Source organism: Massilia sp. TWR1-2-2 (assembly GCF_049897565.1).
In the GTDB taxonomy this organism is placed as follows: domain Bacteria; phylum Pseudomonadota; class Gammaproteobacteria; order Burkholderiales; family Burkholderiaceae_D; genus JAFCUW01.
The window spans coordinates 1-114055 of the sequence record NZ_JAFCWM010000008.1; the positions used below are offsets into that span (position 1 = coordinate 1).

105 protein-coding genes, 2 tRNA genes and 2 pseudogenes (1 of these 109 cut by a window edge) are annotated in these 114055 nt (G+C 64.2%); 35 read left to right on the forward strand and 74 right to left on the reverse strand.

Annotation, left to right across the window (positions count from 1 at the left end; translation table 11 throughout):
• The first annotated feature begins 118 nt into the window (after positions 1-118).
• The gene (locus ACP7DD_RS09280) at positions 119-1561 is read left to right on the forward strand and encodes an amidohydrolase family protein (RefSeq protein WP_426174473.1); all 1443 of its coding nucleotides are present in this window, start codon (positions 119-121) and stop codon (positions 1559-1561) included.
• Between the two features lie 222 nt (positions 1562-1783).
• On the opposite strand, the gene cynS is transcribed toward ACP7DD_RS09280, so the two are convergent.
• Positions 1784-2227 carry a cyanase gene (cynS, locus tag ACP7DD_RS09285; RefSeq protein ID WP_426174474.1) on the reverse strand — a complete coding sequence of 148 codons (444 nt, stop codon included), beginning with the start codon at positions 2225-2227 and terminating at the stop codon, positions 1784-1786.
• A gap of 267 nt (positions 2228-2494) precedes the next feature.
• Complete coding sequence (ssb, locus tag ACP7DD_RS09290) at positions 2495-2998, reverse strand: single-stranded DNA-binding protein (RefSeq protein ID WP_426174475.1); 504 nt, start codon at positions 2996-2998, stop codon at positions 2495-2497.
• 421 nt (positions 2999-3419) lie between these two features.
• Here ssb and uvrA point away from each other — a divergent pair, with 421 nt between their 5' ends.
• On the forward strand, positions 3420-6281 hold the full coding sequence (uvrA, locus tag ACP7DD_RS09295) for an excinuclease ABC subunit UvrA (RefSeq protein ID WP_426174476.1): 2862 nt from the start codon (positions 3420-3422) through the stop codon (positions 6279-6281).
• A 114-nt stretch (positions 6282-6395) separates the two neighbouring features.
• Here the strand turns inward: uvrA and ACP7DD_RS09300 are convergent, their stop codons facing one another.
• Positions 6396-8252 (reverse strand): phosphoenolpyruvate carboxykinase (GTP), encoded by a 1857-nt coding sequence (locus tag ACP7DD_RS09300; protein ID WP_426174478.1) that lies wholly within the window; start codon positions 8250-8252, stop codon positions 6396-6398.
• A 332-nt stretch (positions 8253-8584) separates the two neighbouring features.
• Here ACP7DD_RS09300 and ACP7DD_RS09305 point away from each other — a divergent pair, with 332 nt between their 5' ends.
• The gene (locus ACP7DD_RS09305; RefSeq protein ID WP_426174479.1) at positions 8585-9586 is read left to right on the forward strand and encodes a D-2-hydroxyacid dehydrogenase family protein; all 1002 of its coding nucleotides are present in this window, start codon (positions 8585-8587) and stop codon (positions 9584-9586) included.
• A 106-nt stretch (positions 9587-9692) separates the two neighbouring features.
• Here the strand turns inward: ACP7DD_RS09305 and ACP7DD_RS09310 are convergent, their stop codons facing one another.
• The gene (locus tag ACP7DD_RS09310) at positions 9693-10472 is read right to left on the reverse strand and encodes an L-asparaginase (RefSeq protein WP_426174480.1); all 780 of its coding nucleotides are present in this window, start codon (positions 10470-10472) and stop codon (positions 9693-9695) included.
• A gap of 152 nt (positions 10473-10624) precedes the next feature.
• Between ACP7DD_RS09310 and ACP7DD_RS09315 the strand changes: the two genes are divergently transcribed.
• A complete protein-coding gene (locus ACP7DD_RS09315) occupies positions 10625-11110 on the forward strand; it encodes an asparaginase domain-containing protein (protein WP_426174481.1) in 486 nt (161 codons plus the stop codon).
• A gap of 125 nt (positions 11111-11235) precedes the next feature.
• On the opposite strand, the gene ACP7DD_RS09320 is transcribed toward ACP7DD_RS09315, so the two are convergent.
• From ACP7DD_RS09320 to ACP7DD_RS09335, 4 genes are all read right to left on the reverse strand, one after another.
• Positions 11236-12132, reverse strand: a complete 897-nt coding sequence (locus ACP7DD_RS09320; RefSeq protein WP_426174482.1) for a recombination-associated protein RdgC — start codon at positions 12130-12132, stop codon at positions 11236-11238.
• An 88-nt stretch (positions 12133-12220) separates the two neighbouring features.
• A complete protein-coding gene (gene dinB / locus ACP7DD_RS09325) occupies positions 12221-13297 on the reverse strand; it encodes a DNA polymerase IV (RefSeq protein ID WP_426174483.1) in 1077 nt (358 codons plus the stop codon).
• Between the two features lie 146 nt (positions 13298-13443).
• Positions 13444-15270 (reverse strand): S8 family peptidase, encoded by a 1827-nt coding sequence (locus ACP7DD_RS09330; RefSeq protein ID WP_426174484.1) that lies wholly within the window; start codon positions 15268-15270, stop codon positions 13444-13446.
• 480 nt (positions 15271-15750) lie between these two features.
• Positions 15751-17970 carry a TonB-dependent receptor gene (locus ACP7DD_RS09335; protein WP_426174485.1) on the reverse strand — a complete coding sequence of 740 codons (2220 nt, stop codon included), beginning with the start codon at positions 17968-17970 and terminating at the stop codon, positions 15751-15753.
• Positions 17971-18208: 238 nt separating this feature from the next.
• Between ACP7DD_RS09335 and ACP7DD_RS09340 the strand changes: the two genes are divergently transcribed.
• The 5 genes from ACP7DD_RS09340 to ACP7DD_RS09360 all read left to right on the forward strand — a co-directional run bounded on the left by ACP7DD_RS09340 (position 18209) and on the right by ACP7DD_RS09360 (position 22581).
• The gene (locus tag ACP7DD_RS09340; RefSeq protein ID WP_426174486.1) at positions 18209-20338 is read left to right on the forward strand and encodes a S9 family peptidase; all 2130 of its coding nucleotides are present in this window, start codon (positions 18209-18211) and stop codon (positions 20336-20338) included.
• 112 nt (positions 20339-20450) lie between these two features.
• A tRNA-Val gene (locus tag ACP7DD_RS09345) sits at positions 20451-20526 on the forward strand.
• Positions 20527-20571: 45 nt separating this feature from the next.
• Positions 20572-20648: transfer RNA gene (locus ACP7DD_RS09350), tRNA-Asp, on the forward strand.
• Between the two features lie 245 nt (positions 20649-20893).
• The gene (locus ACP7DD_RS09355; RefSeq protein WP_426174487.1) at positions 20894-21958 is read left to right on the forward strand and encodes a hypothetical protein; all 1065 of its coding nucleotides are present in this window, start codon (positions 20894-20896) and stop codon (positions 21956-21958) included.
• The gene (locus ACP7DD_RS09360) at positions 21949-22581 is read left to right on the forward strand and encodes an ABC transporter ATP-binding protein (RefSeq protein ID WP_426174488.1); all 633 of its coding nucleotides are present in this window, start codon (positions 21949-21951) and stop codon (positions 22579-22581) included. Before ACP7DD_RS09355 ends, ACP7DD_RS09360 begins: the two co-directional genes overlap by 10 nt.
• Positions 22582-22631: 50 nt before the next feature.
• Here ACP7DD_RS09360 and ACP7DD_RS09365 read toward each other — a convergent pair whose 3' ends face one another.
• From ACP7DD_RS09365 to ACP7DD_RS09405, 9 genes are all read right to left on the reverse strand, one after another.
• Positions 22632-23537 (reverse strand): DUF2145 domain-containing protein, encoded by a 906-nt coding sequence (locus tag ACP7DD_RS09365; RefSeq protein ID WP_426174489.1) that lies wholly within the window; start codon positions 23535-23537, stop codon positions 22632-22634.
• Complete coding sequence (locus tag ACP7DD_RS09370; protein ID WP_426174490.1) at positions 23534-23986, reverse strand: hypothetical protein; 453 nt, start codon at positions 23984-23986, stop codon at positions 23534-23536. The genes ACP7DD_RS09365 and ACP7DD_RS09370 overlap by 4 nt, the downstream gene beginning before the upstream one ends.
• 134 nt (positions 23987-24120) lie before the next feature.
• Positions 24121-25284 carry a GGDEF domain-containing protein gene (locus tag ACP7DD_RS09375; protein ID WP_426174491.1) on the reverse strand — a complete coding sequence of 388 codons (1164 nt, stop codon included), beginning with the start codon at positions 25282-25284 and terminating at the stop codon, positions 24121-24123.
• A gap of 260 nt (positions 25285-25544) precedes the next feature.
• Positions 25545-27758: a YgiQ family radical SAM protein gene (locus ACP7DD_RS09380; protein WP_426174493.1), complete on the reverse strand. Its 2214-nt coding sequence runs from the start codon at positions 27756-27758 to the stop codon at positions 25545-25547.
• Between the two features lie 235 nt (positions 27759-27993).
• Positions 27994-28293, reverse strand: coding sequence for a DUF4404 family protein (locus ACP7DD_RS09385; protein WP_426174494.1), 300 nt, complete (start codon positions 28291-28293; stop codon positions 27994-27996).
• A gap of 12 nt (positions 28294-28305) precedes the next feature.
• Complete coding sequence (locus ACP7DD_RS09390; protein WP_426174495.1) at positions 28306-28518, reverse strand: VF530 family DNA-binding protein; 213 nt, start codon at positions 28516-28518, stop codon at positions 28306-28308.
• A 118-nt stretch (positions 28519-28636) separates the two neighbouring features.
• A complete protein-coding gene (locus ACP7DD_RS09395) occupies positions 28637-30760 on the reverse strand; it encodes a M3 family metallopeptidase (protein ID WP_426174496.1) in 2124 nt (707 codons plus the stop codon).
• Between the two features lie 81 nt (positions 30761-30841).
• Positions 30842-32977, reverse strand: a complete 2136-nt coding sequence (locus ACP7DD_RS09400; RefSeq protein ID WP_426174497.1) for a M3 family metallopeptidase — start codon at positions 32975-32977, stop codon at positions 30842-30844.
• A gap of 104 nt (positions 32978-33081) precedes the next feature.
• Positions 33082-33435, reverse strand: a complete 354-nt coding sequence (locus tag ACP7DD_RS09405) for a TMEM175 family protein (protein WP_426174498.1) — start codon at positions 33433-33435, stop codon at positions 33082-33084.
• Positions 33436-34222: 787 nt separating this feature from the next.
• On the opposite strand from ACP7DD_RS09405, the gene ACP7DD_RS09410 reads away from it, so the two are divergent.
• A complete protein-coding gene (locus ACP7DD_RS09410; protein ID WP_426174499.1) occupies positions 34223-35911 on the forward strand; it encodes a PAS domain S-box protein in 1689 nt (562 codons plus the stop codon).
• Positions 35887-36804 (forward strand): diguanylate cyclase, encoded by a 918-nt coding sequence (locus ACP7DD_RS09415; RefSeq protein WP_426174500.1) that lies wholly within the window; start codon positions 35887-35889, stop codon positions 36802-36804. Before ACP7DD_RS09410 ends, ACP7DD_RS09415 begins: the two co-directional genes overlap by 25 nt.
• 202 nt (positions 36805-37006) lie before the next feature.
• Here the strand turns inward: ACP7DD_RS09415 and ACP7DD_RS09420 are convergent.
• Positions 37007-37147 (reverse strand): annotated as a pseudogene (locus ACP7DD_RS09420) (integrase); the annotation flags it as partial.
• Positions 37148-37221: 74 nt separating this feature from the next.
• Here ACP7DD_RS09420 and ACP7DD_RS09425 point away from each other — a divergent pair.
• Positions 37222-37455, forward strand: coding sequence for a hypothetical protein (locus ACP7DD_RS09425; protein WP_426174501.1), 234 nt, complete (start codon positions 37222-37224; stop codon positions 37453-37455).
• A pseudogene (locus tag ACP7DD_RS09430) lies at positions 37388-37674 on the forward strand (IS66 family transposase); the annotation flags it as partial. The gene ACP7DD_RS09425 and the pseudogene ACP7DD_RS09430, both read left to right, overlap by 68 nt.
• Positions 37675-37793: 119 nt before the next feature.
• Here the strand turns inward: ACP7DD_RS09430 and ACP7DD_RS09435 are convergent.
• The 3 genes from ACP7DD_RS09435 to ACP7DD_RS09445 form a co-directional block, all read right to left on the reverse strand.
• Positions 37794-37949, reverse strand: coding sequence for a hypothetical protein (locus ACP7DD_RS09435; RefSeq protein WP_426174502.1), 156 nt, complete (start codon positions 37947-37949; stop codon positions 37794-37796).
• A 1-nt stretch (position 37950) separates the two neighbouring features.
• A complete protein-coding gene (locus tag ACP7DD_RS09440; protein ID WP_426174504.1) occupies positions 37951-38340 on the reverse strand; it encodes a nuclear transport factor 2 family protein in 390 nt (129 codons plus the stop codon).
• A gap of 77 nt (positions 38341-38417) precedes the next feature.
• A complete protein-coding gene (locus ACP7DD_RS09445; RefSeq protein WP_426174689.1) occupies positions 38418-38771 on the reverse strand; it encodes a translation initiation factor Sui1 in 354 nt (117 codons plus the stop codon).
• Positions 38772-38926: 155 nt separating this feature from the next.
• On the opposite strand from ACP7DD_RS09445, the gene ACP7DD_RS09450 reads away from it, so the two are divergent.
• Entirely contained in the window at positions 38927-39460 is a 534-nt protein-coding gene (locus tag ACP7DD_RS09450; RefSeq protein ID WP_426174505.1) for a hypothetical protein, read from the forward strand.
• A gap of 36 nt (positions 39461-39496) precedes the next feature.
• Here the strand turns inward: ACP7DD_RS09450 and ACP7DD_RS09455 are convergent, their stop codons facing one another.
• The 4 genes from ACP7DD_RS09455 to ACP7DD_RS09470 are packed head-to-tail and all read right to left on the reverse strand — an operon-like array spanning position 39497 to position 41294.
• Positions 39497-40156, reverse strand: a complete 660-nt coding sequence (locus ACP7DD_RS09455) for a class I SAM-dependent methyltransferase (RefSeq protein ID WP_426174507.1) — start codon at positions 40154-40156, stop codon at positions 39497-39499.
• The gene (locus ACP7DD_RS09460; protein ID WP_426174508.1) at positions 40153-40443 is read right to left on the reverse strand and encodes a hypothetical protein; all 291 of its coding nucleotides are present in this window, start codon (positions 40441-40443) and stop codon (positions 40153-40155) included. The genes ACP7DD_RS09455 and ACP7DD_RS09460 overlap by 4 nt, the downstream gene beginning before the upstream one ends.
• Positions 40444-40449: 6 nt before the next feature.
• The gene (locus ACP7DD_RS09465) at positions 40450-41079 is read right to left on the reverse strand and encodes a polysaccharide deacetylase family protein (protein WP_426174509.1); all 630 of its coding nucleotides are present in this window, start codon (positions 41077-41079) and stop codon (positions 40450-40452) included.
• An 11-nt stretch (positions 41080-41090) separates the two neighbouring features.
• Positions 41091-41294: a SlyX family protein gene (locus ACP7DD_RS09470; protein WP_426174510.1), complete on the reverse strand. Its 204-nt coding sequence runs from the start codon at positions 41292-41294 to the stop codon at positions 41091-41093.
• Between the two features lie 104 nt (positions 41295-41398).
• On the opposite strand from ACP7DD_RS09470, the gene ACP7DD_RS09475 reads away from it, so the two are divergent.
• A complete protein-coding gene (locus ACP7DD_RS09475; protein WP_426174511.1) occupies positions 41399-41662 on the forward strand; it encodes a hypothetical protein in 264 nt (87 codons plus the stop codon).
• Positions 41663-41924: 262 nt separating this feature from the next.
• Here the strand turns inward: ACP7DD_RS09475 and ACP7DD_RS09480 are convergent, their stop codons facing one another.
• Positions 41925-43994, reverse strand: a complete 2070-nt coding sequence (locus ACP7DD_RS09480; RefSeq protein WP_426174512.1) for a UvrD-helicase domain-containing protein — start codon at positions 43992-43994, stop codon at positions 41925-41927.
• 88 nt (positions 43995-44082) lie between these two features.
• On the opposite strand from ACP7DD_RS09480, the gene modA reads away from it, so the two are divergent.
• Both modA and modB read left to right on the forward strand, forming a co-directional pair.
• Positions 44083-44856 (forward strand): molybdate ABC transporter substrate-binding protein, encoded by a 774-nt coding sequence (gene modA / locus ACP7DD_RS09485; protein WP_426174513.1) that lies wholly within the window; start codon positions 44083-44085, stop codon positions 44854-44856.
• Positions 44849-45547 carry a molybdate ABC transporter permease subunit gene (gene modB, locus ACP7DD_RS09490; RefSeq protein WP_426174514.1) on the forward strand — a complete coding sequence of 233 codons (699 nt, stop codon included), beginning with the start codon at positions 44849-44851 and terminating at the stop codon, positions 45545-45547. The genes modA and modB overlap by 8 nt, the downstream gene beginning before the upstream one ends.
• Before the next feature lies 1 nt (position 45548).
• Here modB and ACP7DD_RS09495 read toward each other — a convergent pair whose 3' ends face one another.
• From ACP7DD_RS09495 to ACP7DD_RS09505, 3 genes are read right to left on the reverse strand one after another with little or no spacing between them, the layout of a single operon-like run.
• Positions 45549-46097, reverse strand: coding sequence for a DUF1003 domain-containing protein (locus ACP7DD_RS09495; protein ID WP_426174516.1), 549 nt, complete (start codon positions 46095-46097; stop codon positions 45549-45551).
• Positions 46094-46390 (reverse strand): hypothetical protein, encoded by a 297-nt coding sequence (locus ACP7DD_RS09500; RefSeq protein ID WP_426174518.1) that lies wholly within the window; start codon positions 46388-46390, stop codon positions 46094-46096. The genes ACP7DD_RS09495 and ACP7DD_RS09500 overlap by 4 nt, the downstream gene beginning before the upstream one ends.
• Positions 46387-46947 carry a hypothetical protein gene (locus ACP7DD_RS09505; protein ID WP_426174519.1) on the reverse strand — a complete coding sequence of 187 codons (561 nt, stop codon included), beginning with the start codon at positions 46945-46947 and terminating at the stop codon, positions 46387-46389. The genes ACP7DD_RS09500 and ACP7DD_RS09505 overlap by 4 nt, the downstream gene beginning before the upstream one ends.
• A gap of 139 nt (positions 46948-47086) precedes the next feature.
• Here ACP7DD_RS09505 and ACP7DD_RS09510 point away from each other — a divergent pair, with 139 nt between their 5' ends.
• Positions 47087-47572: an SRPBCC family protein gene (locus ACP7DD_RS09510; protein WP_426174520.1), complete on the forward strand. Its 486-nt coding sequence runs from the start codon at positions 47087-47089 to the stop codon at positions 47570-47572.
• 24 nt (positions 47573-47596) lie between these two features.
• On the opposite strand, the gene ACP7DD_RS09515 is transcribed toward ACP7DD_RS09510, so the two are convergent.
• From ACP7DD_RS09515 to hemE, 6 genes are all read right to left on the reverse strand, one after another.
• Positions 47597-49036: a dihydrolipoyl dehydrogenase gene (locus ACP7DD_RS09515; RefSeq protein WP_426174522.1), complete on the reverse strand. Its 1440-nt coding sequence runs from the start codon at positions 49034-49036 to the stop codon at positions 47597-47599.
• A gap of 88 nt (positions 49037-49124) precedes the next feature.
• Positions 49125-49664 carry a cytochrome b/b6 domain-containing protein gene (locus ACP7DD_RS09520; RefSeq protein WP_426174524.1) on the reverse strand — a complete coding sequence of 180 codons (540 nt, stop codon included), beginning with the start codon at positions 49662-49664 and terminating at the stop codon, positions 49125-49127.
• On the reverse strand, positions 49665-49925 hold the full coding sequence (locus tag ACP7DD_RS09525) for a PepSY domain-containing protein (protein ID WP_426174525.1): 261 nt from the start codon (positions 49923-49925) through the stop codon (positions 49665-49667).
• Positions 49926-49963: 38 nt separating this feature from the next.
• Entirely contained in the window at positions 49964-50647 is a 684-nt protein-coding gene (locus tag ACP7DD_RS09530; RefSeq protein WP_426174526.1) for a Fe2+-dependent dioxygenase, read from the reverse strand.
• 124 nt (positions 50648-50771) lie between these two features.
• Positions 50772-52796 carry a primosomal protein N' gene (locus ACP7DD_RS09535; protein WP_426174527.1) on the reverse strand — a complete coding sequence of 675 codons (2025 nt, stop codon included), beginning with the start codon at positions 52794-52796 and terminating at the stop codon, positions 50772-50774.
• A 675-nt stretch (positions 52797-53471) separates the two neighbouring features.
• Positions 53472-54554 carry a uroporphyrinogen decarboxylase gene (gene hemE, locus ACP7DD_RS09540; RefSeq protein ID WP_426174528.1) on the reverse strand — a complete coding sequence of 361 codons (1083 nt, stop codon included), beginning with the start codon at positions 54552-54554 and terminating at the stop codon, positions 53472-53474.
• A gap of 140 nt (positions 54555-54694) precedes the next feature.
• Here hemE and ACP7DD_RS09545 point away from each other — a divergent pair, with 140 nt between their 5' ends.
• The 5 genes from ACP7DD_RS09545 (at position 54695) to ACP7DD_RS09565 (ending at position 63931) form a co-directional block, all read left to right on the forward strand.
• Positions 54695-56635, forward strand: a complete 1941-nt coding sequence (locus tag ACP7DD_RS09545; protein ID WP_426174530.1) for a prolyl oligopeptidase family serine peptidase — start codon at positions 54695-54697, stop codon at positions 56633-56635.
• Complete coding sequence (locus ACP7DD_RS09550; RefSeq protein WP_426174532.1) at positions 56632-60765, forward strand: SNF2-related protein; 4134 nt, start codon at positions 56632-56634, stop codon at positions 60763-60765. The genes ACP7DD_RS09545 and ACP7DD_RS09550 overlap by 4 nt, the downstream gene beginning before the upstream one ends.
• A gap of 217 nt (positions 60766-60982) precedes the next feature.
• Complete coding sequence (locus ACP7DD_RS09555) at positions 60983-61468, forward strand: hypothetical protein (protein ID WP_426174533.1); 486 nt, start codon at positions 60983-60985, stop codon at positions 61466-61468.
• Positions 61468-61953, forward strand: coding sequence for a hypothetical protein (locus tag ACP7DD_RS09560; protein WP_426174534.1), 486 nt, complete (start codon positions 61468-61470; stop codon positions 61951-61953). Before ACP7DD_RS09555 ends, ACP7DD_RS09560 begins: the two co-directional genes overlap by 1 nt.
• A gap of 46 nt (positions 61954-61999) precedes the next feature.
• Positions 62000-63931, forward strand: coding sequence for a DUF885 domain-containing protein (locus tag ACP7DD_RS09565; RefSeq protein ID WP_426174536.1), 1932 nt, complete (start codon positions 62000-62002; stop codon positions 63929-63931).
• An 80-nt stretch (positions 63932-64011) separates the two neighbouring features.
• Here ACP7DD_RS09565 and tatC read toward each other — a convergent pair whose 3' ends face one another.
• From tatC to ACP7DD_RS09740, 35 genes are all read right to left on the reverse strand, one after another.
• A complete protein-coding gene (tatC, locus tag ACP7DD_RS09570) occupies positions 64012-64767 on the reverse strand; it encodes a twin-arginine translocase subunit TatC (RefSeq protein WP_426174537.1) in 756 nt (251 codons plus the stop codon).
• Positions 64767-65252 (reverse strand): Sec-independent protein translocase protein TatB, encoded by a 486-nt coding sequence (gene tatB / locus ACP7DD_RS09575; protein WP_426174538.1) that lies wholly within the window; start codon positions 65250-65252, stop codon positions 64767-64769. The genes tatC and tatB overlap by 1 nt, the downstream gene beginning before the upstream one ends.
• Positions 65253-65298: 46 nt before the next feature.
• Positions 65299-65526 carry a Sec-independent protein translocase subunit TatA gene (gene tatA / locus ACP7DD_RS09580; RefSeq protein ID WP_426174539.1) on the reverse strand — a complete coding sequence of 76 codons (228 nt, stop codon included), beginning with the start codon at positions 65524-65526 and terminating at the stop codon, positions 65299-65301.
• 88 nt (positions 65527-65614) lie between these two features.
• The gene (locus ACP7DD_RS09585) at positions 65615-65986 is read right to left on the reverse strand and encodes a histidine triad nucleotide-binding protein (protein WP_426174540.1); all 372 of its coding nucleotides are present in this window, start codon (positions 65984-65986) and stop codon (positions 65615-65617) included.
• A gap of 13 nt (positions 65987-65999) precedes the next feature.
• The gene (locus ACP7DD_RS09590; protein ID WP_426174541.1) at positions 66000-66371 is read right to left on the reverse strand and encodes a phosphoribosyl-ATP diphosphatase; all 372 of its coding nucleotides are present in this window, start codon (positions 66369-66371) and stop codon (positions 66000-66002) included.
• On the reverse strand, positions 66368-66790 hold the full coding sequence (hisI, locus tag ACP7DD_RS09595) for a phosphoribosyl-AMP cyclohydrolase (protein WP_426174542.1): 423 nt from the start codon (positions 66788-66790) through the stop codon (positions 66368-66370). The genes ACP7DD_RS09590 and hisI overlap by 4 nt, the downstream gene beginning before the upstream one ends.
• Positions 66791-66799: 9 nt before the next feature.
• A complete protein-coding gene (gene hisF / locus ACP7DD_RS09600; RefSeq protein ID WP_426174543.1) occupies positions 66800-67561 on the reverse strand; it encodes an imidazole glycerol phosphate synthase subunit HisF in 762 nt (253 codons plus the stop codon).
• Between the two features lie 3 nt (positions 67562-67564).
• Entirely contained in the window at positions 67565-68341 is a 777-nt protein-coding gene (hisA, locus tag ACP7DD_RS09605; protein ID WP_426174544.1) for a 1-(5-phosphoribosyl)-5-[(5-phosphoribosylamino)methylideneamino]imidazole-4-carboxamide isomerase, read from the reverse strand.
• Positions 68342-68383: 42 nt separating this feature from the next.
• Entirely contained in the window at positions 68384-69022 is a 639-nt protein-coding gene (hisH, locus tag ACP7DD_RS09610; RefSeq protein WP_426174545.1) for an imidazole glycerol phosphate synthase subunit HisH, read from the reverse strand.
• 9 nt (positions 69023-69031) lie between these two features.
• The gene (gene hisB, locus ACP7DD_RS09615; RefSeq protein ID WP_426174546.1) at positions 69032-69622 is read right to left on the reverse strand and encodes an imidazoleglycerol-phosphate dehydratase HisB; all 591 of its coding nucleotides are present in this window, start codon (positions 69620-69622) and stop codon (positions 69032-69034) included.
• 11 nt (positions 69623-69633) lie between these two features.
• On the reverse strand, positions 69634-70728 hold the full coding sequence (hisC, locus tag ACP7DD_RS09620) for a histidinol-phosphate transaminase (RefSeq protein WP_426174547.1): 1095 nt from the start codon (positions 70726-70728) through the stop codon (positions 69634-69636).
• The gene (locus tag ACP7DD_RS09625; protein ID WP_426174549.1) at positions 70707-71561 is read right to left on the reverse strand and encodes a DNA-methyltransferase; all 855 of its coding nucleotides are present in this window, start codon (positions 71559-71561) and stop codon (positions 70707-70709) included. Before ACP7DD_RS09625 ends, hisC begins: the two co-directional genes overlap by 22 nt.
• Positions 71558-72889, reverse strand: coding sequence for a histidinol dehydrogenase (gene hisD, locus ACP7DD_RS09630; RefSeq protein ID WP_426174551.1), 1332 nt, complete (start codon positions 72887-72889; stop codon positions 71558-71560). Before hisD ends, ACP7DD_RS09625 begins: the two co-directional genes overlap by 4 nt.
• A 6-nt stretch (positions 72890-72895) precedes the next feature.
• Positions 72896-73570 carry an ATP phosphoribosyltransferase gene (hisG, locus tag ACP7DD_RS09635; RefSeq protein ID WP_426174552.1) on the reverse strand — a complete coding sequence of 225 codons (675 nt, stop codon included), beginning with the start codon at positions 73568-73570 and terminating at the stop codon, positions 72896-72898.
• Positions 73571-73579: 9 nt separating this feature from the next.
• Positions 73580-74830: a UDP-N-acetylglucosamine 1-carboxyvinyltransferase gene (gene murA / locus ACP7DD_RS09640; RefSeq protein ID WP_426174553.1), complete on the reverse strand. Its 1251-nt coding sequence runs from the start codon at positions 74828-74830 to the stop codon at positions 73580-73582.
• Positions 74831-74832: 2 nt separating this feature from the next.
• Positions 74833-75069: a BolA family protein gene (locus ACP7DD_RS09645; protein ID WP_426174555.1), complete on the reverse strand. Its 237-nt coding sequence runs from the start codon at positions 75067-75069 to the stop codon at positions 74833-74835.
• A gap of 14 nt (positions 75070-75083) precedes the next feature.
• Positions 75084-75851, reverse strand: coding sequence for an ABC transporter permease (locus ACP7DD_RS09650; RefSeq protein ID WP_426174556.1), 768 nt, complete (start codon positions 75849-75851; stop codon positions 75084-75086).
• A complete protein-coding gene (locus ACP7DD_RS09655) occupies positions 75848-76759 on the reverse strand; it encodes an ABC transporter ATP-binding protein (RefSeq protein ID WP_426174557.1) in 912 nt (303 codons plus the stop codon). Before ACP7DD_RS09655 ends, ACP7DD_RS09650 begins: the two co-directional genes overlap by 4 nt.
• 170 nt (positions 76760-76929) lie before the next feature.
• On the reverse strand, positions 76930-77226 hold the full coding sequence (locus ACP7DD_RS09660; RefSeq protein ID WP_426174558.1) for an STAS domain-containing protein: 297 nt from the start codon (positions 77224-77226) through the stop codon (positions 76930-76932).
• 8 nt (positions 77227-77234) lie between these two features.
• Entirely contained in the window at positions 77235-77870 is a 636-nt protein-coding gene (locus ACP7DD_RS09665; protein ID WP_426174559.1) for an MlaC/ttg2D family ABC transporter substrate-binding protein, read from the reverse strand.
• A 73-nt stretch (positions 77871-77943) separates the two neighbouring features.
• On the reverse strand, positions 77944-79008 hold the full coding sequence (locus ACP7DD_RS09670; RefSeq protein ID WP_426174560.1) for an MlaA family lipoprotein: 1065 nt from the start codon (positions 79006-79008) through the stop codon (positions 77944-77946).
• A complete protein-coding gene (gene mlaD, locus ACP7DD_RS09675) occupies positions 79005-79475 on the reverse strand; it encodes an outer membrane lipid asymmetry maintenance protein MlaD (RefSeq protein WP_426174561.1) in 471 nt (156 codons plus the stop codon). Before mlaD ends, ACP7DD_RS09670 begins: the two co-directional genes overlap by 4 nt.
• Before the next feature lie 72 nt (positions 79476-79547).
• Positions 79548-80330, reverse strand: a complete 783-nt coding sequence (mlaE, locus tag ACP7DD_RS09680) for a lipid asymmetry maintenance ABC transporter permease subunit MlaE (RefSeq protein ID WP_426174562.1) — start codon at positions 80328-80330, stop codon at positions 79548-79550.
• On the reverse strand, positions 80327-81130 hold the full coding sequence (locus ACP7DD_RS09685; protein ID WP_426174563.1) for an ABC transporter ATP-binding protein: 804 nt from the start codon (positions 81128-81130) through the stop codon (positions 80327-80329). The genes mlaE and ACP7DD_RS09685 overlap by 4 nt, the downstream gene beginning before the upstream one ends.
• A gap of 351 nt (positions 81131-81481) precedes the next feature.
• Positions 81482-81844 carry a hypothetical protein gene (locus tag ACP7DD_RS09690; RefSeq protein WP_426174564.1) on the reverse strand — a complete coding sequence of 121 codons (363 nt, stop codon included), beginning with the start codon at positions 81842-81844 and terminating at the stop codon, positions 81482-81484.
• A gap of 96 nt (positions 81845-81940) precedes the next feature.
• Entirely contained in the window at positions 81941-83131 is a 1191-nt protein-coding gene (locus tag ACP7DD_RS09695) for a DUF3466 family protein (protein ID WP_426174565.1), read from the reverse strand.
• 172 nt (positions 83132-83303) lie between these two features.
• Positions 83304-85115 carry an ATP-binding protein gene (locus tag ACP7DD_RS09700; protein WP_426174567.1) on the reverse strand — a complete coding sequence of 604 codons (1812 nt, stop codon included), beginning with the start codon at positions 85113-85115 and terminating at the stop codon, positions 83304-83306.
• 9 nt (positions 85116-85124) lie between these two features.
• A complete protein-coding gene (locus tag ACP7DD_RS09705; protein WP_426174568.1) occupies positions 85125-85475 on the reverse strand; it encodes a hypothetical protein in 351 nt (116 codons plus the stop codon).
• Positions 85465-86058 carry a biliverdin-producing heme oxygenase gene (locus tag ACP7DD_RS09710; protein ID WP_426174569.1) on the reverse strand — a complete coding sequence of 198 codons (594 nt, stop codon included), beginning with the start codon at positions 86056-86058 and terminating at the stop codon, positions 85465-85467. The genes ACP7DD_RS09705 and ACP7DD_RS09710 overlap by 11 nt, the downstream gene beginning before the upstream one ends.
• 529 nt (positions 86059-86587) lie before the next feature.
• Positions 86588-88051, reverse strand: coding sequence for a glutamate synthase subunit beta (locus ACP7DD_RS09715; RefSeq protein ID WP_426174571.1), 1464 nt, complete (start codon positions 88049-88051; stop codon positions 86588-86590).
• A gap of 85 nt (positions 88052-88136) precedes the next feature.
• Positions 88137-92852 (reverse strand): glutamate synthase-related protein, encoded by a 4716-nt coding sequence (locus tag ACP7DD_RS09720; RefSeq protein ID WP_426174572.1) that lies wholly within the window; start codon positions 92850-92852, stop codon positions 88137-88139.
• Positions 92853-93145: 293 nt separating this feature from the next.
• Positions 93146-93826 (reverse strand): transposase, encoded by a 681-nt coding sequence (locus ACP7DD_RS09725; protein WP_426174574.1) that lies wholly within the window; start codon positions 93824-93826, stop codon positions 93146-93148.
• Between the two features lie 158 nt (positions 93827-93984).
• On the reverse strand, positions 93985-94665 hold the full coding sequence (locus ACP7DD_RS09730; protein ID WP_426174576.1) for a response regulator transcription factor: 681 nt from the start codon (positions 94663-94665) through the stop codon (positions 93985-93987).
• A 20-nt stretch (positions 94666-94685) separates the two neighbouring features.
• Positions 94686-95846 carry an ATP-binding protein gene (locus ACP7DD_RS09735; protein WP_426174577.1) on the reverse strand — a complete coding sequence of 387 codons (1161 nt, stop codon included), beginning with the start codon at positions 95844-95846 and terminating at the stop codon, positions 94686-94688.
• A gap of 18 nt (positions 95847-95864) precedes the next feature.
• Positions 95865-98972, reverse strand: a complete 3108-nt coding sequence (locus tag ACP7DD_RS09740) for a DEAD/DEAH box helicase (protein ID WP_426174578.1) — start codon at positions 98970-98972, stop codon at positions 95865-95867.
• A 521-nt stretch (positions 98973-99493) separates the two neighbouring features.
• Here ACP7DD_RS09740 and ACP7DD_RS09745 point away from each other — a divergent pair.
• The 3 genes from ACP7DD_RS09745 (at position 99494) to grxD (ending at position 103325) form a co-directional block, all read left to right on the forward strand.
• Positions 99494-99892 (forward strand): L,D-transpeptidase family protein, encoded by a 399-nt coding sequence (locus ACP7DD_RS09745; RefSeq protein ID WP_426174579.1) that lies wholly within the window; start codon positions 99494-99496, stop codon positions 99890-99892.
• 587 nt (positions 99893-100479) lie between these two features.
• On the forward strand, positions 100480-102828 hold the full coding sequence (locus ACP7DD_RS09750) for a Tex family protein (protein ID WP_426174580.1): 2349 nt from the start codon (positions 100480-100482) through the stop codon (positions 102826-102828).
• A gap of 185 nt (positions 102829-103013) precedes the next feature.
• The gene (grxD, locus tag ACP7DD_RS09755; RefSeq protein WP_426174581.1) at positions 103014-103325 is read left to right on the forward strand and encodes a Grx4 family monothiol glutaredoxin; all 312 of its coding nucleotides are present in this window, start codon (positions 103014-103016) and stop codon (positions 103323-103325) included.
• Positions 103326-103428: 103 nt separating this feature from the next.
• On the opposite strand, the gene ACP7DD_RS09760 is transcribed toward grxD, so the two are convergent.
• The 3 genes from ACP7DD_RS09760 to ACP7DD_RS09770 all read right to left on the reverse strand — a co-directional run bounded on the left by ACP7DD_RS09760 (position 103429) and on the right by ACP7DD_RS09770 (position 105621).
• Positions 103429-103599 carry a hypothetical protein gene (locus tag ACP7DD_RS09760; RefSeq protein WP_180288049.1) on the reverse strand — a complete coding sequence of 57 codons (171 nt, stop codon included), beginning with the start codon at positions 103597-103599 and terminating at the stop codon, positions 103429-103431.
• 292 nt (positions 103600-103891) lie between these two features.
• Positions 103892-104299 (reverse strand): hypothetical protein, encoded by a 408-nt coding sequence (locus tag ACP7DD_RS09765; RefSeq protein WP_426174582.1) that lies wholly within the window; start codon positions 104297-104299, stop codon positions 103892-103894.
• A gap of 254 nt (positions 104300-104553) precedes the next feature.
• Positions 104554-105621, reverse strand: coding sequence for an MBL fold metallo-hydrolase (locus tag ACP7DD_RS09770; RefSeq protein WP_426174583.1), 1068 nt, complete (start codon positions 105619-105621; stop codon positions 104554-104556).
• Positions 105622-105746: 125 nt separating this feature from the next.
• Here ACP7DD_RS09770 and ACP7DD_RS09775 point away from each other — a divergent pair, with 125 nt between their 5' ends.
• From ACP7DD_RS09775 to ACP7DD_RS09815, 9 genes are all read left to right on the forward strand, one after another.
• Entirely contained in the window at positions 105747-106160 is a 414-nt protein-coding gene (locus ACP7DD_RS09775) for a MerR family transcriptional regulator (RefSeq protein WP_426174584.1), read from the forward strand.
• Between the two features lie 138 nt (positions 106161-106298).
• The gene (locus ACP7DD_RS09780) at positions 106299-107483 is read left to right on the forward strand and encodes an isovaleryl-CoA dehydrogenase (RefSeq protein WP_426174586.1); all 1185 of its coding nucleotides are present in this window, start codon (positions 106299-106301) and stop codon (positions 107481-107483) included.
• Positions 107484-107535: 52 nt separating this feature from the next.
• Positions 107536-109383: a bifunctional isocitrate dehydrogenase kinase/phosphatase gene (gene aceK, locus ACP7DD_RS09785; RefSeq protein WP_426174587.1), complete on the forward strand. Its 1848-nt coding sequence runs from the start codon at positions 107536-107538 to the stop codon at positions 109381-109383.
• Positions 109376-110575, forward strand: a complete 1200-nt coding sequence (locus ACP7DD_RS09790) for an acetyl-CoA C-acyltransferase (RefSeq protein ID WP_426174588.1) — start codon at positions 109376-109378, stop codon at positions 110573-110575. The genes aceK and ACP7DD_RS09790 overlap by 8 nt, the downstream gene beginning before the upstream one ends.
• A complete protein-coding gene (locus ACP7DD_RS09795; protein WP_426174589.1) occupies positions 110575-111243 on the forward strand; it encodes an SDR family oxidoreductase in 669 nt (222 codons plus the stop codon). The genes ACP7DD_RS09790 and ACP7DD_RS09795 overlap by 1 nt, the downstream gene beginning before the upstream one ends.
• A gap of 20 nt (positions 111244-111263) precedes the next feature.
• On the forward strand, positions 111264-112391 hold the full coding sequence (locus ACP7DD_RS09800; protein WP_426174590.1) for an acyl-CoA dehydrogenase family protein: 1128 nt from the start codon (positions 111264-111266) through the stop codon (positions 112389-112391).
• A gap of 274 nt (positions 112392-112665) precedes the next feature.
• Positions 112666-113133 carry a hypothetical protein gene (locus tag ACP7DD_RS09805; RefSeq protein WP_426174591.1) on the forward strand — a complete coding sequence of 156 codons (468 nt, stop codon included), beginning with the start codon at positions 112666-112668 and terminating at the stop codon, positions 113131-113133.
• A gap of 4 nt (positions 113134-113137) precedes the next feature.
• Positions 113138-113392: a hypothetical protein gene (locus ACP7DD_RS09810; protein WP_426174592.1), complete on the forward strand. Its 255-nt coding sequence runs from the start codon at positions 113138-113140 to the stop codon at positions 113390-113392.
• 72 nt (positions 113393-113464) lie between these two features.
• Positions 113465-113731 (forward strand): hypothetical protein, encoded by a 267-nt coding sequence (locus ACP7DD_RS09815; RefSeq protein WP_426174593.1) that lies wholly within the window; start codon positions 113465-113467, stop codon positions 113729-113731.
• On the opposite strand, the gene ACP7DD_RS09820 is transcribed toward ACP7DD_RS09815, so the two are convergent.
• A protein-coding gene (locus ACP7DD_RS09820; protein ID WP_426174595.1) for a sterol desaturase family protein crosses the window boundary here: on the reverse strand, positions 113722-114055 show its 3' portion. 134 nt of this gene lie beyond the right edge of the window; 334 of the gene's 468 nt are visible here — the last part of the coding sequence; its start codon lies off the right edge, out of view; its stop codon occupies positions 113722-113724. The genes ACP7DD_RS09815 and ACP7DD_RS09820 overlap by 10 nt on opposite strands.

Consider the following 114055-nt stretch of genomic DNA (forward strand, 5'->3'; position numbering starts at 1 on the left):
TCGCCCTGAAAAGCGGCTAGAACTTGGTTCTCAGGAGGCATGCGGGTTTGGATCGATAAATTTCGACTGATCATCGATAAAACCCGAAGGTATTCATGCCTTTTTCAACGCCCTGTTAGTGAACGCTATTGGCGGCGTCTTGCAAGCGCTCGCGTGGCAACTGGCGCCGAGTGTGGCCCAGGAGCGTGCAGCGATTGCCGACTACGCCAGACTGCAGCGCGGCTGCACCGATTCCGGGCAGCTGCGCGACGCCAGCAAAGGCGCACACAATGACGGCTACAAGATCGGGCGGCGGGCACTGCGCAATGCGGCGGCTGCGCTCAGGCAAACAACGGCCGGCGCTGCAATTCTCTCGGCAAGGCCTGACCAGAGCGATGTCGGCGATTTCATCGACAGTTTGCCGGAAGACTACGAGTCATTCGAAAAAGCCCCGGTTGCTTCAATACTGGCAACCGACAAGACGATGAAGGGTTTTTTTCGTTTCGTGCTACACCACTTCAATTATCGTCATGTCAATGCAATCGACTACCTGAACACCTATTCCAAGGGTTCGCCGCGGAAGATCGACCTGGTGACGCCAAGCTTGGTGGACTACGACTACTGGCTGGCCAAGGGAAACGCTACCCCCTCGTCGTTGCGTGAGCAGGTCGACGTCATGGGTGAAATCTCGATATTGTTGGGGGGACGCGTACACGGGTTCGCGCCATTCTGTCCCTTCCGCGAAATGATGACCATCGACGCCACCGGCATGGGTGATTCCATGCGGCTGGTCAAGCATGCCGTCGAGTCGCGCGGATTCATCGGTGTCAAACTGTACCCTCCGATGGGCTTTGCAGCTTGGGGGAACTCGGGAAGAAACGAGTGGCAGGGTAAGCGAACGCTGCCGTCTGCCGCTTCCCGGCCCGACTTCGGCGTTCAGCTCGACGCTTCGATGAAGCGTCTGTTCATTTACTGTCTCGATAACGACGTGCCGATCATGGCGCACACCAACAATTCGAATGGTCCTTATCCGGAATTCGAAGCGTTGGCCGGCAGTCACTACTGGCAGCTCGCGCTGGCGAAGTTTCCAGGCCTGCGCGTCAATTTTGGACATTTCGGCGACTCCGATCCGGAGGACCACGATGGCGAACGGACCCGTAAATTCTTGAAGCTGATGACGCCTGGCGAGCAATCGAATGGCCGGCACGCATTTGCCGACAGCGGTTATTTTGCCGGCACCATGCTGAACTACGACAAGATGCGCGACATTCTTAACAAGCTCTACGCTTCCGATAATCGCATCATGCTGGAAAGGTTAATGTACGGTTCAGACTGGTCAATGATCTTGACCGAAAGGAACGTCACGAGTTACCTCGCAGATTTCATCGAAGTCATGCGGCGCATAGAACTCGTCGAGCCCGGTTTGGGTGCACGACAGACCACCTTGGCAAATGCGTTTTTCGGCCAGAATGCAGTCGAATATCTCGGCTTGCGACGGGGGCGAGGAAATCGCGGCCGTCTGGACAATTTCTACACAAAGAACAATGTCGCAGAGCCGGACTGGATGAAGAAGGTGGCATAGAGATGACAGCTCCGTCATCCGTGCCGCTGTCGCCGCCGACACCCTGACGCCCGCCCAGCATCCGCATGCTTCTCGGCGCAGATGTCGGTGGCGTACTTCTGGCGATGTATGTGTCCAAGAATACCGGGCGCAACAGCTACCAGTTCTTCACGATGGCCTTTGCGGCGCCGGCATCGAGTACCCGCGCCACAGGATGAACGAGCGCCGAACATTACCGATATCTCAGTAGGTCTTGTACGCCAGAAACTTACCGCTCATCTGGATATTCACGCGGTCGCCGGCGTCGTTCGGCTCGCGCGCCAGGTCCATCTTGAAGTCGATTGCGCTCATGATGCCGTCGCCAAACTCTTCATGGATCAGTTCCTTGAAGGTGGTGCCGTACACGCTGATCAATTCGTAGAAGCGGTAGATCAGCGGATCGGTCGGCACCTGCGTCGGCAGCGAGCCCTTGTAGGGCGCCGCCATCAGCCAGCGCTGGTCTTCTTCGCTCAGGCCGAAGTAGTCGGCAACGATGCCGGCCTGCCTGGCGTCGAGCGTCATCTGGCCAAGGCAGGCGGCGGTGACCCACTCCTTGCTGAGGCCGACTTTGGCGGCCACGTCGGCCCATTTCAGGCCGCGGGTGACTTTGGCGGTAATGATTTTTTCAGTGACGTTGAGGCGACTCATGGCGATTCCTTGGTTGCGATTGGATGGTTGTGACCATACGGTTCAACTTCGGTGCCACCTGCCGCCCTGAAATGGCATCCGGCCGCAAGCAGATGGTGCGGCGGACGAGGCATTTGCAGGCAAGCGCCCGGATCGAGCGCCACCGGTTGCGTGAACCCGCATGGATGCAGATACCCATGCAAGTCGCGTGCCACCAAGCGCCAAAGAAAAACTGCCTGGAACTCAAAGCGTCCCAGGCAGTTTCGGTTGAATCTGTTGCGCTGCGAATCAGAACGGGATGTCGTCGTCCATGTCCGAGAAGTTCGGCGCCGGTTTCGGCTGCGGACGGGCCGCCGGCGCCGGCGGCGCCTGGCGCTGCTGCTGAGGCTGTGGACGGCTCGGCGCGCTGTTCTCGTAGCCGCCGCCATCGTCCATGCCGCTGTCGCCGCCCATGCCCTGGCGACCGCCGAGCATCTGCATGTTCTCGGCGATGATATCGGTTGCGTACTTCTCGACGCCGTCCTTGTCAGTGTACTTGCGGGTCTGCAGGCGGCCCTCGACGTACACGGAGGAACCTTTCTTCAGGTACTGGCCGACGATCTCAGCCAGGCGGCCGAAGAACGAAATGCGGTGCCACTCGGTCAGCTCTTTCTGCTCGCCGGTATTCTTGTCTTTCGACTTGTACGATGTGGCGACAGCAATGTTGGCGATCGCGTCGCCGCTCGGCATGTAGCGGATCTCCGGATCGCGCCCCAGGTTGCCGACGATGATGACCTTGTTTACAGATGCCATGTGTTGCTCCTCTGAATTTTTGTGGACCCTGGCTCTGCACTTGACTAAGCGCCAGGGATATCGGTGTCCTTGCGAACACCCGCTATTATCGCGGAAGTTAAACGCCTTGTTTAGCTATTTTCACACTATCTGACCGGCCTGGGAGGCCGGAAATTTATTTTGAACTTCTGGCGGTTTTGCCATTGGAACGGCTGAACCACGTCCCAGATACGAGCGTCGCCAGCTTCATATACCGTCAGCAATAATACTGGTATTATATACAGTGGTCATCCCAAAATCCACCACGCCGCCCGTCCGGCAATCGTGGCTGCCGGGAGCGCCAGCATTGAAACACGGCTATAGTTACAGGTTGCCCCCTTTTTTTGGCCCGCCGACATTGGTTCGTACGCGCCGGCCCGCATTACCATTGAAAGCACACTACATGGAACAGATCCGCATCCGCGGCGCCCGTACGCACAATCTCAAGAACATCAATCTCGACCTGCCTCGCAACAAGCTGACCGTCATCACCGGCCTGTCCGGCTCCGGTAAATCATCGCTCGCGTTCGATACCTTGTATGCCGAAGGCCAGCGCCGCTACGTCGAATCGCTGTCGGCCTACGCGCGCCAGTTTTTGCAGCTGATGGAAAAGCCCGACGTCGACCTGATCGAGGGCCTGTCGCCGGCGATCTCGATCGAGCAGAAGGCGACGTCGCACAACCCGCGCTCGACGGTCGGCACGGTCACCGAAATCCACGACTACCTGCGCCTGTTGTACGCGCGCGTCGGCACGCCCTACTGCCCCGACCACGCGGAGCATCCGCTGGCCGCGCAGACCGTGTCGCAGATGGTCGACGCCGTGCTGGCGATGGAAGAAGGCACCAAGCTGATGATCCTCGCGCCCGTGGTGGCCAACCGCAAGGGCGAGCACGCCGACCTGTTCGCGTCGATGCAGGCGCAGGGCTTCGTGCGCTTCCGCATCCAGAGCGGCACCCACGCGGCGAAGATCTACGAGATCGACGACATGCCGACCTTGAAGAAGACCGAGAAGCACACGATCGACGTGGTGATCGACCGCGTCAAGGTCAACGCCGAGATCAAGCAGCGCCTGGCCGAAAGCTTCGAGACGGCGCTGCGCCTGGCCGATGGCCGCGCCGTCGCGCTCGAGATGGACCGGGCCGCGGAAGGCAGCACGCAGGAGCACGTCTTTTCGAACAAGTTCGCCTGCAACGTCTGCGGCTACTCGCTGCAGGAGCTCGAGCCGCGCCTGTTCTCGTTCAATAACCCGATGGGCGCGTGCCCGGAGTGCGATGGCCTCGGCCACATCGAGTTCTTCGACCCGAAGCGCATCGTCGCCTTTCCCAACCTGTCGCTCGCTTCGGGCGCCATCAAGGGCTGGGACAGGCGCAACCAGTTCTACTTCCAGATGCTGTCGAACCTGGCCGCGTTCTACGAGTTCGACATCGACATGCCGTTCGAGCAGCTGCCGGAAGCGGCGCAGAAGGCGGTGCTGACCGGCTCCGGCAAGACCACCATCCCGTTCACGTACGTGAACGAGCGTGGCCGCACCGTGATCCGCGACCACACCTTCGAAGGCGTGGTGACCAACCTGCAGCGGCGCTACCGCGAGACCGACTCGATGGCCGTGAAGGAGGAGCTGGCGAAGTTCATCAACGAGAAGCAGTGCCCGTCGTGCGACGGCGCGCGCCTGCGCGTGGAAGCGCGCTACGTCAAGCTCGGCGCCGGCAAGCAACAGCGCGCGATCTACGAGGTGGCTAACAAGCCGCTGCGCGACTGCCTGGCCTACTTCGAAAAACTCACCTTGAAAGGCGCGAAGAAAGACATCGCCGACCGCGTCATCAAGGAGATCATCTCGCGCCTGAAGTTTCTCAATAACGTCGGCCTCGATTACCTGTCGCTCGACCGCAGCGCCGACACCTTGTCGGGCGGCGAGGCGCAGCGCATCCGGCTGGCGTCGCAGATCGGCTCGGGCCTGACTGGCGTGATGTACGTGCTCGACGAGCCGTCGATCGGCTTGCACCAGCGCGACAACGACCGCCTGATCGAGACGCTCAAGCACCTGCGCGACATCGGCAACACGGTGCTTGTCGTCGAGCATGACGAGGACGCGATCCGCACCGCCGACTACATCGTCGACATGGGTCCGGGCGCCGGCGCGCATGGCGGCGAGGTGATCGCCGAAGGCACACTGGCGCAGATCTTGAAGAACAAGAAATCGCTGACCGCGAAGTACCTGAACGGCACCTTGAAGATCGCGGTGCCGAAGAAGCGCCACGTTGCCAATCCGGACAAGCAGCTGGTGATCACCGGCGCCACCGGCAACAACCTGAAGAAGGTGTCGCTGAATCTGCCGGTCGGGCTGATGACGTGCGTGACCGGCGTGTCCGGTTCGGGCAAGTCGTCGCTGGTGAACGACACGCTCTATCCGGCGCTGTCGCGCCACCTGTACGGTTCGCAGACCGAGCCTGCGCCGCACGATTCGATCAGCGGTCTGGAACACTTCGACAAGGTGATCTCGGTCGACCAGGCGCCGATCGGGCGCACGCCGCGGTCGAACCCGGCGACCTACACCGGCTTGTTCACGCCGATCCGCGATTTGTTTTCGACGGTGCCGACGGCGAAAGAGCGCGGCTACAGCGCCGGGCGATTCTCGTTCAACGTCAAGGGCGGGCGCTGCGAGGCGTGCCAGGGCGACGGCGTCATCAAGGTCGAGATGCACTTCCTGCCGGACGTGTACGTGCCGTGCGACGTCTGCCACGGCAAGCGCTACAACCGCGAGACGCTCGAGGTGCAGTACAAGGGCAAGAACATCACCGAGGTGCTGGGCCTGACGGTGGAGGACGCGCACGAGTTCTTCAAGCCGGTGCCGGTGATCGCGCGCAAACTCCAGACGCTGCTCGACGTCGGCCTTGGCTACATCAAGCTGGGACAAAGCGCGACGACGCTGTCTGGCGGCGAAGCGCAGCGGGTCAAGCTGTCGCTCGAACTGTCCAAGCGCGACACCGGGCGCACGCTGTACATCCTCGACGAGCCGACCACCGGTTTGCACTTCCAGGACATCGATTTGCTGCTGAAGGTGATCCACCGGCTGCGCGACCAGGGCAACACGCTCGTCATCATCGAGCACAATCTGGACGTCATCAAGACGGCGGACTGGATTGTGGACCTGGGGCCGGAAGGCGGCGCCGGCGGCGGGCAGATCATCGCCAGCGGCACGCCGGAGGACGTGGCGGTCAATCCGAACAGCGTCACGGGCAAGTACCTGGGACCGTTGCTGAAATAAGTGAAGGGGGCGAAAGCCCCCTTTTTTGCGTCCATCAGCAGGCTTAAGTTCACCAGAAAATGTAACACCGTCGCCCCCGCGAAGGCGGGGCGACGGTTTTGGGGCTAACTATCCTTAGCTGGACAGCTTGGCCTCGAGCGACTTGCGGGTGTCGACCAGCTCTTGCGGCAAGTGGTAGGCGAGCTTGTCGAACAACTCGTCGTGCAGCTTGACCTCTTCCTTCCAGCCGGCGTGGTCGACCGACGTGATGCGGTCGAACTTGGCCTCGGTGAAATCGAGGCCTTCCCAGTTCAGGTCCGCGAACGCCGGCGTGGTGCCGAACAGGTTCTCGGCGCCGCCGGCCTTGCCTTCGATGCGGTCGAGCATCCACTTCAGCACGCGCATGTTGTCGCCGAAACCAGGCCAGACGAACTTGCCGTCGTCGTCGGTGCGGAACCAGTTGACGCAATAGATCTTCGGCAGGTTGGCCGCGTCGAGCTTCTTGCCCATGTCAAGCCAGTGCTGGAAGTAGTCGCTCATGTTGTAGCCAATGAAAGGCAACATCGCGAACGGGTCGCGCCGTACCACGCCGACCTTGGCGGCGGCAGCGGCGGTGGTCTCGGAGCCCATCGTCGCGGCCATGTACACGCCTTCGGTCCAGTTGCGCGCCTCGGTCACCAGCGGCACCGTGCTCGAACGGCGGCCGCCAAAAATGAACGCCGAAATCGGTACGCCGGTCGGATCGTCCCAGGCCGGATCGAGCACGGGATTCTGCGTCGCCGACACGGTGAAGCGCGCATTCGGATGCGCCGCCTTGGTACCCGACGCCGGCGTCCAGTCATTGCCCTGCCAGTCGATCAGGTGCGCGGGCGCCTGTTTGGTCAGCCCTTCCCACCAGACGTCGCCGTCGTCGGTCAGCGCGACGTTGGTGAAGATGGTGTTCTCGCGCATCGACGCCATGCAGTTGTAGTTGGTCTGCTCGTTGGTGCCGGGCGCGACGCCAAAGTAGCCCGCTTCCGGGTTGATCGCGTACAGGCGGCCGTCGGCGCCCGGCTTGATCCAGGCGATGTCGTCGCCGATGGTCGTCACTTTCCAGCCGTTGAAGCTGGCCGGCGGGATCATCATCGCGAAATTGGTCTTGCCGCAGGCCGACGGGAAGGCGGCCGCGACGTAGTGCTTCTTGCCTTCGGGCGACTCGACACCGAGGATCAGCATGTGCTCGGCGAACCAGCCGGTGCCGCCCTGCTGCGCTTCCTGGTGGCCCATGTTCGACGCGATGCGCAGCGCGAAGCACTTCTTGCCGAGCAGCGCGTTGCCGCCGTAGCCGGAGCCGTACGACCAGATCTCGCGCGTTTCCGGGAAGTGGACGATGTATTTGGTGTCGTTGCATGGCCAGGCGACGTCGGCCTGGCCGGCACGCAGCGGCGCACCGACGGTGTGTACGGCCGGCACGAACGCGCCGCTGTCGCCCAACACGTCGTACACGGCGCGGCCCATGCGCGTCATGATGCGCATGTTGACGGCGACGTAAGGCGAATCGGACAGTTCGACGCCGATGTGGGCGATCGGGGAACCAAGCGGCCCCATCGAGAACGGCACGACGTACATCGTCCGCCCGGCCATGCAGCCGTCGAACAGGCCGTGCAGCGTGCTGCGCATTTCTTCCGGCGCCATCCAGTTGTTGGTCGGGCCGGCTTGTTCCTTGGTGGCCGAGCAGATGTAGGTGCGGTCTTCGACGCGGGCGACGTCGGTCGGGTCCGAGCAGGCCAGGTAGGAATTCGGGCGTTTTTCAGGATTGAGCTTCTTCATGGTGCCGGCGGCAACCATCTCGCCGCACAGGCGGTCGTACTCTTCCTGCGAGCCGTCGCACCAGTAGATGCGGTCGGGCTTGGCAAGGGCCGCGATTTCCGCCACCCAATTGATGAGTTTCTGGTGTTTGATGTAAACTGGGACGTTCAATGCGGACACGCCTCCCATGACGGGCTGATTCATAAAAACCTCCAAATGCTAATTAAGATTCGGTTGTCGACCGTCGCTCGCATCAGGCTGCCCGCGGAGAACTACTCCGCGCAGGGCCGGCGTCACGGCGGTCTCGTCGGCAACGCTGCGGCGGTTGCGGGACGGTGTTGCAGAGGAACCTGGCAGCAGCGTTTACCAGCCAAATCCCAAAATATCGGGCCGATTGTACACCCCCAAAACGCTGCCGCAGACGTCTGACCGGCAAAAATGTAGTAATAATAGCCGACTAAAGTAGTAGGCTACTCGGCGCCTCGGGATTCAGTGTTATTTACCTACGAACTTTTATTAACATTGTGTCAATCAAAATGAAAATAGCTGTGCTCGACGATTATCAGGACGCGGTACGCACCCTCGACTGCTTCAAACTGTTAGACGCGCATGAGGTCAAAGTATTGACCAGTTCGACAAAAGGATTGGGCCAGCTGGCCATCCGGCTGGCGCCATTCGACGCGCTGGTGCTGATCCGCGAGCGCACGTTGCTGTCGCGCGCGCTGCTGGCGAAGCTGCCTAACCTGAAGCTGATCTCGCAGACCGGCAAGGTCGCCGGCCACATCGACGTCGCCGCCGCCACCGAGCGCGGCGTGGCGATTGCCGAGGGAGTCGGCTCGCCGGTCGCGCCGGCCGAGCTGACGTGGGCGCTGATCATGGCGGCCAGCCGCAAGATCGTGCCGTACGCGAACAACCTGAAGGACGGGCTGTGGCAGACGGCGTCGATCAACCCGGCGCTCAACGGCCTGGGCATTGTGCTGCGCGGCCGCACACTGGCCATCTGGGGCTACGGCAAGATCGGCCGGATGGTGGCCGGCTACGGCCAGGCGTTCGGCATGAGCGTGCTGGTGTGGGGCCGCGAGGCGAGCCGGACAGCGGCGGTGGCGGACGGCTTCCAGGCGGCGGCGTCACAGGAGGAATTCTTCGAGCGCGCCGATGTCATGAGCGTGCATCTGCGGCTGGCCGACGCCACGCGCGGCATCGTCACGGCGCAGGACCTGGCGCGCATGAAGCGCAGCGCGCTGTTCGTCAACACGAGCCGGGCCGAGCTGGTGGCCGAGGGCGCGCTGGAGGCGGCGCTCAAGCAAGGCCGTCCCGGCACGGCGGCGCTGGACGTGTTTACCAGCGAGCCGCTGGCGCCGGACGCGCCGCTGCTGCGCATGCCGACGGTGCTGGCGACGCCGCACCTGGGGTATGTCGAACGTGACAGCTATGAATTGTATTTCGAGGCGGCGTTTCGCAACGTGGTCAATTTCGCCGAGGGCAAGCCGAGCGGGATCTTGAATCCTGAGGCGCTGGGCAAATCCGCACGGCTCTGACCCGTTTTTTCTTCAGGGTCAGACCCCGGATTTGCTGATGCCGGCAACTCCGGGGTCTGACCCCGACAGCAGAAACGGGTCAGACCCCTGCGGATACCTTGCAGCGCTACGGCTTTTCGGTGAGGCGGCGCGTCAGCTGCACCGGCTCGCCGGTGATGTTGGCTGGCGGCGCCGGCAGCACGTGGGCGCGCGTCCACAAGCCGGCCCAGCCTGGTGGCCAACTCAGCTGCGGACCGGAATACGCCGGCAAGCTTGCGCGCACGGCGATGACGGGCACCGGCGGGATCTCGCGCAGCCCGTCGGCGGTGGCGCGTTCCATATCCAGGCTGTACATGTAGCCAGGCAGCAGCGCCGTGCAGACACCTTCGAACCAGGCAGTGTGATCCTCGTCGCGGCCCAGCGCTTGCGCCAGGCCTTGCGGATCGAACCGCGCCAGCGCAGTGATCAGCTCGTCGGTGGTGGCGCCGGGCGAATCGCCCCACCCCATCACCGGATTGACGTTGTAGTCGGCGCCGGAGCCGTACCAGCCTTCGCGCCACGGCCGCTGCATCCAGTGGCGCTGGCCGGTGAACAGGTGCCAGCGCCAGTGCAGCCCGGACGGTTTCGGCCAGGAATACAGGTACAGCTTCTCGTAACCGGCCTGGTGCAGCGCGCGCACCATCGCCATCAGGCGCGCGTGCGGCATGCGGTCGGGCGGCGCGCGGCGGAACAGGATTGCTTCGCCGTCGGCGTGCTGCACGTCGTCGGTCGACAGGTTCAAATCGAGCGTGCGTGCTTCGCTGCCGAAGCGGGCGCTGATCCAGCCGGTCAACAGGTTGACGTGCGTGATCACGCCGTAGCCGCGGTGGCGGTGAAAAATGACGGTTCCTGGAGCAAGCGTTTTCATCGAGTCGTCGTGCGAAAAAAGGCCAAGTGTACTGAAGCGCTGACGAAGATTCTAGCGCAGTCACAAGCAGATACAATCCCTTTGCGTGTTTGCCCGGCGAGTGTGGTGCACGCTATCATGGCGCACTCTTCTCTAACGAACCTGCACACACCATGAGCTTGCGCATCATCGCCACCGGCGGCACCTTCGACAAACATTACGACGAACTGACCGGTACGCTTGGCTTTGCCGACAGCCATCTGCCCGCGGCGTTGGCGCGCACGCGCATGACGATTCCCGTGGCGCTGGAACAATTGCCGCTGCTCGATTCGCTCGACATGCACGATGCCGATCGCGAGCGCGTGCTGGCCTCGTGCCGCGCGGCCAGCGAGAGCGCGATCGTCATCATCCACGGCACCGACACGATGCGCGAGACGGCCGCCGTGCTGGGCGCGGCGGCGCTGGGCAAGACGATCGTGCTGACCGGCGCGATGATTCCCTACGAGATCGCCAATTCCGATGCGTTGTTCAATATGGGGTTTGCGGCCGGCGTTGCGCAGACCTTGGCGGCCGGCGTGTACGTGGCGATGAACGGCCAGGTCTTCGCATGGGATAACGTGATAAAGAACCGCGCCGCAGGCGTGTTTCAGCCGCTGTAAGAAAAGCGGGGTCAGACCTAGGTCTGACCCCGCTTTTTCACCGCTTTTTCACCGCGTTTTTTGTTGGCGCCGGGGACTTCGGGGTCGGACCCTTTAAGAGCAAAGGCGGGTCAGACCCCTGCGGGTCAGGCTTTGGCTTCGCCGCCGAGTGCTTCGACGATGTCGGCCATCATCTTCGACAGCTCGCCCGTCATCAGCATCATGTCGTTGTCGAATCGCTCTTCGTCGTTGCGTGTCGAGGTGTCGCTTTCCTTGATGACGTCGAGCGGCTTGATGCCCTTGATGGCGAGCGACTCGGTCAGCACAAAGGAAATCTTGTCGTTCCACGTCATCGCCAGGCGCGTGCATTGCTTGCCGGCAGCGATGTGGCGGCGGATGTCGTCCACTTCCAGGGCGTGCTTGACGTAACGGACCGCCGCCTTGCTTTCGCCCGTGGCGCGCAGCTCGGTGTCCTGGTCGACCGTGAAGCCGACCGGCGCCTCGTCGGTCTCGAGCCAGGCAGTCATCACCGCGACCGGCGAACGCTGCACGCGCAGGCTTTCTAGCGGCAACTTGTCGACCGCCTTCAGCAGCAGCTTGATCACTTCGTCAGCCTTGGCCGGGCTCGCCGCATCGACAACCAGCCAGCCGTTTACCGGATCGATCCAGGTAAAGACGTTGCTGCGGATGCTGAACGCGCGCGGCAACAATTCGTCGGCCACGCGCTCCTTCAGTTCTTTCATCGCCTTCTTGCCCGGTGCGAAGCCTTGCGCTTCTTCCAGCTCGGCGGCCTTGGCTTTCGCGACCTGGTTGATCACGGAACCTGGCAGCAGTTTCTTTTCGGTGCCAAGCAGGATCAGCATCTGCTTGTTGACGACATGGACCAGACCGCCATTCGGGCGCGGCGTATCCCAGCCCTGGCGCAGCAGTTCGTTGCTGGTGGCGGGAACAAAACTTTGTGGCGCGAGGGATGTTTCCAGTTGCTCAGGGGTGTAGTTCCACGGTGCTGGCAGGCGATAAATCTGAAGATTCTTAAACCACATAGTTGATATCCGTTTGTTTCAGCATTACAGAAGGAACGACATTTTACACGCCGCGGCCAGCGGCCCCGGCCCAAATTTGCGCCTGTGGTTAATCCAGCGAGGCGTTGCCGAACAGGCTCAGTTGCTCGATCGATTCGGCTTCGCCGAGGCGCACGCCGGCGCCAAGCAGGCGCACCGGCTGGCTGCCGCGCGCAAAGCCAGTCTCCATCAACTTCTCGAACTGCGCCATGTTCGGTTCCCGTCCCACGCATTCGACAGTGGTCTGGGTGAAGTTGGCGAAGCGCAGTTTGACGAACAGTTTGTTGACATTTTTCTCGGCGCCGGCGCGCTTGATGCGCCCAAGCAGGTTGTCGTACAGCTCGGGCAGCAGCGCCAGGCAGGCGGGCAGGTCAGGCACGTCCGGCGTGTAGGTCTCCTCGCAGCTGACCGACTTGCGCTCGCGCGCGTTCGAGACCGGCCGGTTGTCGATGCCGCGGCACAGGTCGTGCAGGCGGGCGCCGAAGCTGCCGAAGTGATGCTGCAGCTCGAGCAAGGTCCAGCCGCGCAGGTCCTCGCAAGTCTGCGCGCCCAGCTTGTGCAGCTTGGCTGCGGTAACCTTGCCGACACCGTGCAGTTTCTTGACCGGCAGCGCGGCGACGAAGGCGTCGACCTGGCCCGGCGTCACCAGCCACATACCGTCCGGCTTGTTCCAGTCGCTGGCGATTTTGGCGACGAACTTGTTGGGCGCCACGCCGGCCGAGGCGGTGATGCCGACCGTGTCGAAGATGCGCTGGCGGATTTCCTGCGCGATCAGGGTGGCGCTGCCCTTGCAGTGCGGCGAGTCCGACACGTCGAGGTAGGCTTCGTCGAGCGACAGCGGCTCGACCAGGTCGGTGTAGTGGCCGTAGATGGCCAGGATCTGACGCGATGCGATGCGGTACTTTTCCATCGCCGGCGGCAGCACCACCAGCTCCGGACACAGCTTGAGCGCCTGCGCCGTCGCCATCGCCGAGTGGATGCCGTAGCGGCGCGCCTCGTAGTTGGCGGTGGCGACCACGCCGCGCTGATCGGGCCGGCCGCCGACGGCCAGCGGCACATCGCGCAAGGTCGGGTCGTCGCGCATCTCCACTGCCGCGTAGAAGCAGTCGCAATCGCAATGGATGATTTTTCGGGACGAGTCGTTCACGCTGGTTCGAAATACTGTAAATGCATACAGTATTCCCGGAAACGTGCATTGTTGCAAGCAGCGGGCAGGATGAACCACGACGCCAGACGAAAAAAGGGGCGACGCTTGCGTCACCCCTTCAGGCTTACCCCTTCAGGCGCGCTCGCTTACCAGGCCATCTTCAGCGTGTATTTGCCGCTGGTGGCGCCGGTGCCGCCGCTGTAGTACACCACGCGCACGTAACGGGCGCTGGTCGTGGTGCCGGTGTTGCTTACCGATGCCGCGTCCACCACGCCGGCGCCGTTTTCGCTCTTGGCCAGCTGGGTGCCGCTGCTGTTGTAGACGTACAAATCGTAGTCGGCGGTGGAGGTGCCCATCGTCAAGGTCGACGTCAGCGTTTTGCCGGCTGGCAGCTGGACGACGAAGAAGTCGGTGTCGGTACTCGAGCCCATGTTGCCGCTGACAACGGTGCCGCTGGTGGCGACGCTGTTGCTGCTGGCGAGGGTGTTGTTCGCCTCGACTTCGTTCATCGCCGGCGCCGGCGTCACTGTCGCGCTGGCCGCATCGACCGCCGCGTTGGCGTCGACAATGCCGGTGCCGCAGCTGGTGCAGGTTGCCGGGAAGGCGCGCGCGGTGGACTTGAGCTTGCTCTCGATTTCGTCAGGCGTCAGGCTGGCGTTCTTCGACAACATCAGCGCGGCAACGCCGGCCACGTGTGGCGTGGCCATCGACGTGCCCTGGTAGAACGCGTAGTTGTCGGCGCCCGGCGCGGTCGTGCCCGCGTTGAGCGTCGACAAGATCCCGTTGGCGGCCACGCTGGTGTCGCCGCCTGGCGCCGCCACGTCGACGACCGTGCCGTAGTTCGAATACCAGGCGCGTCCGCCGGAGCGGTTGGTCGCAGCGACGGTGACGACGCCGGCGCAGTTGGCCGGATTCGAATTGCTGGCGTTGGTGTTCTCGTTGCCGGCGGCAACGATGATGACGGTGCCGCGCGAGCGCGCGCTGTCGATGGCGCTCTGCGTGGTGGCGCCGCAAGCGCCGCCGCCGCCGAGCGACATGTTGATCACCTTCGCCGGGTTGGCGTTGGCCGGCACGCCGGTGACGGCGCCGCCGGACGACCAGATGATCGCGTCGGCAATATCGGACGTGTAGCCGCCGCATTTGCCGAGCACGCGCACCGGCACGATCTTGGCGTTGAAGGCGACGCCGGCGACGCCGAGGCCGTTGCTGGTGCGCGCGGCGATGGTGCCGGCGACGTGGGTGCCGTGCCAGCTCGACGACTGGTCCTGGGCCGGCTGCCCGGTGCCGCATTCGCCGGCGACAATGGCGTCGCCGGCATCGCTGGCATCGCTGTCGCGGCCGTTGCCGTCGTTGGCGATGGTGGCGCTGGAGATGAAATCATAGCCCGGCAGGATTTGCCCGCTGAGGTCGGCGTGCGGACGGTAGCCGGTATCGATCACCGCCACATTGACGCCGGTGCCGGTCGCCTTGTCCCAGGCCGCCGGCAGGCGAAGGCCGCCGTTCGTCTCGAAGTAATGCCACTGCTCGTTGTAGCGCGGATCGGTCGGCGTGAACATTTTCTGCATGATCAGGTCGGGCTCGGCGTACTCGACCGACGGGTCGCGCGCGACCAGTTCGGCGGCGAGCGCGGCGACTTCGTCGGCCGACATCTTCTTGCTCAGCTGAACGATATGGGCGCCGGTGGCGATGGTGTGCAGCATCTTCATCGACAGGCCGAACTGCTGGCCGGCGCGGTCGACCAGCGCCTTGCGCGCCGGCGCCATGGCCGGCACCTTGGCTGCGCCCTTGCCGGCCGGGGTGGCATCCTTGTACTTCACGATCAGGCGGTCGGTCTGCATGATCGGCTGGACGGCCTGGGCCGCAGCGTGAAACTCAGGTACACCGGCCATCGCCGTCAGCGGCAAGGCGCCGGCGACCGCGAGAACTGCACACAATCTCACCAATGATGGCTTCGTGGTCTGATTCTGCTTCATGTGATTTCCTCTTGTTTTCCGATTGTTTGATTGGCAATTCCGGGCGCATGGCCTGGCTGCCGTTTTTTTCCCGGGTGGTGTCCACACCGGGCCGCCTGTAACGACGGGAGATTAAGATTACACAAAAAGAAGTTAATTCATCTGGGAAATCTCACACGAGCTTGAGTTTTCGCAACACTGGGGACGAAGATTCGTAGCTTGTTCGGCGGAAACGAATTTTCACCAAATGTCACGCTGATCGATTTGATATTGAACAATGCAAGATCGACATTAAGAGCTGGGGTCAGCGCAATAATCGGCGGCGGGCGCCGAAGATCGCCCCGAAGCAAACACCTTAGTTACTGCTGGTTCTAGGAAGCTCCACTCTTATGGTGTTTGCTTAAGAGACCTGACCCCAGCAAAATGTCCGAATGTCAGACCTGACACCAGCATAAAAAAAGGCCACGATCGCTCGTGGCCTTTTTGCTGATACGTTGCGACTTAGAAGTTGCCCTTGAACTGGACGCCGACCGTGCGCGGCTCATTGATGAAGCCGGTCAGGTTGTTGAAGTCGATCGCGCCCGTGATGCGGCGCGTGTCGGTGATGTTGCGGCCGAACGCTGCCACTTCGTACTTGCCACTGTTCCAGATGTAACCGAGGCGCAGGCCGCCTTCGGTCAGCGGCTTGCCGCTGAACTCAACCGCTTCGTACAGGAAGAAGTTGATCTTGCTGCGGTACGACCAGTCGGTCAGCACGTAGAGCTGGCCATCGGCCAGCGGCCACTGGTAGCGCGCGGTCGCGTTGACGGTCCAGCGCGGCGCCTGCGGCAACGGGTTGCCGTCGATGACGACGCGGCCGGCCGCATTCAGCGGATCGGTGACGGTGCAGCTGCCGCACTTGTTGACCGACAGGCTCGCATCGTTGATCTCGGTGAAGTTGTAGCTGCCGCCGGCGGTGACCTTGAAGTCGCTGGTGACGTAGGCTTCAAAATCGAGCTCGGCGCCACGGCCCTTGGTCTTTGCCGCATTGATCAGGCGGTTGACGTTCGAGTTGCCGCCGACGACCGTCAGCTGCTGGTTCTTGACGTTGAAATCGTAGATGCTGAAGGCGACGCGGCCGCGGCGCTCGAACAGGTCGGCCTTGACGCCGGCTTCGACCGACACGATCGTCTCGGCATCGGCCACCGTGATCGGCACCGACGCCGAAGCGGCGGCAATACTCGGCGCGCGGAAACCGGTGGCGGCGCGCGCGTAGACGTTGACGTCCTTGTTGACCTTGTAGGTCGCGCTCAGGTCCCAGTTGGCCTTGCTCTTGCTGGTGCTGACCGAACCTGGCCCGATCTGCACCACGTTGACCGCCGACACGGTGTTGAAGTCCTTCTTGTCGTTGGTGTAACGCACGCCGCCGCGCACGGTGAAGGCATCGCTGACGGCGTAGTTGAGCGAAGCGAACGCCGCCCACGCGGTGTTGTCCTGGTGGCTGGCCAGGTGCGACGTCTGCGCGCCGGTGGTGCTGTTGAAGTTGTCGGTGTAACCGTTGGCGTCTTCGTTGAAGTAGTACAGGCCAGCCTGCCAGTTGAGCGGGCCGGCAACCTTCGATTCGGCGCGGAACTCCTGCGTGTACTGCTTGACGCCGCTGATGCCGCCCGCGGTCTCGACCTGGAACGGGATGAAGCCGGGACCGGCCGGCGTGCCGCCGTCGATGTCGCCGCGGCTCAGATACCGGTTGACCTGCTCGAAGCCGCTGATCGAGTACAGCTTGACGGCGCCGAGGTCCCACGACAGGCGCATGCTGGCGCCGCTGGTCTTCAGGTTCTGGTAATTCTGCGCATTGGTGACGACGCGGTCGGCGTCGAAGCCGTCGGCGAAGTCGTTCGTGCCCTTCTTGATCAGGTTGGCACGGAACAGGCGCGAGCTGCCGGTCGTCGTGCGCTGGTGCACGTTAAACAGCGCCGACAAGCTCGTGTCCGGCGCGTACAGCAGCTGCAGGCGCTCGGCGTGCTCGTTGTAGCCGTCCAGTTCGCCGCGCTTGACGGTGAACGCCGGGTCGGCGTAGTTGTCGACGTAGTTGTCGCGGTGCTGGCGCAAGGTCGAAAAGCGCATCGCCCACTGGTCCGACAGCGGCACGTTGATGGCGCCGTCGACATTGATGGTGTTGTGCGAAGCGACAGTGCCGTTGTAGTAGCCCTCGATCTTGCGCATGTTCGGCTTTTCGGATTCGAACTTGACCACGCCGGCCGGGGTGTTGCGGCCAAACAGCGTGCCCTGCGGGCCGCGCAGCACTTCAACGCCGGCCAGGTCGAAAATCGGGAAACCTTTCAGGATCGGGTTTTCCTGCACGACGTCGTCGTAGATCAGCGAAACGGGCTGCGAGGCGAAGGTATTGAAATCGGTATTGCCGTAGCCGCGGATGTAGAAGCGCGGGAAGGTGCGCCCGTTCGACGATTCCACGTTCAGGCTCGGCACTTTGCCGGCCAGCACGCGGATGTCTTCGCCGCCGGACACCAGCACGTCGAGCTTCTCGCCCTTGATCTGGGTGACCGAGACCGGGACTTCCTTGATGTTTTCGCTGCGGCGCTGGGCAGTGACGGTAACGCTTTGCAGCTCTGGCGCGGCAACCGCCTGGGCCAACGCGGAACCGAGCGGCAGCATGGCCGTCAGGGCCAGCATGGCGCCGTGGGCGCGCAAAACGCGCTGGTGCATCTTGGAGATCTTGATCATGAGTTTTCCTGGAAAATGACGTGCGATGAGTGACCTTGCCTTGTCTCCTGCCCGCTGACGCGCATCCTTGGGATGTCTTTACATTGCCAGACTCAGATGGCCGCTATTTTCGGACAGGCAACCGGTGAGGCGCAAGAACTTTATCTAGATGAAAGATTCGCAAACAACACTATTTTTCCATTGCTGGCCTGGCGGCGCGGGATATGATAACGACCACAACAAAATTCCAGGAGCGTACGTGTCCCACCCCACCATCTCCACCATCTCCACCGTGTTCGCTGCCCTGGCGCTCGCCGCCGGCGCCGCCGGCGCTGCCGACGCCCCGGTCGCGCCGGTCGCGGCCAAGGCTGCCTGGCAGGAAACCCGCCACGGCGCCGTCGTCACCGACGACTACCGCTGGCTGCAGAAGAAGGAAAACCCGGACGTCATCGCCCACCTGAACGCCGAGAACGCCTACACCGACGCCATGACGGCGTCGATTGCGCCGCTGTCGGACAAGCTGTACGCCGAGATCAAGGGGCGCATGCAGGAAGTCGACCTGTCGGTGCCGACCCGCAAGGGCGACTACTACTATTACAACCGCCTCGAAGCGGGCAAGCAGTACCAGATCATCTGCCGTCGCCCGGCCGGCGCGAAAATGGCATACGACCCGGCCGCGCCGGAAGAAATCCTGCTAGACCAGAACAAGATGGCCGAAGGACATAAGTACTTCGCCGTCGCCAGCGTGCTGGTCAGCCCGGACGGCCGGCTGCTCGCGTATGCCACCGACACCACCGGCTTTCGCCAGTACACGCTGTTCGTCAAGGATCTGAAAACCGGCCAGCTGCTGCCCGACAGCGCGCCGCGCGTGACCAGCGCGGCATGGGCGGCCGACAACCAGACCTTGTTCTTCGTGCAGGAAGACGCCACCACCAAGCGCGGCGACCGCCTGCTGCGCATGAAGCTGGGCAGCGCGCCGGTGCAGGTGTACCACGAGCCGGTCGAGCAGTTCGACCTGCAGGTGTCCGCCACGCGCGACAAGCAATTCATCCGCCTCGACATCGGCGCCACCGATACCAGCGAAGTGCGGCTGCTGCCGGCCGGCCAGCCAGAAGGCGCATTCGTTTCCCTGGGCCGCGAAAAAGGCCACCGCTACCGCGTCGAGCACCGCGACGGCGAGCTGTTCATCACGACCAACAAGGACGCCAAGAATTTCCGCGTGGTCACCGCGCCGGCCAGCGCGCCACAGCAGCAGAACTGGAAGCCGCTGCTGCGCCATGACGGCAAGGTGCTGGTGCAAAACGTCGAAGCGTTCCGCGACTACCTGGTGGTCAGCGAAAAGACGAATGCCCTGAACCGCATGCGCATCTACGACTTCAACAAGAAGACGTGGAAGAGCGTGAAGTTCGACGACCCGGTGTACCTGGCGCGCGGCGCCGGCACCCCGGAATTTTCGTCCGGCGCCTACCGTGTGTCGTACCAGTCGCCGGTGACGCCGCCGACCGTGCTCGACGTCGACATGGCCACTGGCGCGCGCACCGTGCTCAAGCGCGAGGAAGTGGTGGGCGGCCATGATCCGAAGCGCTACGTCACGCGGCGCATGTGGGTCACCGCGCGCGACGGCGTCAAGGTGCCGCTGTGGGCGGTGTACCGCAAGGGCACGCGCTTCGACGGCAGGGCGCCGCTGCTGCTGTATTCGTACGGCTCGTACGGCTATTCGACCGAGGCGACGTTTGCCAGCAAGCGCATCAGCCTGCTCGAGCGCGGCGTCATCTACGTGCAGGCGCACATCCGCGGCGGCACCGACATGGGCGAGCACTGGCACGACGACGGCATGCTGATGAAAAAGAAGAACACCTTCAATGACTTCATCGACAGCGCCGAATTTCTGGTGAAGAACAAATGGACGTCGCCGGACCGCCTGATCATCGAAGGCGGCAGCGCCGGCGGCCTGCTGATGGGCGCGGTCGTCAACATGCGTCCGGACCTGTTTCGCGCCGTGCACGCGGCGGTGCCGTTCGTTGACGTGATGAACACGATGATGGACGCATCGCTGCCGCTGACGACCGGCGAGTACCTCGAATGGGGCGACCCGAACCAGAAGGCGGCGTACGACTACATGCGCAGCTATTCGCCGTACGACAACATCGAGCGCAAGAAGTATCCGGCGATGCTCGTCACCACCGGGCTGAACGACAGCCAGGTGATGTACTGGGAGCCGGCCAAATACGTGGCCAAGCTGCGCGCGCACAAGACCGACAACAATCCGCTGCTGCTCAAAACCAACATGGGCGCTGGCCACGGCGGCGCTTCGGGTCGGTATGACGCCATTCGCGAGGGTGCTTTCCAGATGGCGTGGATGCTGTCGCAGTGGGAGATTGGCGAATAAAAAAGCGCGGGCGTAACAAAAAGGCCTTGCGCGCCGTGAAATTACTAGATATGATTCGGGCCTCTTAAGACGTGGTGACAAACGTCTGAAGCAGATCTGATTAGAAGTGTGCGGGCGCTTAGCTCAGTTGGTAGAGCGGAGCCCTTACAAGGCTTAGGTCGGGAGTTCGAGCCTCTCAGCGCCCACCAAATCAGAGACTGATTCATGATCAGCAATACCGATCAGAGTAATACGGAGTGGTAGTTCAGTTGGTTAGAATACCGGCCTGTCACGTCGGGGGTCGCGGGTTCGAGTCCCGTCCGCTCCGCCAGCATCACGAAAAGAGCCCTGCTTGTCGGGGCTTTTTTCTTATACATACGGGTCAAAGGACCCCCCCTGCGGGGAGTCCGGTTTGGGACTCGAAGCGAATCGCTTGCAAGCGATTCGGCGGCCTGCCGCAGGTAGGCGAGCCCCGTCCGCTCCGCCAGCATTGAAGAGAAGGGCCCGATTCGTCCGGCCCTTTTTCTATTGTGCATCTCACCGCATATGTACGTCGTCTATTCAGATCGGGACACCTTGGCCCACGCATACGTGACGTTTCGGATCCGCCTGGCGCGCCACGCCCTGGCCGACTTCATCGCCAGCTTCAAGAGCTCAGGCGAAATCGTCGTGTTGGTGTTTGGCCAGGTACTGATTGGCCTGTTCGCGCTGATCGCGATGCCACCGATGGCGGCGAGCGCCCTCCCCTTTTATCAATCGATCCCGCTGCTGCTCGCGCACGGCATGGCAATGAGCCTGCCATTGTTCCTGCTGCGCCGGCGCGTGCTGCCGCGGGACGTGGTGCTCGCCATGCATCCGCTGCCGATCCCGCCCCGTATCGCGCTGGCGGCCGATGCGCTGGTGGCCGGCATACTAGCTGGCCCGCTGGCGCTGGCGTACATTGTGTCCGCCGCGATCTGGATGTCGCAAGGCCCGGAATGGCTGCAGGCCGACCGCGCGCTGCCTGCGACCGTGTTCTCCTTCCTTGTGACATGCGGCTGTTCAAGCGCAATCCTGCATCTGCGCGCGCGCGGGCCGCGCCCAGGCCCGCGCTTGCGCCGGCTAACAACGCTGGCGCTCGGCGAGCCATGGCGTGGCCCGCGCATCGCCTATCTCTGGCACCGCTTGTTCTGGCTGCCCTTCTGGCGCGGCGATAACGTCATCGGACACCAGCAATCGGCGCTGCTCCTCGGCGCCATCGCCAGCGCAGTAGCATGGACCATGGCGCCGGCCGGTATCATGGGCGGAGTGCTCGACCTGACGGCGAGTGCTTCCCTGATTCTCCTGGCCGACCGAGGCGACAAGGCGGTGCGCGAACAGCTTGGCGTGCTGCGCCCGATCATGGCGGCGTGGCCGCTGCAACGGCGCGCGCTCGAAATGTGCGCGCGCGCGTTTTCGCTGGCGCCGGTCGCGCTGTTGCTGGCGCTGTTGTTCGGCGCGGGACTGTGGCAGCATACGGCCGGCCACGTGTACTTGACGCTGGCCATGCTGGCGCCTGTGCTGCTGGTGGCAATCCCGCGCTTTAATCCGCGCGCGCGAGTTGGACTCGTGGTCGCGTCGATCGTCATACTCACCGCGGTAGGAAGCGAAATATGGAATTGAGTCCTGTGTTGAAGATCGATGCGTTGCGTTTTCACTTCGATACCCGCCGCGTCTTTGCCGGTTTTTCAGTCGCGCTGGCGCCTGGCATCACGTGGCTGCGCGGGGCCAACGGCATGGGGAAGACGACTTTGCTGAAACTGCTGGCCGGTGCCCTGGCACCGGCGGCGGGCACCATCGCGATGAATGGCGTCGACAGCGCGCAAGCGCCGGTCGCGTACCGGCTCTCGAGCTTCTACTGCGGCGGCGATAGTCCGGATCTGCCGTGGCTGACGGTGACGGAGTGGGTCGACCTGCACCTGGCGCTGTATCCGGCTACGCGCAGGCAGGCGCTCGAGGCGCAGCTGGCGGCGTTCGGGATCATGGATGTGCTGCCGCAGGCGCTCACCACGCTGTCGCTGGGCCAGCACAAGAAGTTGCAGCTGGCGCTCGCGCTGGCGTTGCCGGTGACGCTACTGCTGATCGACGAGCCGTTTAACGGACTCGATGCCGCCGGCATGGCGCATTTGCGAAAAGAGCTGGAGCAGCGCGCGGCGGCCAGAGAGACGTGCATCGTGCTGACCAGCCATCTCGATCCGCAGCTGACGGTGGCGCGCATGCTCGATCTTGATTCATACGCGACCTGAATGCCGTCAATCACGCGCAGGCGGGAACGAAGGATCGACAGCTAACGACATCAATCCAGCGGCACCATGCGATCTCCCTCGCCCGGCTTGCAGCCTTCGGCGATCGGCGTCCAGCCGCGGTGCACGACCACCCGGCGGCCATCGTGGCACAGCTCGATGCGCTCGCTGCCGGCCACCCGCTCGCGCACGAACGCTTCCACCGTGGTCGGCAGGCTGACGCGCAGCAACATGGCATCGCGATCTTCCGCCGGATGGTCGTCAAGGTGCAGGAACGGCACGAAGGCTGCAGCCATCATCAGCAAGCGCGAACCGACTGCGATCGGCTGCGGCTCGTACTGCACCAGGCGCAGCCAATCCTGCGCACGCGCGCGCAAACCGTCGCCGGCGGCCAGCTCGCCCCACGCGACCGCCAGCATCTCCATCACCCACTGGTTGCAGTTCTGGTAAAGCAAACTGAATGCATACGCGTTCGCGCTGTAGTCGACCGCGACCAGGTCGAGCACGCGCGGCGTATCGAGCGCGGCCTGGCGCAACGTTGCCGCGGCAACGGCCGGCAGCCGCACGATCGACACGTAGCCAAGCGCGGGATTGTCGATGCCCATCGCGAAGCCGGCCACGCCCTGGTCAAAGATGCGCGGGCGGCGCTCGTCGCAAGCGTAGTACAGCTGGCGCGCCGACCAGACGCCGGCCGCATCGCGCGAGGCGACCGCGGTGTGCGAGTAGCGTATCTGAAAGCGCGACAGGTCGAGGCCTGAGCGGCTCACCAGCGCGGCGTCGCCGCCATCCTGTCCAAGCTCCTCGCGCACGACCGCGGCAAAGCGCAGCAGCTTGTCTTGCTGGCTCGCCGTCAGCGGTTGCGTACGGTCGCAAAACGCCGGCGACAATGTGCCGGACGACGCCTGCGCGCCGCCGGCAGCGATCAAGCCTGCCAGCGCCAGCAGTGCGGCAAACTTCACAACGCGACTTTGCGCGGCGCCAGTTCGTTGTAGACCTTGTCTTCGAGCACCAAGAAGAATGCCTGGCGCGTGTCGGCGCGGGCGAACTCGATGCCGTACGAACGGTTCTGCGCGTGGATCATGTCGCCGCGCGCCAGGCCTTGCGCGGCGAACACGGCGGCCGGCAGGTCGAGCACGATGCGCTGCTGCGGATTGCCCGCCTGCATGGCAACGCGGGTGCTGCCGGCGCGGCCCGGGGTCTGGTCGATGTCGATGATCTGGTAGTTGCCGTCGGCGCGCTTGTGGTCGCCCGTCGAACTGTTGCTCGATCCCTGGAACGAATCGGAAACGCTGCCGCTCGAGGCCGAACCGGCGGAGGACGCCGACGAGGTGAAGCTGCCCGCGTGCGCGTGCACCGCGACGCCGAGGGCGGCGGCGAGGAAGGCGCCGCGCAAGGGGTGAGAAGTCATGGAAAATCCTTGGTCGAAATGAAGGGCTGCGCTAACTGCGCGTGAATACTGAAGAATATAACAGGCTGCGCGGCACAGCGCGACCCTCAGCGGCGAATCGGCGCGCCGCCGCTGTGGCATCGGCGCCGCATCGGTCAGCAAGCTACGTGCATGCTTGGCGCGCCGGTCTCCACGCGGTCGCGCCCGGCGCTCTTGGCCGCGTACAGCGCGTGATCGGCGCGCGCCAGCGCCGAGTTGATGTGCTCGTTGGGGCCGATCACCACCACGCCGATACTCACCGTCATCGTGTACTGGTTACCGCTGGTGGGCAGCACGGCCGCCGACACCGCGCTGCGCAGCCGCTCTGCGGCCTGCATGGCGCCTTCGAGGTCGGTGCCCGGCAGCACCAGCGCAAATTCCTCGCCGCCGAGCCGGCCCATGATGTCGTGCTCGCGCAAGGCAGTGCGGGCGGTGTCGGCGAACACGCACAGCGCTTCGTCGCCGGTGGCGTGGCCGAAGCGGTCGTTGAGCTTCTTGAAGTGGTCGATGTCGACCATCATCAGCGAAATCGGGCTGCGCAGGCGCGTGGCCAGCAGGCGCGCACTTTCGGTGCGCTCGAAGAAGGCGCGCCGGTTCACCAGGCCCGTCAGGCTGTCCGTGGTGGCCAGCAGCGCCATCGTGCGGTCGTCCTCTTCCTTGCACAGCAGCAGGAAGCCGAAGCTGTTGACGATCATCAGCAGGAAACCGGCGACGAACGTCATGCTGTTGACCAGCCCCGGCGTGAACATTGTCATCTGGCCTTGCACCATGCCGGTGTAGCCGCGCAGGCCGATGGCGCAGAAGAAGATCAGGTCGTTGACCCCGATCAGGCGTCGCAACAGCGAGTAGCTCTTGTCCGGACGCAGCAAAATCGACGCCATGGCGCCGGTGTAGAGCGCGATAATGATCGACATCAGCACCATCGCCTGGTTGCTCGACGCCCCGCCGTAACGCGCGCTATGAAAGATCAACAGCGCCAGCACCGTGCACGGTACCAGCACCGGCTTCCAGCCAGCGAAGCGGAAGAAAATGCAATACGCGGCCAGTTCGAGGGCGGTGCCGACTATCATCGCGGTATTGGCGAACAGCGGCACGACAAAGTAAGGCAGGTCGGGATGCAGCCAGCCGAGCAGGTGGGCGCAACCGAGCACCACCTTGGCCCAGGCCCACACGCGCAGGGCCGCGGGCATGGGGGCCGAACGCGCATAGCCAGCCACCAGCATGGCGAAGCCAATATTGCCGATGGCGAGCACCAGCATAAAGGTCCTGATATCGATCACTGCCATTCCTCGTGGGTGGGCGTGCCTGTTGCTAATTTTTTGGCAACAACGAGGCCGTTGAACTAGGCGGATCGAGGGTGCGACCCGACGCCGAGGCAGATGCCTAAATTGCCACATGTGTTTCCTTGTGGAACTATATCACACGGCATTTGAATGGGACGTTTTGATTTAGTGCGCGGGGTCTAATTATGATGCGTCATCGCCGCAGGGATGACGGCCGCTTCCCCGCGCCGGGCGTTGCACCCGGCGCGAGTTGGCACTTACTTGCGGCCGGCGCGGCCTTTTTGCTGCGGGGCCGCGGCGGCCTTCGGCTTGGTCTTGATGGTCGCCAGGATCGACGGCCGCACCTTTGACTCGGGAGCGATGAACGGCGTCGGCGCAATCGCCCGTGCGCTGACGCGCTTGGGCGCAGCGGCAAACTTGTCGAGCGTGCCGGCGCCCGACGTCTGGCGCTTGCGCTCGCCGGCGGCCAGGCCGCCGTCTTCGGACGCCTGCCAGCTCGGCACCAGGTGCTTGTCGCCATTTCCGATCAGGTCGCCACGGCCCATCTTCACCAAGGTCTCGCGCAGGATCGGCCAGTTGGCCGGATCCTGGTAGCGCAAGAACGCCTTGTGCGCGCGCCGCACCTTGCCGCTCTTGGCAGTCTCGACCACTTCGGAATCGGCCGTCACCTTCTTCAGCGGATTCTTGCGCGAGTGGTACATCGTCGTCGCCATCGCCATCGGCGTCGGCATGAAGGTCTGCACCTGGTCGAGCTTGAAGTTGTTCTTCTTCAGCCACAGCGCCAGGTTCAACATGTCCTCGTCCGTCGTGCCCGGGTGGGCGGCGATGAAGTAAGGAATCAGGTACTGCTTCTTGCCCGCCTCCAAAGAAAACTTGTCGAACATCGCCTTGAACTCGTCGTAGGCGCCGATGCCCGGCTTCATCATCTTCGACAAGGTGCCTTCTTCGGTGTGCTCCGGCGCGATCTTCAGCAGGCCGCCGACGTGGTGGGTCACCAGCTCCTTGACGTACTCGGGCGAACGCACCGCCAGGTCGTAGCGCAAGCCCGAGCTGATCAGCACTTTCTTGATGCCGGGAATGGCGCGCGCCTTGCGGTACAGCGAGATCAGCTTGCTGTGGTCGGTGCCCAGGTTGACGCAGATGGTCGGGTACACGCACGACAGGCGGCGGCACGATTCCTCGATCGTCTTTTCCTTGCAGGCCAGCCGGTACATGTTGGCGGTCGGGCCGCCCATGTCGGAAATGGTGCCGGTGAAACCCTTTGTCTTGTCGCGGATGTGCTCGATCTCGCGCAGGATCGACGGCTCGCTGCGGCTCTGGATGATGCGGCCCTCGTGCTCGGTGATCGAACAGAAGGTGCAGCCGCCGAAGCAGCCGCGCATGATGTTGACCGAGAAGCGGATCATGTCCCACGCGGGAATCTTCGCCTTGCCGTAGCTCGGGTGCGGCGCGCGCGCGTAGTTCATGTCGTAGACGCCGTCCATCTCGTCCATGGCCAGCGGCAGCGGCGGCGGGTTGAGCCAGACGTCGCGCTCGCCGTGCGCCTGCACCATCGCACGCGCGTTGCCCGGATTGCTTTCGAGGTGGAACACGCGCGAGGCGTGCGCGTACATCACCGGGTCGTCCTTGACGACGTCGTAGGCCGGCAGGCGCACCACGGTCTTGTCGTGCTTTTCCTTGGCCAGCGCGAGGCGCTCCTCGCGCGACATGATGCGGATCGGCTTGATCACCTCCGGCGCCGCGCCGGCGTTGTCGGTCGCGCACGCGGTCTTGTCTTCCTGAGCCATCGCATACGGATCGGGATGGGCGTCGACCTTGCCGGGCACGTCGACGCGGGTCGAGTTGGCCACGGTCCAGTCGTCGGCCGGCAGCCAGCCGGCGGGCGCCATGAAGGCGGTGCCGCGCAGGTCGCGGATGTCGCGGATGTTTTCGCCGGCCGCCAGGCGGTTGGTCAGGTCGACCAGCGCGCGCTCGGCGTTACCGAACAGCAGCAGGTCGGCCTTCGAATCGGGCAGCACCGAGCGGCGCACCTTGTCGGACCAGTAATCGTAATGGGCGATGCGGCGCAGCGACGCCTCGATCGAGCCGATGATGACCGGCACGTCCGGGTAGGCTTCGCGCGCGCGCTGGGCGTACACGGTGACGGTGCGGTCGGGACGCTTGTTCGGCTCGCCGTTGGGCGTGTAGGCGTCGTCGGAACGGATCTTGCGGTCGGCCGTGTAGCGGTTGACCATCGAGTCCATGTTGCCGGCGGTGACGCCGAAATACAGGTTTGGTTTACCGAGCGCGCGAAACGGCTCGGCCGACAGCCAGTCCGGCTGGGCAATGATGCCGACCCGAAAGCCTTGCGCCTCGAGCAGGCGGCCGACCAGCGCCATGCCGAAGCTCGGGTGGTCGATATAGGCGTCGCCGGTGACGAGGATGACATCGCACGAATCCCAGCCGAGCGCGTCCATTTCGACGCGGGACATCGGCAGAAAAGGCGCAGAGGCAGCGCGGCTAGACCGCTTCGGGACGGTCGCAAACAGGTTGATTGGGGAGCTCATTGGGCCGCATTGTACCGGAAAACGCCGCGGGAAGCCGCGAGGCGGGCAGTTTCCGTTGCCAACTCATGCACAAAAACGTCTTACTTTTCAATAGCTTGCGGATTTCGCGTCTGGGCTATGACCCCTAAGGGTCAGACCCCGGTGTGGCTGGCGGCGACCCTCAGATACCCATATTTGCCAGAATCGTGCCCAACTCGCGCAGCGCGGGCTCCAGCCGAGGGTGCTTGGCGGCGAACTTGGCGGTGATTTCCTGCGAGCGCTCGGCCAGCCCGTACGTCGTCGTTTCTTCGGCATCGACGCCGGCGTCTTCGGCCATGCGGCGGTCGAGCAAGGTCTTGATGTCGCCGTCGAGCTGGCGCAGCAGGTCTTTCAGTTCCGCGTCCACCTCGCCCGTGCTGGCCAGGTCGGCGTGCAGGGTCTTCAGATGCTGCTTCAGGTTCGATGCGTTTTCGTTCAACATGGTCGTCTCGCTTTATGGGGTGAACTGCGTCTGCAGGTATAACTCTTCGACCTTGGCGCGCGCCCACGGCGTCTTGCGCAGGAACTTCAGGCTCGACTTGATGCTCGGGTCGCTGAGGAAACAGTTGATGTCGATGCGCTTGCCGAGCTGCTCCCAGCCGTAGTGGTCGACCAAGCGCGTCAGGATCGCTTCCAGGGTGATGCCGTGTAATTCCTGAACACTCATTGCGGCGAAGTTTCCTTGGGTTGTTGTGAGAAAGTATATACCGTATCGTCGTCGCCGGCAGCTACACCGGGGTCTGACGGCGACGCCGAGTCCCAACCGGGTCAGGCCCCAGACCGGATCAGTTCGCCGTCAGCCCGCGCTTTTCGAGCAGCGGCTCGATCTTCGCTTCGCGGCCGCGGAAGCCGCGGTACATGTCCATCGCATCCATCGTGCCGCCGCGCGAGAGCAGCTTCTTGCGGAAGTGGTCGCCATTCTTTCGCGTCAGGCCGCCGTTTTCCTTGAACCACTCGACGGTGTCGGCGTCGAGCTTTTCGGCCCACAGGTAGCCGTAGTAGCCGGCCGAGTAGCCGCCGGAGAACACGTGCGAGAAATAGGTACTGCGGTAACGCGTCGGCACCGGCCCGAAATCGACGCCGGCTTCCTTCAGCGCGGCCGCTTCGAACGCGAGCACGTCCGTCGGCACATTGTTCACGCCGACCTGGTGCCAGCGCTGGTCAAGGATCGACGCTGCCAGGTACTCGGTGGTGCGGAAGCCTTCGTTGAACTTCTTGGCGGCCAGCACCTTGTCGAGCAATTCCTGCGGCATCGGCGCGCCGGTCTGGTAATGCTTGGCGTAGTTGCGCAGCACTTCCGGCCACACTGCCCACATCTCGTTGACCTGCGACGGGAACTCGACGAAGTCGCGCGGCACGCGGGTGCCGGAGAAGCGCGGATACTTCACGTCGGAAAACATGCCGTGCAAGGCGTGACCGAATTCGTGGAACAAGGTGCGCAGTTCGTCGAACGTCAGCAAGGTCGGCTCGCCGGCGCTCGGTTTCGGAATGTTGAGGTGGTTGCCGATCACCGGATGGGTGCCCAGCAGGCGCGACTGGCCGACGTAGGCATTCATCCACGCGCCGCCGCGCTTGTTGCCACGCGCGTACATGTCGGCAATGAAAATGGCCAGCTGTTTGCCGTTGGCATCAAACACGTCGAACACGCGCACGTCCGGATCGTACACCGGCAGGTCCTTGCGCTCCTTGAACGACAGCCCATACAGCTTGCCGGCAGCGAAGAACACGCCGTCGGTCAGCACGCTGTTGAGTTCGAAGTACGGGCGCAGCTGCGCCTCGTCGAAATTGAAGCGCGCGGCGCGCACCTTGTCGGAGTAGAACGACCAGTCCTGGGCGGCGACCTGGAAGCCGCCCTTGTCGGCGTCGATTACCTTCTGGATCTCGGCCGCTTCCTTGCGCGCGTTGGCCACTGCCGGCTTGGCAAATTCGCCGAGCAGCTTGTTGACGGCGCCGGTGTCGCGCGCGGTCTGGTCTTCCAGCACATAGGCGGCGTGGCTCGGGTAGCCGAGCAGCGCGGCGCGCTGGGCGCGCAGGGTCGCCAGCTTGACGATGATGGCGCGGTTGTCGAAATCGCCGCCCTTGCTGCCGCGGCCGAGCGATGCGTCGAGCAGGCGCTGGCGCGTGGTGCGGTTGGTCAGCACAGCCAGCGACGCCTGGCCGCTGGTGTTGACGACCGGCACAACGAACTTGCCCGCCAGGCCGCGCTTGGTCGCTTCGGCGGCGGCGGCGTCGATCGCTTTTTCCGTCATGCCGGCCAGTTCGGCGCGGGTGTCGACCACCAGCGCGGACGCGTTCGCTTCCTTCAGCACATTCTGGCTGAACGTTGTCTGCAGGCTGGCCAGTTCGGCGTTGAAGGCCTTCAGCTTGTCCTTGTCGGCGGCCGACAGGCGCGCGCCGGCGCGCACGAAGTCGGTGTTGTAGCGGTCGAGCAGATACAGCGACTCGGCGTCGAGGCCAAGCTTGGCGCGCTTGTCGTGCAGCGTCTTGATGCGGGCGAACAGCTTCGGGTTCAGGCGGATGGCGTCGCTGTGGGCAGCCTGCTTCGGCGCCAGGTCGCGGTCGAGCGCCTGCATCGTCTCGTTGGTGTTGGCGCCGGACAGGTTGCCGAACACGCTGCTCACGCGCGACAGCAACTGGCCGGAACGCTCCATCGCAACGATCGTGTTTTCAAACGTGGCCGGCTTTGGATTGTTGGCGATCGCGGCGATTTCGAGTGCCTGCACGCGCATGCCTTCGGCGAAGGCCGGGGCGAAGTCTTCGTTCTTGATCTTGTCGAAGGCGGGGTACTGGAATGGCAGCGGGCTTTGCTTGGCGAAAGGGTTGCTGGCGTCGAAGGCGGCAACGGGGGCCGCTACAGCGAAAGGCATTGCAAGTGCGGCGGCGATCAGCAGTAGTCGTGGTCGGGTCATGAATTTTTTCTTGGCTGGTTTAGCTGAATTGGCTGAACGGGGTCCCCGCCTGCGCGAGGACCCCATGTTGTGGATTTGAGCTTACTGCGCCGTCAGGCCGCGGCGCTCGAGCAGCGGCTCGATCTTCGCATCGCGACCACGGAAGCTGTGGAACATGTCCATCGCATCCATCGTGCCGCCGCGCGACAGCAGCGTCTTGCGGAAGTGGTCGCCGTTCTTGCGCGTCAGCCCGCCGTTTTCCTTGAACCACTCGACCGTGTCGGCGTCGAGCTTTTCGCTCCACAGGTAGGCGTAGTAGCCGGCCGAATAACCGCCGGAGAAACTGTGCGAGAAGTACGTCGTGCGGTAGCGCGGCGGCACCGGCGCGAAGTCGATGCCGGCCTCCTTCAGCGCGGCGGCCTCAAAGCTGAGCACGTCCGTCGGCACCTGCGCCGGCGTCAGCTGGTGCCAGCGCTGGTCGATCAGCGACGCGGCCAGGTATTCGGTCGTCATGAAGCCCTGGTTGAATTTCTTCGCGGCGACTACCTTGTCGAGCAATTCCTTCGGCATCGGCGCGCCGGTCTTGTAGTGGCGGGCGTAGTTGGCCAGCACTTCCGGCCACAGCGCCCACATCTCGTTGACCTGCGACGGGTACTCGACGAAGTCGCGCGGCACGTTGGTGCCGGAAAAGCGCGGGAACTTCACGTTCGAGAACATGCCGTGCAGCGCGTGGCCGAACTCGTGGAAGGTCGTCTTGACTTCATCGTACGTCAGCAAGGTCGGTTCGCCCGCCGGCGGCTTCGGAATGTTGAGGTGATTGGCCACCACGGAATGCGTGCCCATCAGGCCCGACTGCGACACGTATTCGTTCATCCATGCGCCGCCCTGCTTGTTGCTGCGCGCGTACATGTCGGCCAGGAAAATGGCCAGTTGCTTGCCGTTCGCATCGAACACGTCAAACACGCGCACGTCCGGGTTGTACACCGGCAGGTCCTTGCGCTCCTTGAACGTCAGGCCGTACAGCTTGCCGGCGGCAAAGAACACGCCCTTCTCCAGCACGTTGTTCAGCTCGAAATATGGCTTCAGCTGGTTCTCGTCGAAGTTGAACTGCGCCGCGCGCACCTTGTCGGTGTACAGGTCCCAGTCGGCCGCCGAAATCTGGAAGGTGCCCTTGTCGGCGGCGATCATCTTCTGGATCTCGGACGCTTCCTTGCGCGCGTTGGTGACGGCCGGCTTGGCCAACTCGGCCAGCAGCTTGTTGACCGCGCCGGTGGTCTTGGCGGTCTGGTCTTCCAGCGAATAGGCGGCGTAGTTCGGATAGCCGAGCAGAGTTGCACGTTCGGCGCGCAGCTTGGCCAGGCGGGTGACGACGGTGCGATTGTCGAATTCGCCGCCGCGGCTGCCGCGCGCCATCGATGCCGCCATCAGGCGCTCGCGCACGGCGCGGTTGGTCAGCAGCGCAGTTGGCGGCTGCCCGGTGGTGTTCATCAGCGCGACGACAAACTTGCCGTCCATGCCGCGCTTTTTCGCCTCCGCCGCAGCGGCGTCGATGGCCGCCTCCGACATGCCGGCCAGCTCGGCGCGGGTGTCGACGACCAGCGCCGACGCGTTAATTTCCTTCAGCACGTTCTGGGTGAAGGTCGTCTGCAAGGTGGCGATTTCGCCGTTGAACGCTTTCAGCTTGACCTTGTCGGCAGCGGAGAGCTTGGCGCCCGCGCGCACGAAGTCCTTGTTGTAGCGCTCGAGCAGGTAGGCCGATTCGGCATCGAGGCCCAGCTTGGTGCGCTTGTCGTACAGCGACTTGACGCGCTGGTACAGCTTGGCGTTGAGGAAGATGGCATCGTTGTGCGCGGCCAGCTTCGGCGACATTTCGCGGTCGATTTCGTCGAGCTTGTCGTTGGTGTTAGCGCCCTGCAGGTTGGCGAACGTGGTCGCCACGCGCGTCAGCAGCTGGCCCGAGCGCTCCATCGCGACGATCGTGTTGTCGAACGTTGCCGGCTTCGGATTGTTGGCGATGCCGTCGATCTCGCGCAGTTGTTCGCGCATGCCCGCCGCGAAGGCCGGCACGAAATGCTCGTCCTTGATCTTGTCGAAGGCCGGGTAATGGAATGGCAAGGTGCTCAGTTTGGCGAACGGGTTCGACGCTTCCAGCGCGGTCACAGGGGCGGCCGGGGCGGCGAAGACAGGTTGGATGAAGGCGAGACTGGCGGCAACGATCAGCAGGTGTGGACGGTTCATGGCATCTTTCACGGGCGCTTGGGGACGCTGCCGCTCGGTAAGCGGCAGCACATGGGTTCGTGATGATATCAGGATGACCTGGCGCCGTCACTGCGCCCGCGGCGTCAGTGTTTCAGGCGGCTTTCGATGCGGCTGTCGGGAATCAGCCACATGATCGCTACACATATGTATATGCCGAATCCGAGCAACGGATGCAGCAGCGACAGGCCGATGCCGAGTATGTACAGCACGATCGATATCCAGCCCTTGCGGTCCTTGCCGATGGCTTCAGCCAGGGCGGCGTTTTCGCTGTGATGCGCGAACAGGCTGCGCGCCAGGATCGAGTAGGCGACGGCGCACATCAGTAGCACCACGCCGTAGTCGTCGACCGGCATGGTCTGGAAATGGTTCTCCCCCATCCAGCCGGTGACGAACGGCAGCAGCGACAGCCAGAACAGCAGGTGCAGGTGAGGAAGCACAGGGCGTTGATTTCGATCTGGGTGAAATGTACGCAACCGCAACTTACTCACCTGTTGCATCTGATCACCCGAAGCCCATCGATCCTTTGCTACGAAAAAGGAGTGGCCAGCAATCATTGTACTGTCGACGAGGACATTGATTCCGTTAGCGATATTTGCAGGCTTCGTTGAAGACAGCGGTACTACCATGCAGCCCTCCTCCATCTTGCCGTTCAAAACGATGACCAGGCGCTCCTTCACCATTTCAGGCGGCAGGCGCCCACTCGACGTCAATTTGGACCGATCAACGGCTTGTGTAAGTGTACGGATGTGTAGCGGCTCGCGTTTGAAAATGGGCGTGCTCGCATTCGACGCTGATTTCGGCTCGGATTAACTGCAAATGACGGGGCGCTCATGCTCACGCTATCTGCAAATGAGCTTGCAATCGACCGCTCTGGCTCGTATTCCATGGTGGCATGCTCGCGGTAACTGCAAGCACCGGAAGGCCATGAATATCGTCTCGTTGGGATCTAGACAATCAGGCGGCGATGTCTCGAAGGTGCCGTATCAACCCGTGTCAGACACGAAAAGCGTCTCGATGGCAGCGCCTCGCACGGGTATACCTGTACGGTACAATCGTCTACGGGTAACTTCCGCTTTCGGCCAGAAGCCGTCACTCCCATTTGGGCTGTCCATGATTGGCTCCTTGGTCTGGAGGTGGGAAATGCCAGCTTCTCGACAAAGCGAGTAATAATCCGCAATCAAGGCCTGTCGTCCCCAAGCCGCATTTGAGAATGGATAGCGACTCATGGACGACCTCTCACTTACTTCGCCCCCCAAGCTGTCGTCCACTGCGACGCGTCCACCCCTGGTGTCGGATGCTGACACCCTGCCCGAATCCCTGCCCCTATTGGAGTGTCTCACAATTGCGTTGGGGGTGACTGTGGCGTGGATTGCCTTTTCTGATGGTACGCAACCCTGTTATGTCGCGACTGTCGATCCTGCTGCAGTATCGGCCCTGCTGAGCGACGAGACGTTTGTGGCCCTCGCTAAGGATAATGAAGAACTGGTCGTGGTGGACGACGCTGCGCATGACCCTCGATTATTTGCCAGCCCCTGGGTTACCGGACCAGTCGGAATCCGATTTTTCGCCAGCGCGCCGATAATGTTGGGATTCCAACAGCGCGCGGGTACCTTGTGTGTTGTAGATTGCACGGCACATTCGCCAGACGCTAGCCTGGCCCAGAAATTAGTGGCTCTTGCGGCCACCGCCGCTAGAATTATCGAAGGGTCTCATGCAGTTCAGCGCAGAAATACCTTGCACCTTGATTTGCAACGCACCAAAACGCTGCTGGAACGTACGGGCTCTATGGCAGGGATCGGTGGCTGGGAATTGGATCTGGTCGCAAACACGATTTTCTGGTCCGATGAAACCTGCCGCATTCATGGGGTTGCGCTCGGGTATTCGCCCCAGCTGAACGAGGCGATCGAGTTTTACGCGCCAGAGGCAAGACCAGTGATTGAGGCCGCAGTTACAAAGGCGATCGCAACCGGCCAACACTGGAATCTTGAGCTACCGTTTATTCAGAAAGATGGCACCGGAATTTGGGTACGTGCCTTGGGTGTGGCCGAATTTGAACATGGCAAGCCCGTGCGTCTGGTGGGCGCGTTTCAGGACATTACCGCGCGCCGCCTTGCCGAAGCGGCGCTCGTGATCAGCGAGTCGCAATTTCGCGGATCGTTTGAAGCGGCTTCGCATGGCATTGCACTGGTTTCCGTTCATGGAAACTTTCTCAAGGTTAACCAGTCGTTATGCAAGTTGTTAGGTTACAGCGAAGCCGGACTGCTCGTGACCGATTTCCAAACAATCACTCATCCAGATGACTTGGCATTGGACCTGCACCACATTGAGGAATTGCTACAGGGCGTTGTCGACACCTATGAAATGGAGAAGCGCTATTTCCACAAATACGGTCGAACCATTTGGGCGCAGCTTAATGTGTCACTAGTTCGCACACTGGACGGTACGCCGGTTCACTTTGTGTCCCAAATTCAGGACATTACCGATAGAAAGAATTTGACTGCGCGTCTACAGACCTTGCTCGACACAGCCAGTGACGGCATCCACATTCTGGACCGTGACGGGAATGTCTTACAATTCAGTCAATCGTTTGCCCTTTTGCTTGGTTATACCTCGGAAGAAGCAGCACGGCTTAACGTCCGCGACTGGGACGTCATGTTTGAGCCCGATGAGTTGATTCCCGAAATAGGTCGACTGATTGACCAGCCGAGGGCCTTTGAGACCCGTTATCGGCGCAAGGACGGAATAATCTTGGATGTGGAGATGCCAAGGGCGTGGTGCTGGACGGTGTCGACTTCCTGTACGCGTCGGCACGCGACATCAGCGCACGCAAGCAGGCCGAATGGGCCCTGGAACAGGGCCGACTGTTTACGAAGGACATCCTTGACTCGGTGTCCAGCGAGATTGCAGTGTTGAACGAGTCCGGGATCATTGTGGCAACCAACGAGTCCTGGCGACGATTCGCCGAAGACAATGGCGGCTGCTTGAATAGCGCTAGAAACGATAACGTCGACGTCGGGGCCAACTACCTCGCCGCCCTGACCACCTTGCCGCCCGAGCCCACTGACATTGTCAACATCCGCGACGGGATCGAATCCGTGATGAACGGTAAGTTGCCAAAATTCAGTTGTGAGTATCCCTGTCACTCACCAGAAAAGCAGCGCTGGTTTGTCATGACGGCTACGCCCATGCACACTGGCGACCGGGGCGCGGTGATCGTTCATGCCGATATCACGGCTCGCAAAGAAGCCGAAACCCTCATGTACGACTACGCTTTCCATGACAGCCTGACCAAACTTGCTAACCGGCGCCCGTTGCAAGAGCGCCTCAATATGACCATAGTCAGCAACAAGCGCAGTGGAACCTACGGCGCATTTTTGGTGATCGATCTGGACAACTTCAAGCCCCTCAATGACCAATTTGGCCATGCAGTGGGCGACCTCTTGCTCAAGGAAGTCGCCAACAGGCTTAGGGATAGTGTTCGTGAAGTCGACACCGTAGCCCGTATCGGCGGTGATGAGTTCGTTATCGCGCTGGGGGCATTAAGCAACAGCCAGACGGATTCGCACCGACTCGCCATGCGGATTGCTGAGAAAGTTCGCAAACGCATTTCGGATATCTACACCTTTACGGTGCATCAGGGCTTGGGTGAGGTTGCAATTACGCACCGATGTTCCGCCAGCATTGGCGGCGCACTTTTTTCGCCCACCGGATCAGACCAGATGGACTTATTCCGCCGAGCCGATGAAGCCATGTACCGCGCCAAGGAGTCCGGCCGCAATGCCGTACGCTTTGAAGATGAACGATGACCGGCTGGGCTGCGTGATCTTTAGGTCTTTTTTTGGTCAGCCCATGAAATCCAAACTAATTCAGACGCGGTTGGGAAAGGTCAATCGCTCCGGGGATTTCGTGGTTTCATTGTTAAATCCCGACTTAAAGAATTCAAGAAACCACTGCGTCAAACATGCATCTTCAATGTCCGCAATGGGGCGGCTGGCGCCGCCCGGAGACCTATGCGTCCGTTTGCTCAGCCATCTCCAGCGCGTCGTCGACTTCGATCCCTAAATATCGGACTGTGCTCCCGAGACGAGTATGACCAAGCAACAGCTGAACCGCCCTGAGATTCTTGGTGCGGCGATAAATCAGCGTCGGCTGTATCCGGTGCAGAGGCCGCGCCGCCATCAGACGCATGCACACCGATTTTGCCGTCGGCGAACCAGGGGCGGTTGTTCGACGAGGCCGAGACGCTCGCCGCCGACAGCACCGAGGCGAAAGACGTGGCGCCGTTGCCACCCGAGTCGGAGCCGGGCAAGGGCAAACCGGCATCCAAGCCGGCGCGCGGCAAGCGCGCGCCATTACCATCGAAGTTGCAGCGCGTCGACGTGGTCCACGCAGCCTCTGCCCAAGAGCAACGCCAGCGCCGACTTCCTGGCCATGCTGCTGATCGTCAAGTTCATTGACGGCCCGCCGCTGTACCGCTTCGAATACGTGCTCGACCGCCACGGCGTGACCGTGCCGCGCCAGACTTTGGCGCGCTGGATTATCGGCGCCGGCCAGTTGCTGCAACCGCTGCACAACCTCATGCGCGCGCGCTGCTCGAGTCGCCCTTCATCCACGTCGACGAGACGGTGGTTCAGGTGCTTAAGGCGGCGGGGAAGCAGCCAACGTCGAACAGCTACGCCAGCGACACACAGCGCTTGCTGGCGCGCCAGGAATACAGCGTGCCGGCGCGGAATCCCTGGCTTACCGCTGTAGATGTTCCGCGCAGTGTTGTCGAACCGTAGTGAACGTAGAAAGTCTAACGGTGCTGGTCTTGGGCGATTTCTGTCGAATCGTCGTAGTCGGCAGAGCCGTGGCAGACATCATTGCGGACAATGCGCAAGTCGCATTCGACCGTGCCGTCATACAGGAACGTTCCCTCCATGACGACGATTTCGCCGGGATTGAGCACCATGTCACGTCCCCACGACGTGGCTGCTGTGGCCAGCCAGCACCTCCCACCCGGCGCTCGGCGACAGGCGCCAGACGCGCGTATAACGAAGATCGGCGGCGAATGGCGCTTCGTCGTAGGTGCCCGTCATCTTCATGCGCACGGATACGACCGCCAATTGAAGCGTGGCGCTGACCTTCATTTCGGACGGTTGGAGATGATCCAGTTTGAGCAGCCCCGAGCGGTGCGCGTCGAGGTCATCGGCTTTGCTGAGCACGCGGCCCATGTGATCGGTGAAGATCAGGTCGGCCGCGATCAGCTGGTCCAGCGCGTCGCAGTCGGCGGCCAGCATGGCGATGCGCAGACGGTCTTCGAGCGCGACGATTTGATCGACAACGTGGGAAGGCATATGCATGCTGGACCTCTGCGCGAAGTGATCGATGGCCCTACGATATCACAATCGCCATGTTGCACGATTCGTAACCACTCAAACTATTTCGCGTTGTGCCCTAACGCTTTGAGTGCTGCGACGATCCGCTCGCAATGGTCCCCCTGGACCTCGATCACGCCGTCCTTGACGGTGCCGCCGGATCCGCAGGCAGTGCGCAGCTGCTTGCCGAGCACGGCCAGCGCGGCCGCATCCAGCGCCACTCCTTTGACGACGGTGACGCTCTTGCCGCCGCGGCCCTTGGTCTGGCGCAACACGCGCACCACGCCATCGCCGGCCGGTGCAACGTTGGCCTTACAGGTGCACGCGGTCAGCGCTTGCCGGCATTGCGGGCAGGCGCGTCCAAGCTCGGTGGAATAGACCAAACCGCTGCCGGCATTTTTTGCGTTGCTTTTCATTTTTGGAGTTGCTGAAGGAATCGCGCAGCTTAACAGACGCTCGGGTGTCAAAAAAAGGCCATTGCCCCGCAATCCCCACAGCTCAGCCTGCCGTGCGCAGCTTTCCATGCGCAAAAGCTATCATTAAATTTTTCATAAGATATCGGAGCAATTTCATGCTGAAGTCCACCCAACGCCTTGCAACCACTGCCGTACTGTTACTGGCGTCGATCGGCGCGTCCGCGCAACCCGCGAGCACCAAGCCGCTTGAAATCGCGGGCGTATATCAAGAGCAGGCCGGTCCTGCCGCGCGCTGCCCGTCGAAATTCGGCGGCACCATCGCCGGCCACGGCCAGAGCGCGCAGCTCGGCCGCGTCGCCTTCATCGCCACTGACTGCATCACGCCGCAGCCGCCGTTGTTCAACTTTAGCGAAGGCCGCTTTGTCGTCGTCACCACGTCGGGCGACCAGATTTTCGCCACCTACAGCGGCCAGTTCGTGCCGACCGGCGTTGGCGCCAACTACGTCTTTAGCGGCGCCACGTTCCAGATCACGGGCGGCAACGGCGAATACGCCAAGGCCTCCGGCGGAGGCGCGTTGAACGGCACCCAGGACATGGCGACCGGCATGGGCACCCTGAAACTGACCGGACAGATCCGCCACGCCGAAGGCAAGGAAAATACGGAGCGACAGCTGGGTCGTTTTAACTGATCAGCCTGGTCGTTGCGGGATCCCGTAGTCCGCTGTCTAGCTCAGTTCGCCGATCACGATGATCGATGCCGGTTTTCCGCTTGCTGGAAAGACCGGCTCGCGTAATTCCAGCAGGCGAAAACCGTTTTGCGCGTACAAGGCGATCCAGCTTTCGATCGTGCGGAAATACCACGGCGACGGATCGGTGAAGCCGGTGCTGAAGCCGGCCCAGCTGCCCTCTCGCCAGCCATCGCGATACGCAGCGTCGCCGCAGGCGGCCAGCGGGTGCAGCGTTTGCACGATCATCTTTCCGTGCGCCTTGAGAAACGAGGGCGCCGCGGCGAACACGCCCTCCACTGCGTCCTTGCCCATCAGCGAGAAATTGCAGACGGCGACATCAACCGCGAGCGCCAATTCGCCCGCCGCAATCTGCTGGTACGACATCACTCTGAATTCGCCGCCGGCGGCAGCGCGCGCCTCTTCGATGAGTCCGGGCACCACATCGACGCCGATCATGTCGACGCCGTCGAGCGCGCGCACCAGCCAGCCTTCGCCGCACCCGATATCGAGGGCGGTTTGCGGCCCATGGCTGCGCACCGCGTCGACGATCGCTTGGTTCGTCACCAGCCGGCGGTTTTCGATTTCGCCGCTGCGCACCGCCGCCGTCCACGGGTCCGTGTTCTTCGTCCAGGAATCGATGACCTTGGCGTCGCTCATTGTGTGCGCTCCTTCAGCAAGTCCATTTCGTAGTCGCCATCATCGACCAGCCGCTCGCCGCCGGGAAACTTCCCCAGGCCCATCGTGCGTCCCATCGACAGCAGCAAACTCTGGCCGGGCGCCGCGCGCGCGCGCGCCAGCTGGTACACCGGGTCGGCGAATGCGGCCGCCGGGGTCGTGATGGCCCAGCCCATGTCGTTAAACTGGGCGATGATGTCGTCGAGCCACAGCGCGTTGACGAGGTTGTGGTGGAGCAGCAACACCTGGGCGATATCGCGGCCCTGCAACTGTTTCTACAAGGCGCGGTATGCCAGCGCCCGCTGTTTTACATGCGCCAGGTACAGCTGCCTGAGCGGCGCCAGGTCGGCTTGGGGATTTTTGCTGAGAACTTCGCGCAGCTTGTCGTCGAAGCGCCAGTCGCTCGTGTCGAAGCTGACGTAGGCATTGCGATAGCCTAGCTGCTGCAGGAAGGCGCGCATGCCGTCGCGCTTTTCCGGCATATTTCCTTCGCGCAGGCAGGTGTAGCGGAACCATTTCTGATAGCCCGGCAAGGTGCGCACGATGGCGTCGCAGTCGAGAATCTCCCGCTGGTATTGCGCGAGGCTGACCTTGGCGCTGTCCAGGTCGGGATGGGTCATCGTGTGGTTGCCGATCGCATGGCCGGCTTGCCCCCAGGCTTTTGCCATTGCGTATCCTTCCGCACGGTTGGCGCCGTAGCCGGCGGTGACGAACAGTGCTGCCTGTACTTCGCGCCGCGCCAGGGTGTCGAGAATGGCCTGGTTGCGCCGTTGCGCGGTCATGCGCGGCGTTTCGCTCAGCTGTGGACCGTCATCGAAAGTGAACGCAACCGATTGCGCGAGCGCCGTGCCGGCCAGCGCCAGCATCGCCGCGACCACTGCCAGACGGATCAGGGATTTGCCCATCGCTGCCTCGCTCAATAGTGGGGTGGCACGTCGTTGACCGGATTCGGCCCCGACTGCGCATTGTTGCGGATGTGCTCGGCCAGTTGGCTGACCATCGCTTCGAGCTTGTCGATGCGGCGGCTCTGCTCGATGACAACGTCGTTAAGCGACTCGACCATGTCTTCCTGCTGCGCCAGCTTGATTTCGATATCGACAAAACGGTCTTCGTTACTCACGGCCTGCCCCTGGTGCAAAAGCTGCATTATGCCGGACGATTAGGATGACGGGCTGTGAGCGCTAGCGCACGGACGCGCAAATCATTCCCATGCAATATGTGCGCATGGAAACTTCTTCACTCGTTTCGGCCATCCCAGCCAACGATGCAGCCACGCCTGCGGTGGCGCCGTTGCGCGCTACCGGACGCCCGGATCATCTGACGGCGCAAAGAGTCGAGGTAGCGATCATTTTGCAGGCAATGCTGGGCACGCCCAGCGCCGCGGAATACCTGGCGACGAATGCCGTCGATCCAGCGGTCGTGTCGCGCGTGCTGTATCAGCCGCAACTTCGCCGCGGCCGCCACGACGCGCACGGCGTGCGCTGCTAAGTAAGCTGCACTGACGACGGGGCATTTCCGGCAGACTTTGTCCGCCCCAAACGACGTTTAAGCCACGTTGCAATGCACCTGCTCGAACCACCGGGGTCCAACCACCGGGGTCAGTGCCGACATTCGGACACAACCACAGCCTTATTGCACTTCCACGAAAGAGTCCGTGTCCATTTGTCGGCACTGACCCCGCCGATATTTCTGCAACTTCGCCGCGGCCGCCACGACGCGCACGGCGTGCGTTGCTAACAAGCCCGCGCGCTCAAGTGGCCGGCGGCTTCGGCGTCGCCAGCAGCGCCTTCAGGCTTGCCAGCCGGTCCTTCGGCGAAATCGTCTCCGCTTCGGTAGGCACGGCGTTGCCCACATCGAGCGCCATTTCCTTGATGAAGCGCGACGGGTCGCAATGGACCTGCTCGCCGGCGCGCTTGCGCTGCTTGCACCAGGTGATCTGCAAGGAGCGCTGCGCGCGCGTGATGCCCACGTACATCAGGCGCCGTTCTTCCTGCACGCGTGCGCCGATCGTTTCAACCGACGCATCCGGATCGCCCTTGTGCGGCAGAATGCCCTCCTCCACGCCGACCAGAAACACATGCGGAAACTCCAGCCCTTTCGACGCGTGCAAGGTCGACATGCGCACCGCGTCCGGCTCTTCGTCCTTGCCCTCCAACATCGTCATCAAGGCAACCATCTGGGTCAGCTCGAGCAGGTTTTTTTCCTCGCCCGACTTGTCCTTGCCGCCGCAGCCGCGTTCCTTGAGCCAGTTGGTAAATTCGAGCACGTTGCTCCACTTGCCCTGGGCGGCGCGGTCGTCGAAGCTGTCGTACAGATACGACTCGTAATTGATTTCCTTCATCATGTCGTCGAGCACCGCGGCGGCATTTTCGCCGCTGCCCGACGGACCTGGCCGGCTGGCGCGTGACTCCAGGTTGTTGATGAAGTTGCAGAATTCGCGCAGCGGCAGCAGCTGGCGGTCGGCCAGCTTGGCCTCGAGGCCGCCCTTGAACACCGCCTCGAACAGCGAGCAATTCCATTGCTTCGACAGCGCGCCCAGCACTTCCAGCGTGGCCATGCCGACGCCGCGCTTGGGCGTGGTCACGGCGCGGATGAAGGCCGGGTCATCGTTCTCGTTGGCCACCAGGCGCAGGTAGCTGATGATGTCCTTGATCTCGGCCTTGTCGAAAAAACTCTGGCCGCCGGAAATCGTGTACGGAATGCGTTCCTTGCGCAGCGACTGCTCGATGACCCGCGCCTGGTGGTTGCCGCGGTACAAAATCGCGTAGTCGGACCACTTGTTCTTGCGCTGGAAGCGGTCGGCCGAAATCATGATCGCCACCTGCTCGGCTTCCTGGTCGTCGTTCTGCATGCCGAGCACGCGGATCGGCTCGCCGAGGCCGTGCTCGGACCACAGCTTCTTGTCGAACAGCTTCGGGTTGTTGCCGATCACCGCGTTGGCCGCCTGCAAGATGCGCGTCGTCGAGCGGTAGTTCTGCTCGAGCTTGATCACCCGCAGGTCGGGGAAATCGGTCTGCAGGGTGACCAGGTTTTCCACCGACGCGCCGCGCCAGGCGTAGATCGCCTGGTCGTCGTCGCCCACCGCGGTAAACATCGGCTTCTTGTTGATGCCGGTGACGAGCAGCTTGACCAGCTCGTACTGGCACGTGTTGGTGTCCTGGTACTCGTCCATCAGCAGGTAGCGCAGGCGGCGCTGCCACTTGTCGCGGATCGCCTCGTTGTTGCGGAAGAGCTCGACCGGCAGGCGGATCAGGTCGTCGAAATCGACCGCCTGGTAGGCCGACAGCGTTGCCACGTAGCTGCGAAACACCCGCGCGGCCTGCGCCTCGTCCTCGTCGACGGCGTTGCGGATCGCGTCCTCCGGGACGACCAGGCCGTTCTTCCACAGCGAGATGGCGTTCTGGATGCGGCGGATCAGCTGCTTGTCGGTGGTGATCGCCAGGTCCTGCACCAGGCCGAAGCAGTCGTCGCTGTCCATGATCGAAAACTTGTCCTTCAGCCCGACGCCGTTCGCTTCCTGGCGCAAGATCTTGACGCCGAGCGAATGGAAGGTCGACACCGTCAGCTGCCTGGCCTGCTTGGGCTGCTTGAGCAGCTTGGCGATGCGTTCCTGCATCTCCAGCGCGGCCTTGTTGGTAAAGGTCAGCGCGGCGATGGTGCGCGGATCGTAGCCGCGGTCTTCGATCAGGTGGGCGATCTTCTGGGTGATCACCCGCGTCTTGCCCGAGCCGGCGCCGGCCAGCACCAGGCAGGGGCCGTCCAGATAGATCACGGCTTCGCTCTGGGGAACGTTGAGGCCGAACTTGGGAGCAGTGGACATCGGCAGGAGCTTCTTTCGGGAAAACAGCCGGCCATTGTAACGCGTCGCCGCATCCGCCCGCCAAGCTGTTGCGCGGTAGAATAACAAGATGAAAAGACTGATCCTGCTTCTGACGCTGTTGCTTGCGCTGCCGGCCCGGGCGGAAACGCTGCTGGTGGCAGCCGCGTCGGACCTGAGCTATTGCATCGACGAACTGGGCGCCGCCTTTTCCAAACAATCGCCGCGGGCGCAGCTGAAAGTGTCGACCGGCGCGTCGGGCAATTTCTTCGCCCAGATCCGCCATGGGGCGCCGTTCGAGGTGTTCCTGTCGGCCGACATGGACTATCCGGCCCAGCTGGCGCGCGACGGCGCCGCGGTCGGCGCCACGCTGACGCCGTACGCGCTTGGACGCATCGTGCTGTGGACGCTGGACGAGCGCTTCGACGTGCAACAGGGCATGCGCGTGTTCGATGACGCCCGCATCACGCGCGTGGCGATGGCCAACCCGGCCGTCGCGCCGTACGGCCGGGCCGCGAAGGCGGCGCTGGAAGCGGCCGGCAAGTGGCCGGCGCTGCAGCCGAAAATGGTAATCGGCGAAAACATCGCGCAGGCGGTGCAGTTCGTCCAGACCGGCAACGCGCAGATCGGCATCGTCTCGCTCGCCAGCGTGGTGTCGCCGCGGCTGACGGGCCAGGGTAGCTATTACCTGGTGCCGGACGCCGGCCTGGCGCCGATCGTGCAGGGCGCCATCGTCACCGCGGCCGGCAAGGACAATCCGCTGGCAGCGCGCTTCGTGCAGTTCCTGTCGTCGCCGGCCGCGCGCGCGATCCTGCAGCGCCATGGCTTCGGCCTGCCGCCCGCTCCGGCAGCACCGCGTGGCTGAGTGGTCACTGCCGCCGGAACTGTGGAGCGCGGTCTTCCTGACCGTGCGGCTGGCGCTCGCCACTTCGCTGGTGCTGCTGCTGGTCGGCATCCCGCTGGCGAACTGGCTCAACAACAGCCGCTGGCGCGGCATCATCTTCATCGAGACGCTGGTCAGCCTGCCGATCGTGCTGCCGCCTACCGTCATCGGCTTCTACCTGCTGATGGCGATGGCGCCGCAGCAGCCGGTCGGCGCGGCTTGGGTATCGGTGTTCGGCCATCCGCTGCCGTTTTCGTTTGCCGGGCTGGTGGCCGGCTCGGTGGTGTACAGCCTGCCGTTCGCGGTGCAACCATTCCAGGCCGCTTTTCGCGGCGTCGGGCGCAACATGATCGACTCGGCGCTGGCGCTTGGGCTGACGCGGCGCCAGCTGTTCTGGTCGATCGTGATGCCGCTGTCGAAGCACGGCATCCTGACCGGCGTGTCGCTCAGTTTCGCGCACACGATGGGCGAATTCGGCGTGGTGCTGATGTTGGGCGGGAACATCCCCGGCCAGACGCGGGTCGCGTCGATTGCGCTGTACGACGAGGCGCAAAAGCTCAACTACGGCGCCGCCCACGCCTATGCGCTGATCCTGCTGCTGATCTCGTTCGCCATCCTGGTCGGCATTGCATTCCTGCAGCGCAAGCAGCACGCGATCCTGCTGTCGAACTGACTCAGGCCTGCCGCGGCGCGACGCCGCACAGGCTCGACAGCATGCGGATCTGCTCCCGCTGCAGCGCGATCAGCTGCTCCCACTGCGTGACCTTCAGCGCATCGATCTTTTCGTGCAGCGAAATGATCTCGAGCTCGGCCTTGAGGTTGATCTCGTAGTCGTGGCGCGCGTCGCGCCGGTCCTTTTCGCCCTGGCGGTTCTGCGACATCAAGATCACCGGCGCCTGGATCGACGCCAGCATCGACAGGAACAGGTTCAGCAAGATGTACGGGTACGGATCGAAACCCTTGCCGCCGTTGCGCGCCAGCAGCCACGAATTGAGCAGCACCCAGGTGCACAGCACAAGGGCGAACAGCATGATGAAGGTCCACGAGCCGCCGAAACGGGCCACCGCGTCGGCGGCGCGCTGGCCGAAGGACGCCGCCTCGGGCTCCTCGAGCAAGGTGCGGCTGATCGGCCGGCGCGCGGCGATGTGCTCGGCCACCCGGTCGTGGCTGCTCTTTTGCTGGGCCGATTCGGCAGTCTGGTTATGATTGCGCTTGTGCTTCATGCGTGCCCCCCGAAAACCCCAGTGTAGCCGAGTGACCCTGTTCCGTTGAATATGGCTTGGCGGAAGTAGCTGTCGTACTGCAAGTACAACTGGTCCATGTGCGGCGCGTAGCGAGCCAGCTCCTCGGCCGAGCCGGGCGACTGCCAGTCGTCCTTCCAGACGATGGTTTCGCCGCCCGGCAGCGCCACCCCGCCCAGCATCGCCCCCTGGCGGTTCACGTCGCACGCGATCGCCCAAGGGAAATCGCGCCGGTAGCCACGCCGCACGTTGCCGAGCCCGAAGTCGATCATCACCGACTCGTCCAGGATGCACACCGCATGACCGTCGATCTGGCCCGGCTTGGCGTACCCTTCGGCGCCGAGCAGGAAGCGGGCGTCGCCATCAGAAAGCACGCGGAACCGAAATTGTGCAGATACAGCCAGCCGAGGTCGTAGAAATGGTCGTACAGGCTCTCGACGAAATCGCGCAGCGCAGCGTCTTCGGTGCCGATGACGAGCTGCTGGTCGCGCAGGCCCTTGCGCAAGATGAACAGGCTTTCGAACTGCTGGCTGAAACTTTTGAGCAGCTGCAAAAATTTCTCGGTCGGCTCGATGGCGTGCAGGCCGGCATGACTGCGGATCAGCCCGGCAGCTTCCATCTTCCTCATCTGGTGCAGCACCACACGCTCGGGGTGCTGCAGGCCGACCAGCAGCGACGGCAAGGTCAACGGCTTGCCTGCCGTGGTGTCGTTGGCGATCTTGAGGAACAGGTCGTACCCGGCCATCGAACTGGTCAGGGGAATGTGCTTGCGCAGCCAGCTGCGGGCCGAGGCGATTCCCTGGAGCAAAGAAGTGACGCGTTGAATCTGCATGTTTGCTTCCAACACCTATTTTGCCAGCAGTGTCGGCCATCGGCGCGCCGCTTGCAATGGCAAAAGTTTAACGTACGCGCCGGCTCGGGGGCGCCATGCGTTACCATCTTGCTTTGAGCGTCCTGCGAGAAAGCGCACCATGAAATTTGAACACCTGATTGAAATTAACGACCCGCTCAACCCGCTGATCGACCCGCTCACGCGTGAGCAGGTGTGGCGCGGTCTTGTGCTGCATGCCGAGTCGCCGAAACTGTTCGTGCCGCACCTGGACGAGTGCACCATCGGCGAGCGCACCGATAGCGGTTTTACCCGCAGCCGCCGCTTCGGCGAACTGCGCATCGACGACCGCGTCACGTTGACGCCGCTGCAGCAGATCCGCTACGATGTCCATGCGCAGGGCGACATCAGCGCGTCGAACCTGACGGTGACGATCGAGGCGCCGGAAGAGCACATCCTGTTCGTGCGCTTTCGCTACGACGACGGCCACGACGCGGCCACCGATGCGGCCAACGCCATGTACGACGAGTTCAAGAAATCGGCCTACCAGGAAGCCGACATCGACGTCATCCGCCTGCTGCGCGAGCTGGCAGCCGAAGGCCGGCTCGATGCCAGCTACCTGAACTAGCCGGCCGCTGCGCCCTTGCGGCGGCTAGACGCCGGGGGCGTCGATGACCACCGCCGGATCGGGCGCGCCCTTGGCCAGCGCGGCATGCAGCGCGCGCAGCGCGGTGCGCACGCCCTCTTCCACCACCGGGTGGTAGAACGGCATGTCGAGCATCTGGTCGACCGTCATGCGCGCCTGGCAGGCCCACGCCAGCAGGTGGCCGATATGCTCGGCACGCGGCCCGATCATCTCGGCGCCGAGAAAGCGGCCGGTGCCGTATTCGCCGTACACGCGCAGCATGCCGTGATTTTGCAGCATCACGCGGCTGCGGCCCTGGTTCTCGAACGACACCATGCCGAGCGCGAATTTGGGCCGGCCGTCGGCGCACAGTTCGCGGTAGCCGGCGCCGACGGTGGCGATTTGCGGCTCGGTAAAGGCGATCGTCAGCGCGGTGCGGCGCAGGCCCGGACGCACGTCCGGATAGCGGCCGGCGTTGGCGCCGGCGATGCAGCCCTGGTCGGCCGCTTCAGGCAGCACCGGGCGCTCGTTGTCGGCGTCGCCGGCGATGAAGATGTGGCTGGCGCCGCACTGCATGGTGCGGCGGTCGAACAGCGGAATGCCTTGTCCGTCCAGTTCCAGGCCGGTGTGCTCGATGCCGATCGCGCCGACGTTGGGCGCGCGGCCGGCAGCCATCAGCACGTAGTCGAATCGTTCGCGGTGCTCGGCGCCGGTGGCATCTTGCGATACGAGCAGCACGCCGGCGCCGTCGCCGCTGGCGCCGACGATGCGGTTCTGGAAGCGCACATCGAGTTCGGCGCCGAGCACCTTGGTGGCGTCGTGCAGCACTTCCGGGTCGGTCAGCTGCGCCAGGCTGCCGCCGCGCGCGAAGAAGCTCACGCGCACGCCGAGCCGGCTCATCGCCTGGCCCAGTTCAAGACCGATCACGCCGGTGCCGATGACTGCCATCGACTGCGGCAGGTCGGTCAGTTCGAAGATGTCGTCGCTGACGATGACGCCGGGGCCGCCGTCGGCCAGTTGCGGCAGGCGAAACGGCGTCGAGCCGGTGGCGATCACCACGCGCGCCGCTTGCACGGTGGTGTGCTCGCCAACCTGCAGCGTGTGCGCCGCGGTGAAACGGGCCTGGCCGACCAGCCGGTCGGCCTCGGGAATGCGTCCGACGCCGTCGACGACGAAGCCGACGAAGCGGTCGCGCTCGCGCCGCACGCGCTCCATCACGGCGCGCCCGTCGATGCGCACTTCGCCCGGATGCACGCCGAAGCCCGGCGCCGCCTGCAGCATGTGGGCCGCGTCGGCGGCGGCGATCAGCAGTTTGCTCGGCATGCAGCCGACCCGTGCGCAGGTGGTGCCGTATGGCCCGCCCTCGATCAGCACGGTGCGCGCGCCCTGCACGACGGCGGAGCGGTAGGCGGACAGGCCGGCAGTGCCGGCGCCGATGATGGCGACGTCGACGTCGATAATTTTCATGTGCGGTTCCTGGGGTGGCGGATGCTGCAGTTCTCGATAAGCGATGATACGCCACGCCGGGAATTGACGAGCGGGCCGCCGATTTTGCTTACGCCGCGTCGTCCGCGCCGGCGCCATCCTTGTCGCCGGTGACCATTGCCTTGACCAGGTTTTCGCGGTGCTGCCAGCTGGTTGCAAGCACGCCGCCGACGTGCAGCGCGATCAGTCCGACCAGCAGCCAGGCCAGCGCCTCGTGCACGCGCACCGGCCACGCATAGCCCCACAGCAGGTCGGTACCCATCGCCCAGCCGCTCAGCGCCACCAGGCTCACGCAAGAAAGCAGCGCCACCACCATCGCGCCGCCCAGCGGGTTGTGGCCGAGGTGGCGCGTGGCGCGCCCGGCCAGCACCGCGCGCAGATACTGCCAGGTGGCGGCGGGGCCGCGCACGAACTGGCCGAAGCGCGCATAGCGGTTGCCGAACCGGCCCCACGCCAGCCGCGCCGCCACCGCCGCCGCCGAGCCGTAGCCGATGTATTCGTGCGCCGGCCCGGTGTCGGCGCTGGTGAACCAGGCCGCGCCAATGCTGGCCGCCAGCGTCCAGTGCAGCAGGCGCACCGGCGCATCCCAGACGCGCTGCTTGTTTTTCAATTACTCTTTGACGCGCTTGAAGGTGACCGGATCGAAGAACGCCTCGATGCGCTTGCCGTGCGGGTCTTTCGCATACACCTCGTAGCACGAGTTGGTCGCTTCCATGCGGCGGATGACCCACCCTTCGGCCGTCAGTTTGGCCGCCAGTTCGGTGTGCGGCTTCCACTCGGCTTTCGGCCGGGTCGTGCATTTGACGTCGCCGTGGGCGAAGGCGCTGCTGGCCGTAAAGGCAAGGACGAGGGTGACGATGATCGATTTCATGCTGGCTCCATTGAGGGAAAGGGTGCGCGCCGCGGCGGTCAGGTGATCGCCCAGCGGCGCAGCAGGTTATGGTAAATGCCGGTCAGGCGCAGCAGCTCGTCCTGGTGCGCCGCCAGCGCCGGCGTCAGCTTCTGGATCGACGGGTCGAGATCGAACAGCAGCGCGCGGTTCGCGTCGTCGCCGACCAGGCTTTCGATCCACAGGAACGACGCCACCCGAACGCCGGCGGTGACGGGCGCCACGCGATGCAGGCTCGATGACGGATACAGTACCATGCTGCCGGCGCCAAGCTTGATTGCCTGGGCGCCGAACTGGCCTTCGATTTCCAGTTCGCCGCCTTCGTATTCGTCTGGCTCGGCCAGGAACACGGTGGCCGACAGGTCGGCGCGCATCGACAGCGCAGTGCCGGGGATCTGCATGACGGCGCTGTCGACGTGGGTGCCGTAACTGCCGCCGCCGGCGTAGCGGTTGAAGCGCGGCGGGTAGATCCTGCGCGGCAAGGCGGCTGAAATGAACAGCGGATCGGCGCCGAGGTGGCGCAGCAGGTGGTTGCCCAGGCTGATCGCCGGTTCGGCGTTTTCGCCCAGCTGCTCGTTGCTCTTGACGTGGCGCGCCAGCGTGCCGGCGCTAACGGCGCCGGCCTGCCACGCGGCCTGGTCGAGATGGGCGCGGAACTGGCGCACTTCGTCCTTGTTCAACACGTTTTCGATGGTGATCAACATGGATTGCCTGTGCTTTCTCTCAGTGCTGCGATGCCGATGTCGTCAATGGTAGCGCAGCCGGCCAGCGCCATGACGAGAATCACTCTCATTTGCATTTATGTTGAGCTATCCCAAGCGGGCATGACTATATATCGAGCGGATCGACCTCGAGCGACCATTTCACCCGGCTCTTCATCTCGCGCAGCAGCGCCAGCCACTGCTTGAGGAAGGCCTGCAAGGCCGGCCGCGAGGGCGACTCGACCAGCAGCTGCGCGCGATCGACGTTGTGCACGCGCGTCATCGTCATCGGAATCGGATCGTGGACGGTGATGCCGTCGGTGGCCAGGCAGTCGCGCGCCTGCTCGAGGAACTCGATGGCGCTGGCAAGTTCACGCGCTTCGGCGCGCAGCAAGGCCTGGTAGACGAACGGCGGCAGTGCGGCATCGCGCCGTTCGTCGAGCAGGCCGCCGGCGAAGCGCTCGTAGTCGTGGTTCACCACCGCGGCGTACAGCGGATGCGAGGCGTAGCGGGTCTGCACCAGCACTTCGCTGACGCTGCCGCCCTCGTTGCGCGCGGCACGGCCGGCGCGGCCTGCCACCTGCATCAGCTGGGCGAACAGCCGCTCGCTGGCGCGGTAGTCGTGCGAGAACAGCGCGGTGTCCGGATTGAGGATGCCGACCAGCGTGAGCTTCTTGAAGTCGTGGCCCTTGGCGACCATCTGGGTGCCGATCAGGATGTCGACCTCGCCGCGGTGGACGCTGTCGAACGCCGCCTGGGCGCTGCCCTTCTTGCGCGTCGAGTCGGCGTCGATGCGCAAAATGCGCGCGTCGGGGAACAGCTGCTGCAGGCCTTCTTCCACGCGCTGGGTGCCGCGTCCGAGCGGCTGCAGGTCGACGTTGCCGCAGGTCGGGCAGTGGCGCGGAATGCGCAGCTCGAGGCTGCAGTGGTGGCAGCGCAGCCGGTGCTCCGGCTTGTGCAGCACCATGTGCGCGGTGCAGCGGGTGCATTCGCTGATCCAGCCGCACGCCTCGCAGCAGATCACCGGCGCATAGCCGCGCCGGTTCAAAAACAGCAGCGACTGTTCGCCGCGCTCCATGCGCTGGCGCAGCGCCGCCACCAGGTGCGAGGTCAGGCCGTCCTTCGGCCGGTCCTTCTCCATGTCGAGCAGCTTGACGCGCGGCAGCACCGCATCCTTGACGGCGCGCTCGCGCAGTTCGAGCTTGCGGTAGCGCCCCGAGCCGGCGTGGTGCCAGCTTTCCAGCGACGGCGTGGCCGAGCCGAGCACGATCGGGATGGCCAGCTGGCGCGCGCGCCACACCGCCAGGTCGCGCGCCGAATAGCGCAGCCCTTCCTGCTGCTTGTACGACGGGTCGTGCTCCTCGTCGATGACGATCAGGCGCAGGTGCGGCAGCGACGCCAGGATCGACAGGCGGGTGCCGAGGATGATGCGGGCCTGGCCCTGGTGGGCGGCGAGCCAGTGCAGCATGCGCTCGCCCTCGGACAGGCTGCTGTGCAAGGTGGCCAGCATCAGACCGGGGAAGCGCGCACGGATATTGCCCTCGAGCTGGGGCGTCAGGTTGATCTCCGGGACCAGGATCAGGATCTGCGCGCGCGCGTCGCGCGCCAGCACCTGGGCGCAGGCCTGCAGATACACTTCGGTCTTGCCGCTGCCGGTGACGCCGTACAGCAGGATCGGCGTGAAGCCGTCGGCGCCGCCGATGGCGTCGGCCGCCAGCTGCTGGGCGTCGTTGAGCAGCGGGGTGCCGACGGCGGTGTCGTCGCCGGCGCCGCGATCGCCCTTGGCCAGCTTCTTGAGCGCGCGGTCGAGGGCCACGGTGGTCAGCACGCGCAGGTTCTTCGGCAGGCCGGGCAGCGCCACTTCGCCGAGCGGGCGCTGATAGTAGTCGGCGGCGAAGGTGGCCAGCGCCAGCCAGGCCGGCGACAACGGCGACAACTGGTTGCGCACGGCCAGCGCATCCTTGAGCTTTTCGGCCGGCACGTCCGTCTCGGTGCCCACCGCGACAATCAGCCCGACCACCTCGCGCCGGCCAAAACTGACCAGCGCCAGCTGCCCGGCCAGCGGCTCGGCGCCAGCGGCGCACGGCCAGCGGTAATCGAAGCAGCTATTGAGCGGCGTGTCGAGCGCGATCGTGAGGATGCAGAACGTCATTCAGGCGCTTCGGGCCGACGCCGCGCAGCCGCCAAAGGGTGCTGTCGAGCATGTGGACAACTTTGTGGACAATAGCATTCGGCGGCAGTCGTAAAGTTTGTTGTTAATCAAGAGACTAACGGATCGACCGAAAATCAAGAAAAAATTGTCTTTTATAATCAATCACTTGGAAATCGCGTCATAGACACGTCACATTTGCGTTTCTAACTGCGCGGTTGTGCATAACTGATCGATCCGGGCAATCTTCCTCGCGCAGCAGTGTGCGAAAAAACACAACGATCGGCCTTCAAGCGCCGCTTTGCGGCGCCGGAGATATTGGCGCCGGAGATTGCGCCCGCTCCCTCGAATGCATATGAAAATATCATGCATTGCAGCACCAACCTCATGTGAAACCTGCGCAACCGCGCTAAGTCACGGAAACCAAAGGACTTTCACTTTTTATCCACACAGCCTGTTGATAACTTTGTGGACAATGTTCGGAAAAGCGTGCGTTCCCTCTGAAACCATCCCCTTGCTGCGCTTTGGTGCCGCACCGCAAGAGATTTATTCTCCATGTAAATCAAGCACTTGGAAAAAAGATGGCAAGCCAGCATCACCGTCCCGATCTAATTATTGCCTCAACGAAACATGTGAATAAGTGTGAATATGTAAGGCCGCTAACTGGCGCAAACCGCCTCAGCCGGCCCGCTGCGCGCGGCTGAAGCCGTGCACCGCTTCGACCATCGCGGTCACCGATTCGGGCGGCGTGAACTGCGAGATGCCGTGGCCGAGGTTGAACACGTGGCCGGAGCCGGCCGACGGCTTGCCATAGGCGGTCAGCGAACGCTCCACTTCGGCGCGGATCTGCTCCGGGCTGGCGAACAGGATGGCCGGGTCGAGGTTGCCCTGCAAGGCGACCTTGTGGCCGACCAGCGCGCGCGCGCGGCCCAGGTTGACGGTCCAGTCCAGTCCTACCGCATCGGCGCCGATGTCGGCGATCTGGTCGAGCCACAGTCCACCGCCCTTGGTAAATACCACCGCGGGGATGCGCACGCCGTCCTTGTCGCGCTTGAGCTGCCCGATCACCTGCTGCATGTACTCGAGCGAGAACTCCTGGTAGGCGCCGTCGGCCAGCGCGCCGCCCCACGAGTCGAAGATCATCACGGCCTGGGCGCCGGCGTCGATCTGCGCGTTCAGGTACTGCGCCACGGCGCTGGCATTGGTTGCCAGGATATGGTGCATCAGGTCGGGACGGTTGTAGGCCATCTTTTTGATGGTGTGGAACTCCTTCGAGCCGCCGCCTTCGACCATGTAGCAGGCCAGTGTCCAGGGACTGCCGGAAAAACCGATCAGCGGCACGCGGCCGTTCAGTTCAGTGCGGATCTGGGTGACGGCCTTGAACACGTAGTCGAGCGATTCCATGTCGGGCGCGCGCAGCGCCATCACGTCCGTTTCGGTGCGCAGCGGGCGCTCGAATTTCGGTCCTTCGCCTTCGACGAAGTACAGGCCCAGGCCCATCGCGTCGGGCACGGTGAGGATGTCGGAAAACAGGATCGACGCGTCCAGCGCGTAGCGGTCGAGCGGCTGCAGCGTCACTTCGGTGGCGTAGTCGGGATTTTTCGCCAGGCCGAGGAACGAGCCGGCCCGCTCGCGCGTGGCGCGGTATTCGGGCAGGTAGCGGCCGGCCTGGCGCATCAGCCACACCGGCGTGTAGTCGGTGGGCTGGCGCAGCAGCGCGCGCAGGAAGGTGTCGTTCTGGAGCGGGGCGAATTGGGGCATGGGAGCAGGCGGTAGCTTGGAGAAAGGCGCTATTATCGCACTGTCCGGTCGCGCTTCGCACACTTGCCGCTGTCGCAAGAGTGGATGTTTGGCGCGGGATTATCTATCATGCCATACCGCCTCCACCAGATCGCCCGCCAATGACCATATCGAACAGCAAACAAGCCGCCGTCTGCGGCGCCTGGCCTTCGCCCATCAGCGCGGCCATCGTCGCCGCCGGCGCGTCGCCGTTGTCGCAGGTGGTGCAGGACGGCGCCGACACGTACTGGCTGGCCGGCCGCGCCAGCGAGGGCGGCCGCACCACGCTGCTGCGCCAGCGCGGCGCCGACGTCGCCGAGCTCACGCCCGCGCCGTTCAATGTGCGCAGCCGCGTGCACGAATACGGCGGCGGCGCCCTGCTGGTGGCCGACGGCGCCGTCTACTTTTCGAACTTCGCCGACAACCGGCTGTACGTGCTGGCCGAAGGGTACGGCGCGGTCGCGCTGACGGCCGAGAGCTCGCACCGCTACGCCGACTTCGTGCTCGACCGCCAGCGCCAGCGCCTGGTCGCGGTGCGCGAAAGCCATGCCGCCGACGGTCATCCGGTCAACACGGTGTGCGCGATCGGCTTCGACGGCAGCGAGACGGTGCTGGCCGAAGGCAGCGATTTTTATGCCGCGCCGCGCCTGTCCCCTGGCGGCAGCCAGCTGGCCTGGATGAGCTGGAACCACCCGCGCATGCCATGGCAGGGCACCGAACTGTGGCTGGCCGATATCGACGCCGGCGGCGTTATGGTCAACGCGCGCCTGGTCGCCGGCGGCGCCGACGAGTCGATCTGCCAGCCTGAATGGTCGCCCGGCGGCGTGCTGCACTTCGTCTCGGACCGCAGCGGCTGGTGGAACCTGTATCGCTTCGACGGCACGGCGGCGCAACCGCTGTGCGAGCGCGCCGCCGAATTCGGCGCGCCGCACTGGTCGTTCGGCGGCTCGATGTACGGCTTCCGCTCGGAGCACGAAATCATCTGCACCTATATAGAGAACGGCGTGAGCCGGCTGGCACAGCTGTCCACCGGCAGTGGCAAGCTCCAGTTGATCGCCAATCCGTATGAAGAGATCCGCGAGCTGCGCGTGGCCGGCAGCGTCGTCGCCCTGCTGGGCGGCGCACCGACCATCCCGTTGGAACTGGCGCGCATCGACCTCTACACAAGCGGGCACGAAGTGCTGGCCCGCTCGATCACCGAGCTGCCCGATGCAGCCGACCTGTCGGCCCCGGACAGCATCACCTACCGGACCAGCGGCAACCGGTTGGCGCATGCCTTTTACTACCCGCCCCGCAACGCCAGGTTCGAAGCATCGCCCGGCAGCAAACCACCGCTGATGGTGATCAGCCACGGCGGGCCGACCAGCATGGCCAGCAATACGCTGAAACTGGCGACCCAGTTCTGGACCAGCCGCGGCTTCGCCGTGCTCGACGTGAACTACGGCGGCAGCAGCGGCTTCGGCCGCGCGTACCGCGACGCGCTCAAAGGTCAGTGGGGCGTGATCGACGTCGACGACTGCGTCGCCGGCGCCCGCCACCTGGCCGCGCGCGGCCTGGTCGATCCGGAGCGGCTGGTGATCCGCGGCGGCAGCGCCGGTGGCCTGACCACGCTGTGCGCGCTGACGTTCCACGACGTGTTCAAGGCCGGCGCCAGCTACTATGGCGTGTCGGACCTGAAGGGTCTGGACAACGACTCGCACAAGTTCGAATCGCACTACAACGAGTACCTGATCGCGCCGCAGCCCGAAGCGGAGATGCTGTACCTGCTGCGCTCCCCGATCAACCACGCCACGCAGCTCAAGCGGCCGATGATCTTCTTCCAGGGGTTAGACGACAAGGTGGTGCCGCCGCAGCAGTCCGAAGTGATGGTCGCCGCGCTGCGCGATGCCGGCGTGCCGGTCGCCTACATCACGCTCGAAGGCGAAGGCCACGGCTTTCGCAAGGCCGACAGCATCGTGCGCACGCTCGAAGCGGAGCTGTATTTCTACCTGCGCATCTTCGGCGTGACCTCGCCCGAGCCGCTGGCGGCGGTGGCGATCGACAATCTGCCGGAAGACGCATGACGACAAGCAGTTTGCAGCAGCAGTTCAAGGCGTTCACGTCCACCCAGCAGCTGATCGCGGCGCTGCTGGCGCTGGCAGGCGAACCGATGGGCAAATCGCGCATCGTGCTGCACCTGGCCGAGCTGGGCGTCGTCATCCCGTCCACCACGCTCGACGACGACATCGAGCTGTTCAAGGCGCTCGGCATCGCCAGCGAATCGGTCGGCCGCGGCTTGACCCTGGCCCCGGACGCGGTATGGCCGGCGATTCGCATCGTGCTCGACAACGACATGCTCGAGCCGCTGCGCCGGGTCTACGAAAAGATCACGCCGCTGCGGCGCAACTGGGAAGGCGCGGTGGTGCTGCGCAGCTATCGCCAGGGCGTGGCGCTGCTGCGCATGGCGCTGGTCGGCGGCGAAGATGCGCGCACCGTCGGCGCGCTGCTCGAAGCGTGCATGGCCTGCCACGAAGCGCTCTACCTGCATCCGCTGGTCGACATCTGCGCGCGGCCCTTCGAGCCGGCCATGTTCGAACGGATCCACCCGGCCATGCAGGACGAGGTGCTCGGCATCGTGATCGCCAACGCGCAGCGCGAACCGGCCAGCGCGCCGCTGCTGCGCGACTTTGCCGAGCGCCAGGCGGCGCGCCCCGGCGCCTCGATGTTCCTGCGCTCGGCGCTTGCCGAACACCTGATCCTGTGCGGCCGGCTCGACGACGCCGCGCGGCTGCTGGCCGACATGGACCTGTCGTATGCGCAGTTCTACAACGCCGTCATCCTGCTGCTGCGCGACCGGCGGGACGAAGCGATGCCGATGTTCGAGCAGGCGTTGAAGGCGCTGCGCAAGGAGACCGGCAAGCGCAAGGCGGTCTTCGGCGGCATCGGCGGCCACCTGTACGTGCTGGCCTTGATTCGCAGCGGCGAGCCGAAACACGACAAGCTGGCCGACGCCTACCTCGACATCGCCACCCGCGCGGTGCAGAACCATGACACCGCCGTCTACGTGCAGCTGGCGATGCTGCGCCATATCCGCGGCGGCACCGTCGACCCGGAAGTGCTGCCGTCGCGGAACTGGGAGTCGGCGCTGCAGCCGGCGATGTTCCGCGCGCTGATGCATTACTGGCTGGCGCTGCCGCATTTGAGCGCCAGGCGCGAACAGCTCGAGGAGCATTTCGACGAGGCGCAGCGCGCCGGCTTCGACCTGCTGGCGGCGCAATTTGGCTCGCTGCTCGGGCGCCTCGGCGCGGTCGGCCTGGACCAGCAGGCGATCACGCTGCGCCAGCGCCACCGCCTCACCGACCTGGCCACCTGGTTCGAGCGCGAGGAGCCGTGGCAGCGCCAGCTCAACGCGCTGATTAACCTGCAGCCGGCGGTGAACGTCGAAACGGTCAAGGAGTCGCGCCTGGTGTGGATGATCGGCTACGACCCGAGCTGGGGCATCAACAGCATCGAGGCGCGCGAGCAGAAGCGCGACGCGCAGGGCGGCTGGAGCAAAGGGCGCATGGTTGCGCTGCGGCGCCTGTCCGAGGAAGCCGGCGAGCTCGAATTCCTCACCGCCCAGGACCTGAACGTGATCGCCACCATCAAGGCGTTCAAGTACTACAGCCATAGCGGTTCGCGCTACGAGCTCGATAACGACAAGGCGGTCGCCGCGCTGATCGGTCACCCGCTGCTGTTCTGGATCGATGCACCCGGCACCCGCCTCGAACTGCTGCCGGGCGAGCCGGAACTGCTGGTCAAGGCGCGCGCCGGCGAAGTGATGATCACGATGCGCCCGCCGGTGTCGGCCGGCTCGGACGATATCGAGATCACGAAGGAAACGCCGACCCGGCTGCGCGTGGTGCGCGTGACGGCCGAGCACCGGCGCGTCGGCGCCATCATCGGCGACGGCCTGGTGGTGCCGCTGCACGCAGAAAAACAGGTGCTCAAGGCGATCAGTGCGATCTCGTCGATCGTCACGGTGCAGTCGGACATCGGCGGCAGCGCCGCCGACATCGACCAGGTCGAAGCCGACCCGCGCCTGCACGTGCACCTGCTGCCGTACCAGCAGGGCCTGAAGATGCAGGTGCTGGTGCGCCCGCTGCCGGGTGCCGGCGCCTACTACCCGCCCGGCAGCGGCGCCGAGAGCGTGATCGCCGACGTCAATGGCGTGCGGGTCGAGGCGCGCCGCAGCCTCAATGCCGAGCGCGAAGCCGAGCGCCAGCTGATTGCGGCCTGCCACAGCCTCGAGTACGCCGAAGCGGAGCACGGCGAATGGCTGCTTGGCCAGCCGGTGCCGTGCCTGGAGCTGCTCAGCGAACTGCAGGAGCTCGACCCGGCCAAGGTGCTGGTGGCGTGGCCGGAGGGCGAGTCGTTCAGGGTCAGCAAGAAGGTCGACTCGAAATCGGTGCGCCTGACCATCAAGCGCGACAAGGACTGGTTCGCCGCCAACGGCGAAGTGCAGGTCGACGAGACGCGCATCATGGACCTGCGCGCGCTGCTCGACATGCTGCGCTCGAGCCAGGGCCGCTTTGTCGCGCTGGGCGACAACCAGTTCGTGGCGCTGTCGTCGGAACTGCACCGGCGCCTGATGGAGCTCGCTTCCTTTGGCGACAACCACGCGGACGGCGTGCGCGTGCATCCGCTGGCCAGCTTCGCGCTGGAAGAACTGGCGGAGGGTGCCGGCGGCGTCAACGGCGACAAGCTGTGGAAAGAACACCTCAAGAAGATGGCCGACAACAGCGCGTTCACGCCGCAGCTGCCAAGCACGCTGCAGGCCGAACTGCGCGACTATCAGCTGGAGGGCTTCGAGTGGCTGGCGCGCCTGGCCCACTGGGGCGTGGGCGCCTGCCTGGCCGACGACATGGGACTTGGCAAGACAGTGCAGGCGCTGGCGCTGCTGCTCTCGCGCGCGCCGCAGGGGCCGGCGCTGGTGATCGCGCCGACGTCGGTGTGCATGAACTGGATCGCCGAGGCGGAGAAGTTCGCGCCGACCCTGAAGGTGAAGCTGTTCGGCGCCGGCGACCGCGCGGCGATGCTGGAAGGCGTCGAAGGCTTCGACCTGGTGATCGCCAGCTACGGCCTGCTGCAGCTGGAAGCGGCATCGTTCGCCAAGGTGCAGTGGCACACCATCGTGCTCGACGAAGCGCAGGCGATCAAGAACAACGCGACCAAGCGGTCGCAGGCAGTGATGGCGCTGCAGGGCGACTTCCGCATGGTGGCCACCGGCACGCCGCTGGAAAACCACCTCGGCGAATTGTGGAACCTGTTCCGCTTCATCAATCCGGGCCTGCTCGGCACCAGCGACCAGTTCTCGCTGCGCTTCGCCGGCCCGATCGAGCGGGCGCAGGACAAGCGCGCGGAAGCAGGCGCGCGGATCCGGCTGCGGCGCCTGATCCGGCCGTTCATCCTGCGCCGCACCAAGGCGCAGGTGCTGGCCGAACTACCGCCGCGCACCGAAATCGTGCTGCCGGTCGACCTGACGGCGGAAGAAACGGCGCTGTACGAGTCGCTGCGCCGCGACGCCATCGAAAAGCTCGCCTCGCTGCAAGCGCCTGAGAGCCAGAAGTCGATCCAGATCCTCGCCGAAATGATGAAGCTGCGGCGCGCCTGCTGCAACCCGATGCTGGTGGCGCCCGAACTGGGACTGGCCAGCAGCAAGCTGGCGGTGTTCGCGCGCCTGCTCGACGACTTGCTGGAGAATCGCCACAAGGTGCTCGTGTTCAGCCAGTTCGTCGACCACCTGACCTTGATCCGCCAGCACCTCGATGCCCGCGGCATCGGCTACCAGTACCTCGACGGCTCGACGCCCATGTTGGAGCGCAAGAAGCGGGTCGACGCCTTCCAGGGCGGCGAAGGCGACGTATTCTTGATCAGCCTGAAGGCAGGCGGCGTCGGCATCAACCTGACCGCGGCCGACTACGTGATCCACATGGACCCGTGGTGGAATCCGGCGGTCGAGGACCAGGCGTCCGACCGCGCGCACCGCATGGGGCAGCAGCGGCCGGTGACGATCTACCGGCTGGTGGCGCGCCACACGATCGAGGAAGGCATCGTCGAGCTGCACAAGCACAAGCGCGACCTGGCCGACAGCCTGCTGGAGGGGTCGGACCTGTCGGCGCGCATGTCGCCCGGCGACATGCTGCGGATGCTGCAGGAGGGGCTGGCGCGCTGATACCTGCGTTTCGTGGGCCAGCCTGCTGGAGGGCTCGGATCTGTCGGCGCGGATGTCGCCGGGCGACATGCTGCGGATGCTGCGGGAAGACCTGGCGCGGTAACGGTCAAACGCTGGTGTCAGGTCTGACATTCGGACATTCCCCGGCCAAATGTCCGAATGTCAGACCTGACACCAGCATTTCGTGCAATCATGCTTTTTTTGACGGTGAGGCACCATGGAAGAAGACAATTCAGCGAAAGCCTCGGCCAACGCCCACGTGGTCGGCGTGAAGTCGTGGATCGCGTATTTCGGCACGCTGGTGCTGGCGGCGATCCTGTTTTTCGGCCTGCTGCCGCTGGCGTTCATGTGGAACGAGATCGCCGCCGGCGTGGTGTTCGTCGTCTCGGCGAGCCTGATCGGCTACCGGCTGCTGCTGCTGCGCAGCGTGCAGCTGTACTACGACGACGTCGGCGTGTGGACCTATTCGGGCATCCTGCCGTGGAAAAAGGGCCTGACCGGCGTGAAGTGGCGCGACATGGACGAAGCGACCTTCGTGCCCGGATTCTGGAGCTGGCTCACGGGCTCCTACACGGTGCGCATCGGCCATCGCTTCACCAAGGCCAACGAGATCGTGCTGACCAATATCGCGCGCGGCAAGGCGGCCGTCAATACGCTGAACGCATACCAGCAGGACTTGATCCGCACCAACGCGATCAACTGATGATGGACCTCGACGCGGCGAATGCCTTCGTGCGCGAGCACGGAGTGGTACTGGTGTCGGCTGCCGGCCCGGCGCCGAAACTGACCGAGGCGATCGCCGGTGAAAAGATCAAGGGCAGCTGGTGGGGCCACCCGAAGGGCAAACAGATTTTCCCGGTGCTCGAAGCGGTGTGCGGGCACGCCGATGTCCTGGTGTGCCGCCTGGTCGATGGCAAGCTGACACTGGTGCACCGGCGCCTGTGGCCTGCGCTGGCCGCAGCCGCCGCGCACTTTGCGCCCGAGCGCCTGTGCCAGGTGACGCAGCAGCACACCGCCGGCGGGCGCCATCGCAACGTCGAGACGCCGTTCGCCGACTGGCTGCCGGCCGGCGTGGAGGCAGAGGCCCGCGGCATCTGCCAGGCAGACGCGCTGGCTGCGCTGGGGCCGTGCGCAGATCGACCGCACCTGCATCCAATTGTATCAACGCCCCGCAACGGGCATGATTGATGCTAACCTGACGCGCGCGTTTGCACCTACTAACAAGGCTTTTACGATGATGAAAACGAAAATTGCGCTGGCCGTCCTGTTGACGACCTTCGCGCTGGCGCCCGCAAGCGCCGCCAAAGAAAAGAAGGCCGCCAAACCGGCAGCCGGCAAGGTAGCGAAGGCAGCGCCGAACAAGTCCGCCAAGGCTGGCAAGGGCGGCAAGACCGCCGACAAGGCACCGGCAGCGAAGGGCGGCAAGGCCGCTCCCAAGGCCGAACAGGCGCCGGCGCCGGTGGTCGCCGCGGCACCATCCTCAGGCCCGGCCGAACGCACGTCGGACCGTCGCATGGACAGCACCAGCATGCAGTTCCTCACCGCGCAATGGCGGCTCGATCCGGAAGCGGCGATCCGCGCCGGTAAATACGACGGCGCCGCCAGCCTGACGATCCCGAATGCGGCTACCCGCGCCGCCCGCATCACCTTCGCCGAGGAGTGGCTGAAACGATTTGCCAAGTTCGACGCGCGCGCACTGTCGGACAAGCAGCGCACCGACCTGGCGCTGCTGGTTAACAAGGTGCAGGCCGACCGCTTTCAGCTGGCCACGCTGCGCGAACACGAATGGAATCCTGCGATGTACAACATCGCCGAGCCGATCGACCTGATCCTCACCACCGAATACGCGGCCAAGCCACAGCGCCTTCGCACGCTGCTCAAGCGCCTGGCCAACGTGCCGGCCTACTACCAGGCGGCGCAGGCGAGCATCGTCAACCCGACCCACGAACACACGCAGCTGGCCATCGCCCAGGCGCCGGGCACCATCACGGTGCTGGCCGACCTTGGCAAGGCGGCGCAGGAATCGATATTGACGGCGCAGGAGAAAGCGATTTTCGCGCAGCGCATCGCCAACGCCGGCTCCGCGCTGATCGGCTACATCGACTTCCTCGCCGCGCTCGACAAGACGCAACAGCAAAAGCAGTCGGCACGCACTTTCCGGATCGGCAAGGCGCTGTACGAACAGAAGTTCGCCTTCGACATCCAGGCCGCCGGCAGCGCCGAGCAGACGTACCAGAAGGCGCTGGCCGCGCGCGAAGAGCTGCTGACGCGCATGGATGGCCTGGCCGACCAGTTGTGGACCAAGACCATGGGCGGCGCCGCCAAGCCGCAGGACCGCACCCGCAAGATCGGCATGGTGATCGACAAGCTGTCGGCCAACCACGTCGCGCGCGAGAACTTCTTCCCGGAGATCCGCCGCCAGATCGGCGTGCTGCAGGACTGGGTGGTGAAGAACAACCTGCTCACGCTCGATCCGAAGCGGCCACTCGAAGTGCGCGAGACGCCGCTGTACCAGCGCGGCATCGCCGGCGCCAGCATCGACGCGCCGGGCCCGTACCGGCCGCAGGACCGCACCTTCTACAACGTCACCCCGCTCGACGCGCTGACGGCGCAGGATGCCGAAAGCACGCTGCGCGAGTACAACCACTGGATTTTGCAGATCCTGAATATCCACGAGGCGGTGCCGGGACACTACGCGCAGCTGGTGTACGCAAACAAGTCGCCGTCGCTGGTCAAGTCGCTGTTCGGTAACGGCGCGATGGTCGAGGGCTGGGCAGTGTACGCCGAGCGCATGATGCTCGAATCGGGCTACGGCGAGAACGCGCCCGAAATGTGGCTGATGTACTCGAAATGGAACCTGCGCGTGGTGACCAACACGATCCTCGACTACAGCGTGCACGTGAACGGCATGACGCAGGCGCAGGCGATGGACCTGCTGGTGCGCCAGGCGTTCCAGACCAACGCCGAGGCGAGCGAGAAGTGGCGCCGCGTGCAGTTGAGTTCAGTGCAGCTGACCAGCTACTTCAGCGGCTACAGCGAAATCATGGAACTGCGCGAACAGCGCAAGCAGGCGCTCGGGCCGAAGTTCGCGCTCAAGGAGTTCCACGAGCAGTTCCTCAGCTACGGCAACGCGCCGGTGAAGGTGATCAGGGAGTTGATGCAGTAGGATCGAGACACCTGGCTTGGCTGGCGACTGCGAATCCAGGGTCCGACCCGAAGACCGGGTCAGCCCCCTGCTGCAGGCGCTCAGGCAGTTTCTTCGGGGGCTTGGGTATGCTTGACGAATACCGGCGCGACCATGATGCCCAGCTCGAACAGCAGGCACATCGGCAGGGCCAGCGCCAGCTGGCTGACCACGTCCGGCGGCGTCACGATGGCGGCGATGACGAAGGCGCCGACGATGGCGTAAGGCCGCACTTCCTTCAGCTTGGCCACGCTGACCACGCCCATGCGCACCAGGATCACTACCACCACCGGCACCTCGAAGGTGGCGCCGAACGCCAGGCACATCGACATGACGAAGTCGAGGTAGTTCTCGATGTCGGGCGTCACGGCGATCGAACTGGGCGCGAAGTCGCCGATGAACTTGAAGACGCGGCCGAACACGAAGAAGTAGCAGAACGCGACGCCGCCCATGAACAGCAGCGAAGACGACAGTACCAGCGGCAGCACCAGCTTTTTCTCGTGCGTGTACAGGCCCGGCGCGATGAACGCCCACAGCTGGTAGAACACCCACGGCAGCGCCAGGATGAAGGCGATCACCAGGGTCACTTTCATCGGCACCAGGAACGGCGCGATGACGCCGGTGGCGATCATCTTCGAGCCGACCGGCAGCGCGGCGATCATCGGCCGCGCGATGTAGTCGTAGATCGCCGCCGGCCCTGGCCACAGCATCAGGGCGGCGCAGATCAGGGCGATGCCGATCGACGATTTGACCAGCCTGTCGCGCAATTCGATCAGGTGGGAGATAAAGGTCTCTTCGCCCGCTGCAGTATCTGTCATTAGAAGAAGGAAGAGGGGGTGGAGGCGCGCGGCCGGAATTTCTTGACGCGCGCCGCGCCCGAGATCAGGTGGGTGCGCCCGCCATGGCGCTGCTTGTACCAGCCAGGCACCGCGGCGTTACGCGAGAGCTTCTTGCGGCGGAAGTCGCGCGCCTTGCGTTCGAGGTCGGACATCGACGCCGGCGACGGCGTCGTGGCCGGATGGTCGCGCCACGCCGCCTCGACATCGTCGGCGGCGCCCTGGAAGCTGCTCTCGACGTCGGCCTTGATCGAGTGCGCCGTTTCCGTCACTTCCTTGTGCAGGTTGCGCAGTTCGTCGAGCTCGATTTCGCGGCTCACTTCGGACTTGACCTGGTGCAGGTAGCGCTGGGCACGGCCGTACAAGGTCCCGGCCATCCGCGCCACCTTCGGCAGCTTCTCGGGGCCGATGACGATCAGCGCGACGACACCGATAATGGCGAGTTTGGAAAGTCCAAGATCGATCATGGATGGGCAAAGTCAGACAGGCGTGCCTGCTGGGCAGGCGCCGGCGTCAGAACTTCGATTTCTCTTTCGTCTCGACGTCGATGGTGGACTTGTCGGCAACCTGGGAAGGCGGCACGACGACGCCGGGCTTGTCTTCGTCGCCCTTGACGCCATCCTTGAAGCCCTTGACGGCCTTGCCGATGTCCGAACCCATGCCGCTGATCTTCTTGGTGCCGAATACCAGCATCACCACGACCAGCACGATCAACCAGTGCCAAATGCTCATTGAACCCATCATATTCTCCTTGCGCGGCGCCAGGCGCCTTCAATTCGTGGAAACGTACGGAACCAGTATACGCGATGCTGGGTTTTCGTGCCCTCAATCAGCGCTGGCCCCGCCATGGGCGCGGCCCGCCGTACATGTGCAGGTGCAGATGGTACACCTCCTGGCCGCCGTCGGGGCCGCTATTGATGAGGGTCTTGTAACCGCCGCCCGGGTTGCCGTCGGCGTCGTAGGTCACCGCGCAGCCATGCTCGGCGGCAAGACGGGGCGCCAGCGCCAGCATCTTGCCCAGCAATTCCGTGTGGCTGCCGTTGCATTCCGACAAGGTTGCCACGTGAATCTTCGGGATCACCAGCAGGTGCACCGGCGCGGCCGGGTTGATGTCCTTGAAGGCCAACAGGTCGTCGTCCTCGTACACCACGGCGGAAGGGATTTGCTTGGCGGCGATCTTGCAAAACAGGCAGTTGTCCACTGGTCGGCTCCGGTCAGTGTTTGTCGGTTTCGGGGGCGTCGCGCGAGGCGTCCTTGCGGGCCGCTTTTTCTTCGATGCCGGAGAGGCCTTCGCGCCGCGCCAGCTCGTCGAGCACCTGCTGCGGCGTCAGGTTGAACTGGGCCAGCATCACCAGCGAATGGAACCACAGGTCGGCGCACTCGTACAGCAACTTCGAGGCGTCGCCGTCGACGCGCGCGTCTTTCGCCGCCATCACCGTCTCGGTGGCTTCCTCGCCGATCTTTTTCAGGATGGCGTCGTCGCCCTTGGCGAACAGGCGCGAGACGTACGATTTGTCCGGGTCGCCGCCGTTCTCCAGCTTGCGCGATTCGATTACGGCTGCCAGGCGGGCCAGTGTCACGCTCATGTTGTTTTCTTCGGTTTGGTATAAATCGTTTTCGGATCCTGCAACACCGGGTCGACGCTTTTCCAGTCATCGCCGTCGAACTTCTGGAAGAAGCACGAGTGGCGCCCGGTATGGCAGGCGATCGAGCCGGCCTGCTCGATCTTGAGCAGCACCACGTCTTCGTCGCAGTCGAGGCGGATCTCCAGCACCTTCTGGATGTGGCCGGACTCCTCGCCCTTGTGCCACAGCTTCTTGCGCGAGCGGCTCCAGTACACCGCTTCGCCCAGTTCGACGGTGCGGGCCAGGGCGTCGCGGTTCATCCAGGCGAACATCAGCACGTCGCCGCTGGCCGCTTCCTGGGCGATCACCGGCACCAGGCCGTTCTCGTCCCAGCGGACCTTCTTGAGCCATGCATTGCCGGCAGTAGTCACGGTTGTCATGCTGTTCCTTTAATCGAGGCGCATCGGGATTCCCTGCGCCGCCATGAAGCGCTTGGCTTCTTCGACCGTGTGCTGGCCGTAGTGGAAAATGCTGGCGGCGAGCACCGCGTCGGCGCGACCGAGCTTGATGCCGTCGGCCAGGTCCTGCAGGCCGCCCACTCCGCCCGAGGCAATCACGGGGATGTTCACCGCGTCGGACACGCTGCTTGTCAAGCCCAGGTCGAAGCCGGACTTGGTGCCGTCGCGGTCCATGCTGGTGAGCAGGATCTCGCCGGCGCCGAGGCGCTCCATGTTCTGCGCCCAGGCGATTGCATCGAGTCCGGTGGCCTTGCGCCCGCCGTGGGTGAACACTTCCCACTTGCCGGGCGCAACGAGCTTGGCGTCGATCGCCACGACGATGCATTGCGAGCCGTGCTTTTGCGACGCTTCGAACACCAGCTCGGGATTGGTCACCGCCGAGGTGTTCATGCTGACCTTGTCGGCGCCGGCGTTGAGCAGGCGCCGCACGTCTTCGACGCGGCGCACGCCGCCGCCGACGGTAAGCGGAATGAACACGGTCGAAGCGACCGCCTCGATGATGTGCAAGATCAGGTCGCGGTCGTCGGAAGACGCGGTGATGTCGAGGAAGGTGATCTCGTCGGCGCCCTGGCCGTCGTAGCGGCGCGCGATTTCAACCGGGTCGCCGGCGTCGCGCAGCTCGGTGAAGTTGACGCCCTTGACGACGCGGCCGTCGGTGACGTCGAGGCACGGGATGATGCGTTTTGCGAGCATGGGTCAGGCTTCCCCTTCGCCCGTCAACTCGTCGGCGCGGACCTGCGCCGTGGCCAGGTCGAGCGTGCCTTCGTAGATCGAGCGCCCGCAAATGACGCCTTCGATGCCTTCGTTCTGCACCGCGCACAGCGCTTCGACGTCGGCCAGGTTGTGCACGCCGCCGGAGGCGATGATCGGCACGCGCACCGCCTGCGCCAGCTTGACGGTGGCCTCGATGTTCACGCCGCCCATCATGCCGTCGCGGCCGATGTCGGTGTAGACGATCGATTCGACGCCGTAGCCTTCGAATTTTTTCGCCAGGTCGATCACTTCGTGGCCGCTCATCTTGCTCCAGCCGTCAGTTGCCACCTTGCCGTCGCGCGCGTCGAGGCCGACGATGATGTGGCCCGGGAAGGCGCCGCAGGCGTCGTGCAGGAAGCCCGGATTTTTCACCGCGGCGGTGCCGACGATGATGTAGGTGATGCCGTCGTCGAGGTAGCGCTCGATGGTGTCGAGGTCGCGGATGCCGCCGCCCAGCTGGACGGGGATCTCGTCGATCTCGTTATCGAGGGCGAACTCCTGCACCACCTGCAGGATCGACTTGACGGCCGCCTCGTTCTTCGGCTTGCCGGCAAAGGCGCCGTTCAGGTCGACCAGGTGCAGGCGGCGCGCGCCTTTTTTCAGCCAGTGCAGCGCCATTTCGGCGGGGTCTTCGGAAAAGACGGTGGCAAGTTCCATATCGCCTTGCTTGAGGCGTACGCAGTGACCGTCTTTGAGGTCGATGGCGGGAATGAGCAGCATGGTCGGCGGTGTCGGTTAGTTGAGATGAAAAAATGGCGGAATCTACGGATTCCAGTGAACGAAATTTTTGTACAGCTGCAGTCCGGCGGTGGCGCTTTTCTCGGGGTGGAACTGGGTGGCAACGATGTTCTCGCGCGCCACGGCGCAGCAGAACTGGCCACCGTAATCGGCCTCGCCGACGACATCCTGCGGATCGACCGGCTGGGCGTAATAGCTGTGCACGAAATAGAACCAGGCGTCATCAAGGATGCCTTCCCAGACCGGGTGCGCGCGCGCCTGGCGCACGCGGTTCCAGCCCATCTGCGGCACCTTGAAGCGCGAGCCGTCCGGCTGCAGGCGGCCTTCGAGCTGGAAGCGCACGACGCGCCCGGGCAACAGGCCCAGGCCGGCGGTGTCGGCTTCCTCGCTGCGGTCGAACAGCATCTGCTCGCCGACGCACACGCCCAGCATCGGCCGCGTTTTGGAGGCACGCAGCAGCGCATCCTCGACGCCCGATTCGCGCAGGCTCTGCATGCAGTCGCGCATCGCGCCCTGGCCCGGCAGCACGATGCGATCGGCGCTATCGATGTCCGCCGCCTCGCCCGAAATGAGCACGTTCGCTTCCGGCGCGACCGCGCGCAGCGCCTGCGCTACCGAGCGCAGGTTGCCCATCCCATAGTCCACTACAACGATCTTGTTCATGGCTGATTCTTACAAGCTGCCTTTGGTGGACGGGATCGTGCCGGCGGAGCGCGCATCGAGTTCGGCGGCCATGCGCAGCGCGCGGCCAAATGCCTTGAACACCGTTTCGCACTGGTGGTGCGCGTTCTCGCCGCGCAGGTTGTCGATGTGCAGCGACACCAGCGCGTGGTTGACGAAGCCCTGGAAAAATTCGTGCGCCAGGTCGACGTCGAAGGCGCCGATCATCGAGCGCTTCCACGGCACGTGCATTTCGAGACCCGGGCGGCCGGAGAAATCGATCACCACGCGCGACAGCGCTTCGTCGAGCGGCACGTAGGCGTGGCCGTAGCGGCGAATGCCCTTCTTGTCGCCGATCGCCTTGGCGACCGCCATGCCGAGCGTGATGCCGGTGTCTTCGACAGTGTGGTGGGCGTCGATGTGCAGGTCGCCGACGCACTCGATGTCGAGGTCGATCAGGCCGTGGCGGGCAATCTGGTCGAGCATGTGGTCGAGGAAGGGCACGCCGGTGTTGAGCTTCTGGACGCCGGTGCCGTCAAGGTTGATCGCGACGCGGATCTGCGTCTCGTTGGTGTTGCGGGTAATTTCTGCGGTGCGGGTCATGGACGGGTACTCTATTTGTTCAGCGCTGCGGTAAGGGCAGTCAGGAAGGCGGAATTTTCTTCCGGCGTGCTGACCGTCACGCGGATGCAATTGGCCAGCAGTGCATCCATTTTACCCATATTTTTGACCAGTACCTTGTCAGCGGCGAGTTTCGCGCAGGCAGCATCGGAGTCGGGCACGCGGAACAGCAGGAAATTGGCCGCCGACGGGAACACTTCGACGCCCGGCAGCGCGGCCATGTCGGCCGCCAGCGTGGCGCGGGCGGCGTTGATATCGGCCGCTTGGGCGTCGAGCACGTCGAGCTGGTCGAGCGCGAATTCGGCCGCCACCTGGGTCAGCACGTTGACGTTGTACGGCGGGCGCACCTTGTCGAACTGCGCCAGCAGGGCCGGGGCGGCCGACATGTAGCCGAGGCGGATGCCGGCCAGGCCGAGCTTGGACAAGGTGCGCATCACCACCAGGTTCTCGAACTCGGGCAGGTGGCCCATGAAGCTGGTGCGGGCGAACGGCTCGTAGGCCTCGTCGACGACGGCGATGCCGGTGTCGCCGAGCGCGTCGATCAGTTCGGCCATGTCGGCGGCGTCGTACAGGTTGCCGGTCGGGTTGTTCGGGTAGGACAGGAACAGCACCGCCGGCTTGTGCTCGCGGATGGCCGCCAAGAGCGCCGGCTGGTCGAGCGTGAAGTCAGGCAGCAGCGGCACGCCGACGAAGTCCATGCCGGCGAACTTCGCCGAGCGCTGGTACATGACGAAGGCCGGCACCGGCGCGACGATGACGGCGCGGCGGTCCTGGCGCGCGGTGGCCATGGCGACGATCGAGATCAGTTCGTCCGAGCCGTTGCCGAGGACGACGTCGTACCCTTCCGGCACGCCGAGCTTGGCGCGGATGCGCTGCTTGAGGGTGGCGTAGGAAGCGACCGGATAGCGGTTCAGCGCCGCTGCGGCGAGGCGCTCGCCCAGTTCGGCGCGCAGGCTTGCCGGCAGCTGGTACGGGTTCTCCATCGCGTCGAGCTTGATGAAGCCGGACGCTTCGGCGACGACGTAGCCGTTGATGGCGCGTACGTCGGCGCGGATGGTGTTGGCGATCAGGTTGTCGATGAAAGACATAATTTTCCTTGGCTTGAAGGTGGTTCGTCCGGTTCGCTTTTCTTGGCGCTCTTGCGCTTCGGCTTGGCCGGCGCCGCTTCGCCTGGTGCGGCAAGCCGGCTTTCGATGATCCGGCAGTAGTCGGCATTGAGTTCGAAGCCGACGTAATTGCGCCCGCAGCGCTTGGCCGCCAAAGCGGTGGTGCCGCTGCCCATGAACGGGTCGAGCACCACGCCGCCGGGCGGGCACGAGGCCTTGAGCATGCGCTCGATGATCTCGAGCGGCTTCTGGGTCGGGTGGTCGGCGCGCTCGGGATGTTCCTTGTGCAGGCGCGACACGCTCCACAGGTCTTTCGGGTTGTAGCCTATTTCGAGCCACTTGGCGCCGACGAAGATCGAGCGCGACCTGGCCTTCTTGGTTTCGGCGTCGTAGGCGATGCGCACGGCGTCGAGGTCGAAGTAGTAGTCCTTGCGGTTGACGAAAAAGCCGATGGTGTCGTGCACCGACGTGAAGCTGCGCACGCTGCCGCCCATCGACGGCACCCGGCGGTCCCAGATGATCTCGTTCATCATCGTCATGCGCTGCTTGAGCATGACGAAGATCTCCGGCGAAAAGCGCCAGGTCAGGAAGATGTACAGGCTGCCGTTGGCTTTCAGCTTGGGCAGCGCGGCGCTGATCCACTGCTCGGTCCAGGCCAGGTAGCCGGCCGCGCTTTGCTGGTCGGAGGTGTTGCCGTAGTCCTTGCCGAGGTTGTACGGCGGGTCGGTCAGGATCAGGTCGACCGAGCCGTCGGGGATGCGCGCCAGGCCAACGAGGGCATCCTCGCAGAATACCTGGTTGACCCAGGCGTTCATGACGGCTGCTTGATACGTACGGGCTGAAAGCGCAGCTCCGCGCTGCGGGCGTGCGCCTGCAACCCCTCGCCGTAGGCCAGTTCGGCGGCCACCTTGCCGAGCGTCTGGGCGCCGGCTTCGGAGACGTACAGGATCGACGAGCGCTTCTGGAAGTCGTACACGCCCAGCGGCGACGAGAAGCGCGCGGTGCGCGAGGTCGGCAGCACGTGGTTCGGGCCGCAGCAGTAGTCGCCCAGCGACTCGGAGGAGAAGCGGCCGAGGAACATGGCGCCGGCGTGGCGGATCAAGTCGGCCCACTGCTGCGGTTCCTCGGCGGAGATCTCGAGGTGCTCGGCGGCGATGGCGTTGGCGATTTCGCACGCTTCTTCCATGTCACGTACTTTCACCAGTGCGCCGCGATCAAGCAGCGACGTGCGGATGACGTCCTGGCGCGGCATCGTCGGCAGCAGCTTGTGGATACTCGCTTCAACGCGCGCGATGTAGTCCGCGTCCGGGCACAGCATGATGGCCTGCGCCAGCTCGTCGTGCTCGGCCTGCGAGAACAGGTCCATCGCCACCCAGTCCGGGTCGGTGCTGCCGTCGCACAGCACCAGGATCTCGGACGGGCCGGCAATCATGTCGATGCCGACGGTGCCGAACACGCGGCGCTTGGCCGCCGCCACGTAGGCGTTGCCGGGGCCGACGATCTTGTCGACCGCGCCAATCGTGGCGGTGCCGTAGGCGAGGGCGCCGACTGCCTGGGCGCCGCCGATGGTGATGACGCGGGTGACGCCGGCAATCGCCGCCGCCGCCAGCACCATCTGGTTCTTCACGCCGTCGGGCGTGGGCACCACCATGATGATCTCGGCCACGCCGGCCACCTTGGCCGGAATGGCGTTCATCAGCACCGACGACGGATACGCGGCCTTGCCGCCGGGGACGTAGATGCCGACCCGGTCGAGCGGCGTGATGCGCTGCCCGAGCACGGTGCCGTCAGGCTCGGTGTAGCTGAAGCCCTTCAGCTCCTCTTTCTGGCGTTCGTGAAACACGCGGATGCGTTCGGCCGCGACCTGCAGCGCGGCGCGCTGGGCCTGCGGCAGCGCCGCGAGCGCCGCATCGAGTTCGGCCTGGCCAATATCGAATTGGGCCATGCTGCCGGCGCTGATGCGGTCGAAGCGGTTGGTGTACTCCAGCACCGCGGCGTCGCCGCGCGCCTTGACGTCGGCCAGGATCGAGGCGACCGCCGATTCGATGGCGTCGTCGGTGGACGCTTCAAACGCGAGCAGCGTATCGAGCTTGTGCTTGAAGTCAGGTTGCGTGGAATCGAGCTTGCGGATCTGGATCGACATTTGAAATCAGCCTTGCGTTTTTGAAGCGCGTTCGAACGCCTCGAGGATGGGTTGGAGCCGCGCGCGCTTGAGTTTGAGCGCGGCCTGGTTGACCACCAGGCGCGACGAAATCTGCATGATGGTTTCGACTTCGACCAGGTTGTTGGCGCGCAGCGTGTTACCGGTCGAGACGACGTCGACGATGGCGTCGGACAGGCCGACCAGGGGCGCCAGTTCCATCGAGCCGTACAGCTTGATCAAGTCGACGTGCACGCCCTTGGCGGCGAAGTGCTCGCGCGCGGTCTGCACGAACTTGGTGGCCACGCGCAGCCGCGCGCCCTGGCGCACCGCGCTGGCGTAGTCGAAGCCGGCGTTGACGGCGACCGACATGCGGCAGGCGGCGATCTTCAGGTCGATCGGCTGGTACAGGCCTTCGCCGCCATGCTCGAGCAGCACGTCCTTGCCGGCCACGCCGAAGTCGGCGGCGCCGTACTGGACGTAGGTCGGCACGTCGGACGCGCGCACGATGATGACGCGCACGTTCGGGTCGTTGGTGGCGAGGATCAGCTTGCGCGACGTCTCGGGGTTCTCGGTAACGACGATGCCGGCCGCCGCCAGCAGCGGCAAGGTGTCGTCGAAAATGCGGCCCTTCGACAGCGCGAGTATCAGCTGGCCGCTCGCTTCGGTGGCAAATGGATTCATCGGCATCGCTTACTTGATGCGCACGATGTCGGCGCCCACCTGCGACAGCTTCACTTCCATGCGGTCGTAGCCGCGGTCGAGGTGGTAGATGCGGTCGACGATGGTGGTGCCTTCGGCGGCCATGCCGGCGATGACCAGCGACGCCGAAGCGCGCAGGTCGGTCGCCATCACGGGCGCGCCGCGCAGGCGGAACACGCCGGCGATGTGGGCGGTGTTGCCTTCGGTGCGGATGTGCGCGCCCAGGCGGTTCATCTCCTGCACGTGCATGAAGCGGTTCTCGAAGATGGTTTCCTTCACTTCGCTGGTGCCGCCGGCGATCGTGTTGACGGCCATGAACTGGGCCTGCATGTCGGTCGGGAAACCGGGATATTCGGTGGTCGAAAAGCTGACCGGCCGTGGACGCCCTTCCATCGTGGCGCGGATCGAGTCGGCGCCGACGTCCATGATCAGGCCGATCTCGCGCAGCTTGTCGAGCGCGGCGTCGAGGATGTCGGTGCGCGTGTTGCGCAGGATGATGTCGCCGCCGGTGGCCGCCACCGCGCACAGGAAGGTGGCCGCCTCGATGCGGTCGGAGATCACCGCGTGCTTGGCGCCGTGCAGCGCCGGCACGCCCTGGATCACCAGCCGGCCGGTGCCGATGCCGTCGATCTTCGCGCCCATCGCCACGAGCAGGTTGGCCAGGTCGGTCACTTCCGGTTCCTGCGCGGCGTTCTCCAGAATCGTCTCGCCTTCGGCCAGCGTCGCGGCCATCAGCAGGTTCTCGGTGCCGGTGACGGTAATCATCTCGGTGCGGATGCTGGCGCCCTTCAGTTTCGGGCACTTCGCGTAGATGTAGCCGCCTTCGATGGTGATCTCGGCGCCGAGCGCCTCGAGGCCCAAGATGTGCTGGTCGACCGGGCGCGAGCCGATCGCGCAGCCGCCCGGCAGCGACACCTTCGCTTCGCCGAAGCGCGCCAGCAGCGGGCCGAGCACCAGGATCGAGGCGCGCATCGTCTTGACCATCTCGTAGGGCGCTTCGAGCGTGTCGATGGCGCTGCCGTTGAGGATGACGGTCGCGCCTTCCTGCTGAACCTTCAGGCCGGTTTGCGCCAGCAGCTTGAGCATCGTCTTGACGTCGTGCAGGTGCGGCACGTTCGACAGTTCGAGGTCGCCCGCCGTCAGCAGGCCGGCGCACAGGATCGGCAGGGCGGCGTTCTTGGCGCCGGAGATGGTGATGTCACCGTTGAGGCGTTTGCCGCCGACGATCTGGAGCTTGTCCATGGTTATCCTTGATATTCTTCAGGGGTGAGGGTCTTCATCGACAGCGCGTGGATCTCTTCGCGCATGCGTTCGCCGAGGGCGGCGTAGACGATCTGGTGGCGCTGGATCGGGCGCTTGCCGGCAAACGCGGTCGAGACGATGACGGCGGTGAAGTGCTGGCCGTCGCCGTCGACTTCGAGGTGGGTGCATTCGAGGCCGGCGCTGATGTAGCCGTGAATGAGTTCAGGCGTAGTTGTCACGATAAAGTCCTTGATTAGTGACGCAGGTTGTAGCCGCGCTTGAGCAGGTTGACGGCGATCGTCGCCAACACCACGAAGAACGCGCTGACGATGGCAAGGCTGATCCACGGCGAGATGTCCGACTGGCCGAAGAAGCCGTGGCGGAATCCGTCAATCATATAAAAGAACGGATTGAAATGCGAGACCGCCTGCCAGAAAGGCGGCAGCGACCTGATCGAGTAGAACACGCCCGACAGGAACGTCGCCGGCATGATCAGGAAGTTCTGGAACGCGGCCAGCTGGTCGAATTTCTCGGCCCAGATGCCGGCGATGACGCCCATCGTGCCGAGGATGGCCGCGCCCAGCAGCGCGAACACGGCGATCCACAGCGGCGCGACGAACGACAGGTGGGCGAACCAGGCGGTGATGACGAACACGCCGGCGCCGACCGCCAGGCCGCGCACCACCGACGCCAGCACGTAGGCCGAGATGATCTCCCAGTGCGACAGCGGCGGCAGCAGGATGAACACCAGGTTGCCGGTGATCTTAGACTGGATCAGCGAGGACGAGGAGTTGGCGAAGGCGTTCTGCAGCACGCTCATCATCACCAGGCCGGGGATCAGGAAGGCGGTGTACGACACGCCGGGATAGACTTCGACGCGGCCCTCGAGCACGTGGCCGAAGATCAGCAGGTACAGCATGGCGGTCAGGATCGGCGCGGCGACGGTCTGGGTCGCCACTTTCCAGAAACGCAAGGTCTCCTTGTAGAGCAGGGTCTGGAAACCTACGGAAACAAACTTCACAGCGAACCTCCATCCATGATCTGCAAGAAGATGTCTTCCAGATCGGCTTGTTGCAGTTGCATCTCGTCGATGACGGCGCCGGACTCGCGCAGGCGGGCCAGGATCTGTTCGACTTCGGCATAGTCGTTGACGCGCAGGCTGAACTTGCGGCCGCTCTGTCCGTGCTCGTGGGTGACCAGGTGGCGCAGCTCGGCCGGCAGGGCGCCGCTGGCCAGGTGCACGTTCAGCTGCGAGCCGGAGATGCGGCGGATCAGGGCCGACATCGTGTCGAGGGCGACTACCTTGCCGGCGCGCAGCATGGCGACGCGCTGGCACATCGCCTGCGCTTCTTCCAGGTAGTGGGTGGTCAAGACAACGGTGTGGCCTTCGCGGTTCAGGCGCGAAATGAATTTCCACAGGCCCTGGCGCAATTCGACGTCGACGCCGGCGGTCGGCTCGTCGAGCACGATGACCGGCGGCTTGTGCACCAGCGCCTGGGCGACCAGCACGCGCCGCTTCATGCCGCCCGACAGCGCGCGCATGTTGACGTCGGCCTTGCCGGTCAGGTCGAGGTTCTCCATCACCTCGTCGATCCACTTGTCGTTGTTCTTCAGGCCGAAGTAACCGGACTGCAGGCGCAAGGTTTCGCGCACGGTGAAGAACGGGTCGAACACCAGTTCCTGCGGCACCACGCCGAGCTTGCTGCGGGCGGCGCGGAAATCGGTGACGACGTCGTGGCCGTGGATGGCGACGCTGCCGGCATCTGGACGGATCAGGCCGGCGATGGTGGAAATCAGGGTAGTCTTGCCGGCGCCGTTCGGGCCGAGCAGGCCGAAAAATTCGCCTTCCTCGATCGACAGCGACACGCCGCCCAGTGCCCTCAGGTGCTTGTAGCTTTTTTCGACGTTGGTGATCTGAATTGCAGTCATTCGTTCGGTGCTTACGTGATTTATCCAGCGGCAAGGATTTTCGCGGGGGGAACTGCCAATTATAGGGGAAATTGACCGATCAGCCGCGAGGGCGGGATGACGAGAGGGGACAACCGGGGAAATCGCCCGACGGCCGCGCTAGCAGCGTCAGGCAATTGTATAAAGCAGGATCAATGGTGATGCAGGTTGGCGGGTGATTCGACCAGCAGGGTGTCGACGCCGTACAGGTTGGCCAGGCTTTTCAGGCTGAGCGGCAGGTTGACGAACGACACCGCGACGCCGGCCTTGCGGGCGGCGCGCTGCATCGCCAGCAGCACGGCCACGCCGGACGAGTCCGCCAGCTTGACTGAGCCGAGGTCGAATACGGTCTGGCCGCCGGCGAGCGCCGCCAGGCCGCGCTCGAGCGCGTCCCTGGCGGTCTGGAACGTCAGCGTTTCCAGTGGCGGTTGGGCGGTCGTTTGCGTCATCGCTGTGCTTACTTGCCAGCTTTGACCGGCTTGTTGGCCAGCTGCTTGTTGCGCTCGGCCAGCTTGGCGATCAGGCCGTCGATGCCGCCCTTGCCGATCTCGGTGGCGAAGGTGCCCTTGTAGGTTTCCACCAGCCACGCGCCGAGCACGTTGATGTCGAAAATCTTCCAGCCGGACGGTCCCTTGGCGAGGCGGTAGTTCAGCTGGATCGGCTCGCCGCGGGCGACGTTGACCTGCGAACGCACTTCCACTACGGTGTCGGCCGGTTCGGCGCGCAGCGGCTTGAATTCAACCGTTTCATTCTTGATCTGCGACAGCGCGCCCGAGTAGGTGTGGATCAGCAAGGTGCGGAACTCGTTCGACAGCCGGGTTTTCTGGTCCGGCGTGGCGTCACGCCAGAAACGGCCGGCCGCCAGCGCGGTCATGCGCTGGAAGTCGACGTGCGGCAGGATCTTCGAGTCCACCAGCGCCATCACCTTCTGCTGGTTGCCGGACTGAATGTCCTTGTCGGCCTTGGCCGTGTCGATGACGTCGTTGCTGATGCGCTTGACGAGGACGTCAGGCGCTTCATTGCCCTGGGCGGCGGCGCCGAAGGCGGCGAATGCAAGTGTGCTCATTGCGATTAGTTGCTTGATCAATTTCATAAGGTCCTCTTTTCTGTTTGCGGGTAGTACAAAGCTGCGACCGCTCTCATTGGCGGTACAGGAATCTGGTTAACTACTTCGACGGCGTTTCGGATGACACGGCTGCGGCCGGCACAGGCTTTTTCGCGGCCGGCGCACGTTTGCGCGCCGCGGCGGCCGCTGGCGATGCCGCTTCGCCGGCTACCGGGGTCGGGCCCGGATCGTCGGAGTAGGCGTCGCGAATGCTCTTCGCTTCCGAACCTGACGCTGCCGCTGCCGGTGCAGCCGCTGCTGCCGCTGCGGGAGCGGCGGCGCCAGGCGCTGCCGGCTTGCCCGCTGCCGGCGCGGTGGCGCCCGGATCGTCAGGATACGCTGCCTTGATGGCCTTGGCGTCAGCCGGTGCGTTATCCTGCTTGCCCTCCTGCTGGGCGCCCTTCTTGAACTTGATCTTCTGGTCGCCGTTGTCGGTAATGCGGCTCAGGCGGCGCTGCAGGAAGCCGTCGCGGATAAATTCGTAGCGGTCAAGCGCGGCTTCTTCCATCAGGTTCGATGCGTCGAGCACGGCGGCGCGCTGGTCGATCGCGCGCACCCCGGTGCCGACATTACGCCAGTTGACCGGATCCTTGTAGGCCCAAGGATCGGCGGCGATGTCGATCGGCATGACGACGGTGTCGCGCACCGTCGACGGGCCAAGCAGCGGCAGCATCAGGTAAGGACCGGACGGCATGCCCCAGGCGCCGAGCGTCTGGCCGAAGTCTTCGTTATGCTTGTGCAAGCCGGCTTCGGAGGCGATGTCGAGCACGCCGACCAGGCCGAACGTCGAGTTCAGCGCGAAGCGGGTCAGGTCGGACATGCCGTCCTGGCCCTTGCCCTGCATCAGGTTGTTAGCGCCGGTCCACAGATCGGACAGGTTGCCAAAAAAATTCGACACGCCGGTCTGCACGAAGGTCGGCAGCACCTGCTTGTAGGCGGTGGCGGCCGGCTTGAGCGCGACGCGGTCGACCGCGTCGTTGAACTTGAACATCTGCCGGTTGAACTTCTCGTATGGGTCGCTCGGGTTGGGCCCGGTGGCGCAGCCGGCCAGCGTGGTGCTGACGGCCAATACCAGCGCGATGCCGCGCCAGCTCGAGCGCGCCGGGGAAGTGGTTGCCGTGATCATTTCGATTCCTTTCCGTCGGCAGCCTTGCTGTAGATGAACTGATTGATCAGGTCTTCCAGCACGGCCGCAGATTGGGTACTGTTAATGCGGTCGCCCGCTGCCAGGTTGACGGTGTCGCCGCCCGGCACGATGCCGATGTACTGTTCGCCCAGCAAGCCGGCAGTGAGAATCTTCAGCGAGCTATCTTTGGGAAACTTGTGGCCCGCGTCGAGGTCGAGCGTGACCTGGGCCTGGTAGGTTTTGTCGTCGAAGCGGATGTCGCCGACCCGGCCGACGACCACGCCGGCGCTCTTGACGGGCGCCTGCGGCTTGAGGCCGCCGATGTTGTCGAACCTGGCGGTGACCGGGTAGGTCTTGCTGAACGACAAGGTGCTCATGTTGCCGGCCTTGAGCGCCAGAAACACCAGCGCTGCCAGTCCCAACAGGACAAACAAGCCAACCCAGACGTCGATAGTTTTGCGGTGCATAAAATTTCCTAACTCTTGTTAATGGCCCGGGCAACGCTGCCAGCGCCAAACGGATTGTTTACTGGTTGATGCTTACTTGTTGAACATCAGTGCCGTCATGACGAAGTCGAGTCCCCAGATCATCAGCGACGAGATCACCACCGTACGGGTGGTGGCGCGCGAGACATCTTCCGGCGTCGGATCGGCGTGGTATCCCTGGAACAAGGCAGTGAAGGTGACCGCGATGCCGAACACCACGCTCTTGACGACGCCGTTCAGGATGTCGGCGCGGAAGTCGACGTTGGCCTGCATCTGCGACCAGAATGCGCCCTCGTCGACACCGATCAGCTGCACGCCGACCAGGTAACCGCCGAGCACGCCGACGGCGCTGAAGATCGTCGCCAGCACCGGCATCGCGACCACGCCGGCCCAGAAGCGCGGCGCGAGCACGCGCTGAATCGGGTTAATCGCCATCATTTCCATGGCCGACAATTGCTCCCCGGCTTTCATCAAGCCGATTTGCGCGGTCAAGGAGGTGCCGGCGCGGCCGGCGAACAGCAGCGCGGTGACGACCGGTCCCAGCTCGCGCACCAAAGCTAGTGCGACAACCTGGCCAAGTTTTTGTTCGGCGCCATACGGCGTCAGCGTGATGTAGCCTTGCAAGCCGAGCACCATGCCGACGAACAGGCCGGAGACGACGATGATGACGAGCGAGTAGTTGCCGATGAAATGGATCTGCTCGGAAATGAGGCCGGGCCGGCGCATCGCGCCGGGCGACACGCGCAGCAGGCCGAAGAACGAGCGGGTGGCGAAGCCGACGTTGCCCAGGCTTTCGCGCAAGGTGCGGCCGATCGCGCCGAGGATATTGGCGATCATGCGCGCGCTCCCAGGCCGAGGTCGTCGGCGAGCGACTTGCCGGGATAGTCGAACGGCACCGGGCCGTCCGGCTCGGCGTTGACGAACTGCTTGACGTACGGATCGGTCGACACGCGCAGGTCGGCCGGCGTGCCTTGCGCGACGATCTTGCCGGCTGACATAAAGTAGACGTAGTCGGCGATCGCGAAGCATTCATGGACGTCGTGCGAGACGAGGATCGAGGTCGAGCCCAGCGCGTCGTTGAGCTTGCGGATCAGGTTGGCGGTGACGCCCATCGAGATCGGGTCGAGGCCGGCGAACGGCTCGTCGTACATGATTAGTTCCGGGTCGAGCGCGACGGCGCGGGCGACGGCGACGCGGCGCGCCATGCCGCCGGAAATCTCGGCCGGCTTGAGCTGGGCCGCGTTGCGCAGCCCGACGGTATTGAGCTTGAGCAGCACCAGGTCGCGGATCAGTTCTTCCGGCAGGTCAGTGTGTTCGCGCAACGGGAAGGCGACGTTCTCGAACACGGTCAGGTCGGTAAACAGCGCGCCGAACTGGAACAGCATGCCCATCTTGCGGCGCAGCCGGTACAGGCCGTCCGTATCGAGCTGGTGGACCACTTCGCCGGCGACCTTGACCTCGCCTTTTTGCGGCCGGATCTGGCCGCCGATCAGGCGCAACACCGTGGTCTTGCCGCAGCCGGAGCCGCCCATGACGGCCACGACTTTCCCGCGCGGGAAGTCCATGCGCAGGTTCGACAGGATGACACGCTCTCCGTACGCAAACTGCAGATCGCGGATTTCGACAAGATTGGACACAGGGCTATTCGGTATTTGGGATTGCGTATTGTAGTGCAGAAAGGATAATCTCTGCTGGCGCGCGCCCGTTTCGGGACGGGTCGGGACGACGAGAATACAACACTACTGAACGGCGGGTCAGATATTTCCGGCCGTAGGTAGTTGATTTTAATGAACAATGGAAATCTGGGGCGCTGCCCTGTAGTTGCCGAATATAAATTCACGTATGCATGTAAAGGTTGCGAATGCGGGCCGGAGCCGGCGTTCGCGGATGCAAATTCAACCGCCTCAAGTGTGAACACCTGTATTTATTGGTATGTACTGAAGCGCCAGCGGAGTCGGGCATGCGCAAGGACCGCGATACGAGCAGCTTCAGAGCCAGCCGAAGCCCTTCGCCATCATGCCCGCCAGGCCAATCGCAACAGTGATCAGGGATCCGAACATCAGACGGAAGTCGGTTATCTGCCTCTGGCTAACATTCTTAAGCTCGGAATAAAAGTATTCGACGCCCGTTTCGAGGCGAGCTACGCGTTCGCCTAGTTCGGCCAGCTTCGATTCGACTGCGCCGAGCCGCCGTTCCACCGCGTCAAGCCGTCTTTCCACCGCGTCGAGCCGCCTTTCCACGGCGTCGAGCCGGAACTCCAGGCCGGTGACTCGCTGTTTCATCAAGCCCATCTCAGCGGTCAGCATTGCGATCGGCGATGCCGAGTCCGTGCCATTACTTGCTGTTGCCATATCCGCTGCTCTCCGGTGATTAAAACCAGTTTAAGACGATCGGCAGCGACGTCAAGCGCGGCTCTTCGCTGCCTGCCGGCATCGCGCACAGATGGTCTATCTGCGCACCCGTAGCAACATCAGGCCGAAGTTGGAATACGCCACGATATCGCCGCTGTCGGACACGGCGCCGGCGCCGCTGAGCACCAGGTCGCGCGGCGCGCCCGGGATGCGCGTGTTGAGGTCGACCATGCCGTCGGCCGCGGTCCAGCTGAACGCGCGCGGCTCGCCGCCGCTGGTGCGGGCGAAGCCGACCACCTGGCCGGCGCCGTTGACCGAATCGGCGCGCGACTGCGTGCCGCCGAAGGTGCCGAGGTCGCGCAGCGCTTTGCCGTCGTAGACGAAGGCGCGCGCGTCGCCCGACACCGTGTCGGCGTCGCCGACCACCAGCCCGGCCTCGTTGATGGCGGCGGCGAACGAGCCGGCGCCGCCGAAGGTGCCGAGGTCGATCATGACCCCGTCGCGGTAGAGGAAGGCGTGGCGCCGGCCGCCGGCCGTGTCGGACACGCCGACGACGTGGCCGGCGTCGTTCAAGCCGACCACCAGCGATTCGGCGCCGCCAAGCGTGCCGAGCGGTTTGATGCAGCCGCACGCTTCGTCGAAGAAGCCGAGCTGGACGCGGGTGTCGCCGTGGAAGTCGCCCGCCACCTGGCCGGCGCCGTTGATGACCCAGCCCACCGAGGCGCCGCCGCCAGGCGTGACCAGCTGCTTCAACTGGCCGTCGCGGTACAGGAAAGCGTGGCGGACGCCGTCGGCGCCGGTGGCGTAGCCGGTGACCTCGCCGCTTTCATTGATGTCGGCAGCGAGTGCCTCGGCGCCGCCGAAGTTGCCGAGGTCGCGCATGCTGCCGTCGTACAGGAAGGCGCGCGACCAGCCGGCTCCGAACGCGCGCCCAACCACCTGGCCGCGCTGGTTGATGGCGTGCGCCTCCGAGGCGGCGCCGCCCATCGTGCCGAGGTCGATCATGGTCTTGCCGTCGTACAGGAAGGCGTGCAGGCTGCCGTCGCGCGCGTCGATGGTACCGGCGACCTTGCCGTCGGCGGTGATGCCGTTGTGGTGGACGACCGCTTCGGTGCCTTTGCCGCCGAGCGAGAGCGCGATGACGTCGTAGGTGACGCCCTGATACCTTGGCGCGCGCGGCTGGTCGTGCCAGTCATCGCCGCCGCAGCCGGCGAGCGTAAAGGCGACCAGCAATGCCGCTGCCCGCAACAGGCCGCGCGCCGTGAATTTTTCCTGTGTCATCAACATGGCTTGCTCCTTGATCGAAGGTGGAACTCCTGATCAGTAAGAGCGGCGGCGCGGATAATGGTTGCGTCAATGGTGGCGTCAACAGCGGGAGCGGCAGAGCCGCCTTGTCGCGCATCAGGCGTGCGCGCGAAAGCGCCGGGCACGCTCTGTGGGAATACGGCGCTGCCGACGCTCAGTGCCCGAGCGGCAACTGCAGCGTAAACACGATCTCCGGCGCCTCGTAGTGGTAGGCCAGCGCGCCGCCGTGCCCGCGCGCGATCTGGTAGGCGATGTAGAGCCCCAGTCCGACGCCCTGGCGATTGCGCGGATTGTTCAGCGAGGTGTGCTTGAACGGATCGAACAGCTTCTCGACCACCGCCGCCGCAATCGGCGCGCCCTGGTTGCGCACGGTGATGAACGCGTGCGCGCCGTCGCCGCGCAGGCCGACCGTGATGCTCTTGCCGGCGTCGCCGTGGTGGCGCGCGTTGCTGAGCAGGTTGGCCAGCACCTGCACCAGGCGGTCGGCATCGACCATCGCGCTGACCGACGCCGGCATATCGAGCTCGAAGCGGGCCCCCGGGTGGGCGGCGCCGAGCTCCTCGACCAGGTCGGACAGCATTGCGTTCAGATCGGTCATCGCCAGCTGCATGCCCAGGCCAATGCCGCCGTTGATGCGGCTCATGTCGAGCACGTGTCCGATCAGCCGCTGCATGCGGTTGCTGGACGACTTGATGCGCCGCCCGATCAGCTCGGACTTCGAACCGAGTTCGAGCATCGCGCCGGCCATGTTGATGGCCTGCAGCGGGTCGCGCAGGTCGTGGCCGAGCATGGCCATCAGCTCGGTGCGCGCGCGGTCGACTTCGGCGTTGCGCGCGGCCACCGCGCGGCTGATCTTCGACAGCAAGCCGCTGGCGATGGTCAGGCTGGTGGCGTCCCACGGCTCGGCGCGTCCGCGCACGGTCTCGCGCCACTCGTCGAACGAACCGCGCGGGGTCAGGCGCGGGCCGAGCGGCCCGTGCACGATGGTCTTTTCCGGCCTGCCGGCCCAGCGCACCGCCTCGACCTGCTCGGTGCGCAGGGCCAGCAGCACGCCTTGCGACGCCGGGTCGAACGACAGCACCAGCATGCCGACCCATTTGCCCAGCTGCGCTCGCAGCGCTTGCGGCCAGTCGGCGACGTCGGTGCGCTGGTACAGCACCTCGCCGCTGGCCCCGATCGAGGCGAGCATGGCGCGCGCAAGGGCGTCGTCGATGTCGCCGTGGCTGATCAGTTCGCCGTGCAGCGCGACCACCAGGGCATCGGCTTGCAGCGCCGTGCACAGTTCCTGCACCAGCGGCGCGAGCGCGCACAGCACCTGGTCTTCGTCGCTCATCGCTTCGAGCACGCGCGAGCCGAGTTCGGCGGCGCGTTCGATGCCGGCCGCCTGGCCGCGCGCTTCGAGCGTCTGCATGCTCGAAGCGAGCACCTGGGCCAGCACGTCGGTCGCCATGCGGATCGAGTACGGCACCTGGCGCGGCGCCATGTGGTGGCAGGCCAGCATCCCCCACAGGCGCCCGCCGACGACGATCGATATGCTCATCGACGCGTGCACGCCCATGTTCTGCAGGTATTCGACGTGGATCGGCGAGACGCTGCGCAGCACGCCGTGGCTCATGTCAAGCGGGGCGTCGCCATCGCGGCCCAGCACCGGCACCGGCAGATAGCCGACATCGCTGATCAGGCGCAGCGAGTTCATCAGGTACAGGCGGCGCGCCTGCGCCGGGATGTCGCTGGCCGGGTAGCGCCGCCCGAGGTACGGCGCGATCGTGTCGTCGCACGCTTCGGCGACGACGTCGCCGCTGTCGTCGTGGCGGAAGCGGTAGGCCATGACGCGGTCGAAGCCGGTCAGCTGGCGCACCTGCTGCACCACCATGTTCAGCAGCGCGTCGACCGACTGCTGGCGCTTGAGGCGGTCGATGGCAGCATGCGCCTTCAGCGCGAACGAGGCGACCGCGTCGGAACTCAAGGCGCGGCGTTAGAATTCGGCGATGATGCGGCCCTGGTAGGCGTGCACGATGCAGTCGAACTGCTGCCCGCCGATGGTCACTTCGCAGGCCAGCGGCATGGTTTCGCCGGCGGCGAGGTCGGCGCCGGCTTCGTGGATCAGTTCGACGGCGGCAAGCGGCAGGTTCAGCGCCGCCAGCTCGGCGCCAAGCGCCGGCCGCGCGCCGACCAGGTCGGCGCAGTTGGCGCTCCACGCCATCAGCAGGCGCTGCGGGCTGAACGCCAACAGCGCGCCGTTCGGCTGGATCGAGCCGGGGAGGTGGATCGGTTCGGCGGCGCAGTTGGCCAGCGTCAGGCCGGGCGCCAGGTCGTCACTGTTCATGGGCGGCGTCCATCAGCGCGAGCAGGCTGTCGAATGCATCGCAGGCACCGGCGCAGGCGTCGGCGACGGCGCATGGGGTGCTGACGTCGGCGCGCAACTCGGCCAGGAACTGCTGCCAGCGCGCGCCAACGACGGCGCCGTCGGCGCCGAGATAGGTCAATGGATGGGGCGCGAGCACGCCGCGCAGGCGCTTGAACAGCACCGCGCCGCCCAGTTGCGAGCCTTCGACGACGTAGCACACGCCCCAGCGGTAGGCGGGACTGGCGCCATCGGTCCAGCTTGGCGGCTCGAACAGCGGCAACGGCGCCTGGGCCGGCATGGCCGGATCGGCCAGGTCGGCGGCGATGATGGCCGCGCGCGGGCGCGGCGCCAGGCGTGCCGGATCTTGCGGACCGTCGTGGTAAGCGGCCAGCCAGGCTTCGATCGGCGCCAGCCATGCGTGCAGCAGCGCCAGGTGCGCGCCGTAATCGGCCAGCGATGGCGCCGCGGCCGCCAGCGGCATGGCGCGGTCGAGAATATCGTGGCGGTCGGCCGTGGCGCGGCGAAGCGCGACCAGCACATCGTGTTCGACTACGTCTGACACCTTTTCCAACCCCACCTCGCTGTTCGACAACGGTTGGGATGGAAGGTTTCCACCAGCCGACCGCGCGTCAGGGCGAAATCGTATCACGCGAACCGATGATGCGGGCGCGATGAGGCTCGAATGGTCGAAACAGAAGCGGGCGGGCGCACAGATGGCCCGTCCAGGTTTGCCGCTAGCCCGTGGTGCAGCCACAAGGCGGCTTCGGCACCGGTGGTGGCGGCGGCGGCGAGTCATTGTCGCCACCGCAACCGGTGAGCGCGCCGGCCAGCGTTGCTGCCGCGGCAAGCATCGATACACGTGCCGAGATTTTTGCAAGTCAACTTAACATGATCCACTCCTTGTTTTGAACGGGAACTTAAGAACAGTATGGTCACCGGCATGCCTGCTTGATTGCGACAGTGGCGGTCGAGTTCGCCAACCATTTGTGCCGAATCACGGATATGCCAAATCGGCATGCCGCGCGAAATTGAATGAAGTGGCAGCAAGAACGACGCGGCCAAAAAAAGCTGGCGTTGTAGTCGTGGCGGGGTTAGCGCGGCAGGACCGACGAGCCCATCAGGAATTCGTCGACCGCGCGGGCGCACTGGCGGCCTTCGCGGATCGCCCACACCACCAGCGACTGGCCACGGCGCATGTCGCCGGCGGCGAATACCTTCGGCGCCGACGTCGCGTAGCTGTTCTCGCCATCGGTGCTGGCGCGCGCATTGCCGCGGGCGTCTTTTTCGACGCCGAAGGCATCGAGCACCTGTTGCACCGGCGACACGAAGCCCATCGCCAGCAACACCAGGTCAGCCTTCATTTCGAATTCGGAGTCCGGCACCTCGACCATCTTGCCGTCCTTCCATTCGACGCGGCAGGCGATCAGCTTCTCGACCTTGCCGCCCTTGCCTTCGAAGCGCTTGGTCGCCACCGCCCAGTCGCGCTCGCAACCTTCCTCGTGCGACGACGAAGTGCGCAGCTTGGTTGGCCAGTACGGCCACACCAGCGGCTTGTTTTCCGTTTCGGGCGGCTGCGGCATCAGTTCGAACTGGGCCACCGAAGCGGCGCCATGGCGGTTCGATGTGCCGACGCAGTCGGAGCCGGTGTCGCCGCCGCCGATGACGACGACATTCTTGCCGCCCGCCTTGATCTGGTCCTTGAGCTTGTCGCCGGCGTTGACCTTGTTTTGCAGCGGCAGGAAATCCATGGCGAAATGCACGCCCTTGAGCTCGCGGCCAGGCACCGGCAGGTCGCGCGGCTGCTCGGCGCCGCCGGCGATGATGACGGCGTCGAACTCTTTTTCGAGGTCTTCGGGGAAGATCGTTTCCTTGGCCCAGTTGTTGACCGACGCCGGGAAGTCTTTGCCGACCAGTACGCTGGCGCGGAAGGTCACGCCTTCGGCCTGCATCTGTTCGATGCGGCGGTCGATGTGCGACTTTTCCATCTTGAAGTCGGGGATGCCATAGCGCAGCAGGCCGCCGAGGCGGTCGCTCTTTTCAAATACCGTCACGGCGTGGCCGACACGCGCCAGCTGCTGCGCCGCGGCCAGGCCGGCGGGGCCGGAGCCGACCACCGCGACCTTCTTGCCGGTGAGCGCTTCAGGCGGCTGCGGCACCACCCAGCCGTGCTCCCAGCCGGTGTCGATGATCTTGTGCTCGATCGACTTGATGCCGACCGGATCGTCGTTGATGCCGAGCGTGCAGGCCGACTCGCACGGCGCCGGGCACACCCGGCCGGTGAACTCGGGGAAGTTGTTGGTCGAGTGCAGGTTGTCGAGCGCGGCGCGGTACTGGTGGTGATAGACCAGGTCGTTCCAGTCGGGAATGACGTTGTTGACCGGGCAGCCGGTGTGGCAGAACGGAATGCCGCAATCCATGCAGCGCGCGGCCTGGTGCTTGGCCTGGCCGTCGGTCAGGTGCAGCACGAACTCCTGGTAATTCTTCAGGCGCGCGACGGGGGCGAGGTACTCCTCTTCCTCGCGCTGGAATTCCATGAAACCGGTGATTTTACCCACGATAAATCCTTTAAATATGTCTTGTCTTGGCTTGCGCTACGACCCGGCGAGCTCAGCACGGATTCCCGCCTGCGCGGGAATGATGTTATGCGGCGATTTTCTCGGCCGCTTCTTCCATGCTGCTGTTGTGCATCTCTTCCAGCGCGCGCTTGTAGTCGGTCGGGAATACCTTGACGAACTTGGCGCGGCCTTCGGCCCAGTTGTCGAGCAGGTAGCGCGCCCGCGTGCTGCCGGTGTGCTTGAAGTGGCGCTCGATCAGGCGCTTCAGGATCGCTTCGTCGGACTCGCGCTCGCTGTCGCGGCTCTGGCTGTGCCAACCGGAAACGTCGCCCTGGTCGTTGGCGCTGTGCACCCGCTCGAGGTTGACCATGGTGGTGTTGCAGCGCTTCTCGAAATCGCCGGCCGGATCGTAGACATACGCCACGCCGCCGGACATGCCGGCGGCGAAGTTGCGCCCGGTGGCGCCGAGCACGACGACAGTGCCGCCAGTCATGTATTCGCAGCCGTGGTCGCCGCAGCCTTCGACCACCGTCGTCGCGCCCGAGTTGCGCACGGCAAAGCGTTCACCGGCCACGCCGTTAAAGAATGCTTCGCCGGAAATTGCGCCGTACAGCACGGTGTTGCCGACGATGATGTTGTCCACTGCCCAGCCGCGGAATTCGGTGTTCGGCCGCACGATGATGCGTCCGCCCGACAAGCCCTTGCCGACGTAGTCGTTGCCTTCGCCGACCAGGTCGAGCGTGATGCCGGCGGCCAGGAACGCCGCCGCCGACTGCCCCGCGGTGCCCTGCAGCTGGATGTGGATGGTGTCGTCCGGCAAGCCGGCGTGGCCGTAGCGCTTGGCCACTTCGCCCGACAGCATGGTGCCGACCGTGCGGTTGACGTTGCGCACCGGCGAAATGAACGAGACGCGCTCGCCCTTTTCCAGCGCCGCGCGCGCCTGCGCGATCAGCTTGTGGTCGAGCGCTTTCTCCAGGCCGTGTTCCTGCTGCTCGGTATGGTAGTTGGCCATGCCCGGCAGCGCTTTCGGCTGGTAGAAGATGGCGGCGAAGTCGAGCCCCTGCGCTTTCCAGTGCGTGATCGCCTTCGACTTGTCGAGCAGGTCGGCGCGGCCGATCAGCGCGTCGTAGGTGCGGATGCCAAGCTGCGCCATCAACTGGCGCGCTTCTTCGGCGACGAAGAAGAAATAGTTGACCACGTGCTCAGGCTTGCCGGAAAACTTGGCGCGAAGCACCGGGTCCTGGGTGGCGACGCCGACCGGGCAGGTGTTCAGGTGGCACTTGCGCATCATGATGCAGCCTTCGACCACCAGCGGCGCGGTCGCAAAACCGATCTCGTCGGCGCCGAGCATGGCGGCGATGACGACGTCGCGGCCGGTCTTCATCTGGCCGTCGGCCTGCACGCGGATGCGGCTGCGCAAGCCGTTAAGCACCAGGGTCTGCTGCGTTTCGGCCAGGCCCAGCTCCCACGGCGTGCCGGCGTGCTTGACCGACGACAGCGGCGAGGCGCCGGTGCCGCCGTCATGGCCGGCGACGACGACGTGGTCGGCCTTGGCTTTGGTAACGCCGGCGGCGACCGTGCCGATGCCCACTTCCGACACCAGCTTGACCGAGATCGAGGCGCGCGGGTTGGCGTTTTTCAGGTCGTGGATCAGCTGCGCCAGGTCTTCGATCGAGTAGATGTCGTGGTGCGGCGGCGGCGAAATCAGGCCCACGCCCGGCACCGAGAAGCGCAGGCTGGCGATGTAGTCGGACACCTTGTGGCCCGGCAGCTGGCCGCCTTCGCCGGGCTTGGCGCCCTGCGCCATCTTGATCTGGATCTGGTCGGCCGAGTTCAGGTATTCGGCGGTGACGCCAAAGCGGCCCGACGCCACCTGCTTGATGCGCGAACGCAGCGAGTCGCCGTCCTGCAACGGGATGTCGACGACGACATTGCCGGCGCCGATGACCGACGACATCGTCTGCCCCTGCTTGATCGGGATGCCCTTCAGTTCCTGCGTGTAGCGGGCCGGATCTTCGCCGCCTTCGCCGGTATTGCTCTTGCCGCCGATGCGGTTCATGGCAATGGCCAGCGTGGCGTGCGCCTCGGTCGAAATCGAGCCGAGCGACATGGCGCCGGTGGCGAAGCGCTTGACGATTTCCTTGGCCGGCTCGACTTCGTCGATCGAAATCGCGCGGGTCGGGTCGAGCTTGAACTCGAACAGGCCGCGCAAGGTCAGGTGGCGGCGGCTCTGGTCGTTGATCAGCTGCGCATACTCTTTATAAGTCGAGAAATTGTTGGCGCGCGTGGCGTGCTGCAGCTTGGCAATCGCGTCCGGCGTCCACATGTGTTCTTCGCCGCGCACGCGGTAGGCGTATTCGCCGCCGGCATCGAGCTTGTCGGCCAGCACCGGATCTTCGCCGAACGCCAGCGAGTGCAGGCGCAGCGCTTCCTCGGCCACTTCGAACACGCCGATGCCTTCGACGCTCGACGACGTGCCCTTGAAATACTTGTCGACCAGCGACTTGTTCAGGCCGATGACTTCGAAGATCTGCGCGCCGCAATACGACATGTAGGTCGAGATGCCCATCTTCGACATCACCTTCATCAGGCCCTTGCCGATTGCCTTGGTGTAGTTGTACACCGCCGTCTCGGCCGTGTTGTCGCCGGCCAGGTCGTACGCCAGTTCGGCCAGCGTTTCCATCGCCAGGTACGGGTGGACCGCTTCGGCGCCGTAGCCGGCCAGCAAAGCGAAGTGGTGCGTTTCGCGCGCCGAACCGGTTTCCACCACCAGGCCGGTGGAGGCGCGCAGGCCGCGGCCGACCAGGTGCTGGTGGATGGTCGAGGTGGCCAGCAGCGCTGGAATGGCGACCTGCTCGGCGGATACGTTACGGTCCGACACGATCAGGATGTTGTGGCCCGACTTGACGGCGTCGACCGCCTCGGCGCACAGCGACGCCAGCGACGCTTCGATGCCTTCCTTGCCCCACGAAACCGGGTAGCAGATGTTCAGCTCGTACGACTTGAACTTGCCGCCGGTATGCACGCTGATGCTGCGCAGGCGCGCCATGTCGTTAAAGCCGAGCACCGGCTGCGACACTTCAAGGCGCATCGGCGGGTTGACGTTGTTGGTGTCGAGCAGGTTCGGCTTGGGGCCGATGAACGACACCAGCGACATCACCATCGCCTCGCGGATCGGGTCGATCGGCGGGTTGGTGACCTGGGCGAACAGTTGCTTGAAGTAGTTGTACAGCGGTTTGAGCTTGTTCGACATCACCGCCAGCGGCGAGTCGTTGCCCATCGAGCCGGTCGCCTCTTCGCCCAGCAGCGCCATCGGCATCATCAAAAACTTCAGGTCTTCCTGGGTGTAGCCGAACGCCTGCTGGCGATCGAGCAGGCTGGCGGCGGTTTTCTCGCCTTGCGCCGGCGTATCCTTGGCGCGGTTGTGCGCCAGCTGGCTTTCCGACAGCTTGATATCGCCCAGCTTGATGCGCACCGAGTTGATCCACGCCTTGTACGGCTTGGCGTTGGCGTAGGTGTCTTTCAGTTCCTTGTCGTCGATGATGCGGCCCGCTTCCAGGTCGATCAGGAACATCTTGCCCGGCTGAAGGCGCCACTTCTGGATGATCTTCGATTCCGGGATCGGCAGCACGCCCGATTCGGACGCCATCACCACCAGGTCGTCGTCGGTGACGATGTAGCGGGCAGGGCGCAAGCCATTGCGGTCGAGCGTGCCGCCGATGTGGCGCCCGTCGGTGAACGCCATCGCGGCCGGGCCGTCCCACGGCTCCATCATCGCGGCGTGGTATTCGTAGAAAGCGCGGCGGTTGTCGTCCATCATGCCGTGGTTTTCCCATGCTTCCGGGATCATCATCATCATCGCCTGGGCGATCGGGTAGCCGGCCATGATCAGCAGCTCGAGCGCGTTGTCGAAGCAGGCGGTGTCGGACTGGCCTTCATAGATCAGCGGGAACAGCTTGTGCAGGTCGTCGCCCAGCACGGCCGACTTCATCACGCCTTCGCGGGCGCGCATCCAGTTGAAGTTGCCCTTGACGGTGTTGATCTCGCCGTTGTGGGCGATCAGGCGGTACGGGTGGGCCAACGGCCACTCCGGGAACGTGTTGGTCGAGAAACGCTGGTGCACCAGCGCCAGCGCCGAGATGCAGCGCGGATCCTGCAGGTCCTTGTAATAGACACCGACCTGGTCGGCCAGCAGCAGGCCCTTGTAGACGATCGTGCGGGCCGACATCGACGGCACGAAGAACTCTTTGCCGTGCAGCAGCTTGAGGGCCTGGATCGCGTGGCCGGACGACTTGCGGATCACATACAGTTTGCGCTCGAGCGCGTCGGTGACCATGATGTCCGGGCCGCGGCCGATGAAGATCTGGCGGATCACCGGTTCCTTGGCACGCACGGTCGGCGACATTGGCATGGCCTCGTCGATCGGCACGTTGCGCCAGCCGAGCACGACCTGGCCTTCGATGCGGGCGGCGCGTTCGATTTCCTGTTCGCAGGCGATGCGCGACGCGTTTTCCTTTGGCAGGAACACCATGCCGACGCCGTATTCGCCAGGCGGCGGCAATTCGACGCCTTGCTTGGCCATCTCGTCGCGGTAGTACTGGTCGGGAATCTGGATCAGGATGCCGGCGCCATCGCCCATCAGCTTGTCGGCGCCGACAGCGCCCCGGTGATCGAGGTTCTTCAGGATCAGCAGACCCTGTTCGATGATGGAGTGGCTTTTGTTGCCCTTGATATGGGCGATGAAACCGACGCCACAGGCATCGTGTTCATTCGAGGGATCGTACAAACCTTGGGCAATCATGCGCGTTCTCCACAGCTTTTTCGGGGTGAAGGACGAGAATAGTGCAATGCAGCAGAAACCGTCAACCGAAACAATTAGGGTCGGAGTCGAATTAAAGCGGCTGGCGTTCATGCAACAATCAAATGGGGACACGGTGAGCGACGACTTCGGTAGCTCAGCAGGGATTCCCGCCATCGCGGGAAGGACGGTCTTGAGGTAATCGATGGAACGACGGCTGCCTCAGCCAATACCCTCAAAACGTTTGTTCGCGCAGGCGGGAACCTCTACCGACCATCTTTGAGCAGGGACGAAGGTCAGGATTCCGCGGCTTTGATTTTGAACGGCCGCCCGCGCTTGGCCGGCAACACTTGCCGCTTGGCCTTGTGCTGCAACTCCGCCTTGAACGCATCGGACCCCAGCGGCCAGCCCTTGAGCACCGCCGCTGCGATCACCTGCAGCTGCGCCGCCGTCAGCGCCCGCTCCGCCAGTTCCTTGTACGCCGCCTCGCGCTGGAACGGCGTGTTGCCGAGCGCCCAATACAGCGCGTGGTCGGTAATGACCGGATCCGGCCGCACGCCGGAGTGATGCTCGTAGCTCGAGCAGGCATCGCCGACACCCTGCGCGCGGAACTCTATATATAAGCTGCACTGCATCAAAAAGTGCGCGGCGTCGATCACCGATGTCTTGAAGCGTCCCTGGAACAGGCTGCCGGAGCGACCGTACTTGGCATTAAACCAGGGCACGTAAAAGCGGCCGACCCGCTGCATCGCCTGGGCCAGGCCGTCGGCGTCGGCGGGCGTGGCCAGCAGCTGCCACTGGTCCGGCGTCAACACATAGGCGTGGATGGCGACCTTGTATTCCTTCGCGCTTTGCTTCAGCCAGCCGAGGAAGCGCTGGTAATCGTCCGGCTCGCGGAAGATAAGCTGGCGGTCATTGCCTTGCTGGATGACGTGGTGAGGCTGGTGCGCGACGACGAGTCGGGGAAGGCGGGCCATGGCGGTCGGGAATCGATGGAATCAGGCGATTCTACCGGAACTGATCTGACCATGTCCCTATTTATCATTAATTGTTTGATTAGCCACGACCACTCTGCCCCTGTCAGCAGTAATACCGTCATTCCTGCCATTGGCAGAGCAGCCGGCAGACGGCGGTCTCAGGATAGCGTGAAGCCGGCTGACAGGCTGTAGCCCTCGCCGTAGGCGCTGCGCAGCGGCAGGTCCTGGCCGAGGCCGCTGCGCGCTTTCTTGCGCAGGCGGTACACCAGCATGTCGACGCGGCGGCTGGCGTCGGGGTCGTCGCCCCCGATGCCGGCAACGATGACCTGGCGCGGCACCGGCCGGGTGTTGATCGTCATCAGGTGCAGGAAGTTGCACTCTTTCTCGGTGAGGTCGATCACCGACCCCATCAGTTCGAGTTGGCGAGCACTCACTCGCAGCGTCCACTTGCTCGGCATTGCCACCGGCTCTTGCGGGCGCACGCGGCGGTCGAGCGCCTCGATGTGGGCGGCCAACTCAGGGAACTTGATCGGCTTGGTCAGATAGTGGTCGGCGCCGAGGCGCAGGCCGAGGATGCGGTTGTCGAAGGCGACGCGGCCGGTCAGCACCAGCAGCCCGATTTCGGGATACAGCTGGCGCATGCGGGGAATCACGTTGAAGCCGTCCTCGTCGGGCAGGCCGAGGTCAAGCACCACCACCGCCGCCGGCGTCTTCGTCAGCGCGGCCCACATTTCCGCCGCGGTAGTAGCGATCGTTACTTCATGGTCCAGCTCAACGAGGAACTCGGCCATGTCACCGGCGTATTCGCCGTTGTCTTCAACGATCAGTATCTGCGTCATGCGTTGGCCATTCTATTCTCTTATAAACCACGGACATTTTTAGGGTCCAATGCCAACCGGTAATTGTTACTGGAATTATCACTGCTGCGCTCGCCGGATGCAACATCTTTCCCCAGAACATCACGCACAGGTAGCCAAATACGGAAAATCGCCCCCTCCTTATCCACGCTGCATAACGACAAGGTGCCGCCGTGCACTTCGATAACCGATTTCGCCATGTACAGGCCGAGTCCGGAACCTGGCCGCGCGCCGGCATTGCAGCCGCGATACGCCCTGGCGAAGATGTGCTCGGCTTCTTCGGGCGGCACGCCATCGCCGTGGTCGCGCACCAGCAATTCGATGCCGCCGTCGTGGCGGCGGCCGGACAGTTCGATCGGGCGCGCTGGCGGACCGTATTGCAGCGCATTGTCCATCAGCACCTTGAGCGCCAGCCGCACGCCTTGCGGCTCGCAGCGCAGCAGCGCCGGCAGGTCGCCTGGCGCGACCGTCACCGCGCGCCCGGCCGCGCGCGCCAGTTGCGCGCCTTCATCGAGCAGCTGGCGCGGATCGATGCGGTCGGCCGGGCGGCGCACGTCGCAGGCTTCAATGCGGTCCGGCGACAGGTACTCGTCGAGCATGCCGATGAGCCGCTCGACCGCTTTCGAAATGCGGCGGTAGCGCTCGCGGGTCGGCGCGTCGGCATTGACACCGGTAACTTCGAGGCGCTGGATGGCGCCGTCGATGGTCGACAGCGGCGTGCGAAATTCGTGGTTGAGCATGCTGGCGAAGCGGCGCTGGCCGGCCTCGTGCTCGCGCCGCGCGCCGAGGTCGCGCACAATGCCCACCAGCGACGCCGGCTGGCCCGCCGCGTCCATCAGCACGCTGGAAATGATTTCGACCGGCACGCTGCGCCCGTCGCGGTGCGGCTGGTCGACCTGGCGCACCAGGCGCAGCCGCGACAGGTCGCCGCCGGCCAGCCGCGCCAGGCGCTGCGGCAGGCCGGCGCACAGCGCGGCGAGCGGGCCGTCGGCGCCGCCGTCGGCCAGGCAGCGGTGAAAGTCGTCGTAGCCATAGCCGAGCAATTGCTCGATGGACGCACTGATGTAGGTTGGCAACCCGGTCGCACAATCGACAACCCAGGCAACGTCGCCGCCGATTTCAGCGATGACTCGAAACTGTTCGGCGGTGGTGCTCGGGGTCATCGGTCTCTCTGTATTCTCTTATTCTTCGAGCGGAGCGAAAATTTGCTGCAGGTCTTCCTGCGTGAGCACCAGTTTTTGCGACTCGCCGTCGGCCAGGATCGATTGCGCCAGGTCCGATTTCTTTTGCTGCAGCAGCTGGATCTTTTCCTCCAGAGTGCCCTTGGCGATGAGCTTGTAGACAAACACCGGCTTGTCCTGGCCGATGCGCCAGGCGCGGTCGGTCGCCTGGTTCTCGGCGGCCGGATTCCACCACGGATCGTAGTGGATGACGGTGTCGGCCGCGGTCAGGTTCAGGCCGACGCCGCCGGCCTTCAGGCTGATCAGGAAAATCGGCACCGCGCCCTGCTGGAACGCGGCCACCTGGGCGGCGCGGTCCTTGGTGTCGCCGGTCAACAGCGCATACGGGATGCGGCGCGCGTCGAGCTCTTCCTGAATGAGCGCGAGCATGCTGGTGAACTGCGAGAACACGAGGATCTTGCGGCCCTCGTCGAGCAGGTCGTCGACCATCTGCATCAGGTCGATCAGCTTGGCCGAGCCCGATTCCTTCTTGCGCGACGGCAGCGCCTTGACCAGCCGCGGATCGCAGCACACCTGGCGCAGCTTCAGCAGCGCCTCGAGGATGACGATCTGGCTGCGCGCCACGCCTTTCTTGTCGATCTCGTCGCGCACCTTCTTGTCCATCGCCAGGCGCACCGTTTCGTACAGGTCGCGCTGGGCGCCGGACAGCTCCACCTTGCGCACCATCTCGGTCTTCGGCGGCAGTTCCTTGGCGACATTGTCCTTCGTGCGGCGCAGCAGGAACGGCTTGATGCGCCGGTTCAGCAGCGCGCGCCGCAGAGGATCGTCGTGGCGCTCGATCGGGTGGCGGAACTGGGCGTTAAAGGTTTTTTCGTCGCCCAGCAGGCCGGGCAGCAGGAAGTGGAACTGCGACCACAATTCGCCCAGGTGGTTCTCGAGCGGCGTGCCGGTCAGGCACAGGCGGTGGCGCGAGCTCAGCAGGCCCGCGCTTTGCGCCGCCTTCGAGCGGTTGTTCTTGATGTAGTGCGATTCGTCGAGGATCACCAGGTGGTAGCTGTGCTCGCGCAGCCTTTCCTCGTCGCGCGGCAGCAGCGCGTAGGTCGTCAGCACCAGGTCGCACTGGTCGATCCGGTCGAAATGCTCGAGCCGCTCCTTGCCTTGCAGCAGCAGCACGCGCAGGCTGGGGGCGAAGCGCGCGGCCTCGTCCTGCCAGTTGGTCATCAGGCTGGTCGGGGCGATCACCAGCGCCGGGCTGGTCAGGCGGCCGGCTTCCTTTTCGACCAGGATATGGGCCAGCGTCTGCACCGTCTTGCCCAGGCCCATGTCGTCGGCGAGGATGCCGGCCAGGTCGTATTCGCGCAGGAACTGCATCCACGCCAGGCCGTCGGCCTGGTAGTCGCGCAATGTGGCTCGCAGGCCGGCCGGCGCCGCCACCTTCTGCACCGCGCCGAACAAGCTGAGCTTGCGGCCGGTCTCGCGCAGCTGTTCGCCGCCGAACCAGCGCAGGGAGGTAGAGCGCGCCAGTTCTTCCAGCCGGCCGGCGTCGAGCGTCGACAGGCGCACGCGGTTCTTGATCTTGTCGCTGAAATACAACTCGCCCAAGGTGGCGAGGATCGGTTTGAGCCGGCCCCACGGCAGCGCCACGCGCAGGCCGTCGGGCAAGGTTGCCAGCATCTGGTCGGCTTCGCCGTGCGCGGCCAGCACGTCCGGGTCGAAGTCGCTCGGCGCGCTGCGGATCAGCTGCACCAGCACCGGCAGCAGCGGCACCCGTTTCTGGTTGACGACGATGCCCAGTTCCAGCTCGAACCAGGCGTTGCCGGCCTCGGCCGGCTGATCGATCTCGGCGTACCAGTCTTGCACCGCCACCACGTCGTAGCGGTAATGCCTGGAGTGTTGCACCTGCCAGCCGGCCTCAAGCAGCGTGTCGATCTCGGCGGCGGCAAAGCGCAGCCAGTGGGCCTGGCTTTCGAGTTGCAGCGCGCCGGTCAGGCCATTCAGCGGCGGCGTCGATGGCTTGCGGAAACCGAGCTCGGTCAGCGTGGCCAGCGCCGCGGCCTCGGCATCGGCGTCGCGCGCCATCACTTCGGTCACGTCGCCGACCTGGCGCACCACGCGCTGGGCCGGGTCAAACGAGACGCGCTCGCCGTCGTAATCATAGGACAGCACCGCCACGTCGTGCCAGCGCTGCAGCGTGCCGTCGGCCAGCTGGACCGAATCGAGCAGCAGGTGCGGGCGCGGCTTGACGTCGTCGCGCAGGCGCTGGGTCAGCGGTTGCGGCAGCGGCATCAGTTGCTGCAGTCCGTGCGCGAGCAGCAACTGCGACACGCGCCGCTTGTCGCTGCCGGTCAGCGCCGGCGCCTGGGCCACCAGCGCCTGCAGTTCGGCCAGCGAAATGTCGACGCCGCCTCGGTTCAGTTCCAGCGCGCCGCACGACAGGTTGTCGATGTACCACGGCGGATCGGTCGGCAGCATATAGTCGATCTGGTCGGCTGCGCTGTGGGTCGCGCCCGGCGCCGGCTCGACCTGCCAGCCGAGGCGCGCAGTGCGCCCTTCGTCGCGCCACACCAGGTTGGCCTTGCGCACGGCACCGGCCTGCAGCGGATAGACCAGGCCGCTGGACATGTCGGGCCACGAATTGGCCCACAGCAGTTTGTCTTGCTCAAGCAACATCTGCAGCAGGATCGCGCCGATCTTGCCCTTCGGCTCGGTGGCGGTGCTGCTTTGCGAGGCGCCGCTGCGCATCGCGATGAAAAAGCGCACCAGGTCTTCATCGTCGCCTTCGAGGTAGGCCGGCGGCGCCGACAGCAGCGAGAACACTTCCGACACCGGGCTGGCGGCGGCCACTTCGCCGTTCGGCCGCAGGCGCGCCTTGCACAGGCACAGGGCGACGTGGCGGCCGCCGCTGGTGGGCGCGAGCACGTAGACGAACTTGTACTGGGCGAGCTTCGGATCCTTGACTTCGACGGTCAGCTTCGGCTGCGGATGGGCCGCGGCATCGACCCGCTGCAGCCAGCTGGCCACCGGGGCGGCCAGCGCAGGCGAGGGCGCCGCCGGCTGGGCCGGAGCAGCCGCGGAAGCATCAGGAGGGGCATCGCGCATCAAATCCATTGTTCGCATTGTTCTTTGCACTCTGTATCAAAAAAGACAAGACCCGATATTATGCGTCATCCCGGGACTCTTGTTTTGTTCCATTTGTCCGTACCGCAAAAGATTACAACATGCAACAGTCGCAAGTGTCCCGTCGGCCATGTTGTACAGGCAGCCGCAAGCGTTGGTCTGACATCATCGCCTCAAACCGCCGCCGAAACAAGCCGGTCAGTTCAAGAGGGAATCGGCGGGGCCGGAGTAGGCGGGCAGACGGTGTGGCGTTTATGCCACCGCCAGCCCTCGGCGCGGCTGCGCCGATGGCGCGGCAAGCGGATCGTCGAGGCTTCAGGTCGTTGACGCACGTGAGCTGGGTGCCGCAGACCGGACAGAAGGTGCGCGGCGCACGGTGGCTGGCGCGAAAGCGCAAGAGGTGCCCTGCAGCAACTCGGCATTGTCCGACGCCACGGTGAACCTGGCGACGCACGGCGCGCCGGTGGTGCCGCGGCACATGTCGCAGTCCCCAACCTACCAGGATGTTGAACATGAGCACACCAGCGACGAAATTTGGAAAAACAATTAAGGTCGACTTGGCGCAACAGATGGTCGAAGGGTATGTTGGCGTCGACGTGTCCTGGGCTTTGCGTGTGTCAGCGGCGATAAAGATCACCCGACGGACCGGGGCACCTTCAAGATCATGCGAAAAAACCATCGCTATCGCAGCCGCGCCGACGACGTGCAAATGGACTAGGCCATGTTTTTTCACCCTCGACGGCAAGGCGCTGCATCAGTATGACGGCATCGTGCCGTTGCGCGTTGTTCGCACCGTGCGCAACGGGATCAGCGAATGGTTTGGCTCGCATGGATGTGTCCGCCTTACGCACGCCGATGCGAAGGCGCTCTACGAATGGGCTCCTCTGGGTACGACCGTGAACGTATTTTGATGAGTCCATTGTCTACCTGCGTGGCGCCGCAGCAACGCCGACGGTGATCGCCCCAGGGGGCGAGGCGTTCAGTGTCCTGCAAGAGGAGGTGATGTCGATAACGTTCAGCACCTCAGAATATAAACTGACTGCGCAACGCGCCACGCCGGGAGCGCCATTCGCTGTGCAGAGTACTTTTGCGGATGGCCGGAATTCACCACACTGCCAGTCATCACCTGACTTGGCAGGGCAACTCGCAAGACTCACGACCTTCACTGTGAAAAGACAGAGTGCGCCCGAGCGCCTTGCAGCTGAGTTCCCGACGCCACTTGAAAACCTCGACATCCAGGATCGCATCCTGCCGGAAACGTTCAACACGCTGGCGTTTCGCGCGAGCAATGACCGGACGCGCGCTCGCGTTAGCCTATGACGGTCATGCCGTCGAAGTAAACACCCCGGCCAGCGCATTTGCCGCGTTCGACGGCGGATGCAAGGCGGTCGTTACGCCCCGCACAACACGGTAGCGGCTGTCAAGACTGGCGCGGCGGCGGCGATTGCGTATCATTCGTCGCTTGACTCACCAGCGGTCCGCTCAAGCGGATGCCCCCATGCTCCCAACTATCGAACAACGCCTCGCCCTTGAACTTGCCGCCAAACCGGTGCAGGTTGCCGCCGCCATCGCCCTGCTCGACGAAGGCGCCACCGTGCCGTTCATCGCGCGCTACCGCAAGGAAGCGACCGGCGGCCTCGACGACATCCAGCTGCGCCTGCTGGAAGAACGCCTGCGCTACCTGCGCGAACTGGAAGACCGGCGCGGCGCGATCATCGCCTCGATCACCGAACAGAACAAGATGACGCCGGCGCTGCTCGACGCCGTCACCCATGCCGAGGACAAGACCCGGCTCGAAGACCTGTACCTGCCGTACAAGCAGAAGCGCCGCACCAAGGCGCAGATCGCCATCGAGGCCGGCCTGGCGCCGCTGGCCGAGGGCCTGCTGGCCGATCCGACCGTTAATCCGGAAGAGGAAGCGGCCAAATACCTGCGCCAGGCATTCACCAGCGACGACGGCAACAACCCCGGCGTGGCGGACACCAAGGCGGCGCTCGACGGCGCGCGCCAGATCCTGATGGAGCGCTTCGCCGAAGACGCGACCTTGCTCGCGTCACTGCGCGAATACGTGCGCGAGCACGGCATCGTCGAGTCGAAGGTGGTCGCCGGCAAGCAGGACGAGGGCGAAAAATTCGCCGACTACTTCGATTATTCGGAAGCGATCGGCACGGTGCCGTCGCACCGAGCGCTGGCGCTGCTGCGCGGGCGCCGCGAAGGCATGCTCGACGTGATCCTGCGGCTCGACACCGAGGCCGAGAAGCCGAAGTGGGACGCGCCGCACAATCCCTGCGAAGGGCGCATCGCCGCGCGCTTCGGCATCAAAAACCTTGCTCGCCCGGCCGACAAGTGGCTCGCTGACACCGCCCGCTGGACCTGGCGCGTAAAAAGCTTCATGCACCTCGAAACGGAATTGATGGGCGCGTTGCGCGAAAAAGCCGAACTCGATGCGATCAACGTGTTCGCGCTGAACCTGAAGGCGCTGCTGCTGGCGGCGCCGGCCGGCCCGCGCGCCACCATGGGCCTCGACCCTGGCCTGCGCACCGGCGTCAAGGTGGCGGTGGTCGACGCCACCGGCAAGGTGGTCGACACCGCGGTGATCTATCCGCACCAGCCGAGGAACGACTGGGACGGCTCGCTGCACCTGCTCGGCCAGCTGGCGGCCAAGCACAATGTGTCGCTGATCTCGATCGGCAACGGCACCGCCTCGCGCGAGACCGACAAACTGTCGCTCGACCTGATCAAGCAGCGCCCGGAACTCAAGCTCACCAAGATCGTCGTCTCGGAAGCCGGCGCGTCGGTGTATTCGGCGTCCGAATTCGCTTCGCGCGAGCTGCCCGACATGGACGTGTCGCTGCGCGGCGCGGTGTCGATTGCGCGCCGGCTGCAGGATCCCTTGGCCGAACTGGTGAAGATCGATCCGAAGTCGATCGGCGTCGGCCAGTACCAGCACGACGTCTCGCAGTCGCAGCTGGCGCGCTCGCTCGACGCGGTTGTTGAAGACTGCGTCAACGCGGTCGGCGTCGACGTCAACACGGCGTCGGCGCCATTGCTGGCGCGCGTGTCGGGCCTGTCGTCGTCGGTTGCCCAGAGCATCGTCACCTACCGCGACATGAAAGGCGCCTTCGCCTCGCGCGCGGCGCTCAAGGCCGTGCCGCGGCTGGGCGAAAAGACGTTCGAGCAGGCGGCCGGCTTCCTGCGCGTGATGGGCAGCGACAATCCGCTCGACGCGTCGGCGGTGCACCCGGAATCGTATCCGCTGGTAGAGAAGATCCTGGCCGACATCAAGAAGGACATGAAGGCGGTGATCGGCGACGCCGCGCTGCTCAAAACGCTGAACCCGGCGCGCTACGCCGACGACAAGTTCGGCGTGCCGACCATCACCGACATCCTGAAAGAGCTGGAAAAGCCGGGGCGCGATCCGCGGCCAGAGTTCACCACCGCCACGTTCAAGGAAGGTGTCGAGGAGCTGCGCGACCTGCGGCCCGACATGATCCTCGAGGGCGTGGTGACCAACGTCGCCGCGTTCGGCGCCTTCGTCGACATCGGCGTGCACCAGGACGGCCTGGTGCACATCTCGGCGCTGTCGAACACGTTCGTCAAGGACCCGCACTCGGTGGTCAAGGCCGGCCAGGTGGTGCGCGTGAAGGTGCTGGAAGTGGATGAAAAGAGAAAGCGCATCGCGCTGACGATGCGCCTGACCGACAGCGCGCCGCAACCGGGGTCGAAGCCGGAGCAGCGCGGCGACCGCACCGACGGCAAGCGCCTGGCGCAGCACCAGACGTCGGAAAAAGCGCCGGCGCCGGTCGGCGGCAGCATGGCGGCGGCCTTTGCCAAGCTGCGCGGCTAAGGGTCAGGTCTGGTATTCGGACATTTCGCTTTTGGAAATGTTCGAATATCGGACCCCAGCGTTTAGTCTTGGACATGTCCGAATGTCCGAATGTCAGACCTGACCCCAGCTTTTCGTCGCGCCCAACCGCGACCGGCGTTTTCTTATAAAATGCCAGTATCCATTCATTTTTCACCGAGGCAGCCATGAGCGACGTACATACCTGGATCAAAGAGACCGTGAGCACCACGCCGGTTGTGCTGTTCATGAAGGGCACCGCGCAATTTCCGCAGTGCGGCTTTTCAGGCCGGGCGATCCAGATCCTGAAAGCCTGCGGCGTCGAGAACATCGCCACCGTCAACGTGCTGGACGACCCGGAAGTGCGCCAGGGGATCAAGGATTTTTCAAACTGGCCAACGATTCCGCAGCTGTACGTCAACGGCGAATTCATCGGCGGCTCAGACATCATGAACGAGATGTTCGAATCGGGCGAACTGAAAACGTTGTTGAACGGCTAAATCCGCTAGCCGGCGCCTCCACACACCGGTGCCGCGCTGGGCCGGCATGAAACCGGCCCTGAACGCTTAACTCATGTCTCCAGGGCGGCTGGCGTCGCCGCTCTCAGCGCTTGTCGAAACTCCAGCGGTCGTCCTTCTTCATTTCCTTTGCTTCCTCGACCATCCTGCGGTGCTGGATGCGCTTGCGCATCACTTCCGCATGCTGGGCTGCTGTCATCGGTGGAACGGTCATCAAGTCTTTGAGCTGCGCGGTATTGCTGTAGTTGCTTTTCATAGGGCGGCTAAATCCTCGGCTGCGTGAAGGGGGCAAATCTGCTGGACTGATTATGGTCCACTATCGGGACTTTGTGCTGCTGTGCGCGGCAAATTTCCGGAGAGTACTTGTTGCCGCGCAATCGTTGTATTGTGCATCAAAAACGCATCCGTGCAATGATTATTTGTCGTGTGGAACTTGTGTTAATTTTCGCCGCGCTGCTCCTGCGCGCGGGCGCAAGCACGGGAATTTGCCTAGGACGGCGACTCGACCCCACTGGTGAGTCTTTTTGGGGAAAATCGGCCGGGAGTTGTTACTTCTGGTAGTTAATTCGTACAAGCATGCGAATAAATTCGCGGGCAATCTGGCGATGATGTTCATCCAGACGCTGCAAATCAGCAATTAATTTCACATCGGCCGACTCGAACCGCGACAACCCGTTGAGTGGTTCGCCATTTGGCTCAGCGCCTTCGGCGCCGCCGAACCGCAGCCATTCGGCCGGCACGCCCAGCCATTGCGCGATCATGCGCAACTTCTCCTGGGTAGGAATTGCCTCGCCTACCAGCCACTTCCGGGCTGCATGCACAGTAATCGGTCGCCCGTCGAAGCGAATATTAAATTCGCGGGCCAGACGGGTCGGACTGTCTGGCGAGTAATGGGCGTTCTTCAGTGCCTGTTGCAGGCGCACACTGAAACTTTCCCGTTCGTTTGATGAATTCATAGATTGTCACTATTTCATGCATGTGGATGAAAGTCAGTTGCTTCAACGAACAGACCAATTGTGACAATCTGGCAAGAAGCGTGTAACATTTTTGCGAGTATATACGTTGTGCGAAATCGTCGCGCTCGTTACCCTGGCGCCGGTCGAGAACATGGATTCGTTGTGCCGCTGTTCTCCGTGCCATAAAACCACCGAATAGCGGACCAATATCATACCAATTGCAGTCCACTTCAAATTTTATTTATGTCATCATTCTATCCAATCTGCACAACGGTGACCTGAAACCGGATAATGCCATCGGCGCCGACAAGCCGCCGCACGACACCGTCGGACCACAGCTTGTGCAGGTGGGCCAGCGCTTCGCCGAGTGCGAAGGTAAGTTGGTGGGCGTCAAGCGGGCGACGAAACATCACCGGCACGATGTCCATCGCGGAACAAGGCTCTGCGCAGGCGGTCACCACCTCGGCCAGCCGCTCCGCGTGGTGGGCGCGCAGCTGGGCGATACGGGTATGCAAGCGGCGAAACGGGCGCCCATGCGATGGCAGCACCAGCGTATCGGCCGGCAGGTCGTCGAACTTGGCCAGCGAATCAAGATACAGCTGCAGCGGATTGCCCTCCGGCTCGACCGCGAACACCGACACGTTCGTCGAGATGCGCGGCAGCACCATATCGCCCGAGATCAGCACCCCGAGCGCTTCGCAATACAGCGCCGCGTGTTCCGGCGAATGGCCGAAGCCGGTGATGACGCGCCAGCGCCGGGCGCCGACGACGATCTGCTGGCGGTCGTGCATCCGCGTGTACGATTCGGGCACGGCCGGCACCAGCGACGGGAAATAGTTGCGGCGGCTCTGCATCTGCTCGATCAGCTCGTGCCCGGCCAGGCCGTGACGGCGGAAATGCGGAATCGCGGCGGTGCCGTCGACGCCCGGCAGCGCCGCCGACATCATGCGCCCGAAGCCGTACTCCCCGGTGGTAATCCAGAATGGCGCGTCGAAGCGGCGGCACAGCCAGTCCGACAGGCCGATGTGGTCGGGATGGCAATGGGTGGCGAACACCCGCAGCAAGCGCTGGCCCTGCAATGGGCCGGCGAACACGTGCTGCCAGGCCGCGCGCGTTGCATCGGTGGCAACGCCGCAATCGACCGCGCTCCAGCCGGTGCGCCCGTCGACCTCGTCGCCGAGCAGCCACAGGTTGATATGGTCGAGTGCAAAAGGCAGCGGCATGCGCAGCCAGCCGAGGCCGGGCGCAATCGGCAGCACTTCGCCGGGCGCGGGCAGAGCGTCGCCGAAAGGATAAGAAAGCTGGGACTCGAGAGCGTTCATGGGCAGATCTTTCGTGTTCAAAACAGCAAAGGGCGCGCTACAATGGGCTTTACGTTGACGTAAACGGAAGCCGCCAATCCATTCTAAGCGATTCCGCGAAGTGCAACTTTCACGCCACCACCGACATGCCTACTTACACCATTGCGGAACTGGCGCGCGAATTCGACATCACCGCGCGCGCGATCCGGTTTTACGAAGACCACGGCCTGCTCAGTCCGAGCCGCGAAGGCGCCGGCGGGCGCAGCCGCGTGTACACGGCGCGCGACCGCACCCGACTCAAGCTGACCTTGCGCGGCAAGCGCCTCGGCCTGACCCTGTCCGAAATCAAGAGCCTGGTCGACATGTACGAGTCGCCGAAGGACACCGTGGCGCAGATGAACCGTTTCCTCGGCGTGCTGGCGCACCAGCGCGAGACGCTCGAGCAGCAGCAGGCCGACATCGAGATGGCGCTGGCCGAAATCAGCGCCCACGAAGATGAGTGCCGGCGTATGCTGGCCGACGTGGAAAGCCGCGGCGCCGAAACGCCGAACACCGCATAAACTCTGGTGTCAGGTCTGACATTCGGACATTTTCCTTTTTAGAAATGTACGAATGTCAGACCTGACACCAGCTTTTTGCTTTACGTTTACGTAAACGTCACTTATGATCTATTTTTGCCCAATCTCTGCGAGGACCACATGCTGCACCTGCCCGGCTTGAACTTTGACCATGGCGAAGACATCGCCGCCCTGCGCGAAACGGTGCAGCAGTTCGCCGCCGCCGAAATCGCGCCGCGCGCCGCCGAAATCGACCGCAGCGACCAGTTCCCGATGGACCTGTGGCGCAAGATGGGCGACCTCGGCATCCTCGGCGTCACCGTCGACGAGCAGTACGGCGGCGCCCAGATGGGCTACCTGGCGCACATCGTCGCGATGGAAGAAATCTCGCGCGCGTCCGCCTCGGTCGGCCTGTCGTACGGCGCCCACTCGAACCTGTGCGTCAACCAGATCAAGCGCAACGGCACCGAAGAACAGAAGATGAAGTACCTGCCGAAGCTGCTCTCCGGCGAATACGTCGGCGCGCTGGCCATGTCCGAGCCAAACGCCGGCTCCGACGTCGTCAGCATGAAGCTGCGCGCCGAATTCAAGGGCGACCGCTGGGTGCTTAACGGCACCAAGATGTGGATTACCAACGGCCCCGACGCCGACGTGCTGGTGGTGTACGCCAAGAACGACATCGAAGCGGGCGCGCGCGGCATGACCGCCTTCCTGGTCGAAAAAGGCTTCAAGGGTTTCTCGGTGGCGCAAAAGCTCGACAAGCTCGGCATGCGCGGCTCGCACACCGGCGAACTGGTGTTCGTCGACTGCGAAGTGCCGGCCGAAAACGTGCTGGGCGGCCTCGGCAAGGGGGTCAACGTACTGATGTCTGGCCTCGACTTCGAGCGCACCGTGCTGTCGGGCGGCCCGCTCGGCATCATGCAGGCGTGCATGGACGCGGTGGTGCCGTACGTGCACGAGCGCAAGCAGTTCGGCCAGCCGATCGGCGAGTTCCAGCTCATGCAAGGCAAGCTGGCCGACATGTATTCGACCATGATGGCATGCAAGGCCTACGTGTATGCGGTCGGCCAGGCGTGCGACCGCGCCAGCACGCCGGAAGCGGTGCGCAACCTGCGCAAGGACGCCGCCGGCGCCATCCTGTATAGCGCCGAAAAGGCGACCTGGATGGCCGGCGAAGCGATCCAGGCGCTCGGCGGCAACGGCTACATCAACGAATACCCGGTCGGCCGCCTGTGGCGCGACGCCAAGCTGTACGAGATCGGCGCCGGCACCAGCGAAATCCGCCGCATGCTGATCGGCCGCGAACTGTACGCCGAGACCCGCTAAGCAAAAAAGTACTGGCGTAAAATGGTTGGCTGAACTGGACACGAGAAGCACGATGACCCAAGCCGCGTTCCCGAAATTGCTGTCGTCCCAGATCGCATTCGATATCGCGCGCACGATTCTCGACGGCTTCGACAAGCACTACCGGCTGTTTCGCCAGACCAGCCAGGCCGCCAAACGCCATTTCGAGTCGGCCGCCTGGGCGGTGGCGCAGCAGGCAGCGCGCGAGCGCATCGACTTTTACGACAAGCGCGTGCAGGAATGCGTGCAGGCACTGGAAGACGAGTACTCGCATGCCGACCTGAGCGACGAAGTGTGGCGCGAAACCAAGCTGCACTATATCGGCATGCTGTCCGACCACAAGCAGCCGGAACTGGCCGAGACGTTCTTCAACTCGGTCTGCTGCAACATCCTGCACCGCACCTATTTCCACAACGACTTCATCTTCGTGCGCCCGGTGGTGTCCACCGAATACATCGAGACCGAGGAGCTGCTGCCGACTTACCGCGTGTATTACCCGCACGTCGACGGCCTGCGTTTCACGCTCAAGCGCGTGGTCACCAATTTCCAGCTCGAGTGCCAGTTCGCCGACCTCGACCGCGATGTCGCGTTGGTCGAAGCGCGCCTGAAGCATACGTTCGGCCCCGGCACGATGGAGCCGAACCACCAGATCCAGGTGCTGGCCAACCTGTTCTACCGCAACAAGGGCGCCTATATTGTCGGCAAGGGCATCAACGGCAACCGCGAATATCCGTTCGTGCTGCCGATCCTGCACGACGGCGACGGCAAGCTCGTGCTCGACACGGTGCTGTCCGAGCAGGAACAGATCGCCGTGCTGTTTTCGTTTACCCGCGCCTACTTTTTGGTCGACATGGAAGTGCCGTCGGCCTACGTGCAATTCCTGCGCAACCTGCTGCCGCGCAAGCCGCGCAGCGAGATCTACACCATCCTCGGCCTGCAAAAGCAGGGCAAGACGCTGTTCTACCGCGATTACCTGCAGCACCTGAAGCACACCTCCGACAGCTTCGAGATTGCGCCCGGCATCCGCGGCCTGGTGATGCTGGTGTTCGCGCTGCCGTCGTTTCCGTACGTGTTCAAGGTGATCAAGGATTTTTTTCCGGCGCCGAAGGAAACCACGCGCGCGCTGATCAAGGAAAAATACCTGTTGGTCAAGCATCACGACCGCGTCGGCCGCATGGCCGATACGCTCGAGTATTCGAACGTGGCGTTTCCGCTGGCACGCTTTTCGGAAGAGCTGCTTGCCGAGCTGCAGCACCACGCGCCGTCGCTGGTGGAAATCGAAGGCGGCCAGCTGATCATCCACCACCTGTACATCGAGCGCCGCATGGTGCCGCTCAACATGTTCCTCAGCACGGCCGAGCGGGCCGGCGACGACGAGCTGATCGAACACGGCATCGTCGAATACGGCAACGCCATCAAGGAACTGGTGGCGGCCAACATCTTTCCCGGCGACATGCTGTACAAGAATTTCGGCGTCACCCGCCATGGCCGCGTCGTATTCTATGATTACGACGAGATCGAGTACATTACAGACTGCAATTTCCGCGACATCCCACCGCCGCGCAACGAGGAAGACGAGATGTCGGCCGAGCCGTGGTACGCGATCGGCAAGCACGACGTTTTCCCGGAGCAGTTCGGCCGCTTCCTGCTGGGCAACGCCAAGATCCGCAAGTATTTCATGCAGCACCACGCCGACCTGCTGACCAGGGACTTCTGGCAACGGCGCAAGCAGCGCATCATCGACGGGTATATCGAAGACGTCTATCCGTACCCGCAGGCCATCCGTTTTTGCAACCTCGCCTCACCTGTTTCAATCACGCCGGCGGCGCTGTCGCGGCCGGTATTCACGCCACCTTATTTGGAGAACCACCACAATGAATGATCCAGTCGTTATCGTCGGCGCAGCCCGCACACCCATGGGCGCGTTCCAGGGCGATTTTTCCTCGAAGAGCGCGAATGACCTCGGCGCCGTGGCGATTGCCGCCGCCATCGAACGCTCCGGCGTCGACAACAGCCTCGTCGAGCACGTCTACTTCGGCAACTGCCTGATGGCCGGCCAGGGCCAGGCGCCGGCGCGCCAGGCCGCCATCAAGGCCGGCCTGCCATTGTCGGCCGGCGCCGTCACCCTGTCGAAAATGTGCGGCTCGGCGATGCAGACCACGATCTTCGCGCACGACACGCTGCTCGCCGGCAGCGCCGACGTCATCGTCGCCGGCGGCATGGAGTCGATGACCAACGCGCCCTACCTGATTCCGAAGGCGCGCGGCGGCTACCGCATCGGCCACGGCATGATGTTCGACCACATGATGCTCGACGGCCTGGAAGACGCCTACAGCAAGGATGAAAAAACCGGCGGCGGCCGGTCGATGGGTACCTTCGCCGAAGAATGCGCCACCACCTATTCGTTCACCCGCGAAGCGCAAGACGCGTTCGCAATCGAATCGGTCAAGCGCGCACAGGCCGCCACCAGTGAAGGCCACTTCAAGTGGGAGATCGCGCCGGTCACCGTCAGCGGCCGTTCGGGCGACACCGTGATCGACAAGGACGAAGGCCCACAGAAGGCGAAGCTCGACAAGATCCCGACCCTGCGTCCGGCGTTCAAGAAGGACGGCACCATCACCGCCGCCTCGTCGTCGTCGATCAACGACGGCGCCGCCGCGCTGGTGCTGATGCGCGAATCGAAGGCGAAGGAACTGGGCCTGGCGCCGATCGCCCGCATCGTCGCCCACACCACCCACGCGCAGGCGCCGAACCTGTTTACCACCGCGCCGATCGGCGCGCTGCAAAAACTGATGAAGAAGACCGGCTGGAGCGCGTCCGACGTCGACCTGTTCGAGATCAACGAGGCGTTCGCCGCGGTGCCGATGGCGGCGATGCGCGAACTCGATATCCCGCACAGCAAGATCAACATCCACGGCGGCGCCTGCGCGCTGGGCCACCCGATCGGCGCCTCCGGCGCGCGCATCATCGTCACCCTGCTCGGCGCGTTGAAAAAGACCGGCGGCAAGCGCGGCGTGGCGGCATTGTGCATCGGCGGCGGTGAAGCGACCGCGATGGCCTTCGAGATGATCTGATGGCTACCGCACTGATCATCGGCGCCTCGCGCGGCATCGGCCGCGAGATGGTGCGCCAGTACCTGGCCGACGGCTGGCGTGTCATCGCCACCGCCAGGAGCAGCGAGCACGTTGCGGCGCTGGCGGCGATGGGCGCCACCGCCTATCGGCTCGACGTGCTGTCGGCCGAATCGGTCGCCGGCATCGGCTGGAACCTCGACGACGAAAAGATCGACGTCGCGGTGCTGGTCGCCGGCGTATATGGTCCGCGCGACGACGGCTTTCCGTCCGAGGCGGACTTCGACGCCGTCATGCACACCAACGTGCTGGCGGCGATGCGGCTGCTGCCGCTGCTCGGGCCCCTGGTGGCCGCTTCGCGCGGCAAGCTGGCGGTGCTGTCGTCGAAAATGGGATCGATCGAGGCGCGCAACGCCACCGGCGGCTCGCTGTACCGCGCCAGCAAGGCCGCGCTCAATTCGGTGCTCAAGGACGCCAGCCTTACCTACGGCCCGCATGGCGCGACCTGCGTCGCATTCCATCCGGGTTGGGTGCAGACCGACATGGGCGGCGCCGGCGCCGAACTGACCGTCGAAGACAGCGTCAACGACCTGCGCGTGACCTTGTCGCGCCTGACCGCTGCCGATAACGGCACTTTCCTGAACCACGACGGCACGCCAATCCCCTGGTAAGCCAAGACCGAGACGACTGAATGATACTGACCGAAGAACACCAGATGATCCGCGACGCCCTGCGCAGCTTTTCGCAGGAGCGCCTGGCGCCCAACGCGGCGCGCTGGGACAAGGAACACCACTTCCCGAAGGAAGAACTGAAGGAGCTGGCAGCGCTTGGCGCATTTGGCGTGGCCGTGCCGGAGCACCTGGGCGGCGCCGGCCTCGATTACGTGTCGCTGGCGCTGGTGCTCGAAGAGATCGCCGCCGGCGACGGCGGCACCTCGACCATCATCTCGGTCAACAACTGCCCGGTGTGCAGCATCGCCATGATGTACGCGAACGACGCGCATAAGGAGCAGTGGCTGCGGCCGTTGGCGCAGGGCGAGATGCTGGGCGCCTTCGCGCTGACCGAGCCGCATACCGGCAGCGATGCGTCGGCGCTGCGCACCACCGCCGTGCGCGATGGCGATGAGTATGTCATCAACGGCACCAAGCAGTTCATCACCAGCGGCAAATACGGCGACGTGGCGATCGTCATGGCGGTGACGGACAAGGCGGCCGGCAAGCGCGGCATCAGCGCGTTCTGGGTGCCGACGTCCACGCCTGGCTACATCGTCGCGGGGCTCGAACAGAAGATGGGACAGCACTCGTCGGACACGGCGCAGATCCTGTTCGACAATTGCCGCATCCCGGCCGAGAACCTGATCGGCGAAGAAGGCCAGGGCTACAAGATCGCGCTGTCGGGCCTCGAGGGCGGACGCATCGGCATCGCTTCGCAATCGGTCGGCATGGCGCGCGCCGCGTTCGACGCCGCGCTGCTGTACGCGCGCGAGCGCGAGACATTCGGCAAGCCGATCTTCGAGCACCAGTCGGTGCAGTTCAAGCTGGCCGACATGGCGACCCGGATCGAAGCTGCGCGCCAGCTGATCCGCCATGCGGCGTCGATGAAGGACGCCGGCCTGGCGTGCCTGAAGGAGGCGGCGATGGCCAAGCTGTTCGCCTCCGAGATGGCCGAGCGGGTGGTGTCGGACGCGATGCAGGTGTTCGGCGGCTACGGCTACGTCAGCGACTTCCCGATCGAGCGCATCTACCGCGACGTGCGTGTCTGCCAGATTTACGAGGGTACCAGCGACATCCAAAAGATCCTGATCGCGCGCGCGCTGTAGTTGGCCGCACCTGACACCAGCTCTGATATTCGGATATTTCGGCTTCTTGAAATGTTCGAATGTCAGACCTGACACCAGCGCTTCACGTGCTTTTCTATATAGAAATATTGACAGATGAGCCATCGACTCATCTTCAATGATTTCTTTTTCACAGCGATCTCCAATGAAAACTGCCGCCTGCCGGCTCGCTCTGTTCACGGTATCGGCCGCGGCATGCGCCGCCTAGCCAGCCTGCCAGCTGGCCGGCCCCGCCATCGAAGCGAACGAGACGGTGGTGTGGAAAGGTCCGTGCAAGGATGGTTTCGCCGATGGCGCCGGCGTGTTCGATCGATCACGCCGCGGCATCTTCTCCGACACCCCCGTCGCCAGCTATGAGGTGGCGATGGTGCAGGGCCGGATCGAGGGAGCGGGCAAGATCAAGTACGCCAACGGCAACGCCTTTACCGGCAATTTCAAGGATGGCCGGCGCGACGGCCCGGGCTACATGGCCTACGTCAATGGCGACCAGTTCGAAGGCGAATACCGCGACGATCTGCCGAACGGCGCCGGCATCCTGCTGCTAAGCTCCGGCGCAGGTTACGAGGGCGACTGGAAGGATGGCAAGTTCGATGGCATCGGCACCCGCAAGTACCAAGTGGGCGGCAGCCATGCGGGCGCCTGGAAGGCCGGCAAGTGGCACGGTAACGGTTTGCTGACATATGCCGGCAGCGGGCGCCTGGAAGGCCGGCAAGTGGCACGGTAACGGTTTGCTGACATATGCCGGCAGCGGCCGCCAGCTGGCGGCGCTGTTCGACAACGGCAGGGACGCCAGCACGCCCGTTGCAGACATGCCGGTCGACGAGCAGCTGGTCATCCATCGCGATGGTAGAAAATCGACAAAGCAGTCGTCGATATCGTTCTCCCACACGTTCGACCGGCCGTACGCGAAGCTCACTGCGGCCGAGCAGGCGACCGTCCGGGAAACCTATCCGACGCTGGCGCCAGGCGACGAGCCGCCGTAGCCGTTGAATGGCCCCAAGGCCGTGTGCGAATGGACGCGCAAGGCGCAGCACAAGCTGATGGTCGAGGGCGACATGCGCATCGACGTCGTCGTCGGCAAGGATGGCAATGTGGTGTTGGTGACGACCCTGGGCAAGCCGAGCCCGGAGGTGGCGAAGTTTGCCGCGATGGTGGTGGGCAAGGAAAAATACAAGGCGGCCGTTTGCGACGGCGCGCCGTTCGCGATGATCTTCTCGTACAACATGCGATTCATCACGCGCGAGTTAGCGGTGGCTCACGTCGGCGTGCCTCGTCGCGCGCAACCAGCCCGGCTTCGTCAGCCTCACCGGTGTCAGGTCTGACATTCGGATATTTCGGCTTCATGAAATGTTCGAATGTCAGACCTGACACCAGCTTTTCGCCTGCGCGCGCTGAACCGGCGTCCATTGCTGATTCCTACGTCGCCTATGCTTTCCCGGCTGGTGGGACGGGCGCGTGCACATCGCGAAACACCAGCATGGCGCCGAGCCGCTCTTTCATGTCCGCCTCGAAACCGCACGTCAGCCGGCCGCTGAAAAACGTAGCCAACCCACACCGGCATACCGATGTTCGCATGGTAGAAAAACTCGCCCACCGCGGTCGGATGCCTGTAGAACGACGTGATCGCTTCAAGCCGGCGGGGGCTG

What these genes read in the sequence shown, in the direction of transcription:
- cynS (WP_426174474.1), bottom strand. Translation starts at nt 2,227, where the DNA reads ATGAGTCGCCTCAACGTCACTGAAAAAATCATTACCGCCAAAGTCACC.
- ssb (WP_426174475.1), bottom strand. Translation starts at nt 2,998, where the DNA reads ATGGCATCTGTAAACAAGGTCATCATCGTCGGCAACCTGGGGCGCGAT.
- uvrA (WP_426174476.1), top strand. Translation starts at nt 3,420, where the DNA reads ATGGAACAGATCCGCATCCGCGGCGCCCGTACGCACAATCTCAAGAAC.
- ACP7DD_RS09300 (WP_426174478.1), bottom strand. Translation starts at nt 8,252, where the DNA reads ATGAATCAGCCCGTCATGGGAGGCGTGTCCGCATTGAACGTCCCAGTT.
- ACP7DD_RS09305 (WP_426174479.1), top strand. Translation starts at nt 8,585, where the DNA reads ATGAAAATAGCTGTGCTCGACGATTATCAGGACGCGGTACGCACCCTC.
- ACP7DD_RS09310 (WP_426174480.1), bottom strand. Translation starts at nt 10,472, where the DNA reads ATGAAAACGCTTGCTCCAGGAACCGTCATTTTTCACCGCCACCGCGGC.
- ACP7DD_RS09315 (WP_426174481.1), top strand. Translation starts at nt 10,625, where the DNA reads ATGAGCTTGCGCATCATCGCCACCGGCGGCACCTTCGACAAACATTAC.
- ACP7DD_RS09320 (WP_426174482.1), bottom strand. Translation starts at nt 12,132, where the DNA reads ATGTGGTTTAAGAATCTTCAGATTTATCGCCTGCCAGCACCGTGGAAC.
- ACP7DD_RS09330 (WP_426174484.1), bottom strand. Translation starts at nt 15,270, where the DNA reads ATGAAGCAGAATCAGACCACGAAGCCATCATTGGTGAGATTGTGTGCA.
- ACP7DD_RS09335 (WP_426174485.1), bottom strand. Translation starts at nt 17,970, where the DNA reads ATGATCAAGATCTCCAAGATGCACCAGCGCGTTTTGCGCGCCCACGGC.
- ACP7DD_RS09360 (WP_426174488.1), top strand. Translation starts at nt 21,949, where the DNA reads ATGGAATTGAGTCCTGTGTTGAAGATCGATGCGTTGCGTTTTCACTTC.
- ACP7DD_RS09370 (WP_426174490.1), bottom strand. Translation starts at nt 23,986, where the DNA reads ATGACTTCTCACCCCTTGCGCGGCGCCTTCCTCGCCGCCGCCCTCGGC.
- ACP7DD_RS09380 (WP_426174493.1), bottom strand. Translation starts at nt 27,758, where the DNA reads ATGTCCCGCGTCGAAATGGACGCGCTCGGCTGGGATTCGTGCGATGTC.
- ACP7DD_RS09385 (WP_426174494.1), bottom strand. Translation starts at nt 28,293, where the DNA reads ATGTTGAACGAAAACGCATCGAACCTGAAGCAGCATCTGAAGACCCTG.
- ACP7DD_RS09390 (WP_426174495.1), bottom strand. Translation starts at nt 28,518, where the DNA reads ATGAGTGTTCAGGAATTACACGGCATCACCCTGGAAGCGATCCTGACG.
- ACP7DD_RS09395 (WP_426174496.1), bottom strand. Translation starts at nt 30,760, where the DNA reads ATGACCCGACCACGACTACTGCTGATCGCCGCCGCACTTGCAATGCCT.
- ACP7DD_RS09400 (WP_426174497.1), bottom strand. Translation starts at nt 32,977, where the DNA reads ATGAACCGTCCACACCTGCTGATCGTTGCCGCCAGTCTCGCCTTCATC.
- ACP7DD_RS09410 (WP_426174499.1), top strand. Translation starts at nt 34,223, where the DNA reads ATGGACGACCTCTCACTTACTTCGCCCCCCAAGCTGTCGTCCACTGCG.
- ACP7DD_RS09435 (WP_426174502.1), bottom strand. Translation starts at nt 37,949, where the DNA reads ATGGTGCTCAATCCCGGCGAAATCGTCGTCATGGAGGGAACGTTCCTG.
- ACP7DD_RS09440 (WP_426174504.1), bottom strand. Translation starts at nt 38,340, where the DNA reads ATGCATATGCCTTCCCACGTTGTCGATCAAATCGTCGCGCTCGAAGAC.
- ACP7DD_RS09445 (WP_426174689.1), bottom strand. Translation starts at nt 38,771, where the DNA reads ATGAAAAGCAACGCAAAAAATGCCGGCAGCGGTTTGGTCTATTCCACC.
- ACP7DD_RS09450 (WP_426174505.1), top strand. Translation starts at nt 38,927, where the DNA reads ATGCTGAAGTCCACCCAACGCCTTGCAACCACTGCCGTACTGTTACTG.
- ACP7DD_RS09455 (WP_426174507.1), bottom strand. Translation starts at nt 40,156, where the DNA reads ATGAGCGACGCCAAGGTCATCGATTCCTGGACGAAGAACACGGACCCG.
- ACP7DD_RS09465 (WP_426174509.1), bottom strand. Translation starts at nt 41,079, where the DNA reads ATGGGCAAATCCCTGATCCGTCTGGCAGTGGTCGCGGCGATGCTGGCG.
- ACP7DD_RS09475 (WP_426174511.1), top strand. Translation starts at nt 41,399, where the DNA reads ATGGAAACTTCTTCACTCGTTTCGGCCATCCCAGCCAACGATGCAGCC.
- ACP7DD_RS09480 (WP_426174512.1), bottom strand. Translation starts at nt 43,994, where the DNA reads ATGTCCACTGCTCCCAAGTTCGGCCTCAACGTTCCCCAGAGCGAAGCC.
- modA (WP_426174513.1), top strand. Translation starts at nt 44,083, where the DNA reads ATGAAAAGACTGATCCTGCTTCTGACGCTGTTGCTTGCGCTGCCGGCC.
- ACP7DD_RS09495 (WP_426174516.1), bottom strand. Translation starts at nt 46,097, where the DNA reads ATGAAGCACAAGCGCAATCATAACCAGACTGCCGAATCGGCCCAGCAA.
- ACP7DD_RS09505 (WP_426174519.1), bottom strand. Translation starts at nt 46,947, where the DNA reads ATGCAGATTCAACGCGTCACTTCTTTGCTCCAGGGAATCGCCTCGGCC.
- ACP7DD_RS09510 (WP_426174520.1), top strand. Translation starts at nt 47,087, where the DNA reads ATGAAATTTGAACACCTGATTGAAATTAACGACCCGCTCAACCCGCTG.
- ACP7DD_RS09515 (WP_426174522.1), bottom strand. Translation starts at nt 49,036, where the DNA reads ATGAAAATTATCGACGTCGACGTCGCCATCATCGGCGCCGGCACTGCC.
- ACP7DD_RS09525 (WP_426174525.1), bottom strand. Translation starts at nt 49,925, where the DNA reads ATGAAATCGATCATCGTCACCCTCGTCCTTGCCTTTACGGCCAGCAGC.
- ACP7DD_RS09530 (WP_426174526.1), bottom strand. Translation starts at nt 50,647, where the DNA reads ATGTTGATCACCATCGAAAACGTGTTGAACAAGGACGAAGTGCGCCAG.
- ACP7DD_RS09535 (WP_426174527.1), bottom strand. Translation starts at nt 52,796, where the DNA reads ATGACGTTCTGCATCCTCACGATCGCGCTCGACACGCCGCTCAATAGC.
- hemE (WP_426174528.1), bottom strand. Translation starts at nt 54,554, where the DNA reads ATGCCCCAATTCGCCCCGCTCCAGAACGACACCTTCCTGCGCGCGCTG.
- ACP7DD_RS09545 (WP_426174530.1), top strand. Translation starts at nt 54,695, where the DNA reads ATGACCATATCGAACAGCAAACAAGCCGCCGTCTGCGGCGCCTGGCCT.
- ACP7DD_RS09550 (WP_426174532.1), top strand. Translation starts at nt 56,632, where the DNA reads ATGACGACAAGCAGTTTGCAGCAGCAGTTCAAGGCGTTCACGTCCACC.
- ACP7DD_RS09555 (WP_426174533.1), top strand. Translation starts at nt 60,983, where the DNA reads ATGGAAGAAGACAATTCAGCGAAAGCCTCGGCCAACGCCCACGTGGTC.
- ACP7DD_RS09560 (WP_426174534.1), top strand. Translation starts at nt 61,468, where the DNA reads ATGATGGACCTCGACGCGGCGAATGCCTTCGTGCGCGAGCACGGAGTG.
- ACP7DD_RS09565 (WP_426174536.1), top strand. Translation starts at nt 62,000, where the DNA reads ATGATGAAAACGAAAATTGCGCTGGCCGTCCTGTTGACGACCTTCGCG.
- tatC (WP_426174537.1), bottom strand. Translation starts at nt 64,767, where the DNA reads ATGACAGATACTGCAGCGGGCGAAGAGACCTTTATCTCCCACCTGATC.
- tatB (WP_426174538.1), bottom strand. Translation starts at nt 65,252, where the DNA reads ATGATCGATCTTGGACTTTCCAAACTCGCCATTATCGGTGTCGTCGCG.
- tatA (WP_426174539.1), bottom strand. Translation starts at nt 65,526, where the DNA reads ATGGGTTCAATGAGCATTTGGCACTGGTTGATCGTGCTGGTCGTGGTG.
- ACP7DD_RS09590 (WP_426174541.1), bottom strand. Translation starts at nt 66,371, where the DNA reads ATGAGCGTGACACTGGCCCGCCTGGCAGCCGTAATCGAATCGCGCAAG.
- hisI (WP_426174542.1), bottom strand. Translation starts at nt 66,790, where the DNA reads ATGACAACCGTGACTACTGCCGGCAATGCATGGCTCAAGAAGGTCCGC.
- hisF (WP_426174543.1), bottom strand. Translation starts at nt 67,561, where the DNA reads ATGCTCGCAAAACGCATCATCCCGTGCCTCGACGTCACCGACGGCCGC.
- hisA (WP_426174544.1), bottom strand. Translation starts at nt 68,341, where the DNA reads ATGCTGCTCATTCCCGCCATCGACCTCAAAGACGGTCACTGCGTACGC.
- hisH (WP_426174545.1), bottom strand. Translation starts at nt 69,022, where the DNA reads ATGAACAAGATCGTTGTAGTGGACTATGGGATGGGCAACCTGCGCTCG.
- hisB (WP_426174546.1), bottom strand. Translation starts at nt 69,622, where the DNA reads ATGACCCGCACCGCAGAAATTACCCGCAACACCAACGAGACGCAGATC.
- hisC (WP_426174547.1), bottom strand. Translation starts at nt 70,728, where the DNA reads ATGTCTTTCATCGACAACCTGATCGCCAACACCATCCGCGCCGACGTA.
- ACP7DD_RS09625 (WP_426174549.1), bottom strand. Translation starts at nt 71,561, where the DNA reads ATGAACGCCTGGGTCAACCAGGTATTCTGCGAGGATGCCCTCGTTGGC.
- hisD (WP_426174551.1), bottom strand. Translation starts at nt 72,889, where the DNA reads ATGTCGATCCAGATCCGCAAGCTCGATTCCACGCAACCTGACTTCAAG.
- hisG (WP_426174552.1), bottom strand. Translation starts at nt 73,570, where the DNA reads ATGAATCCATTTGCCACCGAAGCGAGCGGCCAGCTGATACTCGCGCTG.
- murA (WP_426174553.1), bottom strand. Translation starts at nt 74,830, where the DNA reads ATGGACAAGCTCCAGATCGTCGGCGGCAAACGCCTCAACGGTGACATC.
- ACP7DD_RS09655 (WP_426174557.1), bottom strand. Translation starts at nt 76,759, where the DNA reads ATGACTGCAATTCAGATCACCAACGTCGAAAAAAGCTACAAGCACCTG.
- ACP7DD_RS09660 (WP_426174558.1), bottom strand. Translation starts at nt 77,226, where the DNA reads ATGACGCAAACGACCGCCCAACCGCCACTGGAAACGCTGACGTTCCAG.
- ACP7DD_RS09665 (WP_426174559.1), bottom strand. Translation starts at nt 77,870, where the DNA reads ATGAAATTGATCAAGCAACTAATCGCAATGAGCACACTTGCATTCGCC.
- ACP7DD_RS09670 (WP_426174560.1), bottom strand. Translation starts at nt 79,008, where the DNA reads ATGATCACGGCAACCACTTCCCCGGCGCGCTCGAGCTGGCGCGGCATC.
- mlaD (WP_426174561.1), bottom strand. Translation starts at nt 79,475, where the DNA reads ATGCACCGCAAAACTATCGACGTCTGGGTTGGCTTGTTTGTCCTGTTG.
- mlaE (WP_426174562.1), bottom strand. Translation starts at nt 80,330, where the DNA reads ATGATCGCCAATATCCTCGGCGCGATCGGCCGCACCTTGCGCGAAAGC.
- ACP7DD_RS09690 (WP_426174564.1), bottom strand. Translation starts at nt 81,844, where the DNA reads ATGGCAACAGCAAGTAATGGCACGGACTCGGCATCGCCGATCGCAATG.
- ACP7DD_RS09695 (WP_426174565.1), bottom strand. Translation starts at nt 83,131, where the DNA reads ATGTTGATGACACAGGAAAAATTCACGGCGCGCGGCCTGTTGCGGGCA.
- ACP7DD_RS09705 (WP_426174568.1), bottom strand. Translation starts at nt 85,475, where the DNA reads ATGAACAGTGACGACCTGGCGCCCGGCCTGACGCTGGCCAACTGCGCC.
- ACP7DD_RS09720 (WP_426174572.1), bottom strand. Translation starts at nt 92,852, where the DNA reads ATGATTGCCCAAGGTTTGTACGATCCCTCGAATGAACACGATGCCTGT.
- ACP7DD_RS09725 (WP_426174574.1), bottom strand. Translation starts at nt 93,826, where the DNA reads ATGGCCCGCCTTCCCCGACTCGTCGTCGCGCACCAGCCTCACCACGTC.
- ACP7DD_RS09730 (WP_426174576.1), bottom strand. Translation starts at nt 94,665, where the DNA reads ATGACGCAGATACTGATCGTTGAAGACAACGGCGAATACGCCGGTGAC.
- ACP7DD_RS09735 (WP_426174577.1), bottom strand. Translation starts at nt 95,846, where the DNA reads ATGACCCCGAGCACCACCGCCGAACAGTTTCGAGTCATCGCTGAAATC.
- ACP7DD_RS09740 (WP_426174578.1), bottom strand. Translation starts at nt 98,972, where the DNA reads ATGGATTTGATGCGCGATGCCCCTCCTGATGCTTCCGCGGCTGCTCCG.
- ACP7DD_RS09745 (WP_426174579.1), top strand. Translation starts at nt 99,494, where the DNA reads ATGAGCACACCAGCGACGAAATTTGGAAAAACAATTAAGGTCGACTTG.
- ACP7DD_RS09750 (WP_426174580.1), top strand. Translation starts at nt 100,480, where the DNA reads ATGCTCCCAACTATCGAACAACGCCTCGCCCTTGAACTTGCCGCCAAA.
- grxD (WP_426174581.1), top strand. Translation starts at nt 103,014, where the DNA reads ATGAGCGACGTACATACCTGGATCAAAGAGACCGTGAGCACCACGCCG.
- ACP7DD_RS09760 (WP_180288049.1), bottom strand. Translation starts at nt 103,599, where the DNA reads ATGAAAAGCAACTACAGCAATACCGCGCAGCTCAAAGACTTGATGACC.
- ACP7DD_RS09765 (WP_426174582.1), bottom strand. Translation starts at nt 104,299, where the DNA reads ATGAATTCATCAAACGAACGGGAAAGTTTCAGTGTGCGCCTGCAACAG.
- ACP7DD_RS09770 (WP_426174583.1), bottom strand. Translation starts at nt 105,621, where the DNA reads ATGAACGCTCTCGAGTCCCAGCTTTCTTATCCTTTCGGCGACGCTCTG.
- ACP7DD_RS09775 (WP_426174584.1), top strand. Translation starts at nt 105,747, where the DNA reads ATGCCTACTTACACCATTGCGGAACTGGCGCGCGAATTCGACATCACC.
- ACP7DD_RS09780 (WP_426174586.1), top strand. Translation starts at nt 106,299, where the DNA reads ATGCTGCACCTGCCCGGCTTGAACTTTGACCATGGCGAAGACATCGCC.
- aceK (WP_426174587.1), top strand. Translation starts at nt 107,536, where the DNA reads ATGACCCAAGCCGCGTTCCCGAAATTGCTGTCGTCCCAGATCGCATTC.
- ACP7DD_RS09790 (WP_426174588.1), top strand. Translation starts at nt 109,376, where the DNA reads ATGAATGATCCAGTCGTTATCGTCGGCGCAGCCCGCACACCCATGGGC.
- ACP7DD_RS09795 (WP_426174589.1), top strand. Translation starts at nt 110,575, where the DNA reads ATGGCTACCGCACTGATCATCGGCGCCTCGCGCGGCATCGGCCGCGAG.
- ACP7DD_RS09800 (WP_426174590.1), top strand. Translation starts at nt 111,264, where the DNA reads ATGATACTGACCGAAGAACACCAGATGATCCGCGACGCCCTGCGCAGC.
- ACP7DD_RS09815 (WP_426174593.1), top strand. Translation starts at nt 113,465, where the DNA reads ATGCGCATCGACGTCGTCGTCGGCAAGGATGGCAATGTGGTGTTGGTG.